The organism is Acinetobacter celticus (assembly GCF_001707755.1).
Classification (GTDB): domain Bacteria; phylum Pseudomonadota; class Gammaproteobacteria; order Pseudomonadales; family Moraxellaceae; genus Acinetobacter; species Acinetobacter celticus.
In genome coordinates this window covers 115,344-230,686 of sequence record NZ_MBDL01000001.1, presented here as the reverse complement: position 1 = coordinate 230,686, position 115,343 = coordinate 115,344, and the positions used below count along the sequence as shown (strand labels likewise).

General features: G+C 40.8%; 109 protein-coding genes, 3 tRNA genes and 2 pseudogenes (1 of these 114 only partly in view). 51 read left to right on the top strand and 63 right to left on the bottom strand.

Annotated elements, in window-relative coordinates; translation table 11 throughout:
- Positions 1 to 160: 160 nt before the first annotated feature.
- Positions 161 to 418, top strand: a complete 258-nt coding sequence (gene tusA / locus BBP83_RS01095) for a sulfurtransferase TusA (RefSeq protein ID WP_068885577.1) — start codon at positions 161 to 163, stop codon at positions 416 to 418.
- Between the two features lie 120 nt (positions 419 to 538).
- On the opposite strand, the gene BBP83_RS01090 is transcribed toward tusA, so the two are convergent.
- Positions 539 to 2,251 (bottom strand): electron transfer flavoprotein-ubiquinone oxidoreductase, encoded by a 1,713-nt coding sequence (locus BBP83_RS01090; protein ID WP_068885576.1) that lies wholly within the window; start codon positions 2,249 to 2,251, stop codon positions 539 to 541.
- 192 nt (positions 2,252 to 2,443) lie between these two features.
- On the opposite strand from BBP83_RS01090, the gene BBP83_RS01085 reads away from it, so the two are divergent.
- The 5 genes from BBP83_RS01085 to BBP83_RS01065 all read left to right on the top strand — a co-directional run bounded on the left by BBP83_RS01085 (position 2,444) and on the right by BBP83_RS01065 (position 6,879).
- Positions 2,444 to 3,055, top strand: coding sequence for a DUF1285 domain-containing protein (locus tag BBP83_RS01085; RefSeq protein ID WP_068885575.1), 612 nt, complete (start codon positions 2,444 to 2,446; stop codon positions 3,053 to 3,055).
- Between the two features lie 45 nt (positions 3,056 to 3,100).
- Positions 3,101 to 3,970: a glutamate racemase gene (murI, locus tag BBP83_RS01080; protein WP_068885574.1), complete on the top strand. Its 870-nt coding sequence runs from the start codon at positions 3,101 to 3,103 to the stop codon at positions 3,968 to 3,970.
- Between the two features lie 138 nt (positions 3,971 to 4,108).
- Entirely contained in the window at positions 4,109 to 5,137 is a 1,029-nt protein-coding gene (locus tag BBP83_RS01075) for a DUF4062 domain-containing protein (RefSeq protein WP_068885573.1), read from the top strand.
- A gap of 64 nt (positions 5,138 to 5,201) precedes the next feature.
- Positions 5,202 to 6,215: a ferrochelatase gene (gene hemH / locus BBP83_RS01070; protein ID WP_068885572.1), complete on the top strand. Its 1,014-nt coding sequence runs from the start codon at positions 5,202 to 5,204 to the stop codon at positions 6,213 to 6,215.
- A 19-nt stretch (positions 6,216 to 6,234) separates the two neighbouring features.
- Positions 6,235 to 6,879 carry an MBL fold metallo-hydrolase gene (locus BBP83_RS01065; RefSeq protein ID WP_068885571.1) on the top strand — a complete coding sequence of 215 codons (645 nt, stop codon included), beginning with the start codon at positions 6,235 to 6,237 and terminating at the stop codon, positions 6,877 to 6,879.
- Positions 6,880 to 7,207: 328 nt separating this feature from the next.
- Here BBP83_RS01065 and BBP83_RS01055 read toward each other — a convergent pair whose 3' ends face one another.
- Complete coding sequence (locus BBP83_RS01055) at positions 7,208 to 7,387, bottom strand: DNA gyrase inhibitor YacG (RefSeq protein WP_068885569.1); 180 nt, start codon at positions 7,385 to 7,387, stop codon at positions 7,208 to 7,210.
- An 85-nt stretch (positions 7,388 to 7,472) separates the two neighbouring features.
- Here BBP83_RS01055 and BBP83_RS01050 point away from each other — a divergent pair, with 85 nt between their 5' ends.
- The 3 genes from BBP83_RS01050 (at position 7,473) to BBP83_RS01040 (ending at position 9,801) form a co-directional block, all read left to right on the top strand.
- Positions 7,473 to 8,120 carry a class I SAM-dependent methyltransferase gene (locus tag BBP83_RS01050; protein ID WP_171258023.1) on the top strand — a complete coding sequence of 216 codons (648 nt, stop codon included), beginning with the start codon at positions 7,473 to 7,475 and terminating at the stop codon, positions 8,118 to 8,120.
- Entirely contained in the window at positions 8,121 to 9,329 is a 1,209-nt protein-coding gene (locus BBP83_RS01045) for a TIGR03862 family flavoprotein (RefSeq protein ID WP_068885567.1), read from the top strand.
- A gap of 70 nt (positions 9,330 to 9,399) precedes the next feature.
- Positions 9,400 to 9,801 carry a GFA family protein gene (locus BBP83_RS01040; protein ID WP_068885566.1) on the top strand — a complete coding sequence of 134 codons (402 nt, stop codon included), beginning with the start codon at positions 9,400 to 9,402 and terminating at the stop codon, positions 9,799 to 9,801.
- Positions 9,802 to 9,853: 52 nt separating this feature from the next.
- Here BBP83_RS01040 and BBP83_RS01035 read toward each other — a convergent pair whose 3' ends face one another.
- Complete coding sequence (locus BBP83_RS01035) at positions 9,854 to 10,417, bottom strand: hypothetical protein (protein WP_068885565.1); 564 nt, start codon at positions 10,415 to 10,417, stop codon at positions 9,854 to 9,856.
- Between the two features lie 8 nt (positions 10,418 to 10,425).
- Positions 10,426 to 11,208 carry a class I SAM-dependent methyltransferase gene (locus BBP83_RS01030; protein ID WP_068885564.1) on the bottom strand — a complete coding sequence of 261 codons (783 nt, stop codon included), beginning with the start codon at positions 11,206 to 11,208 and terminating at the stop codon, positions 10,426 to 10,428.
- Between the two features lie 118 nt (positions 11,209 to 11,326).
- On the opposite strand from BBP83_RS01030, the gene BBP83_RS01025 reads away from it, so the two are divergent.
- Positions 11,327 to 12,598 carry a hypothetical protein gene (locus BBP83_RS01025; protein ID WP_068885946.1) on the top strand — a complete coding sequence of 424 codons (1,272 nt, stop codon included), beginning with the start codon at positions 11,327 to 11,329 and terminating at the stop codon, positions 12,596 to 12,598.
- A 174-nt stretch (positions 12,599 to 12,772) separates the two neighbouring features.
- Positions 12,773 to 13,729, top strand: coding sequence for a 2-hydroxyacid dehydrogenase (locus tag BBP83_RS01020; protein ID WP_068885563.1), 957 nt, complete (start codon positions 12,773 to 12,775; stop codon positions 13,727 to 13,729).
- 93 nt (positions 13,730 to 13,822) lie between these two features.
- Here BBP83_RS01020 and BBP83_RS01015 read toward each other — a convergent pair whose 3' ends face one another.
- From BBP83_RS01015 to glyQ, 5 genes are all read right to left on the bottom strand, one after another.
- On the bottom strand, positions 13,823 to 14,329 hold the full coding sequence (locus BBP83_RS01015) for a hypothetical protein (RefSeq protein ID WP_068885562.1): 507 nt from the start codon (positions 14,327 to 14,329) through the stop codon (positions 13,823 to 13,825).
- A gap of 581 nt (positions 14,330 to 14,910) precedes the next feature.
- Positions 14,911 to 15,300 carry a hypothetical protein gene (locus BBP83_RS01010; protein WP_068885561.1) on the bottom strand — a complete coding sequence of 130 codons (390 nt, stop codon included), beginning with the start codon at positions 15,298 to 15,300 and terminating at the stop codon, positions 14,911 to 14,913.
- A 67-nt stretch (positions 15,301 to 15,367) separates the two neighbouring features.
- Positions 15,368 to 16,204, bottom strand: a complete 837-nt coding sequence (locus tag BBP83_RS01005; RefSeq protein ID WP_068885560.1) for an OST-HTH/LOTUS domain-containing protein — start codon at positions 16,202 to 16,204, stop codon at positions 15,368 to 15,370.
- A 69-nt stretch (positions 16,205 to 16,273) separates the two neighbouring features.
- Positions 16,274 to 18,343 carry a glycine--tRNA ligase subunit beta gene (gene glyS / locus BBP83_RS01000; protein ID WP_068885559.1) on the bottom strand — a complete coding sequence of 690 codons (2,070 nt, stop codon included), beginning with the start codon at positions 18,341 to 18,343 and terminating at the stop codon, positions 16,274 to 16,276.
- The gene (gene glyQ / locus BBP83_RS00995) at positions 18,343 to 19,326 is read right to left on the bottom strand and encodes a glycine--tRNA ligase subunit alpha (protein WP_068885558.1); all 984 of its coding nucleotides are present in this window, start codon (positions 19,324 to 19,326) and stop codon (positions 18,343 to 18,345) included. The genes glyS and glyQ overlap by 1 nt, the downstream gene beginning before the upstream one ends.
- A 410-nt stretch (positions 19,327 to 19,736) precedes the next feature.
- Here glyQ and BBP83_RS00990 point away from each other — a divergent pair, with 410 nt between their 5' ends.
- Positions 19,737 to 20,849, top strand: a complete 1,113-nt coding sequence (locus BBP83_RS00990; protein ID WP_068885557.1) for an HPP family protein — start codon at positions 19,737 to 19,739, stop codon at positions 20,847 to 20,849.
- A 93-nt stretch (positions 20,850 to 20,942) separates the two neighbouring features.
- On the opposite strand, the gene BBP83_RS00985 is transcribed toward BBP83_RS00990, so the two are convergent.
- The 6 genes from BBP83_RS00985 to BBP83_RS00950 all read right to left on the bottom strand — a co-directional run bounded on the left by BBP83_RS00985 (position 20,943) and on the right by BBP83_RS00950 (position 27,821).
- On the bottom strand, positions 20,943 to 21,203 hold the full coding sequence (locus tag BBP83_RS00985; protein ID WP_068885556.1) for a PspC domain-containing protein: 261 nt from the start codon (positions 21,201 to 21,203) through the stop codon (positions 20,943 to 20,945).
- 698 nt (positions 21,204 to 21,901) lie between these two features.
- Positions 21,902 to 21,977, bottom strand: a tRNA-Lys gene (locus BBP83_RS00970).
- Positions 21,978 to 22,023: 46 nt separating this feature from the next.
- Positions 22,024 to 22,099: transfer RNA gene (locus BBP83_RS00965), tRNA-Lys, on the bottom strand.
- Positions 22,100 to 22,119: 20 nt separating this feature from the next.
- Positions 22,120 to 22,195: transfer RNA gene (locus BBP83_RS00960), tRNA-Lys, on the bottom strand.
- A gap of 190 nt (positions 22,196 to 22,385) precedes the next feature.
- Complete coding sequence (locus BBP83_RS00955; RefSeq protein ID WP_068885554.1) at positions 22,386 to 24,227, bottom strand: long-chain-acyl-CoA synthetase; 1,842 nt, start codon at positions 24,225 to 24,227, stop codon at positions 22,386 to 22,388.
- Positions 24,228 to 24,407: 180 nt separating this feature from the next.
- Complete coding sequence (locus BBP83_RS00950) at positions 24,408 to 27,821, bottom strand: Rne/Rng family ribonuclease (protein WP_068885553.1); 3,414 nt, start codon at positions 27,819 to 27,821, stop codon at positions 24,408 to 24,410.
- A 757-nt stretch (positions 27,822 to 28,578) separates the two neighbouring features.
- Here BBP83_RS00950 and BBP83_RS00945 point away from each other — a divergent pair.
- The gene (locus tag BBP83_RS00945) at positions 28,579 to 29,532 is read left to right on the top strand and encodes an RluA family pseudouridine synthase (RefSeq protein WP_068885552.1); all 954 of its coding nucleotides are present in this window, start codon (positions 28,579 to 28,581) and stop codon (positions 29,530 to 29,532) included.
- Positions 29,533 to 29,651: 119 nt separating this feature from the next.
- Positions 29,652 to 30,320: an HAD-IA family hydrolase gene (locus BBP83_RS00940; protein ID WP_068885551.1), complete on the top strand. Its 669-nt coding sequence runs from the start codon at positions 29,652 to 29,654 to the stop codon at positions 30,318 to 30,320.
- Between the two features lie 95 nt (positions 30,321 to 30,415).
- Here the strand turns inward: BBP83_RS00940 and BBP83_RS00935 are convergent, their stop codons facing one another.
- Together BBP83_RS00935 and hcaR are read right to left on the bottom strand one after the other, a co-directional pair.
- Positions 30,416 to 31,093, bottom strand: coding sequence for a DUF1345 domain-containing protein (locus tag BBP83_RS00935; RefSeq protein ID WP_068885550.1), 678 nt, complete (start codon positions 31,091 to 31,093; stop codon positions 30,416 to 30,418).
- Positions 31,094 to 31,379: 286 nt separating this feature from the next.
- The gene (hcaR, locus tag BBP83_RS00930) at positions 31,380 to 32,285 is read right to left on the bottom strand and encodes a DNA-binding transcriptional regulator HcaR (RefSeq protein ID WP_068885549.1); all 906 of its coding nucleotides are present in this window, start codon (positions 32,283 to 32,285) and stop codon (positions 31,380 to 31,382) included.
- A 477-nt stretch (positions 32,286 to 32,762) separates the two neighbouring features.
- Here hcaR and BBP83_RS15390 point away from each other — a divergent pair.
- Both BBP83_RS15390 and BBP83_RS00925 read left to right on the top strand, forming a co-directional pair.
- Positions 32,763 to 33,321 (top strand): annotated as a pseudogene (locus tag BBP83_RS15390) (cation diffusion facilitator family transporter); the annotation flags it as partial.
- A gap of 24 nt (positions 33,322 to 33,345) precedes the next feature.
- Complete coding sequence (locus BBP83_RS00925) at positions 33,346 to 34,401, top strand: MBL fold metallo-hydrolase (RefSeq protein WP_068885548.1); 1,056 nt, start codon at positions 33,346 to 33,348, stop codon at positions 34,399 to 34,401.
- A gap of 5 nt (positions 34,402 to 34,406) precedes the next feature.
- Here BBP83_RS00925 and BBP83_RS00920 read toward each other — a convergent pair whose 3' ends face one another.
- The 5 genes and pseudogenes from BBP83_RS00920 to BBP83_RS15385 form a co-directional block, all read right to left on the bottom strand.
- Positions 34,407 to 34,820 carry a DoxX-like family protein gene (locus BBP83_RS00920; protein WP_342669279.1) on the bottom strand — a complete coding sequence of 138 codons (414 nt, stop codon included), beginning with the start codon at positions 34,818 to 34,820 and terminating at the stop codon, positions 34,407 to 34,409.
- Positions 34,810 to 35,250 carry a thiol-disulfide oxidoreductase DCC family protein gene (locus tag BBP83_RS00915; protein WP_068885547.1) on the bottom strand — a complete coding sequence of 147 codons (441 nt, stop codon included), beginning with the start codon at positions 35,248 to 35,250 and terminating at the stop codon, positions 34,810 to 34,812. Before BBP83_RS00915 ends, BBP83_RS00920 begins: the two co-directional genes overlap by 11 nt.
- An 83-nt stretch (positions 35,251 to 35,333) precedes the next feature.
- Positions 35,334 to 36,854: a catalase gene (locus BBP83_RS00910; protein ID WP_068885546.1), complete on the bottom strand. Its 1,521-nt coding sequence runs from the start codon at positions 36,852 to 36,854 to the stop codon at positions 35,334 to 35,336.
- A 549-nt stretch (positions 36,855 to 37,403) separates the two neighbouring features.
- The gene (locus BBP83_RS00905; RefSeq protein WP_068885545.1) at positions 37,404 to 37,781 is read right to left on the bottom strand and encodes a ParB N-terminal domain-containing protein; all 378 of its coding nucleotides are present in this window, start codon (positions 37,779 to 37,781) and stop codon (positions 37,404 to 37,406) included.
- A 128-nt stretch (positions 37,782 to 37,909) separates the two neighbouring features.
- Positions 37,910 to 38,059 (bottom strand): annotated as a pseudogene (locus tag BBP83_RS15385) (TetR/AcrR family transcriptional regulator); the annotation flags it as partial.
- Between the two features lie 110 nt (positions 38,060 to 38,169).
- Between BBP83_RS15385 and BBP83_RS00900 the strand changes: the two are divergent.
- Both BBP83_RS00900 and BBP83_RS00895 read left to right on the top strand, forming a co-directional pair.
- On the top strand, positions 38,170 to 39,819 hold the full coding sequence (locus BBP83_RS00900; RefSeq protein ID WP_068885544.1) for an acyl-CoA dehydrogenase family protein: 1,650 nt from the start codon (positions 38,170 to 38,172) through the stop codon (positions 39,817 to 39,819).
- A gap of 218 nt (positions 39,820 to 40,037) precedes the next feature.
- Entirely contained in the window at positions 40,038 to 40,238 is a 201-nt protein-coding gene (locus BBP83_RS00895; protein WP_068885543.1) for a DUF7230 family protein, read from the top strand.
- Here BBP83_RS00895 and ptsP read toward each other — a convergent pair.
- Both ptsP and BBP83_RS00885 read right to left on the bottom strand, forming a co-directional pair.
- Positions 40,235 to 42,532 carry a phosphoenolpyruvate--protein phosphotransferase gene (gene ptsP / locus BBP83_RS00890; protein WP_068885542.1) on the bottom strand — a complete coding sequence of 766 codons (2,298 nt, stop codon included), beginning with the start codon at positions 42,530 to 42,532 and terminating at the stop codon, positions 40,235 to 40,237. The genes BBP83_RS00895 and ptsP overlap by 4 nt on opposite strands.
- A gap of 76 nt (positions 42,533 to 42,608) precedes the next feature.
- Complete coding sequence (locus tag BBP83_RS00885; RefSeq protein WP_068885541.1) at positions 42,609 to 43,088, bottom strand: RNA pyrophosphohydrolase; 480 nt, start codon at positions 43,086 to 43,088, stop codon at positions 42,609 to 42,611.
- A gap of 184 nt (positions 43,089 to 43,272) precedes the next feature.
- Here BBP83_RS00885 and BBP83_RS00880 point away from each other — a divergent pair, with 184 nt between their 5' ends.
- From BBP83_RS00880 to BBP83_RS00870, 3 genes are all read left to right on the top strand, one after another.
- Positions 43,273 to 43,923, top strand: a complete 651-nt coding sequence (locus BBP83_RS00880) for an HAD family hydrolase (RefSeq protein WP_068885540.1) — start codon at positions 43,273 to 43,275, stop codon at positions 43,921 to 43,923.
- A 106-nt stretch (positions 43,924 to 44,029) separates the two neighbouring features.
- Positions 44,030 to 44,482 carry a DUF2628 domain-containing protein gene (locus BBP83_RS00875; RefSeq protein WP_068885539.1) on the top strand — a complete coding sequence of 151 codons (453 nt, stop codon included), beginning with the start codon at positions 44,030 to 44,032 and terminating at the stop codon, positions 44,480 to 44,482.
- 101 nt (positions 44,483 to 44,583) lie between these two features.
- Entirely contained in the window at positions 44,584 to 44,826 is a 243-nt protein-coding gene (locus BBP83_RS00870) for a DUF2789 family protein (protein ID WP_068885538.1), read from the top strand.
- 50 nt (positions 44,827 to 44,876) lie between these two features.
- Here BBP83_RS00870 and BBP83_RS00865 read toward each other — a convergent pair whose 3' ends face one another.
- Complete coding sequence (locus BBP83_RS00865) at positions 44,877 to 45,743, bottom strand: LysR family transcriptional regulator (RefSeq protein WP_068885537.1); 867 nt, start codon at positions 45,741 to 45,743, stop codon at positions 44,877 to 44,879.
- A 229-nt stretch (positions 45,744 to 45,972) separates the two neighbouring features.
- Positions 45,973 to 46,188, bottom strand: coding sequence for a DUF2061 domain-containing protein (locus BBP83_RS00860; protein WP_068885536.1), 216 nt, complete (start codon positions 46,186 to 46,188; stop codon positions 45,973 to 45,975).
- A 172-nt stretch (positions 46,189 to 46,360) separates the two neighbouring features.
- Here BBP83_RS00860 and BBP83_RS00855 point away from each other — a divergent pair, with 172 nt between their 5' ends.
- The 5 genes from BBP83_RS00855 to leuB all read left to right on the top strand — a co-directional run bounded on the left by BBP83_RS00855 (position 46,361) and on the right by leuB (position 50,759).
- A complete protein-coding gene (locus BBP83_RS00855) occupies positions 46,361 to 46,552 on the top strand; it encodes a hypothetical protein (protein WP_068885535.1) in 192 nt (63 codons plus the stop codon).
- 306 nt (positions 46,553 to 46,858) lie between these two features.
- The gene (gene leuC / locus BBP83_RS00850) at positions 46,859 to 48,292 is read left to right on the top strand and encodes a 3-isopropylmalate dehydratase large subunit (RefSeq protein WP_068885534.1); all 1,434 of its coding nucleotides are present in this window, start codon (positions 46,859 to 46,861) and stop codon (positions 48,290 to 48,292) included.
- Positions 48,293 to 48,317: 25 nt separating this feature from the next.
- Positions 48,318 to 48,968, top strand: coding sequence for a 3-isopropylmalate dehydratase small subunit (gene leuD, locus BBP83_RS00845; protein WP_068885533.1), 651 nt, complete (start codon positions 48,318 to 48,320; stop codon positions 48,966 to 48,968).
- A gap of 103 nt (positions 48,969 to 49,071) precedes the next feature.
- Positions 49,072 to 49,635, top strand: coding sequence for a hypothetical protein (locus BBP83_RS00840; RefSeq protein WP_068885532.1), 564 nt, complete (start codon positions 49,072 to 49,074; stop codon positions 49,633 to 49,635).
- Between the two features lie 44 nt (positions 49,636 to 49,679).
- The gene (gene leuB / locus BBP83_RS00835; RefSeq protein ID WP_068885531.1) at positions 49,680 to 50,759 is read left to right on the top strand and encodes a 3-isopropylmalate dehydrogenase; all 1,080 of its coding nucleotides are present in this window, start codon (positions 49,680 to 49,682) and stop codon (positions 50,757 to 50,759) included.
- A gap of 85 nt (positions 50,760 to 50,844) precedes the next feature.
- Here the strand turns inward: leuB and BBP83_RS00830 are convergent, their stop codons facing one another.
- Positions 50,845 to 51,264, bottom strand: coding sequence for a hypothetical protein (locus tag BBP83_RS00830; RefSeq protein ID WP_068885530.1), 420 nt, complete (start codon positions 51,262 to 51,264; stop codon positions 50,845 to 50,847).
- A 251-nt stretch (positions 51,265 to 51,515) separates the two neighbouring features.
- Between BBP83_RS00830 and BBP83_RS00825 the strand changes: the two genes are divergently transcribed.
- Complete coding sequence (locus BBP83_RS00825) at positions 51,516 to 51,884, top strand: lysozyme inhibitor LprI family protein (RefSeq protein WP_068885529.1); 369 nt, start codon at positions 51,516 to 51,518, stop codon at positions 51,882 to 51,884.
- 68 nt (positions 51,885 to 51,952) lie between these two features.
- Here BBP83_RS00825 and infA read toward each other — a convergent pair whose 3' ends face one another.
- Positions 51,953 to 52,174, bottom strand: a complete 222-nt coding sequence (gene infA / locus BBP83_RS00820; RefSeq protein ID WP_001284370.1) for a translation initiation factor IF-1 — start codon at positions 52,172 to 52,174, stop codon at positions 51,953 to 51,955.
- A gap of 231 nt (positions 52,175 to 52,405) precedes the next feature.
- Between infA and BBP83_RS00815 the strand changes: the two genes are divergently transcribed.
- Entirely contained in the window at positions 52,406 to 53,413 is a 1,008-nt protein-coding gene (locus BBP83_RS00815) for an AraC family transcriptional regulator (protein ID WP_068885528.1), read from the top strand.
- A gap of 141 nt (positions 53,414 to 53,554) precedes the next feature.
- Here the strand turns inward: BBP83_RS00815 and truA are convergent, their stop codons facing one another.
- From truA to asd, 5 genes are all read right to left on the bottom strand, one after another.
- Positions 53,555 to 54,352, bottom strand: a complete 798-nt coding sequence (truA, locus tag BBP83_RS00810; protein WP_068885943.1) for a tRNA pseudouridine(38-40) synthase TruA — start codon at positions 54,350 to 54,352, stop codon at positions 53,555 to 53,557.
- Positions 54,353 to 54,359: 7 nt separating this feature from the next.
- A complete protein-coding gene (locus BBP83_RS00805) occupies positions 54,360 to 55,340 on the bottom strand; it encodes an asparaginase domain-containing protein (RefSeq protein ID WP_068885944.1) in 981 nt (326 codons plus the stop codon).
- 46 nt (positions 55,341 to 55,386) lie between these two features.
- Positions 55,387 to 56,703 (bottom strand): fimbrial protein FimV, encoded by a 1,317-nt coding sequence (locus tag BBP83_RS00800; RefSeq protein WP_068885527.1) that lies wholly within the window; start codon positions 56,701 to 56,703, stop codon positions 55,387 to 55,389.
- A 68-nt stretch (positions 56,704 to 56,771) separates the two neighbouring features.
- The gene (locus BBP83_RS00795; RefSeq protein WP_068885942.1) at positions 56,772 to 58,178 is read right to left on the bottom strand and encodes a type IV pilus assembly protein FimV; all 1,407 of its coding nucleotides are present in this window, start codon (positions 58,176 to 58,178) and stop codon (positions 56,772 to 56,774) included.
- Positions 58,179 to 58,326: 148 nt separating this feature from the next.
- A complete protein-coding gene (asd, locus tag BBP83_RS00790) occupies positions 58,327 to 59,445 on the bottom strand; it encodes an aspartate-semialdehyde dehydrogenase (RefSeq protein WP_068885526.1) in 1,119 nt (372 codons plus the stop codon).
- Positions 59,446 to 59,633: 188 nt separating this feature from the next.
- Here asd and BBP83_RS00785 point away from each other — a divergent pair, with 188 nt between their 5' ends.
- The gene (locus tag BBP83_RS00785; protein WP_068885525.1) at positions 59,634 to 60,749 is read left to right on the top strand and encodes an endonuclease/exonuclease/phosphatase family protein; all 1,116 of its coding nucleotides are present in this window, start codon (positions 59,634 to 59,636) and stop codon (positions 60,747 to 60,749) included.
- Positions 60,750 to 61,195: 446 nt separating this feature from the next.
- On the opposite strand, the gene BBP83_RS00775 is transcribed toward BBP83_RS00785, so the two are convergent.
- The 4 genes from BBP83_RS00775 to BBP83_RS00760 form a co-directional block, all read right to left on the bottom strand.
- The gene (locus BBP83_RS00775; protein ID WP_068885524.1) at positions 61,196 to 62,296 is read right to left on the bottom strand and encodes a glycosyltransferase family 4 protein; all 1,101 of its coding nucleotides are present in this window, start codon (positions 62,294 to 62,296) and stop codon (positions 61,196 to 61,198) included.
- Between the two features lie 34 nt (positions 62,297 to 62,330).
- Positions 62,331 to 63,266 carry an LpxL/LpxP family Kdo(2)-lipid IV(A) lauroyl/palmitoleoyl acyltransferase gene (gene lpxL, locus BBP83_RS00770; RefSeq protein ID WP_068885523.1) on the bottom strand — a complete coding sequence of 312 codons (936 nt, stop codon included), beginning with the start codon at positions 63,264 to 63,266 and terminating at the stop codon, positions 62,331 to 62,333.
- A gap of 102 nt (positions 63,267 to 63,368) precedes the next feature.
- Complete coding sequence (locus tag BBP83_RS00765; RefSeq protein ID WP_068885522.1) at positions 63,369 to 64,130, bottom strand: 3-oxoacyl-ACP reductase; 762 nt, start codon at positions 64,128 to 64,130, stop codon at positions 63,369 to 63,371.
- A 205-nt stretch (positions 64,131 to 64,335) separates the two neighbouring features.
- Complete coding sequence (locus BBP83_RS00760; RefSeq protein WP_068885521.1) at positions 64,336 to 66,228, bottom strand: ATP-binding cassette domain-containing protein; 1,893 nt, start codon at positions 66,226 to 66,228, stop codon at positions 64,336 to 64,338.
- A gap of 35 nt (positions 66,229 to 66,263) precedes the next feature.
- Between BBP83_RS00760 and BBP83_RS00755 the strand changes: the two genes are divergently transcribed.
- The 6 genes from BBP83_RS00755 to BBP83_RS00730 all read left to right on the top strand — a co-directional run bounded on the left by BBP83_RS00755 (position 66,264) and on the right by BBP83_RS00730 (position 72,580).
- The gene (locus BBP83_RS00755) at positions 66,264 to 66,509 is read left to right on the top strand and encodes a SlyX family protein (RefSeq protein ID WP_068885520.1); all 246 of its coding nucleotides are present in this window, start codon (positions 66,264 to 66,266) and stop codon (positions 66,507 to 66,509) included.
- A 199-nt stretch (positions 66,510 to 66,708) separates the two neighbouring features.
- Positions 66,709 to 67,701, top strand: a complete 993-nt coding sequence (locus BBP83_RS00750; protein WP_068885519.1) for a hypothetical protein — start codon at positions 66,709 to 66,711, stop codon at positions 67,699 to 67,701.
- Between the two features lie 71 nt (positions 67,702 to 67,772).
- Positions 67,773 to 68,222: an ammonium transporter gene (locus BBP83_RS00745; RefSeq protein WP_068885518.1), complete on the top strand. Its 450-nt coding sequence runs from the start codon at positions 67,773 to 67,775 to the stop codon at positions 68,220 to 68,222.
- Positions 68,223 to 68,258: 36 nt separating this feature from the next.
- Positions 68,259 to 70,901, top strand: a complete 2,643-nt coding sequence (gene topA, locus BBP83_RS00740; protein WP_068885517.1) for a type I DNA topoisomerase — start codon at positions 68,259 to 68,261, stop codon at positions 70,899 to 70,901.
- 205 nt (positions 70,902 to 71,106) lie between these two features.
- Positions 71,107 to 71,865 carry a hypothetical protein gene (locus tag BBP83_RS00735; RefSeq protein ID WP_068885516.1) on the top strand — a complete coding sequence of 253 codons (759 nt, stop codon included), beginning with the start codon at positions 71,107 to 71,109 and terminating at the stop codon, positions 71,863 to 71,865.
- Between the two features lie 139 nt (positions 71,866 to 72,004).
- Positions 72,005 to 72,580, top strand: a complete 576-nt coding sequence (locus BBP83_RS00730) for an HdeD family acid-resistance protein (RefSeq protein WP_068885515.1) — start codon at positions 72,005 to 72,007, stop codon at positions 72,578 to 72,580.
- A gap of 94 nt (positions 72,581 to 72,674) precedes the next feature.
- On the opposite strand, the gene BBP83_RS00725 is transcribed toward BBP83_RS00730, so the two are convergent.
- A complete protein-coding gene (locus BBP83_RS00725) occupies positions 72,675 to 73,124 on the bottom strand; it encodes a carboxymuconolactone decarboxylase family protein (protein WP_068885514.1) in 450 nt (149 codons plus the stop codon).
- A gap of 95 nt (positions 73,125 to 73,219) precedes the next feature.
- Here BBP83_RS00725 and BBP83_RS00720 point away from each other — a divergent pair, with 95 nt between their 5' ends.
- From BBP83_RS00720 to BBP83_RS00695, 5 genes are all read left to right on the top strand, one after another.
- Positions 73,220 to 74,365, top strand: coding sequence for a glycerate kinase family protein (locus tag BBP83_RS00720; protein WP_068885513.1), 1,146 nt, complete (start codon positions 73,220 to 73,222; stop codon positions 74,363 to 74,365).
- A gap of 227 nt (positions 74,366 to 74,592) precedes the next feature.
- Positions 74,593 to 76,581 carry an ATP-dependent helicase gene (locus BBP83_RS00710; protein WP_068885511.1) on the top strand — a complete coding sequence of 663 codons (1,989 nt, stop codon included), beginning with the start codon at positions 74,593 to 74,595 and terminating at the stop codon, positions 76,579 to 76,581.
- An 83-nt stretch (positions 76,582 to 76,664) separates the two neighbouring features.
- Positions 76,665 to 76,943 (top strand): RNA recognition motif domain-containing protein, encoded by a 279-nt coding sequence (locus BBP83_RS00705; protein WP_068885510.1) that lies wholly within the window; start codon positions 76,665 to 76,667, stop codon positions 76,941 to 76,943.
- A 190-nt stretch (positions 76,944 to 77,133) separates the two neighbouring features.
- A complete protein-coding gene (locus BBP83_RS00700; protein WP_068885509.1) occupies positions 77,134 to 77,637 on the top strand; it encodes a DUF6586 family protein in 504 nt (167 codons plus the stop codon).
- 104 nt (positions 77,638 to 77,741) lie between these two features.
- The gene (locus tag BBP83_RS00695) at positions 77,742 to 78,020 is read left to right on the top strand and encodes a hypothetical protein (protein WP_068885508.1); all 279 of its coding nucleotides are present in this window, start codon (positions 77,742 to 77,744) and stop codon (positions 78,018 to 78,020) included.
- A gap of 571 nt (positions 78,021 to 78,591) precedes the next feature.
- Here BBP83_RS00695 and BBP83_RS00685 read toward each other — a convergent pair.
- The 4 genes from BBP83_RS00685 to BBP83_RS00670 all read right to left on the bottom strand — a co-directional run bounded on the left by BBP83_RS00685 (position 78,592) and on the right by BBP83_RS00670 (position 82,467).
- On the bottom strand, positions 78,592 to 80,310 hold the full coding sequence (locus BBP83_RS00685) for a cation:proton antiporter (RefSeq protein ID WP_068885507.1): 1,719 nt from the start codon (positions 80,308 to 80,310) through the stop codon (positions 78,592 to 78,594).
- A gap of 141 nt (positions 80,311 to 80,451) precedes the next feature.
- On the bottom strand, positions 80,452 to 80,607 hold the full coding sequence (gene rpmG, locus BBP83_RS00680; RefSeq protein ID WP_001205031.1) for a 50S ribosomal protein L33: 156 nt from the start codon (positions 80,605 to 80,607) through the stop codon (positions 80,452 to 80,454).
- A gap of 12 nt (positions 80,608 to 80,619) precedes the next feature.
- The gene (gene rpmB / locus BBP83_RS00675) at positions 80,620 to 80,856 is read right to left on the bottom strand and encodes a 50S ribosomal protein L28 (protein ID WP_068885506.1); all 237 of its coding nucleotides are present in this window, start codon (positions 80,854 to 80,856) and stop codon (positions 80,620 to 80,622) included.
- A 162-nt stretch (positions 80,857 to 81,018) separates the two neighbouring features.
- On the bottom strand, positions 81,019 to 82,467 hold the full coding sequence (locus tag BBP83_RS00670) for a coniferyl aldehyde dehydrogenase (protein WP_068885505.1): 1,449 nt from the start codon (positions 82,465 to 82,467) through the stop codon (positions 81,019 to 81,021).
- Positions 82,468 to 82,581: 114 nt separating this feature from the next.
- Here BBP83_RS00670 and BBP83_RS00665 point away from each other — a divergent pair, with 114 nt between their 5' ends.
- The 5 genes from BBP83_RS00665 to BBP83_RS00645 all read left to right on the top strand — a co-directional run bounded on the left by BBP83_RS00665 (position 82,582) and on the right by BBP83_RS00645 (position 86,232).
- Entirely contained in the window at positions 82,582 to 83,283 is a 702-nt protein-coding gene (locus tag BBP83_RS00665; RefSeq protein WP_068885504.1) for a TetR/AcrR family transcriptional regulator, read from the top strand.
- A gap of 77 nt (positions 83,284 to 83,360) precedes the next feature.
- Positions 83,361 to 84,227: a formyltetrahydrofolate deformylase gene (purU, locus tag BBP83_RS00660; protein WP_068885503.1), complete on the top strand. Its 867-nt coding sequence runs from the start codon at positions 83,361 to 83,363 to the stop codon at positions 84,225 to 84,227.
- Between the two features lie 202 nt (positions 84,228 to 84,429).
- The gene (locus BBP83_RS00655) at positions 84,430 to 85,185 is read left to right on the top strand and encodes a TonB-dependent receptor (protein WP_068885502.1); all 756 of its coding nucleotides are present in this window, start codon (positions 84,430 to 84,432) and stop codon (positions 85,183 to 85,185) included.
- A gap of 25 nt (positions 85,186 to 85,210) precedes the next feature.
- Positions 85,211 to 85,831: a MotA/TolQ/ExbB proton channel family protein gene (locus BBP83_RS00650; protein WP_068885501.1), complete on the top strand. Its 621-nt coding sequence runs from the start codon at positions 85,211 to 85,213 to the stop codon at positions 85,829 to 85,831.
- Positions 85,831 to 86,232, top strand: coding sequence for an ExbD/TolR family protein (locus tag BBP83_RS00645; protein ID WP_068885500.1), 402 nt, complete (start codon positions 85,831 to 85,833; stop codon positions 86,230 to 86,232). The genes BBP83_RS00650 and BBP83_RS00645 overlap by 1 nt, the downstream gene beginning before the upstream one ends.
- Before the next feature lie 66 nt (positions 86,233 to 86,298).
- On the opposite strand, the gene msrA is transcribed toward BBP83_RS00645, so the two are convergent.
- The 5 genes from msrA to thyA all read right to left on the bottom strand — a co-directional run bounded on the left by msrA (position 86,299) and on the right by thyA (position 90,046).
- The gene (gene msrA, locus BBP83_RS00640; RefSeq protein WP_068885499.1) at positions 86,299 to 86,823 is read right to left on the bottom strand and encodes a peptide-methionine (S)-S-oxide reductase MsrA; all 525 of its coding nucleotides are present in this window, start codon (positions 86,821 to 86,823) and stop codon (positions 86,299 to 86,301) included.
- 109 nt (positions 86,824 to 86,932) lie between these two features.
- Positions 86,933 to 87,388, bottom strand: coding sequence for an META domain-containing protein (locus tag BBP83_RS00635; RefSeq protein WP_068885498.1), 456 nt, complete (start codon positions 87,386 to 87,388; stop codon positions 86,933 to 86,935).
- Between the two features lie 118 nt (positions 87,389 to 87,506).
- Positions 87,507 to 88,556, bottom strand: a complete 1,050-nt coding sequence (locus tag BBP83_RS00630; RefSeq protein WP_068885497.1) for an Lnb N-terminal periplasmic domain-containing protein — start codon at positions 88,554 to 88,556, stop codon at positions 87,507 to 87,509.
- A gap of 26 nt (positions 88,557 to 88,582) precedes the next feature.
- Positions 88,583 to 89,095, bottom strand: a complete 513-nt coding sequence (locus tag BBP83_RS00625; RefSeq protein ID WP_068885496.1) for a dihydrofolate reductase — start codon at positions 89,093 to 89,095, stop codon at positions 88,583 to 88,585.
- Positions 89,096 to 89,203: 108 nt separating this feature from the next.
- On the bottom strand, positions 89,204 to 90,046 hold the full coding sequence (thyA, locus tag BBP83_RS00620) for a thymidylate synthase (protein WP_068885495.1): 843 nt from the start codon (positions 90,044 to 90,046) through the stop codon (positions 89,204 to 89,206).
- Positions 90,047 to 90,593: 547 nt separating this feature from the next.
- Here thyA and BBP83_RS00615 point away from each other — a divergent pair.
- Complete coding sequence (locus BBP83_RS00615) at positions 90,594 to 91,103, top strand: peptidoglycan amidohydrolase family protein (RefSeq protein WP_068885494.1); 510 nt, start codon at positions 90,594 to 90,596, stop codon at positions 91,101 to 91,103.
- Positions 91,104 to 91,168: 65 nt separating this feature from the next.
- Here the strand turns inward: BBP83_RS00615 and BBP83_RS00610 are convergent, their stop codons facing one another.
- The 3 genes from BBP83_RS00610 to lgt form a co-directional block, all read right to left on the bottom strand.
- Positions 91,169 to 91,540 (bottom strand): hypothetical protein, encoded by a 372-nt coding sequence (locus BBP83_RS00610; protein WP_068885493.1) that lies wholly within the window; start codon positions 91,538 to 91,540, stop codon positions 91,169 to 91,171.
- Positions 91,540 to 91,926: a hypothetical protein gene (locus BBP83_RS00605; RefSeq protein ID WP_068885492.1), complete on the bottom strand. Its 387-nt coding sequence runs from the start codon at positions 91,924 to 91,926 to the stop codon at positions 91,540 to 91,542. Before BBP83_RS00605 ends, BBP83_RS00610 begins: the two co-directional genes overlap by 1 nt.
- A gap of 112 nt (positions 91,927 to 92,038) precedes the next feature.
- Complete coding sequence (gene lgt, locus BBP83_RS00600; protein WP_068885491.1) at positions 92,039 to 92,851, bottom strand: prolipoprotein diacylglyceryl transferase; 813 nt, start codon at positions 92,849 to 92,851, stop codon at positions 92,039 to 92,041.
- Positions 92,852 to 92,944: 93 nt separating this feature from the next.
- Here lgt and BBP83_RS00595 point away from each other — a divergent pair, with 93 nt between their 5' ends.
- A complete protein-coding gene (locus BBP83_RS00595) occupies positions 92,945 to 93,727 on the top strand; it encodes an NRDE family protein (RefSeq protein WP_068885490.1) in 783 nt (260 codons plus the stop codon).
- Between the two features lie 51 nt (positions 93,728 to 93,778).
- On the opposite strand, the gene BBP83_RS00590 is transcribed toward BBP83_RS00595, so the two are convergent.
- From BBP83_RS00590 to tatA, 4 genes are all read right to left on the bottom strand, one after another.
- Entirely contained in the window at positions 93,779 to 96,028 is a 2,250-nt protein-coding gene (locus BBP83_RS00590) for a PhoX family protein (protein WP_068885489.1), read from the bottom strand.
- A 170-nt stretch (positions 96,029 to 96,198) separates the two neighbouring features.
- Positions 96,199 to 96,978 (bottom strand): twin-arginine translocase subunit TatC, encoded by a 780-nt coding sequence (gene tatC, locus BBP83_RS00585; RefSeq protein WP_068885488.1) that lies wholly within the window; start codon positions 96,976 to 96,978, stop codon positions 96,199 to 96,201.
- Positions 96,975 to 97,409, bottom strand: coding sequence for a Sec-independent protein translocase protein TatB (gene tatB / locus BBP83_RS15615; RefSeq protein ID WP_068885487.1), 435 nt, complete (start codon positions 97,407 to 97,409; stop codon positions 96,975 to 96,977). Before tatB ends, tatC begins: the two co-directional genes overlap by 4 nt.
- A 16-nt stretch (positions 97,410 to 97,425) precedes the next feature.
- Complete coding sequence (tatA, locus tag BBP83_RS00575; RefSeq protein WP_068885486.1) at positions 97,426 to 97,644, bottom strand: Sec-independent protein translocase subunit TatA; 219 nt, start codon at positions 97,642 to 97,644, stop codon at positions 97,426 to 97,428.
- 154 nt (positions 97,645 to 97,798) lie between these two features.
- On the opposite strand from tatA, the gene BBP83_RS00570 reads away from it, so the two are divergent.
- Positions 97,799 to 98,674, top strand: a complete 876-nt coding sequence (locus tag BBP83_RS00570; RefSeq protein ID WP_068885941.1) for an AEC family transporter — start codon at positions 97,799 to 97,801, stop codon at positions 98,672 to 98,674.
- A gap of 94 nt (positions 98,675 to 98,768) precedes the next feature.
- Here BBP83_RS00570 and rdgB read toward each other — a convergent pair whose 3' ends face one another.
- The 9 genes from rdgB to BBP83_RS00525 form a co-directional block, all read right to left on the bottom strand.
- Positions 98,769 to 99,395 carry an RdgB/HAM1 family non-canonical purine NTP pyrophosphatase gene (gene rdgB, locus BBP83_RS00565; protein WP_068885485.1) on the bottom strand — a complete coding sequence of 209 codons (627 nt, stop codon included), beginning with the start codon at positions 99,393 to 99,395 and terminating at the stop codon, positions 98,769 to 98,771.
- Between the two features lie 492 nt (positions 99,396 to 99,887).
- Complete coding sequence (locus BBP83_RS00560; protein ID WP_068885484.1) at positions 99,888 to 100,478, bottom strand: tetratricopeptide repeat protein; 591 nt, start codon at positions 100,476 to 100,478, stop codon at positions 99,888 to 99,890.
- Positions 100,475 to 101,068: a methionine biosynthesis protein MetW gene (gene metW, locus BBP83_RS00555; protein ID WP_068885483.1), complete on the bottom strand. Its 594-nt coding sequence runs from the start codon at positions 101,066 to 101,068 to the stop codon at positions 100,475 to 100,477. Before metW ends, BBP83_RS00560 begins: the two co-directional genes overlap by 4 nt.
- Positions 101,068 to 102,228, bottom strand: a complete 1,161-nt coding sequence (gene metX / locus BBP83_RS00550) for a homoserine O-succinyltransferase MetX (RefSeq protein ID WP_068885482.1) — start codon at positions 102,226 to 102,228, stop codon at positions 101,068 to 101,070. Before metX ends, metW begins: the two co-directional genes overlap by 1 nt.
- A 117-nt stretch (positions 102,229 to 102,345) precedes the next feature.
- A complete protein-coding gene (gene leuA / locus BBP83_RS00545; protein WP_068885481.1) occupies positions 102,346 to 104,040 on the bottom strand; it encodes a 2-isopropylmalate synthase in 1,695 nt (564 codons plus the stop codon).
- 264 nt (positions 104,041 to 104,304) lie between these two features.
- Positions 104,305 to 105,408, bottom strand: a complete 1,104-nt coding sequence (locus BBP83_RS00540; RefSeq protein ID WP_068885480.1) for an alpha-hydroxy acid oxidase — start codon at positions 105,406 to 105,408, stop codon at positions 104,305 to 104,307.
- Positions 105,409 to 105,470: 62 nt separating this feature from the next.
- Positions 105,471 to 106,154 carry a Fe2+-dependent dioxygenase gene (locus BBP83_RS00535; RefSeq protein WP_068885479.1) on the bottom strand — a complete coding sequence of 228 codons (684 nt, stop codon included), beginning with the start codon at positions 106,152 to 106,154 and terminating at the stop codon, positions 105,471 to 105,473.
- A 70-nt stretch (positions 106,155 to 106,224) separates the two neighbouring features.
- Positions 106,225 to 108,531, bottom strand: a complete 2,307-nt coding sequence (locus tag BBP83_RS00530; protein WP_068885478.1) for a TonB-dependent receptor — start codon at positions 108,529 to 108,531, stop codon at positions 106,225 to 106,227.
- A 497-nt stretch (positions 108,532 to 109,028) separates the two neighbouring features.
- Positions 109,029 to 111,311, bottom strand: coding sequence for a TonB-dependent receptor (locus BBP83_RS00525; RefSeq protein ID WP_068885477.1), 2,283 nt, complete (start codon positions 111,309 to 111,311; stop codon positions 109,029 to 109,031).
- An 823-nt stretch (positions 111,312 to 112,134) separates the two neighbouring features.
- Between BBP83_RS00525 and tig the strand changes: the two genes are divergently transcribed.
- From tig to clpX, 3 genes are all read left to right on the top strand, one after another.
- Positions 112,135 to 113,466 (top strand): trigger factor, encoded by a 1,332-nt coding sequence (gene tig / locus BBP83_RS00520; RefSeq protein WP_068885476.1) that lies wholly within the window; start codon positions 112,135 to 112,137, stop codon positions 113,464 to 113,466.
- 194 nt (positions 113,467 to 113,660) lie between these two features.
- A complete protein-coding gene (gene clpP, locus BBP83_RS00515) occupies positions 113,661 to 114,266 on the top strand; it encodes an ATP-dependent Clp endopeptidase proteolytic subunit ClpP (RefSeq protein WP_068885475.1) in 606 nt (201 codons plus the stop codon).
- Between the two features lie 29 nt (positions 114,267 to 114,295).
- Positions 114,296 to 115,343, top strand: partial view of an ATP-dependent protease ATP-binding subunit ClpX gene (gene clpX / locus BBP83_RS00510; protein WP_068885474.1) — the 5' portion only. 266 nt of this gene lie beyond the right edge of the window; the window shows 1,048 of its 1,314 coding nt (coding positions 1–1,048); it begins with the start codon at positions 114,296 to 114,298; its stop codon lies beyond the right edge, outside the window.

Genomic DNA, 115,343 nt, shown 5'->3' with positions numbered 1-115,343 from the left:
TTGAGATGAATGGCTATCCACGCTTGAAACTGATTTTTGGCAAAATTAGTAAAATAGGGTGATAGATATTCTCAAGGCAAAAGTGGACTATAAACGCGTGGTGCAAAAAACGGTTTGCACTATGATAAAATAAGTCAGATTTTATTTATTGAGTTTCGCAATGTCTGAGTCCGCGATTACGCCTGTAATTCAACTGAATACCCGAGGGCTACGTTGTCCTGAACCTGTGATGATGTTGCATCAAGCCATCCGCAAGTCTAAATCGGGTGATGTGGTTGAAGTATTCGCAACAGACAATTCAACCTCATGGGATATTCCAAAATTTTGTATGCATTTGGGCCATGAATTGCTCCTGCAAGAAGAACGATTAGACGAAAATGGTCATAAAGAATTCCATTATTTGGTGCAAAAAGGTTAAGGTCTTTTTGCTCTAAAATAAAAAATCCCTGCATATGACAGGGATTTTTTATTGGAAAAGTAAATGCTCTTCCATCTTGCGTAATGACCGAGCAACGCTCGATCATTACTTATATCCAAATTACATGTTTGGATAGTTCGGGCCACCGCCACCCTCAGGTGTTATCCAAGTAATGTTCTGTGACGGGTCTTTAATGTCGCAAGTTTTACAGTGCACACAGTTGGCTGCGTTAATTTGGAAACGCTTTGAACCGTCATTCTCTTCCATAATTTCATACACACCCGCTGGGCAGTAGCGCTGTGCAGGCTCGTCCCATTTTGGCAAGTTGACATTCACTGGAATTGAAGCATCTGTCAGTTTTAAATGCGCGGGCTGGTTTTCTTCATGCACGGTATTTGACACAAATACTGAAGACAAACGGTCAAAAGTTAATTTGCCATCTGGTTTTGGATAGTTTGGTTTAAAGGTTGTTGCATCTGTGGTTTTTAGCATACTGAAATCTTGTGCAAGATCACGTAAGGTAAATGGCACTTTAAAGATGTTTTGGTCAATAAAGTTAAATGCACCACCTAACCATTGGCCAAATTTATGCATAGCAGGGCCGAAGTTACGTGAACTATGTAACTCTTCTTTTAGCCAACTGCTGTTGAATTTTTCGGTATAAGCGGTCAATTCTTTGGCAAAGAAATCTTCGCCTTCAGTGACACGTGCAACGGCTAAGTCACCACCTTTTTCGACACCGGCAGCAATGGCTTCAAATACGGCTTCACCGCAGAGCATGCCTGACTTCATTGCCGTATGAGAACCTTTAATTTTAGCGAAGTTGAGGAAACCTGCGTCATCACCAATTAAAGAGCCACCTGCAAAGGTAAATTTAGGCAGGGAATTCAAACCACCTTTGGTAATCGCACGCGCACCATAAGAAATACGCTTACCACCTTCTAAATACTGCTTAATCAGTGGGTGAGTTTTCCAGCGTTGCATTTCCATGAATGGATACATGTGTGGATTGGTATATGACAAGTCAACAATCAAACCTAAAGTTACTTGGTTATTTTCAGCGTGATATAACCACCAGCCACCTGAAGAACCTGTTTCATTTAACGGCCAGCCTGCACCATGCATGACTAAACCTGGTTTGTGTTTTGCTGGGTCAATTTCCCACAGCTCTTTAATCCCAATACCGTAATGTTGCGGGTCAGCATCTTTGGCTAAATTGAACTGTTCAATTAAGCGTTTACCAAGATGGCCACGGCAACCTTCAGCAAAAATGGTGTATTTGGCATGTAGTTCATAACCAGGGGTAAAGTTATGGGTAGGTTCGCCATCTTTACCAATGCCCATGTCACCCGTTTGAATGCCTTTAACCGTGCCATCTTCATGGTACAAAATTTCAGAAGCAGCAAAGCCTGGGAAAATAGACACTTCTAATTCTTCAGCTTTTGTTCCTAACCAGCGAACCACATTGCCTAAAGAGATAACGTAGTTACCATCATTGTGCATGGTTTTTGGCACCATCCAATGTGGTGCTTCTTGCGACTTTTCATCAGATAACAAGAAGTAAGTGCGGTCTTCAGTCACGGGTACAGTTAAAGGTGCACCTTCTTCTTTCCAGTTCGGGAACAATTCATTCATTGCACGAGGTTCAAGAACCGCACCTGATAAAATGTGTGCACCGACTTCGGAGCCCTTTTCCACGACACAAACGGACAAATCGTTCAGGTTATTTTCAATTGCAAGTTGACGAATTTTAATTGCAGCAGAAAGGCCAGCAGGGCCTGCGCCAACAATTACTACGTCAAACTCCATCGATTCACGTTCGATGTGTTCCATGTCGGACTCCTCATATGGTTTGAAGGTGGCAACTGTATTTGACTTACGCCAACAGTGCTGCCATGAGTGTTCTTAAGGCCTAGACACAAAATTTATTATTGTGTCTTTATATTGTGGGCTAGTATAGTTTTAAACCTTGGTCTAGCCAATTGGCTGAATCATCTTATTTTGCCGTCATTAGGGTCTTCTGCCATGAATAATCACGAAAAAACTCCAAATTTGGCAAAATCTGCACTCAGCAGTGATCATAGAAATTTAATAGATATTGCACAATACTTAAAAGATGGACAGTCCGGTCACAAAAAGTCAATTCCACCTTTAGAACAATGGCACCCAAAGCATTGCGGTGCAATGGATTTGACGGTAAAAGCCAATGGTGAATGGTGGCACGAAGGTCAATTGATTAAGCGCCAAGCTCTGATCAACTTATTTTCTACCGTGCTTTGGAAAGAGGATGGAAAATTCTATTTAAAAACCCCTGCCGAACAGATTGAAATACAGGTAGAAGATGAACCTTTATTCATCAGTCAAGTGGATCAGGTTGAAATTGCAGGTAAACGTTATATTCAGCTCACCTCGACCACACAAGATGAAATTATTGTAGATGAAGCTCATCCCATTTTTATGCGTGAATTTGCAGGAGAATTTCGACCTTATATTGCTGTTCGCTTTGGAATAAACGCCTTAATTCAACGCTCGACTTTTTTTCATTTGATTGAAATGGGAGAGCTTTTTGAGAATGAGCAGGGTGAAGCAGTCTTAAGCTTGAAAAGTGGCGATTTTTACTTGCAATTAGGCACCTGAGGTTTAAGATTTCAGCATCTGATATCAACTTCTGAACTTGAAGCTATGACAGCCATTCATCCTCGTTATCCACTAAATAATCCGATGCGAAAAGCCACGGCAGAAGCACCAATTGGTATTTTTGATTCGGGAATTGGCGGGCTGTCTATTGCGCAAGAAATTGCCCATTATTTACCGCATGAACATATTGTTTATTATGCAGATACAGCGCATGTACCATATGGCCCACGTGAAGATCAAGATATTCGCGAACTGACAGCACAGGCCATTGAATGGTTGTACCGCAAAGGCTGTAAAGCCGCGGTGGTTGCATGTAATACCGCTTCGGCCTTTAGTTTGGATTCTTTGCGGGCGCATTATGGCGAAAACTTTCCGATCATTGGTTTGGTGCCTGCTTTAAAACCTGCCGTTTTACAAAGTCAAACCAAAACGGTTGCTGTATTAGCGACACCTGCGACATTTCGTGGACAATTAATTCAAGATGTAATTGAACGTTTTGCCAAACCTGCGCAAGTAAAAGTCATCCCTATTACCAGTTTAGAGTTGGTGCCTTTTGTGGAGGCAGGGGCACAGATGAGCGCAGCATGCTTGCAAACCTTACAAGAGATTTTACAGCCTGCAGTTGACCAAGGCGCTGATTTTTTAGTTTTGGGTTGTACACATTATCCCTTCCTTAAAACGGCAATTTGGCATATTTTTGGTCATAAACTGACATTAATTGACTCTGGAGTTGCCGTTGCGCGTCAAACTGCCCGCATTTTAATAAAAAATGAGTTATTATTTGAACAAGTTCGTAAAGATATGGTTCGTATAGAGTGCTACGTGAGTGGCCAGAATGCGACATGTTTAACACCAATTTTAACGCGTTTGATTTCAGCTGATTTGACTTGGACGATTCGTAATCTTGGTATTTAATGACTAAATAAATTAAATTAGTTTTTTTGGTTACTTATGTAATAACTATTTCTTATATTGGGGAAGTCATGGTTGTCGCTAGACTATGCAAGATTGATTGCATAACGGTGCAAGTATGCAATTGGAAGGGGATAACCAATGCTCGATAAGCGTTATCAGGTTTTTATTTCTACATCTGGCAGTGAAATGCAGCCAGAACGGATTGTTTTGGCTCAGACTCTGGTTGGTATGGGTTTTTTCTCATGGGGCTTGGAACAGCGAACACCGCTCAGTACCGCCTTTGCACGTCGCCAAATTGATGATTGTGATTACGTCGTGATTTTACTGGGCAGTGCGTATGGAGAGCAATCTGTTTCGGGTGTGGGCTATATGCACTTGGAATATATTTATGCAGTCACCAAACAAAAGCCGATTATTGTCTTTATGCATGAAGAACCCTCTGCACGTGATGGGGCTTTACATGATGATAAACCTGAACTACGCGAAAAATTTCAAGAATTTAGAAAACTACTACAAAATGAAGTTGATCAGGTATTTACCTACCGTTCAATGCGCGATTTAGAAATGGCAGTACGGTTTAATTTGCCACAAATGTTGGAGCGTTCACCTGTACTGGGTTGGGTGCGTCCGCAAAATATACAAGTCTTACAAGATGAAATTGACCATTTAAAAAGTAAACTGGAGCAATTGGAAACAGAAGCAGGCAAACGTGAAGTCGATCCGTTCCTAAGTTTACCTAAAGTTTCTATGCATGAGCCGTTCTCTTTTGAATATAGAATGCATGCCTATCAAGATGGTAATTTTAAAGAGTTAAAAATTCAAAAAAAGCTGACTTGGGCGCAGTTGCTCTCCATTTTGGGCACCACATTTGTGCATCCAACGCCAGAAGAATTTTTCTCTAAACGGATGAATGAATATTTGAATGAAACAGGTATACAAGACGCCCGCGTAGAAATGCCACGAGCACATGCTGTTGCCCGCGCTCAAATTAATATTCGTGCTTTACATAGTATTAAAATGCAAATGCGTCAAAACGAGTGGATTATTCAGTCTGGTCGAGATGACCGCCAACGTATGTTGTGGCAAATTACCCCCAAAGCACAAAAATTAATGGAAAGTAATTTATTGGATGAAAATCGGGTTTTTCAATTTAAAACCATGTACTAATCCATGTATTGAAATGGGATAAAGCTGTTAAAGTAGTTTTGTTCATATAATTTGGGATGGTTTGATGTCTGCTGTGTCTAAAGCGAAAATCACGGTTATTTTGGCAAATTTGGGCACGCCCGATGAGCCAACAGTTCCCGCAGTACGGCGATTTCTAAAGCAGTTTTTATCTGATCAGCGGGTCATTGAAATACCAAAACCAATTTGGCAATTCATCTTGCGGTTATTTATTTTACCATTTCGCCCTAAACGGGTCGCGCATGCTTATGCCATGGTATGGAATTCAGACTCGCCAATGCGGGAAATTTTATTGCAACAGGTGCAGGGCGTCAAAGCAACTTTATCCAAGCAATATCCTGAATTTGAATTAAATATTGTCCCTGCAATGACCTATGGTAACCCCGGTATAGATGCTCTTTTACAACAGTTATCACAGCATCCCCAAGATCATATTGTACTCTTACCCTTGTTTCCGCAGTTTTCGGCCACATCGACAGCACCATTGTATGATGCCTTAGCAAAATGGATTCTAAAGCAACGAAATTTGCCCGGTATTTCGATTATTCGTGACTATTATCAACATCCTTTATTTATTCAATCTTTGGCACAAAGTGTGCGCGATTATCAAGCAGAGCATGGTCAGCCAGAAAAACTACTCATGTCATTTCATGGAATTCCACAACCTTATGCCGACAAAGGCGACCCGTATGCAGAGCGTTGCCGAGTGACTGCGGCACTGCTAGCGTCTGAGCTGGGTTTGAGTGATGAACAATGGGCCATCAGTTTTCAGTCGCGCTTTGGTAAGCAAGAATGGGTTAAACCTTATACAGATGTTGTACTGAAAGCGTGGGGTGAACAGGGCGTACAGTCTGTGCAGGTGATTAGCCCTGCATTTTCAGCTGATTGTTTGGAAACGCTAGAAGAATTAGCCTTGCAGAATGCTGAATTATTTCAGTCGTCTGGTGGTGGTCGTTACCACTATATTCCTGCATTGAATGCGCGAGCAGATCATTTACAATTGCTCAATACATTGCTTCAAGCTAATCTGGATGCCGTAAAGCACACATTAGCCCACTAAGGTTCTGAGGTTTAGCCAAATGTTGCAAGTCAAAATTGTGCCGGTTACGGCATTTCAGCAAAATTGTTCAATTCTTTGGGACTCTGAAACCAAAGAAGCCATATTGATTGACGCAGGTGGTGAGCCTGAAAAATTACAGGCTGAAATTGAAGCTTTGGGTTTAAAGGTTCAGGCACTTTGGCTAACCCATGGTCATTTAGACCATGCGGGTGCTGTCGGTGCATTAAAAAAATTATGGAATGTGCCTGTTATTGGGCCACATAAAGAAGATGCATTTTGGCTCGATATGATTCAAGAGGTTTCCGCACGTTATGGATTTCCTATTCCTGAAAAAGTTGAAGTTACTACGTGGTTGGAAGGAGGCGAGACGTTAACCTTGGGCAATGAAGCGTTTGAAGTTCGTTTTGCACCGGGTCATACCCCAGGGCATGTTATGTTCTATAACCAAAATTACGGTTTATTATGGACAGGAGATGTACTGTTTAAAGGCTCTATTGGTCGGACGGATTTTCCACGCGGGAATCATCAACAGTTATTGGATTCTATTCAGCGTGAATGTTTTAGCCTACCTGATGAAACGCAATTTATTTCAGGTCATGGCCCGATCAGTACCATTGGTTTTGAAAAGCAACATAACCCCTTTGTTGCCAGTAAAGCGGGTTAAATGAAATAAAAAAGACTGATGCTGGCATCAGTCTTTTTGAAAGGGATTGGCGTATTCTTTACGTATTTCTAAAAAAATTAAAAACGTTGCGCATATGAGTAATAGGCCAATGGCACAAATTAGTCCATCTGTTCGATAAAGTCCTATAAATAAGCCACTTACACCCAATACTGCAAAGATGAAACACATCGTATACATGAACCCCAGTTTCATGCTGAAACCCTTTAAAAAATCATCATTTTTATAAAGTGAGGATACCGACAGTTAATGTCGCTTAGATGACACAATGAAAAGTATTTGAATCAAAATAGGAAACGCAGTTTTATGGTTAATCGTTGTCAGAACCATGATCTGCTTGTGGGGCATCTTGAGTTGGTAGTGCGTATTCATCACTGGCCCATGCACCTAAATCGATGAGTTTACAGCGTTCAGAGCAAAATGGGCGATATTCATTATTTTCCCAAGTGGTTGTTTTACCGCAACGCGGGCAAATCAGCGTAGTAGGCATAAAAAGGCTCCAAGCAAAAATAGATGATTCAATTAGGCAATTACGGTCACAATTGTTAGACTTATGCCGTTTTTATTAGTTTGATCTGATTATGCCGATTCGTCAATTTCAAGCACAGCGTATGCATGCGCCTCGTGATTTTCAAGCCATTGCTCAGCAACCCGTTTGTGTGGAAATAGGCGCAGGCAAAGGCAAGCATGCTTTGCTGTTTAGTGGTCAAAACCCAGAAAAGCAGTTAATTGCTGTAGAACGCACACGTGAAAAATTTCTTTTCATGCAAAAGCAACATGTATTAGAAGGTGCGAAAAATTTACAACCAGTACATGCCGATGCGTTGCCTTGGGTAGTACATGCATTGTTTCCTGCACAAGTTGAACAGTTTTTTATTTTGTACCCCAACCCAGAGCCACATAACCCTGCACAGCGCTGGTTGAATATGCCTTTTTTTGAGTTTTTACTATCGCGTTTAAAAACTGGGGGCAGTATTACCTTAGCCAGTAATATTCCTGAATATATTGCCGAAGCAGAGCAACAATTAATTGATGTTTGGAAATTGCCGTTTATAAAAGAAGTGATTCCAGCAGATTCTGCACGCACACATTTTGAAATTAAATATTTAGAACGTGGGGAACTTTGTCAGCAACTGATTATGAGCAAGCCCGAAGCCTATGCGACGCGCTTTGATGATTTTCAGCCTTTGCTTGGACAGTCTGTTGACGTGGCAGCAAAGTAAATGAGTAAACGCATTGCAATTATTGGTGCAGGCCCCGCTGGTCTTATGGCTGCTGAAGTGCTGAGCCAATATGATTATGAGGTGCATGTGTATGAGCAAAAGCCTTCGGCTGCCCGTAAGTTTTTAATGGCAGGAAAAACGGGGCTTAATATTTCGCATGCAGAACCCATTGAGCAATTTGTGCAACGTTATGATCGGGCAGAATGGCTTGGGCCTTGGGTAGGACAATGGGATGCCAATTGGATTCAACATTGGATGAAAGACCTTGGCATTGAATCGTATATTGGTTCATCGGGGCGTGTTTTTCCATTGGAGATGAAAGCGGCCCCGTTGCTTCGTGCATGGTTAAAACGCTTGGCTGAACATCAGGTGAAATTTCATTACCGCCATCAAATCACTGCATTAAAGCAGCAACAATTAAGCTTTAAACACTTGGTGCAAGACCAAGAATTTACCGAACATTTTGATGCCATTGTGATGGCATGTGGTGCTGTGTCTTGGTCAAAACTGGGCAGTGATGGTGCGTGGCAGCAATGGTTAAGCCCTGAACAAATTGAACCCTTTCAAGCCAGTAATGCAGGGGTGGAAATTGCGTGGTCTAAATTTATGCAACCTGTTTTTGGTGAACCGCTCAAACGGGTTGAAGCATGGGTTGCAGGGGCAGAAAAAACCGCGGGTGATATTGTCATTAGCCATTATGGTTTAGAAAGTGGCTTAATTTACAAGCAAGGTCGGGCACTGCGTCAACTGGCAAAGAAGCACCAGCCGATGCAATTGTTTTTAGATTTATTTCCAGATCAGAGCATTGAGCAACTGGCGAAAAAATTACAGCCCAGTAAAAAACAGTCATTGAGCAATATATGGCGTAAAGCTGGACTAGAGGGTGCAAAAGCCTATTTAGTCCGAGAGTTGGTTACCAAAGAACTTTGGCATCAGCCTGAGCAATTGGCTAAGCAGATGAAGTCGCTGTGTGTGCCATTAACAGGTTTTCGCCCAATAGAAGAAGCCATTAGTTGCGCGGGCGGGATTCGACCAGACGCGCTGACCGATCATTTACAATTGAAGACGCATCCTGCGGTATTTTGTGCAGGGGAAATGCTGGATTGGGATGCACCAACGGGTGGCTATTTACTCACGGCCTGTTTTGCAACAGGTCGGGCAGCAGGGCAAGGCGTGCATACTTATTTAACGGCAACAGCTTCATCTTAAAAATATTTTTATTGGGCTAGACATGCTATTTTCATATTGAGTTTTTAGTCATTAGAAGAAGAAGGGCGTCATGGAAAAGTATACGGGCAGTTGTTTATGTGGTGCAGTGCACTATGAATTGAATGGTGCAATAGGTGAAATTGTACAATGTCATTGTTCAAAATGTAGAAAAGCCAATGGTACGGCTTACGCCACCAATGCGCCGATTGCAAAAGCCGACTTTAAGTTAACCGCAGGTGAAGATGTATTGAAACGTTATGCATCAAGTGCGGGAACACAGCGCTGTTTTTGTGGAAATTGCGGTTCGCCTATCATCAGTATTAAAGCCGATACGCCTGATTTTTATCGCTTACGAATTGGTACTTTAGACACCAAAATTGCGCAGTCACCGGTCTGCCATATTTTTACCGCATCCAAAGCAGAATGGGAACAGATTGCCGATGATTTACCCCAATATGCAGAACGACCTTAAAAATATCTAACGCACAAGGGTTCAATTGAACCCTTATGGTGGTCGATTGATTTTATGGTGTTGGAGATGCTTTTTTTGTTTCAGGATATTGTGTTTGCCAATGCTCTAGCTGTTCCTGTGCATGAATAAATTGACCTAAGCCCTGTATATTTTCACTGGGTTTTTTATTGTCTGCACTTGATTGGGACTCGAGAAGCTTGCCTTGATGATCCCAATATTGATACATCAAGCCTTGAATATAGCGGCCTTGCTCAGTTTTTAAATCCAGTTCTTTTAGCATGTTGAGTGCAGAGTGAATATTGTCTCGTTTGCGTGCGGTGGCAAATTCAGGCGTCAATGAACCCTTTTCTTTCATTTGCATCAGTTCATCTTCCATCTCATCGCTGACCGCGGTAAAGCGCTGATCAAAGTCAACCAATGCTTGAATGTCATGAACATCATTGGGGGTTTTTGCAAATACTTTGACGGGTTCAGAAGACAATTCACGCATGATTTGGTCATCTTGGCTAATATCAGATGATGGTTTTTCTGCTTCTTGGCTACGCTCACAGCCTGTCACGAGGAGCGTCGTACTGACCAATGCAGAGAGCCAAAAAGCATTTCGTATAAATCGCATAGGGCACCTTATTTTTCCGTTATTTTCTTAAAGACATAAACAAAAGTGGTGTAAGGAAAGTCAATTTCATCCTGTGCTTGTTTGCCTGTCAGCTCAAAAACAGTCTGTTCAAATTGTAACTTCAGCTTGTATTGCTCTGCTTCAGGTCGGGCTGCAATAAAACTGGTCGATAGCAAACGTTTAGAAACCACTTGCTCAACTGTACCATGATGTAATTGCTTAAAAGTGGTTTGTTGTTCGAGTTCAAACCATGTCTGTTGTTCAAAGGCTTTTTTCCATAATCCACTGTGGTAACGAGGGGTGTCACCTTCCAGTGTCGAAAGCGTGTCTGCCAAGGCTTTGACCCAATTGGTTTGAATATCCCGCTGATTCCAAATTAAAACTAAATAACCATTGGGCTGTAAAATGCGTTGAATTTCAGCTAATGTTTCATGGGTTGCAAACCAATGAAAAGACTGAGCGCAAAACACAGCTTTAACCGACTTTTCTGGAAGAGGAATCGCATGGCTTGGGGCTTGAATGACTGAAATATCGGGATGTACTTGGCTTAATTGTTGTAGCATTTCAGCGATTGGGTCAACAGCAATTAATTGGGTGCTAATGGCTTTTAAATACGGGAGGAATTTTCCTGTACCAGTACCTAAATCAACTAGCGTATCTGTTATGCCTAAATGTAAATGCTGTTTCAACCAGAGACTGATTTCTGCAGGATAATTGGGACGAACTTGCTGATATAGCGCCGCAGCTGCGCTAAACCCTTTTTTTGCTGCAGGATGGAGTGATTGTGTCATATTCTGCACTTTTTAATCCCTGACTCCTCTATAAAATAGCATACTCTCCTGCATGCTAACTTTTGGCGACGTATTGAAATTGATGAATGATGCACAAGGACTTGAAAACGGTGTAATGATGGATAAACAAATTATTTTTGAAGATGAACAAATTCGTGTCATTTTCCTTAAAGGTTCATCTGAAGAATTAATTTTTTCCTTTGGAGATTTAATTACGCGTGCGAAAGGCTTAAACATTAATGCAGAAAAGTCACTGCATAAATTCAATTTTAACGTCATTGGTATTATGCCTAAGCAAAAATCGTGGTTTCCAGAGTCATCTATTTTGGCCATGTTGGACAGTATTCAGGCTGTGATTGCACCTTTTACAAAGCGGATTGCGTATGGCGGTTCAATGGGGGCTTATGCTGCCATTAAATATTCGAATGTGTTCAATGTGCAACGTGTTGTTGCCATGGTGCCACAATATTCAATTAACCCCGATGATGTGGAAGATACGCGCTATAACATGTTCTATCAGCCAGAACTAAACGGCAATATGAAGGTGAAGCCTGAAGATGTTTCCGCGGATTGTGAATACATTATTATTTTTGACCCCTATTATGCAGCTGACCGTGTGCATGTTGAGCATTTAAAACCAGTGTTGCCCCATGCACATTTGTTGCATTTACCCTATACCGACCACGATGCGATTGCTGTTTTAGCCAGTTCAGAACTGGTTCATGACTTTTTACTGCATCCTTTTGAAGACAGTTATTTTTATAAAAAAATGCGCCAAGTAAAAAAGAACAGCAAATTTTATTATCGTAAAGTCATTGAAAATCTGTTGCCTCGACATCGTTCAGCTTTAGGTCATATTTTAAAAACCAATGCCTTGGCTTTAGATGGTCAGTTTTTTGATGCCAAACAAAAGCAAGTATTGCTACGTGAGTTGTTCAGTAATAAACAGGTCGATCAACAAGATTTAGCCAAGCTGGGCATTGAAGTTAACATGCCACAAGAAAAGCGTAATTTATTGCAAGACCGTTTTGGACATGGTTTGGTGTTTAATATCATCAGTCAAAAAGTCGAAAGTTATGCGAAGGGAGCTATTGCCCTAAATCATAAATTTTTGATTCCAATTTATGCCAAAGGCAATGGTTTGGTACAAATTAACTGGAATGATCAACCTTATTTGGTCACGATGAATGACCGCCAAATGATGAAATTACTAGAATTGCACGATGATTTGTCGATTGGTATGCATCCTCTAATTATGAAAAAATATGCCGATTATTATGTAATTAGCTATAAAGCACTTAATTTAAGTACGGACGAATTTGGTGCTGTAGACTTTATTGAAAGTTTGGATGAGTACAGTAAATTTATCTCTCAACCAGAAAAAGCGTAACTTCAACTTTGCTTTGTTCTTCGCACATGATCGAATAACCAATATGAACCCGCCAAGTTGCGGGTTTTTCATTTATAGATGGGTATATTGCCTTGAAATTGTGCACTGACTTGGTTTAAATGCTTGATGTGCTGTATTTGAGCGCAATGGATGATGATTATAAGAGGGGATGCAATGAAGGCCGTATATTTAGACTATCAATCATTAGATAAAAATGATTTGGATTTCAGTGGACTACATGCAGTTTTTGATGAGTTGATATTGTACCCAAGTACTTCTCAGGAACAATTAATAGAACGTATACAACATGTCGATGTCATTATAAGCAATAAAGTACAGTTATCTGCCACCACGCTAACGCACTGCACACAGCTCAAATTGATTTTAATTTCGGCCACAGGCACCAACAATATTGATTTAGCTCAAGCCACACAACAAGGGGTAACGGTGTGTAATTGTCAGGGTTATGGTACAGCTGCAGTTGCACAACATACCCTCATGCTGATGCTCAATTTAGCCACATCTTTTCGTCAATATGACCGTGCTGTGCAGCAGGGCAATTGGAACACGTCTAGTCAATTTTGTTTGCTCGATTTTCCTATTATTGAACTTTCAGGCAAAACATTGGGGCTGGTGGGGTATGGCGAATTGGGTAAAGCAGTCGCAAAATTAGCCCATGCATTTGGTATGAAAGTGATGATTGCATCATTACCGAACCGCCCTGAAATGGCCGAACGTGTGCCTTTGTCAGAGCTGTTACCTCAAGTCGATTTTTTAAGTTTGCATTGTCCTTTAACGCCAGATACACAAGATTTAATTGATACCAAAGCTTTAAGCCAAATGAAAAAAAGTGCTTTTTTAATAAACTGCGCACGCGGTGGCATAGTGAATGAACAAGCTTTGGCGGATGCATTACGTGCAGGTGAAATTGCGGGTGCAGCCACAGATGTGTTGACTGTCGAGCCTCCAAAAGCGGGCAATGTATTGCTAGACAGTAGTATTCCAAACTTGATTATTACCCCACACAGTGCATGGGGCAGTGTCGATGCCCGTCAACGTATTGTGCAGCAAATGATTGAAAATACGGAAGCATTTAAAGTAGGTTTAGCTATTCGTAAAGTAAACGGATAATCAGATTATTTTGACTGGAAAATGAATAATTTCCCCTCAAAAAGCACAGCGTAAATACTGTGCTTTTTGAAATTGAAAGGGATGAAAATGGGTTTATAAATCAGTGACAGGATAAGCGGTGGTGGTCGAACTGCTTGGTATTGCTGTATGAGGCACAGCCTGATTGCTGTTTAATGAAGATGATGACTCACTTAAACTATGCTGTTCAATGGGTGCCACTTGACTAGGTTTGCCAGCTAAGGCTTCTTTGGTTTCCTGAATTTTAGTATTGACACTTTGAGTGGCTTTTTGTGCACCTGCATCGGCTTTTTGTACGGTGTTGCCTGCAATGTCTTTGGTATTGTCCCAAGCTTGGCCGACTGAAGGCTTAACTTTAGCAATGCCTCGTTCAGCAGCAGTTCCGACTTTTTCCGCTGTATTTAATACACCTTCTTGGGTTTTATAGGCCCAAACGTGAAAAATATTCGGATTTTTTCCGTAAGGTTTTACAGGCTTTTCAGTGGGTTGTTGTACGCAAGCATCTTGCGCCCAAAGTGAGGCAGAGGCTAAAACCATACCTGCACAAAGTGTAAATGTAGTGATATTTTTGAAAATTGGCATACTGTTGGCACCTCTATCGATGTTGTTCTGGCAGAGGCGATGAAGCCCAAAATAAGGAATCATTATAGGCATGCTTTTTGGAGTTACTAGAACATGCAACGAAATTTATACAGCTTTTAAAAGCTTGGTTGTAAAGTCATTTGTAAAAGTAGTCTGCAATAAAAAAAGGCCCATAAAATGGGCCTTCCTGAAGCGATCTCTGGAGAAGATACATGCTTAAAATCAGGTTATTTTGTTGCTATAGATGCACTTTTTCCAAAAAATATGCGTCTAAGCCACAGGGGGATTTAAATTTACATGGGTTTTTCCATTTATACCTGCGTGCGTTGTAGAGGTAGTAGGTTTGAGACAGAAATCTATTTTAGAGATAATTTTTTAAAAAAGTTGATTTGTGTTGAAAGTTACACAAGGGTTTACATGCAAAATACGTTTGGCTTATTTCTGTAAGTTTTAGATCGTGCTATGTGAAATATGTAAGTATTTGAAAGTCTATTATTATTTGAATTTCTATTTTTTTTGAAGTGCCAGATATTTCATCACCTGTCAAAATTGATGAAACAGGTGATGAAAATAAAGTGTGATTAGTCACATTGTGCTAAAGCATCTTTATGGAAATTGCTACGTAGTGAAAGAAAGTTCTTTTGTACGTCTGGTGCATATAGGTCAAAGTTGTTTGCGGTGCTGGTGCCGTCTTTGGCAAAGGTTGCTGAACCGCCAGTCATCAGGGTTAAGCCTTTAAATGACCATTGTTCTACGACTTTGTCTGCTTCTAGGTTGCCTGTAAATTCAATGACGCATTTGTCGTCAAATTTAGTCAGTTTGGCTTTGTTTTTGGTGGTAGTGGGGTAGACGTCTAAATTATTAACTTCTTGTAATACGCCAAGGTCTAGGTGTTGGACTTTTTGTGCCGTTGTACATGCTGTAAGTGCGATACCCGCAAGACCAGTCAAAATGAGTGTTTTAAGTTTCATATGGTTCTTTCTTGTTGAGTGTTGTTAGTTTGAGTATAGGGATTCAAATTAAAGTTGGCTATAAAAACTAGTTTTCAATTCTTTTAAATGTCGCTTCACCATAATTTAACTGAATCAATATTTTTTCACCCTTTGAAGTTGGTTCAATTTTAAGTAAGAAAAGTCCGCTATTAAGTATTAAGTCGTTAAGATTTTTGAAGCCATATTCTGTTTTGATTTTTTTATTAGCATCAGGAAATTTCTTGCTAATTAATATACCTATAGTTGTAAGTGAAATCCAACCGCCATTTTTATTATTATCGTCTATTAATATTTGAATTTCCTTGTAAATTTCCTCTGCAGGAAAAATGAAATGAGTTTTAAATAAGTTAGATTTTAAGTAGGAGATTTGAGTATCGACTCCTTCTTGTGCGCTTACACAATACTGCTCAAATTGATCTAAAAATGGTTTGTGCTTTTTTTCCAATTCTAATAAGTAGTTGATTGCCTGTTGGCATTCATCCAGTTTTGATAAATTGAATTTTTCTTGAAATTGATGTGCTAGAAAATTACGATCCGCTACAAATTCTTGTAATTGAAAATTAAGTTCTTGGTGACGATGTTCGCATAAATTAAATGATATGTTCATATCAATACGCAATGTATTTGTCGTTTCATCTATAACTTTATTTTCTTCTTCCGTTCCACTTACAAAAATTGAATTTAAGGCTTTTGTAGTTAATCCACCTAACGTTTGATTTTTAACAGAAGGCTCTATGACTAGTGGGGATGACTCATTTTCAAAAGTAATTGTACGATTAAGCTTTAATAAAGATTTTAATCTCATTTCTACAGTCTGAAAGTGAATTAGATGCTTGCCTAGTAGTAAAAAGATTTTATCTCTTAATTCTTCGATATTTTGCATAGTGACTTTAAATAAAAAACCCCGCTAATTTATAGCGGGGTTTTTCTTAAATTACAATCACTTAAGACTTTAGTGCTGCAATACCGAAATATCAGCTACTTTCGTAAACAAGTCACGTAACTGAGCCAATAAACGTAAGCGATTGGCTTTCAATTCAGCATCATCTGCCATGACCATTACGCCTTCAAAGAATGCATCAATTGGTGCACGTAATGCTGCAAGTGCAGACAATGCCGCGGTGTAGTCTTTAGCAGCAAATAATGGTTGAACCACTGGGTTAATTTTTGCAAGTTCAGCGAACAATGCTTTTTCTGCATCTTCAACCAAGTTTGCTTCAACCACTTCACCTGTAGGCGCAGTTTCTTTTGCTAAAATATTTGCAACACGCTTATTGGCTGCAGCAAGGGCCGCAGCTTCTGGCAGGTTACGGAAGTGATTTACTGCATTGACACGTTTGTCAAAATCTAAAGGAGACTTAGGTGACAAGGCTTGAACCGCTTGAATCACATCAACTGCAACGCCTTGGTCTTCATATTTGGCACGGTAACGACCTTCAAGGAAGTTAACAGCATCTGCCAAAGTCTTAGCGTGATCTTTGACAACATCGCCATACGCCGCTAAAGCCAATTTGATTAAGTCTTCAATCGACACATCAAGGTTGTTTTCAGTCACTAAACGTAAAATACCAATGGCAGAACGACGTAAAGCAAACGGGTCTTTAGAACCTGTTGGTGCTTGGTTAATACCAAAAATACCTGTGAGCGTGTCTAAACGGTCGGCAAGGGCAATGGTTGTGCCTGTTTTGGTTTGTGGTAAAACATCGCCTGCAAATTTAGGTAAATATTGTTCGCCTAAAGCTTCAGCCACTTCATGGTTTTCGCCTTCAAGACGTGCGTAATACGTTCCTGCAATCCCTTGAAGTTCTGGGAATTCACCCACCAACTCAGAGGTTAAATCGCATTTTGCAAGCAACGCAGCCTTTTCAGCATCCGCAGGGTTTGCACCTGTGATTGGCGCTAAAGCCACGGCCAATTTGGCAATACGTTCAGACTTGTTCCACAATGTGCCAAGTTCTGCTTGGAATACCATGTTGGCTAATTTTTCTTTACGCGACGCAAGTGGTTGCTTTTGGTCTTGTAAGAAGAAGAATTCTGCATCTGACAAACGTGGACGAACTACTTTTTCGTTACCTTCAATAATTTGAGCAGGGTCTTTAGACTCAATGTTAGAAACGGTAATGAAATACGGTTGAAGTTTATTATCAGCATTCACCAAACAGAAATACTTTTGGTTGTCCTGCATGGTGGTAATTAAAGCTTCTTGTGGCACAGCTAAGAAACGTTCTTCAAAACTCGCACGAAGCGCAACTGGCCATTCAACCAATGCAGTTACTTCATCACGTAGGTCACTTGGAACAATCGCAATCGCATTCACTTCATCAGCCAACGCTTTCACTTGACCGTCAATGATGGCTTGACGTTCTTCAAAGTTTGCAATCACATAAGCAGTTTTTAATTTAGCAAGATATTCATCTGCATGCGCTAAAGTAATCGCTTCAGGTGCATGGAAACGATGACCATAAGTCACATTAGCTGCTTGATGATCTTGAATTGTTGCATCAATGACATCGTTATCTTTAAGTAAAACAACCCATTTTACAGGACGGACAAATTCAGTACGACTTGCCGCTGAACGCATACGTTTAGCAATTGGCAGATTGTCCAAAGCAGCTTGTAAAATTTGTGGCAATAAAACGTCTAAGCTTTGACCTTGTACATCTTTTAAGTAGCAAACTTTTTCAACTTTACCAGCTTGGAACGTTGTCACTTGATCTGCGGTAATACCTTGACCGCGCATAAAGCCTTCAAGCGCACGTGTCGGTTTGCCTTCAGCATCAAAAGCTGCTTGAACAGCGGGGCCGTCAAAACGTTTTTGCGTATCGGCTTGTGCACCGTCTAGATTGACAATTTTTAAAGCTAAACGACGTGGCGCTGCATAAGCTTCGATTGAATCGAATGCTAAGCCTGCGTCTTTTAAGCCTTTTGCTGTTTCAGCGTTTAATGCATCGCGTAATTTTTTGAGGCTTTTTGGTGGAAGTTCTTCACAGCCTAATTCGAACAATACTGTATGTTTAGACATTATTTGCTCTCCTTAGATTCTACTTTTGCTTCTGCTTCAACTTGTGCTTTTAACTGTGCTAAAACTTCATCGCGTAGTTCTGGTTCTGCCATTGGGAAACCAAGTTTTGCACGGGCTGCCACATAACTTTGTGCAATTGAACGAGCCAAAGTACGCACACGTAGAATATAACGTTGACGTTCAGTCACAGAAATTGCGCCACGTGCATCAAGCAAGTTAAAACTATGCGATGCTTTAATTACTTGCTCATAGGCAGGCAGTGGAAGTTCAGCTTCTATTAAGCGCGTCGCTTCAGCTTCGTAAAAGTCGAAAAGCTCGAACATTTTTTCGACGTTGGCATATTCAAAGTTATAGGTCGATTGTTCTACTTCATTTTGATGGAAGACATCGCCATAAGTCACTGTACCGAATTGACCTTTAGTCCAAACCAAGTCGTAAACAGAGTCGACACCTTGCAAGTACATTGCCAAACGTTCAAGACCATAGGTGATTTCACCTGTTACTGGGTAACATTCAATACCACCGACTTGTTGGAAGTAAGTAAACTGAGTCACTTCCATACCGTTTAGCCAAACTTCCCAACCTAAGCCCCAAGCGCCCAGTGTTGGTGATTCCCAGTTGTCTTCAACAAAACGAATGTCGTGAACAAGAGTATCAATACCAATGGCTTTTAAAGAGTCTAAATAAAGCTGTTGGATGTTGTCTGGGTTTGGTTTAAGCACCACTTGGAACTGGTAGTAGTGTTGCAAACGGTTTGGATTTTCGCCATAACGACCATCTTTCGGGCGACGTGACGGCTGAACGTAAGCTGCGTTCCAAGTTTCAGGCCCTAAAGCACGAAGGAAAGTTGCTGTGTGGAATGTGCCTGCGCCCATTTCCATATCGTAAGGCTGTAAAATAACGCAACCTTGTTCAGCCCAATAGTTTTGTAAGGCAAGAATTAAGCCTTGGAAGGTATCAATATGTGATATGGCGCGACTCATGGTCATCCACTTAAAATTAGAGAAAAATTGGCTCTAAGTATAAGGATTTTGCAGGAGAGTGGCAAAGGGTTAAGTATTGATACTTACTTTTAAATTTTCAATTTTTTGTCTAATCTCTATTGAACAATTTGGCTTAATATCTTCGGCAAGCTCAGTTAGTTTTAAAGAAAAATCTAGAAACAATTGGGAGTTAAATGATTCAAAATACTTGAGTGAACTTTTTACGATTGTGTTTCATTGATTTTATAAAGTCATAAATTTATCTTTATATTACGGTTAAGTTTATATTTTTCAAATTTTATTTTTAACTTAAAAAAATAACTGATAATCAAAAGATATAAAATCAATGCATCTTATGAGGTGATCACTTTATAATACCCCATTCGTTAAAACAATCAGTAAGGCAAACAGTGTTTCACTCTAAAGCAGACTGGCTCAATACGCTCAAACCTAATTTTAAAGTCCTTCCCCTAAAAGATCGTTTACTGTGTGGTCTCGGCGCATTTATTGGTCTCTTACTGTCTTCATTTATTAGTTGGCTTGTACTTGGGGACTTAAACGCATGGTATATCGCACCAATGGGTGCATCATCGGTTCTGTTATTTGCTGTACCCGCCAGTCCCTTGGCACAGCCGTGGAATATGGTGGTGGGCAATACACTGGCTGGAATTATTGGGGTAAGTTGCGCTTTATTTATTCCTAATTTGACCCAGGCATTTAGTGTGGCTGTCGCTGTTGCTATTTTTTTAATGATGACCACAGATTCTTTGCATCCACCAAGTGGGGCCGTGGCAATTACCGCAGTCTTGGGCGGTAAAGCTGTGCATGATTTGGGGTATTTATTTGTATTCTATCCTGTTTTACTTAATTCAATTTTGCTGATGTTTGTGGCTATTTTCTTTAACCGCGCTTTGGGGAAACAATACCCTCAAAAGGCACAGTTAAATACACGTACGGCCAGCCCTACACCCACGCAAAAAGTTACCATTCAGCCTGCCGACATTCAAAATGTACTAGAGCATCAAACTGAACTGCTAGATATTAGTGAATACGATTTACAGAAAATTATTTTAGAAGCACAAGAGCTGGCCAATGCCCGTGCGGTGAATCAATTTACTTGCCAAGACATTATGACCAAACAAGTCATTTCATTGCGTGCAGAAGATGATATTCAATCTGCCTTAGATAAATTCAAGCAAGTGAATTTAATGAGTTTACCTGTCGTGACGGACTTAGATCGATTGGTGGGAACCTTAGCATTGTATGATGTGGTTGAGTGGTTTAGGCGAGCTGCCGATCCTCATGCGTCTTGGGAAAATCATGTCTATCAAATCATGCACCCTCAAGTGGTGACGGTTCAGCCACAACAACCCATTCAAAATTTAATTCCATATTTTGTCGAACGTTCTTTTAACTACATTCCTGTGGTTGAACAGCAACGTCTGGTCGGCATTATTAGCCGTGCAGATATGATTGCTGTACTGAATCAACAGCTAAATTTAGCCAGTCAGCAGTTGGAATAAATTAAAAAAACAAACTAAAAAAAGCTACGAACCTTTAGGGAAAAGGTACGTAGCGACCAAAAAACAGTCCAAGAGATAGTCTTGTAGCGTATTTTAGCGAAGTGGATCATCGCTTACAGTACGCACGGGTTTTTTATAGCCATGCATATTGTTATAAGATGATTTTTCTTTTGGCATCACTAACCACAGCACCAAATAAACCAAAATGCCAGGAAAGGCTGCGCTCAGGCAGGATACAATCACAAAAATAATGCGTAATAAATTCGCATTCCAACCAAAACGTTCAGCAATACCTCCCATCACACCCGCAATCATATTTGAGCGATTAGAACGGTATAAACCAACATTGGCCATTTAAGTCTCCTTAAAACTTTAAAATAGAATGAAGCTAAAATCATTTTGCTTATATTAAGAAAATGGTGATATTGCCTCTGATTTAAAGGGGTATTTTCAAAGAAAAGGTAAAAATATGTAAAGGCATCTCAAATGTTCACGATGAAAAAAGGGCAGTATCGCGTGTATTTTGAATTTTTGATCAGATGGCAGAGTGCGCCATAGTATTATTCATTGTGGTAAATCATTTGTTAAAACGCCAAATTGTACAAAACCGGTGCGAGAGCAATTCTGAGCATAAGGACGTCTTGCTACATCGTAAAAGTGAGATGAATTTTTATTTTAAAATTAAAGCTCACAACCATCTAATGAAGACCTTAGCTAAAATTCGTAAGAGTCATCAGGTGAAAAATACGACAATATTTAAAGAAAGTAATCTAGCATTGAGAGCAGTACATGGGTTTGTTTCAGTTATAGCAAAGAATATAAGGAGGATAGGACTTTAGTGGGTTGTGAACCAGCGACCAATAGATTAAGAGTCTTACTGCTCTACCAAGTGAGCTAACAACCCTGAACGCACGTAAAAAATCTTAAATGACGGACAAGTTTTAAATTTAGCAGAATTTTGATGAAAGCAAAAGAGAACCAGCAGTGTGGTTTGATCGAGACTTGCAGTTTTTATTTCTTTTTCTGTTATGGAAGAAAAAGCCCTAAGAAAATGGTGGGTCGTCCGCGATTCGAACGCGGGACCAATAGATTAAAAGTCTACTGCTCTACCGACTGAGCTAACGACCCTTAGAGATACTGCAAATTGTATTCTAAAATGAGAATTTTAGAAAGATGGTGGGTCGTCCGCGATTCGAACGCGGGACCAATAGATTAAAAGTCTACTGCTCTACCGACTGAGCTAACGACCCATCATAAGATATCAATAAAGTGGTGGGTCGTCCGCGATTCGAACGCGGGACCAATAGATTAAAAGTCTACTGCTCTACCGACTGAGCTAACGACCCTGAACCAATATTCAAGCTAGGCTTAAATATGCAGTGCAAGAAAAATAAATTTCAAACACCACTTCATTTGATGGAGCGTATTGTAGCAAGATCTCATTCAAGCGCAAGTAAAAAAATGCGATTTTCTTTTTGTTTGATTATAAATACAACAAATTGCCTGTCTTATTGATAAAACAGGCAATAATTAGGCTTAAAAACGGTATTGATAAGCTTGAATGTTGTCAAAAATCTCTGCACTCAAGTCGCAATAAGCGTCACTGTTTGGTAAGAGGACTAAAATCCGCTCATCGGTATTTTCGGGATTAAAAGACTGTTCCTTCAAGTTGTTTTTCTGATATTTGAATGTTCCTGTGGTTTCCACTTGCGTTTGTACCCGTAAAAATAAGGGTACAGCATAGGCGGGTAAGCATTTTTTAAATGTTGTTGCCATTTTTTGACAGTCTTCCGCAGTTAACTCTGCATGGTCGGCTAAGGTAATGGCTGCCATGCCTGCGCGACCGTTGGTATTTGGAATTTCTACGCCATAGACCACAGCTTCAGCAATTTTTTCATACTCACTGACCATGTTTTCCACTTCTGTGGTCGATACATTTTCACCTTTCCAGCGGAAGGTATCGCCTAAACGGTCTACAAACTGTGCATGACGGAAGCCAATATCACGGACTAAATCGCCTGTGTTGAAATAAGCATCACCCTGTTTAAATACATCTTTAAGGATGACAGATTTGTTTTTTTCAGCATCGGTATAGCCATCGAAAGGTGAGCGACGGGTAATTTTACCGACCAATAGACCGACTTCACCTTTTTTGACTTTTAAGCACCAGCCTTTGGCATTGCGAACGGGCTCATTTTTTTCTTTATCAAATTGAATAATGGCATATGGGGTCGGAGAGAAGCCAACCGTGTTGTCAAAATTAAACACATTGCTGAACCCGACATTGCCTTCGCTAGATGCATAGAGTTCCAGAACTTCTTCAATCCCAAAGCGTTGTTTGAATTTGTCCCAAATGTTGGGGCGCATGCCGTTGCCAATCATTTTTTTAACTCGATGCCCTTTTTCTAGCGGACAAGGAGGGGCATCCATCAAATAGCGACACAGTTCACCGACATAACCAATGGCAGAGGCATCAAATTTTTGGACATCTTTCCAGAACGACGATGTTGAGAATTTACGACGAATAGCCAGTGCCGATGCTCCTGCAATAACACCACACCAGCACACCACCGTGCCAGTGGCATGGTAGAGCGGTAGGGTGACATACATCACGTCATCGGTATTTAAATTCAACACATGGCCATAAGTGCCATAGGCCAAAGTCCAACGACTATTGGTGAAAATTACCGCTTTAGGCAAGCCCGTCGTGCCAGATGTGTAAATATAAAATAAACCGTCTTTACCTTTTACACTGTGTGTCGTTGGGGTGTTAAATGTTGGGAAAGATTGAATTGCTTCAGCAAGGTTAATATAGCCTTGTGGTGCTCTACCGACATTTTGACGTGTGGCTTGATCGGCAAACCAATAAAAGCGATCTTTAGGTAAATTGAGGTCTTGACGAATATCATCGACTGCTTGACGGCATTCATCGCCCACAATAAGCGCAATTGGGTTCACTAGATTGACGCTATGTGCCAGTACTTTACCAATTTGTGCGGTATTGACGAGCGCAGTTGTCACGCCAACTTTGGCTAAAGCAACAATGGTTGCAACTAATTCAGAACGGTTTTCTACCATCACCGCAATAACATCACCTTTTTTAGCACCTAAGGCTAAATAGTAGTGAGCAATTTGGTTGGCCCATTGATTGAGTTCTGTGTAAGTATATTTTTGATCTTCAAATAAAAGCGCATATCCTGTTGGATTGCGTTTTACTGCTTTTTCAAAGGCAATGCCTAAACCTGCAGGGCTATTAGGGGTGCGTAAATAGGCTTGTTTTAGACCACTTAACAGGTTTGGAACTTTAGAGATAAAGCTCGGAATTTTTGCTACGACCTCGGTCATTCCAATGAGATCGTGTTGTATTGTTTGGTTCATAGTCATCCTATTTATTTTTCGTCGTCCAGTATTGTTAATTTCTGTACAGAATTTTATTCAATCCACAGATGTCTTTTAATCGTTTCGTTCTAGTGCAATCAACCTAATCTGACCAAAGTATCAAAAAAAATCCAGTCATTGAAATGACTGGATTTTTTTATTTACCTGCAACTGAGCAAATTATTGCTCAGTGGTCGGATTGGCTTTTTTAGGTGGACGGCCACGTGGACGACGCGGGCGGGCTGGTTTTTCACCATCTATTTTTGCCTGATCAGCTTCTGATAATGTTTCGTTATCAGTTGCTTGAGTTTCTTCAGTGGCTTTTTCTACAGTTTCTTTCGTCGCAACTTCAGCCTGAGGTGCAGCTATAGGAAGCTCTGTTGGTGCAGGTTCTGCAGGTACGTCAACTGGAGTGATCACTTCGTCTGTTTTTTCAGTGCTTACAGGTTCAGTGCCCATTTCTGGTTCTGCTACAACCACCTCAACTGGCGCTTCTGAAGCAGCAACTACTGGTGTAGGTGCTTCAGCTTCCGTCTTTACAAGAGCTTTTGTTGCTTCTTCAAGATGCGCTTGTTTGGCTTGTTCCAGTGCTTGTTTTGCTAAACGGCGACGCTCACGCGGGTCGTTGGCAACACGGTTTTCTGAAACTGCTTGTGGTGGGTGTAGATCCAGCACGGGTGCAGGTTCTGCCTCAGGTGCAGATTTAGATACTTCAACATCACGTGTTACAGGTTTCTTTTCTGTCTCAGTGCTGATTGGCGTTGCTAAACTTGTAGCGTACTCTTCGGTAAACTTCAACAATGCACGATTAAACGTTGGAATAAGACCAAATTGTTCAATCAAAACAGAGCAGTCATCACCATAGATATGACGAATTAAGCTACCGACCGTGTACTGTGAAAGGGTTGGTACCTGTGAGGGTGTAACCTTGGGTGCTACTGGTTGACGAGATTGCGCTTCACGTTGTTGACGGCGATTTTGACGTGGATCATTGCTGGCACGTTTTACTGGCTGTTGTTGGTGAGGCTTCGCCGCTTCACGTTTATCGTGCTGTTTTGCAGGTGTGGCTTCAACAGGTGCTTTTTCTGCCTTCTCTACCGCCGGTGGAGCTGTTTTTGCAGGCTTTTCAGCTTTTACTGTTTCAGTCGGTTGTGCTTTTGGGGTCAGTGCAATGATTTCGCTTTGTGCTTGATCAATATTGACCACCAATGCAGTCGGCATGATGTCTTGATGTGGAACATCAATAACTTCAGCTTTTAACTGATGCGTTACAACAGGGGTGACTGTTTCTGTCGGTGCTTGTTGTGGTGCAGGTGCTTGCTCATTTAACACGCTTTGGTCGCGGTGGCGATTTGGGCGGTTCGGGCGTTGGCTGTTACGGTCACGACGTGGGACAGCATTTTGCTGTTCAACGTTGTTTTGAACCTCTTGTTGTAGTGGCTCACCATTGTGTTGACGACGTGAGCTACGTTTATTTTCACGTGCTTCTTGGCGTTGCTCTTGACGTGACACTTGTACAATTTCTTCATGTACTTGATGTGCTGTATTGTCTTGAGGCAACTGCTCACGAACTTCTTTAGGTTTATTGTGAGTCGTGTTGTTGGTACGCTTTTTATTGTTACGTTGCACTCTTTCGTCTTTATCAGCAACGGGCTTTTCAGCTTCACGACCTTCAGATTTAAGTGCTACGGTAGATGGTGTCAAGTAGGCATTGTTCGCAGGAACACCTGTGTTTGCAGGAACACTTGTCGCAACGGGTGCTACGCTGGTTGAAACTTGACCCATTTGGCCACGACTAACTGCACCGCCATTGACCATTTGCTCAATGGCTGCCGCTGCGTTATTTGCAGTGCGACTTTGATCAATGGTAGTGGCTTGCTTTTGAACAAACAGATTTTCTAACCATGCACATGGACTAGCAACGGCTTGCGCAGGTGCTTGAACGGCAACTTGTGGTTGCTGTGGCGCAGATACAGGTTTGTTTGGTCTTCTTGGTTGGCCTTTGTCTTGTGGCTGTATAGAGGCGTGGGCAGTTTGCTCACCTTCTAAATGCCACTCAGCTGCTTCATAACCCAACTCTTTTTCGCTTGAACGTGTTGCTTCTGTACGTTCGTAGCTGGTTGGTGCAAAGCCTTCTGGGTTGTACGAAATTTCGTAATGCGGTGTTTCTAAGTGCGGATGAGGAAGCACGGTAACACGAGCACCAGATGTTTGCTCTAGATATACTAAGCTATGACGCTTTTCATTCAATAAGAAGGCTGCAATTTCTACAGGTACTTCAACTTGTACTTCGCCATGGCGTTCGCGTAGCGCAATTTCTTCTACTTTACGCATAATAGACAAGGATAGTGAACGTAAGTCACGTACCATGCCTGTACCGTGGCAACGTGGGCACACATAGCCTGTTGCTTCTTCTAATGATGGACGTAAGCGTTGACGGCTCATTTCCATTAAGCCAAAGCGTGACAATTGGCCAAATTGAATACGTGCGCGGTCACTTTGTGTTGCTTCACGTAGTTTTGCTTCAACCATGCGCTGGTTGCGGTCTTTGGTCATGTCGATAAAATCGATCACCACTAAACCACCAATATCACGTAAGCGTAATTGACGTGCAATTTCTTCGGCTGCTTCTAAATTGGTATTTAAAGCCGTATCTTCAACATCGTGACCACGTGTCGATTTTGCAGAGTTGATGTCAACTGATACCAAAGCTTCAGTTTGATCAATAACAATTGAGCCACCTGACGGAAGTTTTACTTCACGTTCATAAGCGGTCTGAATTTGACTTTCAATGCCAAAATGCGCGAATAACGGCTCATTGAGTGTATAGGTTTTTAACTTATCAATTTGACGAGGCATTACTGCTTTAACAAAGTTGTAGGCTTCGTTATAGGCTTGCTCAGAGTCAATAAGAATTTCGGCAACATCGTCACGTAAGTAATCACGAATGGCACGTGTTACTACACCTGCTTCTTGATGGACTAACATTGGTGATGGGCCTGAACTTGAGGTGCTTTGAATTTGCGCCCAAAGGTCTAACAAATGTTGTAAATCAAGCTGTAGCTCTTCTTGAGAACGACCAATACCTGCGGTACGTACAATCACGCTCATACCACGTGGCACGCTTAATGATGCCAACATTTCTTTTAGTTCTTCACGTACTGAACCTGAAATTTGACGGCTAATACCACCACCTTTCGGATTGTTTGGCATTAGAACCAAATAACGACCAGCAAGCGAAATGAACGTAGAAAGAGCTGCGCCTTTGTTGCCACGTTCTTCTTTTTCGACTTGAACCAAAAGCTCTGTGCCTTCAGTAATTAATTCGCGAATATTCGATGTTTGGCGTGGGTCTGCCTTGTAGTAAGAATTGGCAATTTCCCGCATAGACAGGAAGCCTTGACGGCCAGCACCATATTCTACAAACACAGCTTCTAATGAAGGTTCTACGCGAGTCACGTGACCTTTATAGATATTGGATTTTTTTTGTTCACGGGTGCGGTTCTCTAAATCAAAATCGTAAAGACGCTGACCAGTGACGAGTGCAACGCGAATTTCTTCGGCATGTGTTGCATTAATCAACATACGTTTCATGGGTGTAACACCTAATAGTGATACACAACAAAACATCGCTATACACGTAGCGGACATCAAACATCACGGATCAATACTCAGACATCAAATTAACCGCTTGCGGTCTGAGTTTTTTTACCAGCCTTTTGATGGCTTTGGTTTATGATTCACGTATTGATGATGACAATACGGCTTCAATCTTTAAACGATTAAAGTCACCTAATAAACTCACTGGCAGTAAAGCGGTGTATTGGATGTGATTACTTTCACTGTCACATTGCTCGAAGATCATCCCTTCATATTGATAGAGCGTCTTGATACGGAATTATCATCGTATCTTTACAAATTGTGCAGATCCAATACATCAAACGCTTTTGCCTGAATTTGGTATCAGGGTGCGACTAATCTGATGTGTATCAGTTTACGTTTAAAAAACCAACTTTAAATTGGTCACATATTTTTTTGGGGCAAACTGATTTATGTACTTGAGGTACAATTAAACGCAACAGTTTGCGGTTTTTGCCGATATAATAAGCCTTCGGCGTCGGCATAATTCTTTAGGGACCTTCCCGCTTAAGGTGAGTATTGAGTTGAATGTTCATGTTCAGATGAATCTGAAAAGAACCCACTTTTACTCACTTACGATGGTTTCCGTGCGCTGACTATATCAAACCTTGCACCATCTGCCTATGGGCTAAGCTTATGTTTCTTGTGTAAAGCATAGCCTAAATGGTCAATATTTAATCAATTTCGGTATTTTTTGGATCACAGTAACTGTATGAATTCTACACAGCAATGGCAAAACGTCACTTGGTTTGAAGTCGATGAGTATCAAGTCGGTCAGCGGATTGATAATTTCCTGTTTAGCCGTCTAAAAGGTGTGCCGAAAAGTCGCATTTACCGCTTGATCCGTGAAAGCCAAGTTCGTGTCAATAAAAAGCGCGTCAAAGCAGAAACTAAACTGGCGCTTGGCGATCAAATTCGTGTTGCACCTATCCGCTACGAGCAAAAAGAAGAAGCCGATGCGCCTGTGTCAGATAAAGTTGCACAGAGCTTATTGAGCCGTGTGGTGTATGAAGATGAAGGCTTAATGGTGGTAAATAAGCCATCGGGTATTGCAGTCCATGGTGGTAGTGGCGTGGCTTATGGCCTGATTGAAGGCTTAAGAGCTGCATCAGGTAAGAAATATTTAGAGCTGATTCACCGTATTGACCGCGATACGTCGGGTCTGGTGATGATCAGTAAAAAACGCAGTACCTTAAAAACACTACAGGATTTACTACGCGAACATAAAATTAAGAAAACCTATGCAGCCGTCGTGAAAGGGCAAGTTAGCCTAGACCGACAGTTAATTGATGCGCCTTTATTGCGTTATGAATTGGCCAATGGTGAGCGTCGCGTGCGAGTGTCTAACGACGGCAAAGACTCTAAAACGCAGTGGAATGTGGCAGAGCGCTTTATGCATGCAACGTTGGTGTATGCACAACCGCTTTCGGGTCGTACACACCAAATTCGTGTGCATGGTTTAAGTATTGGTCATCCTTTAATTGGGGATGATAAATACGGTCATGAAACGGAATATAAAGGCCCTAAACCACGTCGTTTGTGTCTACATGCTATGCGTTTAGAAATTCCTGGTTATCCAGTGATTGAAACACCATTGCCTGAAGATATGCAGAGTTTGGTGGCACAGCTTCGCGCACAAAAGAAAGACAAAGAAACAATTTCCTAAGTTGCGCAACTGAGCAAATGCGCTGTCTTGAATGTATTCTACACAGTGCATTCTCTTCTTTAAAAGAAGAGGGTGGGAAGGCAGATACAGATGAATAAAATCAAATATTGGACTTCAACATGAAAAAAGCGGTAGAGCTGATTATTTTTGACTGGGATGGAACACTATTTGATTCGGTGGGGCAAATTGTTGCGAGCTTACAGTTTGCTGCACAGCAGTTTGAACAACCATTGACTCATGCCGATGCAAAAAGCATTATTGGTTTGGGTTTGCCTGAAGTGGCGCAGCGCCTATTTCCCACAGTGCCTGAATTACATACAGATATTTTGCAAAGTTATTCAGATCATTATGTGGCAAATTCTAAAGGTGATGCTTGGTTTGCTGGTGTGTCAGAGATGTTGCAGGATTTAAAGATGCAAGGTCTGCAACTGGCGGTTGCCACGGGAAAAAGTCGTAAAGGTCTAGACCGCGTATTGGCACAGACTAATAGTACGGCATTGTTTTCGGTGACACGTGCAGCCAGTGAAACCAAATCTAAGCCAGATCCTTTGATGTTGTCTGAGATTTTACAGCATACGGGAATTTCAGCTGACCGTACGATTATGGTTGGCGATACATCTTATGACTTACAAATGGCAGAGAATATTCAGATGCCACGTGTGGGTGTAGCTTATGGTGTACATAGCGTTGAAGTGTTGAATCAGTACGCACCTTTAAGCATTGCACAAGATGTGCGTGAACTACATGCTTTTTTAAATTTACAGGTCAAGATGTCGGAAGCTGTTTAGGTTTATTCAAGCTTTAATCTGATGAAAGGGAAAGTGCGCTTTCCTTTTTTTTGTTTTTGAAAATCAATTTTTTGCGCTTGTTTTATTTTTTGAAGCTAAGGCTGAATAAACCCTGCAGCCACGTTAATACAAATGGCCAAAATTGTGGTGTTAAAGCCATAGGCCAAAAGAATGTGCAAAATATTTAAAATCCGCATTGGGCGCGAAGTAATCGAGACATCGGCCGTTTGTGCTGAAGTTCCAATGACATAGCTGAAATATAAAAAATCGGGATAAGTCGGATACGTGGTTTTTGGAAAGTCCAGACCGCCATCTTGAGATTCGGCTAAGGCCAGATAAAAGTCATGCGCATAGTGAATTGCAAAAACACTATGAATAAACAGCCAAGCGCAGAGAATAGTGATGATGGATAGGCTTAAATGGGCAATACGAATGGTGGTGTCTTGAGGCAAGTGATTGACCTCAACCACAATAGCAATAAAGCACATCAATAAAGTGAGAAAAACCAAGAGTAAAATCAGCCATTTACTGGCATCTTGTTGCTGAGCACGTTGTAAAATATGAAAATGATCGGCATGCCAGATTGTTTTCATACTCAAAATTAAATAACTTGTGACAGCCAAATTCCAACTGATTAGTAAACAGGTTGACCACGTCCACGGGCTCAAAAATTGTAAAATTAAGAATAAGAACAGGGTTAAAACAAAGGAAATAAAGAAGTAGGGTCGGTATTGCAACGCAACTTTAAAGTTGGAAAAAAACTGAATCTTCATCTAAATTCCTTTTTTATGGATTCTATGGACGATTATTTTTAGTGTATGACCTTGAATATTTTAATTTGCATGAGTAAATCTTATTAGATTTCAGTGGTAATTGGATATAGATAATTTATAAATTTACCAACTAAAACTTATAAATTATTCCCAATTAGATGAATACCAATGATTGGTAAATCACGTAAGGCTCTATTGCTGAATAAACCGATATTGAACGTATAAAAAATGCCACTTTTTCCAAAAAAAATAATGGCATTTTTGTTTTTAAAACAACTTGGAAAAATTAGTCTTGGTCACGGGTAATATCTAAGTAAAAAACCCGTTTAAGTAATTCTATAAACTCTTGTACAGCGACCGATGGATTATTTTTACGATAGTTGACATATAAGTCGAGGTAGGGAAGTTCGACATCTAAGGGACGAATCACCGTATTGTCCGTGGTGAGAGGGGCAATATAGCTAGGTAGAATGGCACAGCCTAATCCCATGGCAATAGCGTTGATATTTAATGAAATGTTATCATTTTTTTGTACAATATTGAATTCAATTTGATTGGTTTTGGCGAAGTCTAAAATGGCAGTGTGCAAGGTTGAAGACTGTTCAGCGGCTGGAATAATAAAATCTATGCCATTTAGTTCTTTAACTGGAATTCGTTCGTATTTTGCTAACGGATGATCTTTGGGTAAAAGAAAAATGAGTGGCTCACGTAAAACAAATTGGCTTTCAATTTCTTCATTATGAAAATTATGACGAGTAAAAGTGACATCTAATTCACCTTTTTTAAGCAACTTCATTTGCTCGACATTATTTAAGCTCAATAACTCAATTTTTAACTCTGAATTTTGCATTCGCAGATTAGGCAAGACATAAGGGAAGATTTTCATCTCTGCCACAGGTACAAAACCAATGCGTAACATTTGCTGTTTGGCCTTTAAAACCTGACGTGCCATGGCAATGGCTTTGTCTGCTTGTGCCAATGTTAAACGGGCTTGTTCTAGAAATACGGTGCCTTCGTCAGTGAGTTCGACTTTACGTTTGGTACGGTGTAATAACTTCACGCCCACGTCTTCTTCTAAGTCTTTAATTTGCTGACTAAGAGATGGTTGAGCTGTAAAAAGTTTAAGGGCCGCTCTGCTGAAATTGAGTTCTTCAGCAACAGTAATAAAGTAGCGTAGGTGTCGTAATTCCATATATTCAGCCTAGTGAGTAATCCAAAAAATGTCTTATTATGAACTCGGGGGCAGTATAATCTATAAACAACTATGCCGTGAAGATGATTTTGATATTTATAAAATAAATGGGTTAAGCGTTTTTATAGACGTTTTAGTATATGGCATGACTATTTTAATAAGCGCTTAAAACTCTTAATTGAAATAAAAAATATGCCACCAAAAGTCTGTGAAAATCCATTATCGATGAGCAGTTAAGCCTAATTGCGTTGTAGCGTTTTTGGTCGTTGGGGTGCTTTGATGAATGGATGTGCGCGAAATTGATACTTCAGTCAATGCATAAAATGGGTGTATCTCAGTATTTATGACAGTGTTCCATATGGAACGCATTTTGGCTGAAGCCACTCTATTTTTACATGGGTAAATATCAAAAAAACGGAATAATATGGGGCTAAAACACAATAAAAAATAAAACTTATTTATTTATGCTTTGGTGAAGAGAGGCAAGGCAATTACGGTTACTTTGAAGCTTGTCGCCACAGTAAAGACCTCACCGTTTTTATGGTGCTGTTTGAAGATACAGCAACTTTAATTGGTTTATTTATTGCCTGAATTGATATTTATTTAGCACATATGTTGAATATGCCTGTGCAGGATGGTGTAGCATCAGTCATGATTGGTGTGGTTTTAGCCTTTTCGGTATTTACTGGTGCGAAACCAAAGGTTTGTTGATGGGTGAAGTAGCAATTCGACCTTGCGACAAAATGGAATTGAAGTTGCACAGCAAGATTTTGCGGTACAATCTGCCTGTGGCGTATTGACGGAACCAATGGGTGCATATCTGGTGATTGCTTCTTGAAGCTGAGTGTTTAAAGATGAGTTAGCCTTTGATGAGATTGAAGCGTGTATAAATTGAATTGAAGCACAAATTAAACAAAGTTATCCTGAAATTGTGGCACTCTTTGTCAAACCGCAATTACAACAGGTTTGGCAGGAACATATGCAGGGCCGTTTAGGTTCATTTAAACTGCATATTCTATTGATATTGTTTTGCTAAAATTTTGAAGAATTTTGAATGTCCATGAAGCACGATTCGGAACAAAAGCATTTTCAACTGCCGACAGAGGCGTGTTGGTCACATACTTGGTGTCAGCCAGTCTTTCAATTTCTGGCCTCCGAACATTCTGACGGTGAACGATTTTTTAATCCAATTCGTCCGCCAGAAGGGCGGTCTCGTGCAGATTTATTCAAATGGCTATTGAAACGTAAATCGAATACATGGGGAGTGAACCGCGAGCAGGAATATGAACAATTCCATAAGTCGTCGCGGTCTTTGCCACAAGCACGTCCGAATGCCAGTTTAGATGATTGGCAAATTTGGTACGTGGGTCATGCCACCGTCTTAATTCAAATTGGGCCGTATAATTTATTGACCGACCCCGTCTGGGCGGAATATGTCAGCCCACGTCAGGGCAAAGGCCCGCGCCGTGTTTGTCCTGCGGGTATTGCTTTAGAAGAACTGCCAACTATAGACGCCGTATTGTTGAGCCATAATCATTATGATCATATGGATATTGCGACACTGAACTGGTTACATGAGCGTTTTGCCATGCCCATTTATACTGGATTGGGAAATCGTTATTATTTGCCTGAACATTTGCAAGTGTATGAATTGGACTGGTGGCAAGCAGCATTGTTGGGCGATTTAAAATTGGTGTATACCCCAGCGCAACATGGCTCAGGACGCGGTTTCCGTGATCAGAACTGTGCATTATGGGGTGGTTTCTCTGTGTTAAATGGTAAGGATCATTGCTTCTTTGCAGGTGATACTGGCTATTCACCGCATTTCAAAGCCATTCAAGCCAAATATGGTGCACCACGAATTGCATTACTTCCCATTGGGGCATATGAACCACGTGAATTGATGCGTTATATGCATATGAATCCTGAAGATGCTTACCAAGCACATAAAGATTTACATGCAAAATGCTCCTTGGCTATTCATTACCGAACTTTCCAATTAACAGATGAAAGTCGTGAGCAGCCAGAAGAAGACTTACATAAAGCACGAAGCAAATCTTCAAAGTTGATGAACCCATTTATCTGCGTTCGTGAAGGTAAGCGTTTAACGGTTTAATCTATTTAGTATGTAGTGCTGTTTTGTTTCAGCTGTTTGATCAGTTGAATGGCTGTTAGGGAAAGCACAGCCATGGCAACATTCATTACGAATGGATTAAAGGCGTTGCTGAAATAATGAGGATCAACCCATAAAATTAGCAAGCTTAATCCGACCATTCCAAATATATTGAAATAATGCAGAAGTGTGGCTGACTTAAAAATGAAAAATAGCATCCCAAAAATAATTTCAATGACACCTGAAGCTTGCATCATGATGGATGCCAAACTCTCACTGAAACCTTGCAACTGCCAAATGCGTAGTTCGTCTTGCGCTTGAAATAATATTTTCGGAATGAAACCTTGATATATCCAGAGTACGGCCAAAGCGTATTGAATGCATTGTAAGGGGCGATACAGGCTAACGGATTTATTCAGCAATGGCATGTTCCAAAAAATGTTGTTTATTTTCGGCAGAAGGCAAAAGACAGTATTCGGTTGTACCAAATAATTGATAGCGGTTTAATACCACACGTCGATAGAGAAAATCCCGAATGGGGCGAGGAATGAAATAGCCCGCATTCATGATTGAAAAGGGCAGGCCTAAGTGCTGCATGACTTTTAGCAGTGCCGTAGATTCGGTATACAGTTGCCCGTTAATAATCACGATCATGGTGGTGTAATGCGTGGTTGACATGCCATAGTGCTGTAAAATTGCGACACCTAGCTCAGATTGCGCGGATGCCAGTTTAAATTTTAGTTGCTGATCATTTCGAATTAAAAAGTTTGCCCAGCGATTGCAGACCACACAAATGGCATCAAATAAAATGATGTCATGTTGCTGAATCAGTTGTTGAACATTCAGTTTCATCTTTTTTATTTTTATGACTTAAGTCGTTTATTTATAGCACAAAAAACCGACAGAAGGCGGTTTTTTGTGCATTTAAAGCGTATTTACAGTAAACCCGGATTTCCTTGAGCAGGGTCGGTTGCACGTGCTGCCAGTGCATCTGCGAGTGTTAAGCCCAGTGCTTTTGCCACACCTTCGCCATATGCTGGTTCACAGGCATAACAGTTACGAATATGACGATATTTGATGAAATCGAGTGCATCGCCCATGGCCCCCGCGGTGTTGTTAAACAAGGCTTGTTGTTGTTCAGCTGACATTAAATTAAACAAGGCGCGTGGTTGGCTGAAGTAGTCATGATCATCTTCACGATAATCCCAGAAATCGGCATCTCCGGTGATTTTTAAAGGTGGTTCTTTGTATTGCGGTTGTTCTTGCCATTGGCTGAAACTGTTGGGTTCGTAATGTGGTAACGAACCATAGTTACCATCCATGCGTCCTTGACCATCGCGGCGGTTAGAGTGAACAGGACAACGCGCTGCATTGACTGGAATTTGTGAGTGGTTCACACCGACACGGTAACGGGCTGCATCGGCATAGTTGACCAAACGTGCTTGCAACATACGGTCTGGTGAGTAGCTAATTCCTGGAACCAGACTACTTGGTGCAAAGGCGGCTTGCTCGACGTCTTGGAAATAGTTTTCTGCATTACGATTCAGTTCAAAGACACCTACGTCTATCAGTGGATAATCGCCATGAGGCCAAACTTTTGTCAGGTCAAATGGGTGATACGGTACTTTTTCTGCATCGGTTTCTGGCATGATTTGAATTTGAAGTTTCCATTTTGGAAAATCACCACGTTCAATGGCATCAAATAAATCGGTTTGACTACTTTCACGGTCTTTGGCAATTAGCGCTTCGGCTTCTGCATCGGTTAAGTTTTTAATTCCTTGTTGCGTACGGAAATGGAATTTCACCCAGAAACGTTCATTCTTGGCATTAATTAAACTATAGGTATGACTACCGAAACCATGCATATGGCGGTAACCATCTGGAATCCCGCGGTCTGACATTACAATAGTGACTTGATGCAAGGCTTCTGGAAGCAATGTCCAAAAATCCCAGTTGTTGGTTGCGCTACGTTTATTGGTTTTTGGATCACGTTTCACTGCCTTGTTTAAGTCAGGGAATTTACGTGCATCACGCAGGAAGAAGACTGGAGTGTTGTTACCAACTAAGTCCCAGTTGCCTTCTTCTGTATAAAATTTTAAGGCAAAACCACGAATATCACGTTCTGCATCGGCTGCGCCACGTTCGCCAGCAACGGTAGAGAAACGTGCAAACATCTCAGTTTTTTTGCCAATTGCAGAGAAAATATTTGCGCGGGTATATTGGGAAATATCGTGGGTTACTGTAAATGTACCAAAAGCACCTGAACCTTTGGCATGCATACGACGCTCTGGAATCACCTCACGAACGAAGTTTGCCAGTTTTTCATTCAACCATAAATCTTGTGCAAGGAGTGGCCCGCGAGCACCTGCCGTCATACTATTTTGGTTGTCTACGACAGGCGCACCAAAATCAGTAGTTAAGTGGGTTACAGGACATTTTTTTGAGTCGTCGCTCATTTTTGATTCTCCATTATTATCATCATGCTATTAAGGAAGGTTTACCCAGATAGGGATAACATGCTTCGTTAGGCATAACATTAACCGTTTTGTTAATGCATTCTAAAGTGAAAATATTGCAACGAATTGACTGCAATGAATGTAAGAAAACTCGTGTTAAAACCAGTTAGCCGAACCTGAAAATACGTGGGCTTTTATAGTGTTACTTCTTCAATGTATCGTTTGATTGTAGGATTTACAAATAGATAATGCAGGTTGCTATGAATGAAATTTTCGATAGATTGATAAATTATGCTTATAAAGCACCTTTTAAGAGGTTTTTTTTTATTTTTCTGATTTTATAATATTGATTTATATTCATTATTTTATTCATGGTTTTAATGGAAGCTGAAATAATCCGTTACTTTTTTGATGATTTTTATACGAGAGAGAGCATGTTGCTTGACCTCATAAGAGGTGAATCTTAAAGCCAATACGCTTAAGAATACTTGAGGTGAGTGTTCTTTGGTGGTTTAAGTGATTGATTTAAAGTATATATTTAAAAAGTAATTAATCATCATAGATTAAGTCATTTTCATCCACATTGATAAAATCAGCTTGAGGGTCTATTTCAAATTGCACAGCAGAAATAGTGTCTTTGCCTAAAATTTTTGCTTTCCCTACTCGATGCATGCCATCCATTAATCTGCCTTGAGAACACAAGATGATTGGATAAGTGAAATCAGCCTGTTGAATTAATTGCATATGTTCAAGGATGTTTTGTGTTGTTGGATGAGTATCTGGATACCAATAAGCTTCTTCGAGCTCTTGGATGTCTGAGAGCGGAATTTCTTTGACTTTAAAATGTTGAGTGAACGCTACTAGGTTGTCGACATCCCAAATATACGTATCATTTTCAACTTTTCTAAAATGATATTGCTTTCTCATTACAATAAACCCGCCTCAAAATACACAGTATTAAAGCACACAGCGTCACTTAACATTAGGGGGCGCGATTCAAAATTTGGTTTTAAAGATGATATTTTTTAGATCTCTAATATTTTAGACCTGCTCAAAAAGATACCCAGACCCACACTAGCCAAGTCAATAATTTTTCGAATGGTGATTTTATCTGCCGAATGTTCATGTAAGAGCCGAAAAAAATTGTCTTGTAAGGCTTCCTGAGTGCGCTTAGCTCTGGACTGACGTGGCTTGCGCCGTACTTGGGTATCGACTTTTCATAAAAAATGAGTCTAAATAAAGTTGAATATTTTCTAGCGATTTTTTGTCTATACTGAAACCAAATACAGATAAGAACAAACAGGAACGATAAACGATGAATACATGGATGACGCATCAAATAAGTAACCAATTTGATGAAAAGCAAGACTATAACTTGTTTGAAACCGATACAGTGCTGAAAGAAATTTTGACTCGCTGTGGAAGTCATAATCAGCAGGTGCTATCTGAGATGGGACGGCGAGCAGGTTCTGCGGAATATTATACCTATGCAGACCTTGCCAATAGGCATACGCCTATTTTACATGCCTTCGATGCCCGTGGTCGTCGCAAAGACGTCATTGAGTTTCATCCTGCATGGCATCAATGGATGGCGCTTAACCGTCAATTTGATACGCATGCGCATCCTTTTAATCAGTCTAATTCAACCAGCAAATGGGTCGAATGGGCTACACGTTTTTATTTGGCGGGACAGGTCGAATGTGGCAACTTATGTCCGAATTCGATGACTTTGGGCAGTATTCCGCTGATACAGCGTGAACCCGAACTATGGGCCAAAATTGGCGATAAGCTACTGTCTACTCAATATGATGAGCGCGATGTGCCGATTGCTCAGAAAAAATCTATTTGGTTCGGTATGGGGATGACCGAAAAGCAAGGCGGTTCCGATGTGCGTGCCAATGAAACGATTGCAGTTCCAGTTGCAGAAACAGGTCGTGGCAAAGCTTATTTATTGACGGGACATAAGTGGTTTTTTTCTGCGCCAATGTGTGATGCGCATTTGGTTGTGGCCAAAACCGAACAAGATGGCTTGGCTTGTTTTTTTGTTCCGCGCTGGCGAGAAGATGGCACAAAAAATAATATTCACATACAGCGCCTCAAAGAAAAAGTCGGTAACCGCAGTAACTCCAGTTCTGAAGTTGAATTTAAAGATACTTGGGGACTTATGATTGGTGAGGCAGGGCGTGGTATTCCAACCATTATTGAAATGGCAAATTATACGCGTCTAACCTGTTCGGTGGGCAGTACTGCCATGCTCCGTCAGGCGCTGGTTCAGTGTATTGCCTATACACGTCAGCGCCAAGCTTTTGGTAAACCTTTGGCTGAACAGCCCCTAATGCGAGCGGTACTTACAGATTTAGCCCTTGAAACCGAAGCGGCCATGCACTTGAGTTTTCACTTGGCACAGTGTTATGAGTCAGAGGATGAATTGTCGTTGGCATGGAAACGGATTATGACTCCTGCATCGAAGTTTTGGGTGTGTAAGCGGGCAGTAGAACTGACAGGTGAAATGATGGAAGTCTTCGGTGGCAATGGTTATGTCGATAACGGCATTATGGCGCGTCTTTTTAAAGAAGCACCCGTCAATACCATTTGGGAAGGCTCAGGCAATGTCATGTGCTTAGATGTCTTACGTGCCATTACCCGCGAACCTGAATTGATTGACGTCTTATTGAAAGATTTGGCATCGACTGCCTTACAAGATGAAACCTTAAAAAATGAGTTTCAAAGTCTCTTTAAATTATTTCAGCAATCGCCCGAAGATTTGCAATTTATGGGGCGAAGTTTGGTAAGTCGTTTGACCCTTTTAGCCCAGTCCGTTTTACTTAAACGCAATGCCCCTGACTTTGTTGCCAATGGTTTTATTCAAAGTCGTTATGGCCAGTTTCATGGTCGGGTTGTCGGTATGGTTGAAGCAAAACAGGTAGATGTCGATCAGATTTTACAGCGAGCCCTCGCGCTTTAAATTATTGTTCCCTCCCCCAAAAGGGAGGGAGTGAAAGTAAGTGTATTTTGAAGCAGTAGAAATATGACAAAAAGATCAACCTTGAAGTGATAAAGCCTCGATATGCATTTTAAAATGATTAGAGATAACCAATCACAAGCCACTTGAAAAATTTAAAAATGAGCGCAATATAGGCCCTAGCTTTACCCAAGCTTAAAACTGAAAAATAGGTGAGAGAAATGGCGAAGAAAAAAGCGCTACCAGAGGTGGTTATCAACAACTTTGTGGCAAAACACATGCATGAAGTTAATAAAAGCCAAGTGTTTACAGACCGAAAGAAAGATGTAAAACGCGGTTATAGCAAGCACAAAAAAGGGAGATATTCAGATGATTATCTCCCTTTTTATTTTTGTTACTTCAATATATTTAACTTCGCCTAAGCACTCACGATACGTGTCGCTGCTTTCACCATATCGCCAAGACCATGGGTTCTAAAGTAATACTCCATCCAACTTTTTACCATTAATGGGTTACTCATCTTCAAGACGTGTTCAAGCAGTTCTTGTGCATCGCTCATAGGCACATGACAAATGGCTTTACGCACGCGTAAAATATTACTTGAACTCATTGATAGGGTATTAAAGCCCATCGCCATCAATAGGATTGCCGACACAGGGTCGCCAGCCATTTCACCACAAATACTAATAGGTCTGTCGTACTTATGACAATCTTGCACTAAGCGCGTCAGTGCACGAAGCACAGCGGGGTGTAAGTGTGAATAGACATTCGCTACACGTGGATTGTTCCGATCTACCGCCAAAAGGTATTGGGTTAAATCGTTTGAACCGACCGAGAAAAAATCGACCAATTCAGAAAACTCTTCAATTTGTAGCAAAACACTGGGAACTTCTACCATAATGCCAATTTTAGGCTTAGGAATTTTAACCTGTTCTTCTTCTTGTACCGCTTGCCAGTCACGATCCAACAAATACAGCGCTTCTTCTACTTCACCGACACTGGTCACCATGGGCAGTAAAATATGTAAGTTATTCAGACCAATACTGGCTTTGAGCATGGCACGAATTTGTGAAGAAAAAATTTCAGGATGATCGAGCGTAAAACGAATACCACGCCAACCCAAAGCAGAGTTTTCTTCTTCAATTGAAAAATAAGGCAGGTCTTTGTCTGCGCCAATATCTAAAGTTCGCATTACCACGGGTTTATTGGCAAAGTGACTGAGCTGCTGACGGTAGATAAGACGTTGTTCTTCTTCACCTGGAAAGCGGTCACGCAACATAAAGGGAATTTCAGAGCGATAAAGCCCAACCCCTTTGGCCCCACGTTGTACGCCACGAACCACATCAATCATTAAGCCTGTATTGACATACAGTTTGACCATCACGCCATCAGGTGTAATGGAATCTTTGGTTTCGTACTGTTTTAAATCCTTTGCCAGTTGCTCTTCTTCTTTTTGAATTTCTTTATAACGGGTACGCAAACGACGTGGCGGGTTAATGAAGACCCGTCCTTGGTGTGCATCCACAATCATTTCTACATCATCAAGGGTATTGATGGGCAGTTCAGTGACACCGACAACAGTTGGAATTCCAAGGGCACGAGCCACAATCACCATATGTGAATTCATTGCGCCTTCAGTCGTCACAATGGCGGCAATTTTATCGACGGGTAATTCCACCAAAGCGGCGGTTGAAATTTCTTCACCAATTAAAATGCTTTCATCGGTGAGTTCGCGGTGGCCTGAATCGGCTTCTTGTAAGAAGGCTAAAATGCGTCGGCCTAAATCTTTTAGGTCCGCAACCCGCTCACGTAAATAGTCATCTTCCATTTGTGCAAATAAAGCAATGTGCTTGTCGATGACATTACGCACTGCGCCTTGCGCCCAATTGCCATCACGAATTTCAGCTTTAATTTCAGCAGGCAGGGCATTTTCGTCCAACATGCGTAAAAAGACGCTGAACAATGCACGTTCTTCCGCCATTAAGGCATCCTGCATTTTATCATCTAGTGACTGAATTTCTTGGCGTACAGCATCGATAGAATGATCCAGCAGGGTTAATTCTTCACTGATGTCATCGGCTTCACGGTCAGGAACAGCACCTAAATCTGCAGGGGGATAAAGAATGACGGCACGACCAATGGCAATACCGCCTGAACCTGAAATCCCTTGGAAGGTTTTATATGAGGGTAAGCTGTTGGGTTTACGAAATACATCAATATTGCCCACTGCATGCGCATGGGCAATAACGCCCGATAGTTGCGCGCACAGTGTGACTAAAAAGGATTCCGCTGCTTCGCTAAAATCTTGGGATTCTTTATTTTGAACCACCAAAACCCCCATCACTTTGCGACGGTACATAACTGGTACGCCCAAAAACGAATTGTAAATTTCTTCACCTGTTTCTGGAAGATACATAAAACGTTCATGTTTGGGTGCATTGTCTAAGTTGACAATTTCTTCTCGCTGTCCGACTAAGCCGACCAAGCCTTCACTGGTATGTAGAGAAACATGCCCAACCGACTCTGGGTTTAAGCCCTTAGAAGCCATGAGCAGATAGCGATGGTTACGTTCGTCTAATAAATAAATAGAGCAGACATCGACATGCATGGCGGTTGCAACCTGATTGACCATGATATCTAAAGATTCATGCAAACTGGTGGACGCATTAATCTCTTGGACAATACGTCTTAAAGTATCCAGTTGCATATTCGACATCGTGTCTACTCCTAAAATGTTCTACTTTTATTTATAACAAGAGTCAGCTCAAAAATCTGCAGCTTTAATGCGATTTTTATGGTTTTTGAGGCAACTGCTGACACAGCTCTAGCATGGCTTTGCGATAAACATCACGTTTAAAATTAACCACTTGACCTAATGGATACCAATAGCTGACCCATTGCCATTGATCAAATTCAGGTGGGTCAGACAAATTCAGCCGAATATGTTGCGTTGACGCTGTAAGCTTCAACAAAAACCACTTCTGTTTTTGACCAATACATACAGGGTCTGAATCTGGGCGTATATATCGATTTGGCAAACGATAACGCAACCAACCTTGGGTTTGCGCAATAATCTGGACGTGTTCGGGCAATAAGCCAACTTCTTCTCTTAGTTCACGAAAAAGTGCCTGTTCGGGGGTTTCACCATATTGAATACCTCCTTGCGGAAATTGCCATGCATTATGACCAATGCGTTTTGCCCATAAAACTTGTCCAGCCTCGTTTGCCAAAATGATCCCGACATTGGGTCGGAAACCTTCTGAGTCAATCATTTGGCTACCTAATATATTGTGTAATTTATAACTTTGTATCCGGGGATTGTTATTTCTGCATCCAACTCGGAAAAAGCAAAGTGTAAATAATGTTAAAATTGCTATGATCTTAACGAATTTCTATCGACTAGCGGAGATAGATTTACAATTTTTTTCTTAAATTTCAGCTTTTACGAGTATTTTTATGAAATTGGCGCTGTTTGACCTAGACCACACCTTATTAAACACAGACTCAGACCATTCATGGGGGGAGTTTTTAGTCAATGAAGGCTTGGTTGACCCAATTCGCCATCGTGCTATGAACAATAAATTTTATGAAGATTATAAGGCCGGACAACTTGACCCAATTGCTTATAATGAGTTTGTTTTCGAATTTTTAACGCAACATGACAATGTTTATTTGACTGAATTACATCAGCTGTTTATGCAAAAAGTCATTCGTCCACAAATGCGTCCAGAAGGTTTTAAGGCCATACAGCGTCATAAAGATGCAGGGCATGCGTTGGTCGGCATTACTGCTACATCAGATTTTATTACAGCGCCAATTTTTCGTGAATTTGGTATTACTGAAATTATTGCGACCAATGCGGAAGTGGTTGACGGCCGCTACACGGGTAAAGTGATCAATATTCCATGCTATCAACAAGGTAAATTGGCACGGTTAGATCAGTGGTTAGCAGGGCGAGAGGTTACTGAATCTTGGGCTTATTCAGATTCGATTAATGATCGTTTCTTATTGGAATATGCAGACCATGCTTTTGCGATTAATCCAGATGACCGTTTAGACATTTTAGCCAAAGCGCAGGGTTGGGAGATTCAGGATTGGTCTATTTAAGCTTTTAATTGTTGACGAAAATAGAATCAGCATGACAAATTTAGAGATGAGATGTTGTGCTTTAAAGCCCTAAACCCATGCAAAAATTAAGAAGATTAAATTGAAGATGAAGAGTGAATTGTCCAGACCCGAGTTGTTAAATGCCTTTATTGGTTCACGTGCGCCGTCCTATATCGCTGTGCAACAAGGTCAAAGTGCTTTGAGCTGGGCAGGCTTCATTTTTGGTCTGTACTGGTTACTGTATCGAAAAATGTATGCGTACTTTTTTTTGATTGCGCTGTTTGGCCTGTTTATCGGTCTTATCTTATTAATTATTGGTGTCCAACCCCAAAATTTGGTGTGGTTGGGACTATTGCCTCATTTAATTTTAGGCTTAATGGGGAAGCGTCTTTATCTAGATTTTGCCGAAGAAAAAGTTAAGGCTTATCAACATGATCCGAAATACAGTGCAAAAGTTTTTGCCGAAGCGGGCGGTACGGCGGTCAGCTTGCCATTCTTGTGGTTATTTACTCAAATTGTTGTGGTATTGATGCTTAGTACGCCATTCTTAAAATATTGAGTGGCCTTTGGGGGAATTGAGTATGACTGATTTCCGTGTTATATCCTTTATGAGATGAAAAAAATGCCTAGCAATCAAGCGAATCGAATAAGGAGAAAGCAATGAGTGTCCGCCCAAGAATGACCAACCTTTTTGAACAATTAGGCTTAGACTCTAGCGATGAGGCTATTGCGCTATTTATTGTCACCCATCAACTCAGCGCAAAAACTAAAATTACAGAAGCTGACTATTGGACAGATGGGCAACGCCAATTTTTAGCTGAAAAGATTAAATCGGATGGCAGTTGGGCCATTATTGTCGATCAGCTAAATGAGTCTTTGCATGAAGATTCTATTGCGAAATAAGTGAACACACTAAAAAATGCCAGCCAGAAGAGCTGGCATTTTTTATGCGCTTAAGATTGCTGTTTCATGTCATGGACCAAGGCTTCAGCTGCTTTGGACTGTGTACGTCCCGGATGCCAAACCATGCCCAACTGACGATTCATTTCTAAGGGAATATCTAATTGTTTTAAGTCTTGATTGAGCAAGGTTTTGGGTAAGACAGACCAGCCTAAGCCAATGGAAACTAACATTCGAATAGATTCCAAGGGATTATTGCTCATGGTGACTTTGGGTTTAACCCCTTGTTTTTCAAATTCTGCCAAAGTGATTTGGCTGGTATACGTTTGTGAAGCAGGCAACAGGCTAGGGTACTGAATTAAATCTTCTAAACTTAAATTTTGTTTCTCTGCCAAAGGATGAAAAGGTGCGACCACAAAGACCAATGGATCATTCCAAATGGTGACATAACTGAGTCGTGCATCGCCTTGCGGTGGCAATGTTAAAAATGCCAATTCTAATTCGCCTGCAAGTACTTGCTCATGCGCCTGTTCAGAGTCAACAAAATGCACATCTAAAGTCACTTCAGGGAAATTTTGCACATAGCGTGTTAAATGGCTTGGAAGATGATGCAGTCCAATATGGTGACTGGTGCCAATTTTAAGTTTACCTTGAACTTGGCTTTGTTCGTGACTTAATGTGTGGTGAATATCACCCAGCTCATTCAACCAACCTTTTACTTTAGGCAAAAGTGAATTTGCTGCATGTGTGGCTTGAATACCACGTCCTGCCGATTCAAATAATTTGACACCAAAGTAATCTTCTAAACTGTGAATACGTTTGGTGACGGCAGGTTGGGTAATAAAAAGCTGATCGGCTGCCAAAGAAATAGAACCCGTTTCCATTACTTTAACGAAAGCTTCAAAGGCGGCAAGATTCATCTTAAATTACCTATAAATATTTTTTATGAGAATTTTATTATTTAGAAATTTTAAGAATTAATCAAAGGAAAAGTTGTATCTATTGATGTAAATATAGACATGTATGAACAATACAATCTCAATGAAGGCTAAAACACTGAACAAAGTGTAAATGAGAAGGGTGTTTCTTTGTGAATGTAAAAGAAAAACTGCACATAAACGGTTTGGGCACAACCAAGGCAAACAAATTTTATTGTACGGCATTTCTTTCCCAAATTTTTTCATGGAAGAAAAAAGCCACAGCCTGAACAGTCGGTTCTATCAAGCTTAAAGCAATAGCCATTGCTAAACTGCCTGTTACAAAGTAGCCGACCAACATGGCAACAGTGATGTGCATAATGTAATAGCTCAAGGTCTTTTTTAAGATTTTTTGGTTGTAGTCGATAAACTTTTGAATATTAGCCATGGGGGTGTCCTTGGTGATTGCCTTGAATGTTTTTAAATAATAATGATTATCATTTAAAATGTAAAAGCGAATTTTATTCTATTGAAAATCGTTTTTATAAATGATGAATTGAGTGCTTGATATAGGAAGGAAAGTAATCGATTCGAAAGACTTTTCTTGCAGGGTGAATACAATGGATATTAAACATATTAAAAATCTTCTGGATATTTTTGAAGGAACAGTAGAAAGACGCTGTGCTATTTATGAAATTGCAGATGACGAAGATGATGAAAACAGGGCTGCAGCTGAATGTGGTGCGGCCAAAGCAGAACTTATTCGGGCAATTGAACAGTTGGTACAACATCAAGCAGGTTCATCGACTTAATCGGTTCGTCTCTATGCGGTGAGGGCAATTCACCGTGTAGAGGTAAATTTTTTATATAAAATAAATGGTTTGTGGGATGAATTGGATTCGAATATGAGCATTAGTAGCCATTTAAAATAATGATAAAGAACATAAATTGAGTCAGTACAATGGGCTATACAACAAAAAAAATAAGAAATAGAAGGCTAAAATAATAATTCCAAAAAGTTTGTAAACTAATAAAAATGATAAATTAGATTTATGTGAAATCGTGGTTATAATCCATTAAATGATAGAATTACCCCAGTCCAGTGGAGCAACATCGACATGGCAGGCGAGAACCCAAAAGCAAAAACATTATATGACAAATTGTGGGATGACCATCTAGTAAAACAACGAGATGATGGCTCCAGCTTACTGTATATTGACCGTCATTTATTGCATGAAGTAACGTCACCACAGGCCTTTGAAGGCTTGCAATTGGCAGGTCGTCAACCTTGGCGTTTAAGCGCCAATGTCGCCACGCCAGACCATAATGTGCCAACGTCTAAAAAAGAACGTTCTGAAGGCATTGCGGGTATTGAAGATGAAACATCACGTATTCAAGTGCAAACCTTAGATGACAACTGTAAAACGTTTAATGTCGTGCAGTTTGATATTAATGATATACGTCAAGGCATTGCACACGTGGTTGGCCCTGAACAAGGTTTAACCTTGCCAGGGATGACCGTTGTGTGTGGCGATTCGCATACAGCCACTCATGGTGCTTTTGGTTGTTTGGCACATGGTATTGGTACATCAGAAGTTGAACATGTATTGGCGACGCAATGCTTAGTTCAAAAGAAAATGAAAAATATGTTGGTACGCGTTGATGGTCAATTAGGCCAAGGCGTAACTTCTAAAGATGTGGTTTTAGCCATTATTGGTAAAATTGGTACTGCGGGCGGTACGGGTCACGCAATTGAATTTGGTGGTCAAGTGTTCCGTGATATGTCGATTGAAGGACGTATGACGGTATGTAACATGGCGATTGAAGGCGGTGCGCGCGTAGGAATGGTCGCTGTCGATGAAAAAACCATTGAATATGTCAAAGGTCGACCTTATGCACCGAAAGGTGAACAATGGGATACCGCCGTTGAATATTGGCATACTTTGCATTCAGATGAAGGCGCATACTTTGATACCGTAGTGGTCTTACAAGGTGAAGAAATTGAGCCACAAGTGTCTTGGGGGACATCACCTGAAATGGTCATTCCTGTGTCTCAAGCAGTGCCAACCTTAGAACAAGCCAAAGATGACATTCAGCGCAATGACTGGACGCGTGCATATAACTATATGGGTTTGACCGCAGGTCAGGCCTTGGCAGACATTCAGTTAGACCGCGTATTTATTGGTTCTTGTACCAACTCACGAATTGAAGATATTCGTGCTGCTGCTGAAATTGCCAAAGGTAAAAAAGTTGCGAGCACCATTAAACAAGCTATGGTGGTACCGGGTTCTGGCTTAGTCAAAGCACAAGCAGAAGCAGAAGGCTTAGACAAAATTTTAGTTGAAGCTGGTTTTGAATGGCGTGAGCCAGGTTGTTCAATGTGCTTGGCCATGAATGCAGATAAATTACAGCCGGGCGAGCACTGTGCATCGACGTCTAACCGTAACTTTGAAGGTCGTCAAGGCAATGGCGGTCGTACACACTTGGTGAGTCCAGCAATGGCAGCAGCCGCCGCAATTGCAGGTCATTTTGTCGATGTACGTTCATTCTAATTCGGGCTAAGAGGAGCAATTAAAAATGAAAAAATATACCGTTGAACAAGGTATCGTTGCACCATTAGACCGTGCCAATGTTGATACAGACTTGATCATTCCAAAACAGTTTTTGAAATCGATTAAGCGCACTGGTTTCGGCGATAATTTATTTGATGAATTACGTTATTTAGATGAAGGCTTTTTGGGGCAAGATATTTCAAAACGCCCAAAAAATCCAGATTTTGTATTGAATCAAGCGCGTTACCAAGGTGCTTCGATTTTAATTTCCCGCGCCAACTTTGGTTGTGGTTCAAGTCGTGAACATGCGCCGTGGGCCTTGGAAGAATATGGTTTCCGTACGGTAATTGCACCGAGCTATGCAGATATTTTCTTTAATAACAGCTTTAAAAATGGCATGTTGCCAGTCATTTTGTCTGAAGAAATTGTCGATCAGTTATTGAAAGAATGTGTGGCATCTGAAGGTTATCAATTAACCATCGATTTAGAAGCGCAAGAAGTGCGTACTCCAACAGGAGACGCTTTCAAATTTGAAGTTGAGCCATTTCGTAAACATTGTTTGTTAAATGGTCTTGATGACATTGGCTTAACTTTACAAGCTTCGGATGATATTCGTGCTTATGAAGAAAAAACCAAAGGTTCACGCCCTTGGGTTTTTGCGGAGTTAAACGCCTAAGTTATTGCTGTATTGAACTATAGTCAGCTTGATGAAGACTTGTTAATATCGGTGAGTAATTATAGTCACATATTGCCCGTTTTTGTCAGGTTGAGTTCGTGTCATGAATAATCTGTTAGGAAGGTTTACTTTACTTGGGGCTTTAGTTGCTTCATTTTCAGCTTGTCAAAGTATAGATTCTTCACACCTTAAAAATGTGAAGGAAACAGAAAGGACAAAAAAGAATGCGCTGATTTATTGCGCGGGAACAGAGAATTGCGAATTTGAGCGTTTTGATAAAATTCGTATTTCAAATGCTGAGAGTCGGCGCTTAGAAAAAGTAGCCGTGAAATCGGGTATTTTACGTCTGCAAACACAGTCACTGCGTAACCGTAATCCAATTTATCTTTCCGTTCCTGCCGGTCAGCATGAAGTGGTCATTCGTTTTTATCCTATTTCTAAAGATAAAGCCGAAGAGTTGAATGTCATTCATAAGTTCAATGCCAGTCAACGCTATACCTTTAAGATGTACCGTAACCGAAGTAAACAGCAGGGTAGTCTGCTGAATGTTTCTGCACCTGATCCACTTTGTGTAGATTTGATTCAGGAACGCACAATAATTCGACGTTTTTGCAAGCCATACAATGTCCTGACAGGACTGGGTGAATTTGCAGAAAAAAAAATGTAAAAATCTTGTCAGTTGAATCACTGACGTTATAAATGGAACCCCTCATGTCAAAACAAATCTTGATTTTAGCTGGCGATGGTATTGGCCCAGAAATTGTAAAAGCCGCTGAACAAGTGCTTACACGCATTAATGAAAAATTTAATTTAGATTTGACTTGGGAACAGGGTTTGTTAGGTGGTGCCGCAATTGATGCTCATGGCGAACCGTATCCAGCGATCACTGCTACACAAGCAAAAAAAGCCGATGCAATTTTATTGGGCGCTGTGGGTGGTCCAAAATGGGATAACATTGAACGGTCAATTCGTCCTGAACGTGGTCTATTAAAAATTCGTAGTGAATTGAATTTATTTGCAAATTTACGTCCAGCTATTCTTTATCCACAGTTGGCAGATGCGTCAAGTTTAAAGCCTGAAATTGTCTCTGGTTTAGATATTTTAATTGTGCGTGAATTAACAGGGGGTATTTATTTTGGCCAACCTCGTGGGATTCGTGAATTAGAAAATGGCGAGAAGCAAGGTTTCAATACCGACGTTTATTCAGAATCAGAAATTAAACGTATTGCCAAAGTTGCGTTTGAAATGGCGAACTTACGTGGCGGTAAAGTATGTTCTGTCGATAAAGCCAATGTTCTAGAAGTGACTGAGCTTTGGAAGCAAACAGTGACGGCATTGAAAGAAGAAAAATATCCAGAAATTAATTTATCCCACATGTATGTAGACAATGCAGCCATGCAATTGGTGCGTGCACCAAAACAGTTTGACGTGATTGTAACAGGTAACTTATTTGGCGATATCTTGTCTGATGAAGCTGCGATGTTGACAGGTTCTATTGGTATGTTGCCATCGGCGTCACTAGATGAAAATGGCAAAGGCATGTACGAGCCTTGTCATGGTTCAGCGCCCGATATTGCAGGTCAAAACCTAGCAAACCCATTGGCGACCATTCTTTCTGTAGCGATGATGCTTCGTTATACCTTCCGCGAAGAAACTGCGGCAAAAGCAATTGAAGATGCGGTAGGTACTGTTTTAGACCAAGGTTTACGTACTGCGGATATTATGTCCGAAGGTATGAATAAAGTAGGAACTGTGGAAATGGGTCAAGCTGTTGTAGCAGCTTTGAACTAAACACCAAGTTTTAAGCAAATAAAAAACGCAGTCTAAAGGCTGCGTTTTTTTATATCTCCACCTTTATAAGTCATGTGAGGGTGGTTTAACAAGTACGCCCAGTCATTTGTAGCGCTTTGGCAATATCATGTTCTAAAATAAAGCTAATTTGACAGTTTAAGTGAACATCATAACTTTGCGTTGCTGAACCTACAGGTATAGGTACGACCGTTCCTGCCCCCATTCCCATTGCAGGGTTTTGCGCCATAGGGATTGGAATGTTAATGGTACGCGCCACTGTATAAGTTAAACGATGAGCACTTAGCACAGGGGCATCGGCTTGCTGATAACCGATCTGGTTTAAATTCAATTGTGTACGAATTTCTTGGCTAGACTTTCCAATAAATTGCTGTAAATACGCTTCACGTTGCGCTGTAGACAGTGTTGGCGAAGATGCGCAGCCGATGAGTAAGAACAGTACCGAAAGTAGGCCAAGAGGCCGTTTATAAGAGAGCGTGAATTTCATCAATCATTCTCACACCAAATAAAATAAGTTTAGGCAGATATTTGATAGACGATTGTTGTGATTCGATACACGGTATAAAGATCTAAAATTTTTACTTATTGGCTGAAAGAGGAATTTTGAGCGCAGATGTTTTTGTTGATATGTCTATGCTGATTTTTGATTGATTGAAATATACTATTGAAATTGGCTTATTGTAAAAACTAAAATAATTTATACACTCAAGATCAAGAGTAAAAATAAAGGAAGAAACAATGAAAAAAATGCTATTGCTGGTGGCGGGTATTATGCTGTGTCAATTGTCCTTTGCGGACAATTGTGAAAATGCGCGAAACACGTATGATGATGTGTATTGCACGAATAAGCTGTATGCAAGTGCAGATGAGGAATTAAATAAAAACTATCAAGCTTTACGTGGCAAGCTGTCAAATAATCAAAAAACGATTTTGAAAAAATCACAATTAGCATGGATTCGTGATAGAGATGCAGCTTGTACAACACCGACAGGAATTGATGTGCAGTGCCGTTTAAGTACCACACAAGAACGTAATAACTGGCTTCGTGAACGCTTAAGAGAGTGTGCAACCATTGGCTGTAAAACCAATGCATTGAATGAGCACTAACCGATTCAATAAATGATGAGTATAAAAAAGCCACTTTTAAAAAGTGGCTTTTTTGCTTTCACTAAAACTTAACGCGCACGGTAAGTAATACGACCCTTAGTTAAGTCATAAGGTGTCATTTCTACTTTCACACTGTCGCCAGTCAAAATGCGGATATAGTGTTTACGCATCTTACCAGAGATGTGGGCAATCACTTCATGACCGTTTTCTAAACGTACACGAAACATAGTATTAGGAAGCGTCTCGGTGACAACGCCTTCGAACTCGATGAGTTCCTCTTTATTGGCCATAGCCTACCTGAATGAATAAATTGGAAAGGCGCAAATTATAGTCAATTTTTTTGCTAAAAACAAGATGAAATGGCCGTTAGAATGACCATCTGCCAGTAAAATAGGCGAACAACCCTGTTAAATTTTTTCTACAAAAAAATGCTTAAGTATGTTGTCAGTTCGGTCAATCACAGTTAATCTAAATTCAATCTTTTTAAGTATAAACTACGTACATACAAGGAAGGTTCTGGAGTGGGGCAACTAACTGATGCATCCGTCGTATTGCGATTGGGTTACCAAGCAATTCGTCGTGCAGGTTTACCAACGGAAGAAATTTTAACGAAAGCGGGTGTCGCCTTAGGACAAGTCGAAGCCAATGATCGTACACCACTAAATGCCCAGTATGCATTTTGGGTTGCTGCTGAAGAAGTCAGTAAGGACTCAGATATTGGCTTACATTTGGGGGAATATTTGCCTCTTTACCGTGGCCAAGTCATAGAACATTTGTTTGTTTCATCCGAAAATTTTGGGGAAGGGCTTAAACGGGCGCTGGCTTACCAACGTCTGATCAGTGATGCTTTTCATGCAAAATTAATTTTGGAAGATGGTCGCTGTTATCTCACCAATGGTGTACAACCTTGGGCTGAGAATATTGTGAATCGTCATTTTTCTGAATGTGCTATGTCGGGTATTTTGCGCTTTTTTAAATTCATTACAGAAGGTCATTTTGAACCGATCTATATTGATTTTAATTTTGCACAGGGCGCGCCCGATGAAGAATATTTCCGTGTTTATGAATGCCCTGTGAGCTTAGGTCAGAAAGAAACTCGTTTGTATTTTGACCCAAGTATTTTGGAACATCCATTGTGGCAAGCAGAACCTGAGCTATTACAATTACATGAGCAATTGGCAATAGAAAAGTTACAAGAGCTGGCACGTTATGATTTAGTTGGGGAAGTGCGCCGTGCAATTGGCTCGACGCTAGAAAGTGGGGATACCACATTAGAAACGGTGGCAACGCAATTAAGCATTACGCCACGACGTTTGCGCACACAATTAAGTGAAGCCAATACTAGTTTTCAGCAGATTTTGTCCGATTACCGTTGTCGTTTGGCGAAAAAATTATTAGCCAATACCGCCGAAAGTGTAGAACGAATTGTTTATCTGACGGGTTTTTCTGAGCCAAGTACTTTTTACCGTGCTTTTAAACGCTGGACCAATGAAACGCCTGTGGAATATAGAAAACGTAAGCAGCGTTAATTAGATAAAAGCACCCACCCTAAGTCCCTCCTAAAAAGAGGGATTTTTCATTTCTATTTTAAAAAAGGCGTGACACTGAAATGTCCTCTCCTTTATTAAAAAGAGGCTGGGCGGGGAATAAATTTACACAATAAAAATAAATTACTCAGGCATATTCAGCCAATGTGGCCCCAATGGCATTTTGGGTAATTCAAATTGTTCTGGGTAATCTGCATGAATAAAATATAGACCATCTGGTGGTGCTGTCACACCAGCAGCTTGGCGATCTTCAGCTGCAAAAATTTCGTCAATATGGTCAATGCTATACATATTTTGACCAATTTCTAAGAGGCAACCCATGATATTTCGAACCATATGATGTAAAAAACCATCGGCCTGAATATCTAAAACTAAATAATGGCCATGCTGAATTAAACGACAATGTGTCACATGACGGACAGGTTGATTGGACTGGCAGGCTGCTGCTCGAAAGCTTTCAAAATTGTGAATACCTTCAAATTTTTTGGCTGCCTCAATCATCTTCTGAGTATTGAGTGGCGAATATACATGCGTAACTTGCTTGTGCAGTAAAGCTGGGCGCTGTGGATGATTGTAGACCACATAACGATAACGACGTGCTTGGGCTTTAAAGCGCGCATGAAAGTCGGAATCCATGGCCTTAATCCATTGAATTGCAATATCCTTGGGTAAGATGCTATTGGCACCCATTAACCAGCCTGTTAAGGGGCGGATTGCATCAGTATCGAAATGTGCGACCATATTGGTGGCATGCACACCTGCATCAGTGCGCCCTGCACCATGGAGTAAAATCGGTTCATTAGCAATTTTGCTCAGGACTTTTTCTAGAGTTTCCTGCACGGTAAGTACACCTGCTTGTTGGGTTTGCCAACCTTTGTACTGCATGCCACAAAATTCTATACCCACTGCAAAACGCTGCATATTCACCTCAGTTTGAACTTTCATCGTGCCAATGTATCTGCCATTGGTCTACAGTGTCATATTGTAAATACATTTTTAGGGCTTTTGCATAAAGATCTGCATGACTATGGCAATTGCTGATCAGAATTTTGGCATCCACCATCCACTGGCTGACGGCATAGCGCTGATCTATCCCACCAAATGGCACTTGTGTCGTCATAATGACGGCACAATCCTTTTGTCGTAACTTTTGTAAGAGCGCAATAATTTCAGAATTGACTGCAAAATTGCCTGTACCAAAACCTTGAATAATGAGTGCATGCGGTGGATGCTCAGTAATGGCTTTTAAATTGTCATACTGTAACTTAGGTGAGATGGGCTGTAACATTAAGCTTAGGCAGTTAAAGTGGCGTGCTTTTTCAATATATTGCTCATGTACAATAAGTGGATGTAAATCAACTGTCAGCGCTTGGGTGCTCTCTGTTCCTGCAAAAGCATTCAAGGCTGTGGTATGTACTTTTAGAGCTGTTGAGGCGTGTAGGAGTTGGTGATGAAACGCCAAATAGACACCGGCAGGTGCTTGCACTACTGCATCTAAAGCGAAATTAAGATTATCAATGGCATCGCTAAATTCACGATTGTCCGTACTGTGAACATTGAACAACGGATATTGGCTTCCTGTGAGTACAATGTGTGCAGAATGCCCCGTAAGGCGCGCAAGAACGGCACTGGCGTAGCTGAGGGTGTCTGTGCCATGAATAATCACAAAATAATGATACTGTTGCTGTCGCTGTAATTGCTGAATTTGTTCCAGTAACTGTAACCAGTCGCTGGCAATGCAGGCACTACTATCGCGAATAACAGGGGCAGTAAAACATTCAATTTCAAGATGCAAAGGTAGGACATGCTGAAGCTTGGGGATAAATTGTTCAGCAGGCATGGGGCTTAGGGGATCACCAATACAGCCAAAGGTGCCGCCCATGTAAATCAAAGCTATTTTTTTCATCATAAAAAAAGCAGTCAAGGATGACTGCTTTAGTTTAAATGGAATTGATTTAAGATGCGATTTGATTCAGTAACAAATCTGCTTGCTGGCGTTGCTCAGCTGAATACTCAGCTTCCTTTTCTGCCAGTAATTCACGCATCGCGTCAAAAGCACCTAATTTGAGATATTGCTGTGCAAGTTCCAAATTCATTGTAATTTCATTCGCTTCAACAAGCTCAGGGAATGATTGCACCAAAGGATCATTTTGGTCAGCAGTAGAGACTGGAGTTACCTGCGCATGGCTAGTCTCAAAACTGAGATCTGTAGATGTTGTTTTTTCAACGTCTGGCGCTATTTGAACAGAAGTTTCAGTGTCCAACGAACTCAAATCAAAACTGAGTGGAGAAGGGCTGATAGCTGGTGCTTCTACGGGCTCAGTTTTTTCAACTGCAAATGAAAAATCCAGAGGTTGGACTTGTTCTTGAGCAGAGCTTTCTGGCTCAGTTTTCGCTTCAGGTGCGAAACTTAAAGAAAAATCTAAAGGTTTAACTTCAGCAGTCGGTGTTTGCTGTTCTACTTGTACTTCTGGTTGAGTTTCTTGAACAGAGAATGAGTCAAAATTAATTGAAGGTGCATCGATTGGTGCAGGTGCTTCAGCTTTCGGTGCAGAATCAAATGATAAATTGAAATCTAAGGGTTTAATGTCATTGGTTACAGGCGCCACAGATTGTGAAAAATCTGTCTTTGGAGGTGCTGTATCCTGTACTTGATCAAAACTTAAAGCCGTTTTTTCTTCAGCAACTGGTGCCGCGCTTGCCATTAAAGCATCAAAATCTGCATTGTTTTGTTGCTTTTGAGCAATAGATGCAGATTCAGTATGCATTGATGGGCTAACAAAATTAATTGTTTCATCTGCTTTATTTTGAGACTGCTCAAAATTGGCTTTTTTTGCTTCAGCTTGCGGTAAAATTTCATCTAATTCTAATGATTGTAGATGGTTTAACAGCTGACTGATGGCAAATTCATCTTTTTGCAAAATATGAATATCTAACAAATAGAGATAAAGCTCATGCTGAGAATTGTCTTTCTTTAATGCCTGATTAATTTGTGCTTCTGCTGAAAAGAAACTGCGCTCTTGAATTAACGCTTCAATTTTGGCGCGAGTATCCTCAGATAATGCACTAGATTTTTTCTTTTCAATGACTGTGTTTTCAACAGGCTGAGTTTTGTTCGGTGCAATTTTTGCGGACGAGCTGGCTTTTTTTGCCTTGGCTTTTTGTGTCGCAGTTGTTACAGTTGCTTTATCCGATCCTTGCGCATCTTGGCGTTTTTTTAGAAGCACCAAAACAACCAGTAATATCAAAAATGGAATCACATAAATCAGCATGTTATTACCCCTTGAGGATAGAGCGTTGCTAGGGTGTGCTCATCCTTTTGAATCATCATATGTAACATTTAGTTTGTTGGCTTTTTCTCTACCTGGCGTGCTTTCAGTTGTTGCTGTAGCTGGGCAAGTCGAGTATTTAATAATTGAATTCTATGATCCTTCTGATTTAACGCCAATTCTAAATGGGTTACGTTTCTCTGTAATTTAACGGTTTTTTCACGAGCTGTCATAACTTTTAATGATAACTCGTTTGAGGTTTGGTTGGTTTCTGTGGTTTTATTTGCAGAAGCGTGAGCCGAATCTTGTATTTTCTCTGCAATCAGACTCATTTCCGCCTGATTCAAACGGTATTTGGTTTTCCCTGCTTGTGTCGATGGGACTTTGGCTAACTCTGCAGCAGACACTTTGGCGCGTTCTTTAGGCATGGTATTGGCATCGAGGTTGAGTGCAACTCCTCGTCGTAATAGGTTGGCATTACCATGAATAAAGGCATGTTCATTATTGGCCTTAATTTTTTTCATCACCTCTGCCACAGGGCGATTTTGTTCCGCTGCAATACGTGAAGCAATACCCCAAAGAGTTTCATTGGATTGAACAACATATTGTGGTGATGCTTTCGAAGGCGTTGTTAGGTCAGTTTGAGTGGCTGATTGTTCTGGAGTTGGTTGTGCTTGGGCCGAAGGCGTCGCCATTTTTTGGGCCGCCATTTCATCTGCAAACTTTCTAACCAACGGGTCATTCGACACATTGCCAGAAGCATTATTTACTGTACCCGATGCGTTGGTTGCGTTTTCTGGAGATGTCAGGTGTGGTGCTTCACTTTTAGGTAATGGTGATAATGCAGAGGATTCTGTTTGTATTTGTACCGAGTTCGATACCTCCCCAGTTGGTGCATTGCTATTATTCATTAAATTGGGTGGTGTTGCTCGATTTACTGCAAGTGGTGATTCACTCGTTTTTAACGATGTAATAGGTTTGATGGCTGCATATTGCGTACTTGTTGGTAAATTTAGCGCAATATCTTTCTCATTACGAATAATGATGGGTGCTAGAGCTTGCTCATTGCGCCCAAGTAGTCGCTGCGAATTGGTCGTGCTACGTTTTAATGGGGTTTTAATATGTTGCAGGCGTGCAGAAGTACCTTCCTGAATTTTCACAATAATATTCAGTTCTGCATCGGTCATAGGGCGTGATGACGTAATGGTAATAACGCCTGCACCTGTGCCATCTCTGCGGGTAAAAAAGTTTAAATGCCCTGGAGGTTGATGCCCTGTACCCATAGCAATCAGATCTTCGGCAGAAGCGAGCCCCGCTTGCAAAGATAAATCTGGATCTGCATTACGAAAATTAATTTCTGCATACAAAAGTTCCCCAGGTTCCGACTGAATTTGAATCGGGTCAAGCATAATTGCATGAATGTTCTGCGAAGCAATAATGGCTAAAATGGCAATCTTTAATTTGTTATATACATTCATCTTAATCTTTAGCTCAGGCGCTGCCGCATAGCGAAAATGATAGATTAACGGCATGTTGGAGAATTGTAAAATATTAACAAGAATTCCACATAAAAAAGCCGATCAATTGAGATCGGCTTTTTTAGCTATAAATATTATTTACATCAATTTAAGCATTTTTATAGTCAATTAAGATACGTAACATACGGCGTAAAGGTTCTGCCGCGCCCCAAAGTAATTGGTCGCCCACAGTAAATGCGCCAAGATATTCTTTGCCCATATTGAGTTTACGTAAACGTCCGACAGGGACAGACAATGTTCCTGTTACAGCCACAGGAGTTAGATCCGTCATAGACGCTTCACGAGTATTTGGAACCACTTTTGCCCATTGGTTCGCACTACGTAACATATCTTCAATTTCGTCTAGTGGCACATCTTTTTTCAGCTTTAAAGTTAAAGCTTGAGAGTGACAACGCATGGCACCAATACGGACACAATGACCATCAATTGGAACAATCTGTTGGTTGCCTAAAATTTTATTGGTTTCAACTTGACCTTTCCATTCTTCTTTCGACTGACCACTGTCCAGCTGTTTATCGATATAAGGAATGAGTGAGCCTGCTAAAGGCACGCCGAAGTTTGCCGATGGGAAACCTTCACCACGTTGTAATTGTGCAATTTTAGAGTCAATGTCCAAAATTGGTGAACGTGGGTCATCCAGCAAATCTTTAGTATTGTTATATAAATAACCCATGCCGTTGATTAGTTCACGCATGTTTTGCGCGCCCGCACCAGAAGCAGCTTGGTACGTCATAGACGTTGCCCATTCCACTAAATTATTTTGGAATAAACCGCCCAGACCCATCAACATTAACGATACTGTACAGTTACCGCCAACAAACGTTTTTGTCCCGTTGATTAAGCCATCTTTAATGACGTGCATATTTACTGGGTCAAGTACAATGATGGCTTCATCATCCATACGCAGGGTAGATGCGGCATCAATCCAGTAGCCATTCCAGCCTTCAGCTTTGAGCTTTGGGAATACTTCAGTGGTGTAGTCGCCACCTTGACAGGTAATAATGACATCCATTTGCTTCAGACTATTAATGTCTGATGCATCCATAAGTGCTGGGGCAGTTTTACCGCCAAACGCAGGCGCTTCACCGCCAGCATTACTGGTAGAAAAATAAAACGGCTCGAAATGAGCAAAATCGTTTTCTTCAACCATACGTTGCATCAGGACAGAACCAACCATCCCGCGCCAACCGACCAGACCTACTTTCATGTCACTTTGCCTCGGTGCGTTAAAAAATAAAGAGGGGTTTGAGTGTATCAAAAGAGCGCGCAACTGCAAGCGCTACAGAATGAAAACATCATTTATATTGTGCAATATATCTTGTTTATGTTACATGCAAAATTGATATAAATTTATGAATCACTCAAAAATTAAGAATATTAAGTTGAGCGAAGAAGATGATTTGGATTGAGATTTTGGCGGGAGTGGTCATCTGGTTGACGTTTTGGTCATTGATTCCGCGCGATGAATGGTGGTTCCGTGGAGCTGATTTTCCACGCTTACAAATTTTAGCTTTAGGTATTATTGCATTAGTCTTGTTATGGCTTTGGCCCCAAGCTTGGGATTTAAGCCGTGAAATACTTGTGATCGGACTGATTGTGGCCTTGCTCTATCAGTTGAAAATGGTATTGCCTTATACTTTTTTATGGAAAAAGCAGGTTAAAAAAGTCAAAAAGACCCAGTTAAATCCTGAACGCCAAATTTCATTGATTGTGTCTAATGTACTCACCACCAATACTCAATATCATTTATTACGCGCTGAAATAGAAAAATATCGACCCGATTTAGTCCTGACTTTGGAAACGGATCAGACTTGGCAAAATGAATTAGCCACACTTGAGCAAGATTATCCATACCGTGTACCTGTGCCCTTAGACAATTTGTATGGTATGCATTTATATAGCCGCTTAGCTTTACAACAGACAGAAGTGAAATTCATTTTAAGCGATGAAATTCCCTCAATTTACACCACGGTTATCTTGCCTTCAGGCGAACCTGTGCAACTGTATTGTTTACATCCGAAACCACCGAGTCCAACCGAAGCGAAAGACTCAACCTTAAGAGATGCCGAGCTTCTTATTGTTGGGAATCAGATTAAAGATTTAGATAAAAGTTGTATTGTGATGGGCGACTTGAATGATGTGGCATGGTCACGAACCACGCGGTTGTTTCAGCGTATTAGTGGCTTACTTGACCCGCGGGTAGGTCGTCATTATGTCAATACCTTTCATGCGGACTATCCGTTCCTACGTTGGTCGCTCGATCATGTTTTTCATAGCACAGATTTTGCTTTGGTTCAAATGAAACGCCTACCACACATAGGTTCAGATCATTTTCCAGTTTATGTGGTTTTACAGACGGGACGTATTTTTGAGCAGATACAACAGCAGTTAGAGCAAACGGATGCCGATGAGCAAGATGCGCAGGAAGCGATTCAGGATGGTATTGAAAAAGCAGAAAAAGAAGAAAAAAGAGTGACTGATGAAATCGCCCAAAATTATAAGGATGGCTAAAATATCATAGCTGTTGAAAGGCATGTAATAGAAAAGTGTAAGAAATGGCTTACAACAATTTCGGTTGATAGCGAATAGGCAACGGTTTAAAAATATCTTATTCTTGCTTCATCGGCATATGGAACAGGGAATGGAATATCCCACTAAGGAAGACGACGCTGATCGAAGCCATCATGGAGATGATGCAGGGCAGGAACGCCAACCAAAAGAATAATAAGACTTGTGAAAGCACAACCTCATAGGCCCGAGTTTTGCAGGATGCAGAACTCGGGTTTGGTTTATTTAAGCGTGGAAAATGAGGCCGTATTTATTGATAACAATGCAAGAATTTAAAAACTATATGGTCAACGTTACTGCTTGAGCACACGATGCTTGACTGAAAAGCCTTTCAACTGCTCCGTTCGTCCAGATACTGATAAACTAAGCAAAGTAATTGGGAATGGCATTTACTTTAGAATTTGTTTGTACACATCTAAAGTTTGATCACACATCTCTTTTAAGCTAAAGATATTTACAGGTTGGACTTGTTGCGGTTCATCAATATGCTTTTGTATGGCCTTCAATAACGCCACTTGATTATCTACATCAATTAAACCTTGTGGGTAAAGTTGAGATAAAATTTCTGCAACACCGCCACGGTTCCAGCCAATCACAGGCGTTCCCACAGACAGTGCTTCTAAGGCTGTACGTCCAAATGTTTCTGCCTGATTGGACAGCGACAAGACAACATCGCTAAAGGCTAGCCATTCGCGGATATCGGAACGATGGCCAACAAAGGTAATTCTGTTAGTTAAACCTTTGGCTTGAATGGCATTTTGCATTTCTTGTAAATAGGCCACTTTTTTCGGATCTGCACCGCCAACCACGACGGCATGTAACTGTGGATACTGCTGATGTAATTGTTGGATGAGTGCAATTAAGCTTTCATGTCCTTTTAAACGTGTAATGCGACCCGGCAGACACAGCAAAAATTTATTTTCCAATTCAGGAAAATCTTTAATTGTTTGATTGAGCCATTCTGCTGAGGGTTGATAGCCATGTGGAAAGGCTTGTGGATCAATCCCACGATAAATACGCACAATATCTTCAGCTGGGCAATTTTTGTAATAGTCTTGAATGTACTGCACCACACTGTCCGAAACAGCAATGACTTTTTCAGCCTGCGTCATAATTTGGCTATAGCGATTAACTGAATAAAAACCGTGCACCGTACTAATCAGGTGTGGACGTTGATTGGCAGGAATACCTTTTAGAGCAAAATGGGTGAGCCAAGCGGGCACACGCGAACGGACATGGACAATATCAGGGCGATGTTGCTGAATCAGTTTTCTGAGTGGACGAATTTGCCAAAGACTAGATAAGGCTTTTTTATGGATAGCTAAGGTTAAGTGTGTCGAGCCTTCAATTTCTAATTGATTCACTAGACGCCCCCCATTTGAAACCACAAGAGATTCATGACCATCGGCAATTAATGCCTTAGCAATTTCAAGGGTGCCACGTTCCACACCACCACTGTTGAGTTCGGGTAAAAGTTGCATGACTTTCATGGCACTATTCTCTCTTGTTTTGTGGGGTTAGAACTTAATAAATTTTTTCAAAGCCTTCAGGACGGGTTTTAAAACGACGGTGAAACCACATGTATTGTGTAGGTGCAATACGAAGCTGTCTTTCAATAATTTGATTTACGCGGGTGGCATCTGCAACTTCATCTTCACTTGGGAAATTGTCTAAAGCAGGTTCGAGTAACACATGATAACGTGGGTCTTTAATGTCCCCATCGCGGTAGAAATACAGCGGAACCGCAGCTGCTTTTGATATTTTCATTAAACGACGGTGTGCAGTGACAGTAGCTGCAGGTACACCAAAAAATGGTGCCATCACCCCTTGTTTTAAACCAAAGTCTTGGTCGGGGCTATACCAAATGGCTTGCCCATTTTTCAACAAGCGAATCAGGCCACGCATATCATCATGGTCAATCTGATGCTCAAAAATATTTGCACGACAACGGTAAACTAACATGTCTAAAAGCGGATTGTTTTGTGGACGGTAAACCACCCCCATTTTAAAGAACTGTTCACAGAGATAACCGCCTGCATCTAACAGCGTTGAATGCGTGCTTAAGAGTAAAGCGCCTTGACCTTCTGCCTGCACTTTTTGTAGATGTTCTAAGCCTTCGACATTAAAGCGATTTTTAAACCATTCAGGGCAATACCATGCATTCAGTGTTTCAAAAATACCAATCATTTGGTCGATAAACACTTGGCGCACTTTGTCCTGTACTTGTTCTGCTGACCATTCAGGAAAGCAGACTTCAAGATTGCGTACTGCAATTTTTCGACGCGATTTTAAATATTTAAATGCTACATTGCCCAGAACGGTAGCCAAGCGGTATTGAATGGCCCAAGGGAGTATCGCCAAGATCATCAGAAACACGATGCCAATCCAGATACCCCAATATTGGGGTAATAAGAATGACCATTGGAATTGACCGGGTTGATAATCTGGCTTTTGACTCATATGCGCGAAATCAGATACTGAAAAATAGAGTTTAGTTTAGCATGAAGCTGAATTGAAAGAGAAAATTCAGCTTGTCTGATGCAGGTTATGGACTTGTTCAGCTTAGCCTTTGACCAGCCCGCCATCGACAATCAGGTTTTGCCCGGTGACTGCACGTGAGTAAGGCGATAAAAACATCATGATGGCAGAGGCGAATTCTTCTGGTGTCGTCACGCGGCGTAGTGGGGTAGAGGCTGCAATAATCTCAAACACGGCATCGGGTGTGGCTTTACTGGCATCTGTGGTTTGTAACAGACCACCTGACAGCATATTCACATTAATGCCATATTGTCCTAAATCTTGTGAAGCCGTACGGGTGAAGGCCAAGAGTGCGGCTTTGGCAGCGGTATAGTCATGATAGGGTACAACAGGGTTTTGAACCAGATTGGTACCAATATTCACGATACGTCCGAAATGCGCTTGTTTCATGTCGTCCAGTGCAACTTGCAGGGTGTTTAAAGACGCCAATACTGCACCATCAAATTGGCGTGTCATGGTCAATGCCGTGAGGTCTTCAATTTTAGGACGGGCATCACCATTAAATTCGAAGTGAATGAGCGCATTATTAACAATGGAGTGAATAGCCGAACCGAAATGCTGTTTTGTGGCAGCAAATAACTGCTCAACTTGTGCTTTGTCTGTGACATCGGCTTGAAAGGCAAAAACTTGGTTTGGAAATTGTTGTGCCAATTGTTCTGCTTGTACTTTACTGGACAGATAGTTCACCACCACGCGCGCGCCTTCAGCAATGAGGGTTTGAGTGATGGCTAAACCTAAGCCACGTGCTCCACCAGTGACTAAAACAATTTGATCGCGAATTTGCATAATTCAAGCCTGTTTCAAAAAATTAACAAACCTTAACAAGCTTGCCAGAAAAAGCCAAAGGGAAATGATGAACCCAATTCAATTTTGCTTTTAATCTTGCACAGTGTGCATAAGAGGTCATCATGGTGCTTATAAAAATAAGAGACAAAAATGCCGTATCGAAATACGGCATTTTTTAAGCGTTTTGATTGTTTGAGGTGTCAGATTAACCTTTAGATAGGTTTTCTAAAGTTTCCCAACGCTCTAGTTTTTCTAGTAATTGCTCATCAATTGCCGCTAGACGTGCTGAAAGTTTCATGGCTTGGTCGTTGTTGGAAACAAACAAAGTACCATCAGCAAGTTTTGCGTTAATTTCAGCTTGTTCTTTTTCAAGCGCTTCCATTTCAGCAGGTAACTGTTCCAAAGCGCGTTGATCTTTGTAGCTCAATTTGGCTTTTTTAGGTGTCGCGGCTTCTGCTTTGGCAAGCGCTTTTTTTACATCACTTTTTTGATCAACGGCTGTTTGGTCTGGACGCTGTTCAAGATAATCTTGATAGCCACCGACATATTCATCAATATGACCTTTACCATCAAATACCCAAGTCGATGTTACGACGTTGTCCATAAAGGCACGGTCATGCGAGATGAGCAACAATGTACCTTTGTAGCCACCGAGCATTTCTTCAAGAAGCTCTAACGTCACCATGTCTAAGTCATTGGTTGGCTCATCCATCACAATTAAATTTGATGGTTTAAGCAATAATTTCGCCAATAAAATACGGTTACGCTCACCACCCGACAATGCTTTGACAGGAGTACGTGCGCGTTCTGGTGAAAATAGGAAGTCTTGTAGATAGCTGTAAATATGACGACGGCCACCATTCACATCGACAAAATCTGAACCTTCAGAAACGTTATCTTTCACTGATTTTTCAAGATCAAGTGCATTACGCAATTGGTCAAAATAAGCCACTTCAAGTTGCGTACCTGTTTTGACAGTTCCGCCATGCTCAAGTTCGCCTAAAATGGCTTTAATGAGTGTGGTTTTACCGACACCGTTGTCACCGACTAAACCAATACGGTCACCACGTAAAACCAATGCAGAGAAGTCTTTAATGATTGGCTCTTGATTGCCAAAAGCAACACTGAGATGTTCAATGTCAAAGACCAATTTACCTGAGCGATTGGCGTCTTGCGTTGCCATACTGACTTTGCCTTGCTGTGAACGGCGCGCTCTTGATTCTTCACGTAAATCTTTTAATGCGCGAACACGACCTTCATTACGGGTACGACGCGCTTTAATCCCTTGGCGAATCCAAACCTCTTCTTCAGCCAGTTTTTTATCAAACAAGGCATTTTGCTTTTCTTCCGCTTCCATCTGCATGGCTTTTAGCTCAAGGTAGCGTGAGTAGTTACCTTCATAACTACGCAACGTGCCACGATCTAGCTCTACAATACGGGTCGCAATGCTGTCGACAAATGAACGGTCATGCGAAATAAATAATAAAGTTAAATTATTTTGGTCGAGGAGGAATTTCTCTAACCATTCAATACTTTCAACGTCCAAATGGTTGGTTGGCTCGTCCAGTAATAAAACGTCAGGTTGAGTTAAAAGCGCACGAGCCAAAAGCACACGACGCTTACGACCGCCAGATAAATCGGCAAGATCAGCATCTGGGTCTAAACCCATTTTGCTTAAAATAGAATTGACTTTGGTTTCTAAAGCCCAACCATCCAGCTGATCCATTTTATGTTGCAGATTACCCATACGGTCACAAGCGTCCATATCACCCAGTACGCAAGCATCGCTGGCTGCGTGATAGGCTCTAAGCACTTCAGACGCTTCACCTGCGCCATCAGCCACAATGTCAGCCACTTTGCCTGAGTCCATCGGTACATCTTGCGCCAACATAGAAATGGTAATGCCATTTTGCAACGAAACTTCACCTGAATCGGGCAATAAGCTTCCCTCAATCAGTTTAAGTAAAGTAGACTTACCTTCACCATTACGGCCAATCAAACACACCCGTTCGCCGCGTTCTAAGCTAAAACTCGCGCCGTCGAGCAGGGCAGGTCCACCAAACGCAAGTTGGACATCCCTTAAAGTAATATAGGCCATAATGTTTCCTGAAAAATCTCAAATGAGGACTTGAAGTGTCTAAACAACAGAATATTGATAATCAAGCGCCATTGTCCGCACCCATTGAAGATTTGCAAGTCCGAATTGCATTTTTAGATGATTTAGTTGATCAATTAAATGATCAGGTCGTACGTCAAAGCATCGAAATTGCTGATTTAAAAGCACAAATGCAACTTATTTACCAACGTATCGAATCTGCCGATTTATCTGAGGGAATTGCTACTTTCGACCCAATGACCAACCGTCCGCCACATTATTGAGATAACTGGTATCCATGGTCAATTTAAAGGTTGTTGGTCTTGCGGTCAGAATGAGCCAAATTTATGGCGTATTGGGTTCATGAGCTTGAGCAAGATTTCTGCAGAAGATTGCTTGAAAGCACTTTTTTATTATTGACCTTTTTCACGCAAGCCGTTGTAATGCACGGCATATCGCCTCTTTGCCAAATACTCCAATTTTATGACTGCTCAAGCCGTACTGCTCGATCTGCAAAACAATATGCCTACTGCGCAATTATTGCGTAATATCATCGAGCATTATCCAGTGCTATATCTGTTTAATTGCCAAGGGAATTTTGAATATTCTCTGCAAGATTTAACAGAGTTTTCGAGTTGGATCAGTAGTGGGCAGGTGGTCATTTTAGATACGGCTACGTCTCCTCAGAAAGAATTTGAATATGCGGTGATTGTCGGGCAATTAATGGCATTACTTGAAGACGACACGCATGTGGAAATTATTTCTGCGCAAGGTAGCAGTGAAATGCTACTCAACATGATGCAAGAAACGGGTATTCAGGCGAACTTAATTCAGGTGCAGCCAGCAGAGTCTGCGGTTGAACTATCTAAATATAAAATGCCAAGTATCGAAAAAATTAAAACTGCACCTTATTTGCAAATGGTCAAACAATATTGTGATGCCATTGCCAAGACCACAGCTAAACCACAAACCTTAGACTCACTGAAAAACTCTGTTGCGAATATTTTGCATGTGCTCCCTGAAAAGGCGCAGCATCTTGTTGGCATGTTGATTAATCTAAAAATAGTTAAACGTTATGATGAACAGATCAATTTTCGTAAAAAAGTACTGAAAAAATGGTCACAGTTACGTTTAGATGAAGATGCCGTGCCAGTATCAAAAAATATGCAGGATGCATTTTCTCAACTGAATTTACCGCAAGTCGTGGAAGAAAAAGCAACTCCAATTACACCAAATGCCCCGCAAGATTTATATGCCAATTTTAATAAAATTGATTTGCTCCAGCTTCAAGTAATGAAAAAACTACATGAATTAAAAGAAAAAAAACCTAAAGACATTTATGCTTTACGAGATTTACTGGAACAATTATTTCCAAAATCTGATATTCGTTTATTGTTAAAAGAGCTGATTGATAAAGGCTATATTTACTGGAATGGTCACGAAGTATTGTACAGCCATGAAATGTTCTTGAATTAATTTTTGTCGCCGTAACTTGCCTTTTATATTGCGCTTATGCAACTCTAATAAAGGAAGATAAAGGTTGTAGTATGGAAAATACAGGTATTTGGGTCGTTGGTTTCATCATTTTTTTTGTTTTAGGCTCAATTTTAGGGCTTCGGGTTAGCCCGAGAGAAAAAGCCTTGGGTCTAATGCGCGAGAAAGCACGCAAGATGGGGCTACATCCACGTTTAGTGGTTGCGCCCGATTGGACAAAAATTCCAAGGGCCTCTGAAAGCCGCGCCAGTATGGTTGCATATTACAGTGTATTACTTCCAAATGCGCGCTTGCCATTAATGCGTGCACGGGTGGTGGATCAAAAATTACAGCTTGTACATGGCGATGACAAGTTTAAAGATTTACCCGTCGTATTAAAGGGCATTTATGCTATTGATATGCAGGCAAACTGTGTAGGACTCTATTGGGAAGAAGAATCCGATTTGAGAGCGACCCAGTTGGACGATATCAAGGCGTATTTGCATTCTTTGGCAGAACTTTAATTTTATACCCATTAAAAACAGGATTAACGGTCAATTATGGCGAACGCTCCTCGGTCCACATCCAAAAGTGCGACAGCAAAATCATCTGATGCTGGGAAGAAACGTGCTTTAGTGATTGTGGAGTCGCCTGCAAAAGCGAAAACAATCAATAAGTACCTTGGTTCTGACTACATTGTAAAATCATCGGTTGGTCACGTACGTGATTTGCCCACTGGTGGTTCATCTAAAACGGCAGAGAAAAAACCAACCGCCCGTGCTAAATTAACTGATGAACAGAAGGCAGAAAAAGCCCAATCAGCATTAGTGAACCGTATGGGTGTAGACCCTGAACATGACTGGAAAGCGCACTATGAAGTGCTTCCAGGCAAAGAACATGTCGTATCAGAACTGAAAAAACTTGCCTCGCAAGTGGACGAAATCTATCTCGCAACGGATATGGACAGGGAAGGGGAAGCTATTGCTTGGCATTTAAAAGAAGTGATTGGTGGTGATGATTCACGTTATCAACGTGTGGTCTTCAACGAAATTACCAAAAATGCCATTCAAGAAGCCTTTAAACACCCTTCACGCTTAGATATTGATAAGGTCAATGCACAGCAAGCACGTCGTTTCTTAGACCGTGTGGTTGGCTTTATGATTTCACCTTTACTGTGGGAAAAAATTGCCCGTGGTTTGTCTGCGGGCCGTGTTCAGTCCGTGGCAGTAAAGTTGGTGGTTGAGCGTGAACGCGAAATCCGTGCTTTTATTCCTGAAGAATACTGGCAGGTTTTTGCAGACACTCAGTCAGAAAAAGATCAGATTCGTTTAGAAGCCGTGAAACAAGGTGGGAAAACTTTAAGACTGCAAAATAAAGCTCAAACAGATGCTTTATTAAATATTTTAAAAGATGCGGAATACAAAGTTTCTGTTCGTGAAGATAAACCCACCAAGGTGAATCCAAGCGCGCCGTATATCACTTCGACTTTGCAACAAGCAGCCAGCACACGTTTAGGTTTTTCTGTAAAGAAAACCATGACCATGGCACAGCGCTTGTATGAAGCAGGTTTTATTACCTATATGCGTACCGACTCAACATTCTTAAGTGATGATGCGGTGAGTATGGTACGCAGTCATATTGAATCTGAGTTTGGCGCCAAATATTTACCTGCCCAACCCAATAAATATGGCAATAAAGCCGGTGCACAAGAAGCCCATGAAGCCATTCGCCCATCGAGTGTTGCGCTAAAAGGCGATAGCTTGGTTGGGGTAGACCGCGATGCACAGCGTTTATATGATTTGATTTGGCGTCAGTTTGTGGCCTGTCAAATGACATCTGCGCAGTATTTATCTTCTACCATTTTAGTCGATGCCAATGGCGTAGAGCTAAAAGCCAAAGGCCGTACTTTGGTGTTTGATGGTTTTACCAAAGTGCGTGGCGCCAATAAAGCCGATGACGATATTTTATTACCAGCAGTGAAAGTTGGCGAAGTCTTAAAGCTTGAGAAGTTAGATCCATCTCAACACTTTACCAAGCCACCTGCACGTTTCACTGAAGCATCATTGGTGAAAGAATTAGAGAAGAAAGGCATTGGCCGTCCATCGACCTATGCAGCGATTATTTCGACCATTCAAGACCGTGGTTATGTAAAAATTGACAACCGTCGTCTTTTTGCTGAAAAAATGGGCGAAATTGTCACGGATCGTCTGGACGAAAACTTTAATAACTTGATGAATTATGCGTTTACTGCAGATTTGGAAAGTCAGTTAGATAAAGTTGCAGACGGCGAACGCAATTGGAAAGAGCTGTTAGATAACTTCTATGGTGACTTCAAAACGCGTTTAACCACAGCACAGGGCGAAAACGGGATGCGCCGTAATTTACCTGTAGAAGTGGAAGCGGTGCATTGTAAAGAATGTGATCGTCCAATGCAGATTCGTACAGGAACGACGGGCGTGTTCTTGGGTTGCTCAGGCTATAATTTGCCACCTAAAGAACGTTGCAAAGGCACTTTAAACTTAACACCAGTTGAGTCACTTGCCGCACTTTCAGATGACGACAGTGCTGAAACTGCAGATTTAATGTCGAAAAAACGTTGTCCAATTTGCGAAACCGCTATGGATAGCTACGTGATTGACGGTGGTCGTAAACTGCATATCTGTGGGAATAACCCTGATTGTTCTGGTTTTGAACTGGAAGAAGGCGAGTTTAAAATTAAGGGTTATGACGGCCCGACCATTCCATGTGATAAATGTGAGGGTGAAATGCAGTTAAAAACAGGTCGTTTCGGCCCGTATTTTGCCTGCACCAGTTGTGACAATACTCGTAAAGTCTTAAAGAGTGGTCAGCCTGCGCCACCTCGTGTTGACCCAATTAAAATGGAACACTTGCGTTCAACCAAGCACGATGACTTTTTTGTGCTTCGTGATGGTGCTGCCGGTTTATTCTTGGCGGCCAGTAAATTTCCGAAAATTCGTGAAACGCGTGCACCGAAAGTGGCCGAATTACGTACTGTGGCAGAGCAAATTGATCCGAAGTACCAATTTATTTTGCAAGCGCCAGACCAAGACCCAGAAGGGAATCCGACATTGGTGAAATTCAGTAGAAAGAATCAAACTCAATATATTGGTTCTGAAAATGCTGAAGGCAAGCAGACCAAATGGTCACTGGTTTACCAAGACGGTAAATGGGTTGAAGCTTAAGCTTTAAAATGATTGAAAAAATGCTGACGAAAGTCGGCATTTTTTTATTGTTGATGAGATGGATATTTGGACTAGAAAAACTGAATAATTGAGGGCTTATAGTTATACAGCACTGATTCTGGACGGCTAAAAGTAAAAGACAATATTCAATGTATCTGTTCTAATAGCCTTCGAAAATAATTTTAAAAATAGAGAACTTGGGGCTATGTGGAAAACAATACGTGTGCTGTGTTTATTACTCATTTTGTTTATTGTTGCAGTGAATGCATGGAAAGATCGTAATCAAGATTGGAGTAAACCCATTTTTGTTTTATTGCATCCAGTAAATGCAGATGGTCTTCTGTCTACCCAGCACTATATTCAGCAGTTAACGGCCAATGATTTACAAGGCGCACAGCAATATTTACAGGGGTATGCACAACAATATCGTCATCAACCAACATATTTTTATTTTAATTTAGGACGTGAACTTAAGCAGGTTCCACCCAAAGTGCCAAATGATGCCAACATGTTGGGCGTGATGCTGTGGAGTTTAAAATTTCGTTTCTACGCATGGAAACAACGCCAAAGTTCAGATGGTGCGCCGAGTGTGACGCTGTTTTTAAATTATTATGATCCGTCACAGACCAAAGAACTGAAGCATTCGACTGCTTTAGAGAATGGCCGTATTGGTTCGGTGAACTTGTTTGCATCGAAAAAGCAATCTGCACAAAACAAAATTATTATTGTGCATGAATTGCTACATGCCTTTGGTGCCACAGATAAATATGAGCTGGCGACAGGACAACCGATTTACCCGATTGGCTATGCCTTTCCAGATCAAAAGCCACTATTTCCTCAAGCTAAAGCAGAACTAATGGCAGGCCATATTCCAGTGTCTGAAACCAAAAGTAAAATGCCAGAGAATTTAGAGCAAACGATTATTAATCCACAAACCGCAGCTGAAATGGGCTGGATTAAGTAAATTGGTCGGTGCGGATAACCCAACATTTATCCACAAATGACGTGGTCGGAGTCGCTACAGAATGAATAACTTTTAGACTTTAGCTTGTCAAAAAATCATGTTAAAACTAAATCATCCTTACTAATACTTGAGAATAAATATGAAAACTGTAGGAAATGATTTGGTTCGTCGTCAGTTGCATCATAACCGCAAGTGGTACATTGGCTTAGGTTTTTTACTGACCATTTTTGGCCTTGTATTGTTGGCTTCGCTCCCTTTTGCGACCTTATCCGCTGTATTTATTTTTGGTGTGCTAATGATGGTGGGGGGCATATTACACTTGCTTGCAGCCTTCAAAATTTTTGAGGGTGGGTTTCGGTGGTTTTGGGCGCTGTTTGGCGTATTGTATTTGGTTGCAGGGTATTATGCGTTTAGTACCCCTGTCAAAACCGCGATTGTTCTGACCAATGTCTTGGCGATTATTTTAATTATTGCGGGTGTTATTCGTATTTTTAACGCCATTTTATTTCGTGGTTTACAGGGCTGGGGCTGGACATTGTTCTCTGGCTTATTGACCTTGGCTGCCGGTGTGATGATTTTAAAATCACCAGATGCGCCGTTTTGGGTATTGGGTTTGTTCCTTGCAATTGATATTCTATTTCAAGGCATTAACTATCTTAGTTTTGCGTCCTATATTAAACATGAAGTACCTAAAAGTTCAGCCGAAACAAAGTAAATAGTATGTATTGAAGCTTTTGTTTCATGATTGATCTATAAAAAAATGCCCAAGTTTGATGACTTGGGCATTTTTTATTGCAGTCATTTTACGATCAAGGTTTGACGCTATAGCGACTACTGATGGCAATACGGTTCCATGTATTAATCACAATGGCTAACCATTCAATCGCGCTAATTTGCACATCAGTTAGAAAGGGAAGAGCATCTTCATAGATCGCATCTGGCACTTGACCTTCAGCAACTAAAGTAATGGCTTCTATCAAGCTAAGCGCAGCGCATTCAGCCTCATCATAATATTCAGTTTCACGCCATGCATTGAGTAGGCTAATCCGTTCAGCTGTTTCACCACTTTTTAGTGCATCCTGAGTGTGTAGGCGTATGCAAAAAGCACATTGGTTGATTTGCGATGCCCGTAATTTCAGCAAATGCGCAAAGCCTTCATCTAAATTGGCTTCTTGCATTTTATGCATGGCAAGACTATCCAGTTCAGCAACTTTTTTATATAAGTCAGGCGCAGATTGACCTAAATTGATTCGAGACATGAGATTTCTTCTGGAAATAAATTTTATTGAGTCTAAATGAAAATGTAGGGTAAAACATGCTTAACTCACGATAGCACTTACATAGCCCACCTTCTATGAAAACATTTATTCTTGCCCCTGACTCATTTAAAGAAAGCCTGACGGCTGAACAGGCCTGCATTGCCATGCAACGTGGTATTCAGACTGTTTTTCCAGACGCAGAATGTATTCATGTGCCGATGGCTGACGGCGGCGAAGGTACAGTCGATGCTGTGCTTATGGCCATGCAAGGACAGCGGATCAACTGCGAAGTGAAAGGGCCTTTGCCCCCGCAAAAAGTACAGACGTATTTTGGTCTGATTGAACAGGGCAAAACCGCAGTGATTGAAATGGCCAAAGCCAATGGTATTCATTTGCTTCAGGCAATAGAACGCAATCCTTTACTTACCTCCACTTTTGGCACGGGAGAAATGATTATTCAGGCTCTAAATACAGGTGTTTCTAAAATTATAATTGGGCTGGGCGGTAGTGTGACCAATGATGGTGGCGCTGGAATGGTACAGGCGCTGGGAGCTGTTTTTTTAGATATTCATGGGAATGTCATTCAAGGCTGTGGTGGGGAACTTAATCGTATTCATAGTATCGATTTAAGCGCCTTAGACCCACGATTAAAGCAGGTTGAGATCCTCATTGCCTCCGATGTGAATAATCTGCTCTGCGGGCCAAATGGAGCATCTATAGTTTTTGGCCCACAAAAGGGTGCTTCAGCTGAAATGGTGCAACAGTTAGATTCGAATTTAAGGCATTTTGCAGATGTGGTGAAACATACGATGGGTCAGGACTTTCGTGATGTTTTTGGTGCAGGAGCAGCAGGCGGTTTAGGTTTTGGTTTGATAGCATTTACCCATGCCAAAATTCAGTCGGGTGCAACATTAATGATTGAACACACGCATTTAGCTGAAAAAATTGCGCAAGCCGATTATGTATTGACAGGTGAGGGCAAAATTGATTTTCAGACCAAGTTTGGTAAAACGCCGTGGGCTGTAGCACAAGTGGCAAAGTCATTGAATAAACCTGTGATGGCTTTTGCGGGGGTGCTTGGTGAAGGAATTGATGAATTATATCAACAAGGCTTTAGTCAAATTGTTGGTATTAACCCAGCCGACTGTACCTTGGAAGAGGCCATGAAAAATGCGGAAGTGAATTTGGAAAATGCAGTCGCGAACAGTTTAAGAGCGTTTGGGGAAATTGCTAAGCAATAGAGATTTCTTTCAAAATGAAAAATTTCTTTTGTGCAGGCTAGATTGAAGGCTATCCCTAAATCTCAATCTGGTGGATGGCATCTTTATTTTCTTCATGTGAGGTTGAATAGATTTGGCCTGATCATTGTCATTTATGTCTTTGCTAAAGACTCAGTGGTGTTTTTCGCATTAAGCTTTCTGCTAGTAGCTCTGTTAAACTATCCGCCTCCCAAGCACGATGAGACACCATGAGTTTAGCCAGCCTGATTGACGAATTAAATCCTCAACAAAAACAAGCCGCCACCACAGACAGTAAACATAGTTTGGTCTTGGCAGGTGCAGGCTGTGGCAAAACCAAAACCATCGTGGCACGGGCAGCCTACTTGATTGATCAAGGCGTACCAGCCAATCAAATTCAAATTTTAACCTTTACTCGTCGCGCAGCCAGTGAAATTGTGGCGCGGGTCGAATTGGCATTGGGCGAACAAGCCAAAGGGTTGCGTGCATCGACTTTTCATACTTTTTGTATGTATTTATTACGTCGTCTTCCAAAAGCCTTTGGCCTAGAGCAGTTTTCAATTATTGATCGTGATGATCAGATGATGCTGTTTCGTCTGATTCGCGGGAAAGATGATAAAAATAATCCAAATCAACTACCTAAACCCAAAGAGCTATGCGATTTATATTCTTTTGCGCGTAATACCCGCCAAAAACTCAGTTTGGCTTTAGAAAAGCAAATGCCTGAATTTCTGGACATGAAAGATGAAATTGCAGTCATCATGAAGGAATATGAAACACGGAAACAGGCCCGTAGTTTTTTAGATTACGATGATATTTTGGCGGTGGTGGCATCTGCTTTAGCCCAGTCTGATGGCTTGGCTGAGTATGTCGCTTCGATTTGCCAACATATGTTGGTTGATGAAATGCAGGACACCAATCCCTTACAATGGGCTTTGTTAGAACCGCTAAAAGAACGTACCCATTTATTTTGTGTGGGCGATGACGCACAGTCCATTTATGGTTTTCGTGGTGCAGACTTTGAAAATATTCACCACTTTAAAGAACGTGTACCTGATGCGCAGATTTTTAAATTAGAAAAAAATTATCGTTCGACACAGCAAATTTTAGACTTATCAAACTGGTTGTTAGAACAAAGCCCAATTCAATATGACAAACATTTAGATGCTTACCGTGGTGATGGCATCAAGCCCAAAATGCATGTGTTTCCCAATGAATTTGATGAAGCCAAGTGGATTGCGATTGATATTAAAGAACGCCATTACCTAGAAGGTGCAAAGTGGAATGAGCACATGGTTTTGGTACGCTCAAGCTTTGCGGCTCGTCATATTGAAGCAGCCTGTATTGCCGCCAATATTCCTTATCGTTTTATTGGTGGCATGAAATTGCTTGAAACGGCCCATGTGAAAGACTTACTGAGTTTATTGCGGGTGGTGGCAAATCCACTTGATGATATTGCTTGGATGCGTTTTTTAACGTTATGGAATGGCGTTGGTGACATGGGCGCTAGCAAGTTATCACATCAGTTATTGCAAGAACCCGAAATGGATGCCATTACCCAAAAGCTAGAAAAATTTGGCAAAGTACCTGATCGGGCCATTTTAATGATGAAACAGATGATGGTCATTCGTCATGAAGTAAAAGAGTGCGTTAGTCTTGCGATTCAAGCCATTGAAGAACAGCTTTCTGAAAATTATAAAAAAGACTGGCACCGCCGTCAGGGGGACTTTGAATTGGTCAAGCAATTGGCTTCTAAACATGCTCAGCTGAGTGAGTTTTTAGAAGAATATGTGCTCGATCCTGTATCCATCAGTGAAATTGAACGTCAGTCAGAAGATGATGTGGTTACTCTCATCACCATTCACTCGGCCAAAGGTACAGAGCAAAACGTTTGCTACGTGGCCAATGTGACAGCAGGACAATACCCGCATGCGCGTGCGCAAGGCAATTTTGATGATGTGGAAGAAGAGCGCCGTGTACTGTATGTGGCATTAACACGTGCAAAAAATGAATTGATTTTGACCAAACAAAATTTAAATTTATGGGCCCGAGATACCGTGGATGAGCAAGGCCGTAAAGTTGAAAGTTATTTTTTAAATGATTTAACCCGAAATTTATGCACCACAGAAACTCATTATAGACCCCGTCAACAAACAGTAAAAAGTGCCTTAATTGAACGACAATCGATTAATTTAGATTTTGGTATTGATCTCGATTAAACTAGTACAAAATCGTTTTGTGCAAAAAGTAGAGTAGGCGCGTGCTTTTTGATATTTTTTGCCTATCTTCTTAAGGTTATCAGATGAAAATTTTAGTTCGTAATTTAGAGCGTACCGTTGGCGAAGCAGAATTGCTTGAACTATTTAAAGCATATGGCACGGTAAAATCATGTACTTTGGTCATGGATCCGACAACAGGTAAATCGAAAGGTTTTGCTTTTGTAGACATGCCACATGGCCGTGAAGCGGTGAAAGCCATTAAAGGTTTAAATACACTGCGTTTGCATGGACATGGTATTCGAGTAAAACAGGCAGAAAATAAGCCTGAAGTGAAAGCTGACGTTAAGTCAGAAGCAAAATAAAGATAAAAAGGAGCTATGGCTCCTTTTTTATTGGGTGGAAAATGAAAAAGACCTATCCAACACTGTCGATTGTGTAGCCCGCAAAATCTATTTTATTGAAATCGATCATGCATAATATTTATTGTGATTTTTTGATATTTGCGTTTAAGCTAAATACTGTACTAAAAGCCAAAATTTAGGAAATCTATTCATGTCCCGTGTTGCTCGTTTTCATGCTGATCGCACCAATCAAAAACTGTATTTTGCCCGCCTTGCATGCCAACAGGCAGAACAGGTCGATCATATTCAGCAAGCACAGGCATTGCGTGAGTCGGCTGTATTTCATTTGCATGGCGCTATTTTGGCTTTCTTGCAAGAATTGGTGCGCTACTATCGCTTAAATGATGTTTCACCGACGCTAAAGTCAATTGAAGAGCACATGGCTGACAAAGGTCAAGTATCACCTGAAGTTGCAGTGATGCAACAATTAGCAAAGCACGGTTTTATTGCGGAACTTAAACGTGCTTATCGGATGTGCCAATATGCACCAGAGCCTAGTACGCCTGAACCAGAAGAAGAAACATCTTCAAACTTGATTATCAAAGTGACACAAACGCCTCAAGCTTGGTTGCCCGATACTAAAATTTTACGTGAATGGCACCGTGATTTGACACAGTTGATTGACGGTTTTCGTAATGAGATGGTTGAATTTTAAGTCGATGCTTAGCTCTTGAATTTACAAATTTGATCCCGATATATAATAGTCTAAGCAATGCAAAGCGCTCATGCCTTTGCCACCATGTTGAGCATGGAGGAACTATGTCTATACAACAATTGAAAGAATTATTTGGAAATCAGGAAGCGGTTTTGGAACTGGTTCAGCTGGAAGGCGGTGAATTAGCATTGCGCAATGCGGGGTCAGAAAAAGAACCTTTGGTTGTCATCCATTTTAATGAAGAAGTGAAAGCCTTATTGGGGGATCAGACCCCCGTGGTTGCACAGCAGATGATTCAAGCTGCGCTATATAGCTTGCTGGAAAAACAAGTCAATGAATGGCAAGCTGAAGTTATCGATGAAAAACCGCAATTTATGAGCTAATACGTTGAAAAAACGCACCATAAGGTGCGTTTTTTATTGCGACTTTAGTTAAAGTTTTAATTTGTACTGAGTTGTTCAGGCGACATAAACATTGCCCCTAAAAATACAATAAAAATACAATAAAAATACAATAAAAATACAATAAAAATACAATAAAAATACAATAAAAATACAATAAAAATACAATAAAAATACCAATGAGCTGTAAGAAAAACGGATTTTTAGCATCTTGCCAATACAAAATTAAGAATACAATGGAGATGGGATAAAAGAACAAACAACCCAGTCCCCATAGAAGGCTATTTTTAAAGGCAGCAATAAAAAAACCAATGCCACCAATGAGTACGATAGCGAACCCCAAATAGATCAATAACATTTTTTTTCTCTCTATAAGCGCAACCCAATGTGCTGTCGTTTTTTATTTATTTTATAAAGTTTTAAAATAAATTCAATGCTTTATATTTTTAATTATTTTTATTGGAAAATTGTTTCGCTCGTAATCATCAACCTAAGACAAAAAATAAGGTTGGACTTAAACAGTACAACCTCACCTTTCGCCTTGCTTGAGCGTTTAATGCGTAGGCGCTTCATGATGTGCAAGTTGAATTTGATTCAAAATATGATTGCTCATATTTTTGGCCATTTCCTCTTTTGCAAAATAGACTTCGCCAATGTTGTCACGGCGAATAACCTCAGCTTCTTCTTTGCTGGCTGCACAGACCAATACTTGAATTTGAGGGTTCAAGGTCTTAGCAATGTCCACAATTTTATGAATATCTAAAATATCCATGGGGGACAGCACCAACAAGCGCGCATGCTGAATATGTGCTTGAATCAGTACGCTTGGTTCAGTCGCCATACCAGAAACAGCAGCAATGCCTTTTTCACGCAAGTCTTCAACAATTTCACGGTTTTCTTCAGCAATAACCACCTTAATGTTTTCTTCCATTAAGCTACGGGTAATTCGTCGACCGACTTCACCATGACCGACAATGACCACTTGATCACGCAGGTAATCTTGTGGAACTTCATCTGGAAGCATGGCTAATGGGTCACCACTACGTTCTAGCATTCGTGCCAAATTCGAGCGTTCACGAATCCATTTTTGAATAGGTTCAACTGCCGAAAACACAAATGAATTCAAGGTGATTGAGATTAAAGCACCTGCCAAAATCAGGTTTTGACCTTCTAGTGACAAGAGGTTTAAAGAAACGCCTAAGGCTGCCAAGATAAACGAAAACTCGCCAATTTGCGCCAAGCTTGCGCCCACAGTCAGAGCTGTATTGACGGGGTAGCGAAAAAATAAGACCAAGGCCATGGCGGCAATGGTTTTACCAATCATAATGATGGCGACCACAGCCAGCACATGCAACGGTTGCTCAATAATGATGCGCGGGTCAAACAACATACCAACGGCAACAAAAAAGAGAATGGCAAAAATTTCACGTAAAGGGAGCGTTTCTTCTTCCGCACGATGGCTGAAGTCTGATTCTTTGACCACCATACCGGCAAAGAAAGCCCCAAGCGCCATGGAAACACCAAAGAATTTATAGGCACCAAAGGCAATAGAAACAGCGGCAGCAACAACGGTTAAGGTGAAAAGTTCACGTGAACCTAAGCGCGCAACAATTTGCATAATCATTGGAACTAAACGTTTACCAATAATCAACATAAAGGCAATAAAGCCCACAACCTTTAATAAGGTGGTGCCAAGAGTAAGCCAAATGTTTTCATCACTAGCAGCATCTGCCAATGGTTGACCACCTAACAGAACAGCTGTTGCAGGCAGTAATACCAAGGCCAAGACCATGACCAAGTCTTCTACCAATAGCCAGCCCACGGCAATTTTCCCGTTAACGGAGTCTAATAAACCACGGTCACCAAGGGCTTTAAGTAATACAACGGTACTGGCGCAGGACAGGCTTAGACCAAAAACGAGGGCAGAACCAAAGCTCCATCCCCAGATAATTGATACCCCCATCCCTAATAGCGTGGCGACTGCAATTTGCAAAATAGCGCCAGGTAAGGCAATTCGTCTAACTTGCATTAAATCATTGAGTGAAAAATGCATGCCAACGCCAAACATCAGAAACATTACGCCAAGTTCAGCCAATTGATTGGCTAAATGAATATCACCGACAATACCTGGAGTGTTTGGGCTGATAATGATGCCAGCGATTAAATAGCCAATGAGTGGAGGGAGCCGTAAACGGGCGGCGATATAGCCAAAAATAAGGGCTAAACCAAAGCCTGCAGCGAGTAATATTATGAGATCTACATCATGAGGCACTAAAAACTCCTTAAGCCAAGGTTAAGGGGAATAAAAATAAGCACAAGCTGTGCTAAAAAGACTCAGAAAGTGTAGCAAGCTGAGAAAAAAAAATGCAAAAAAAAACGACCTAGAAAGGCCGCTTTTTTCAAAAAACTAAAATTATTTAATTTTAGCTTCTTTAAAAATTACGTGTTGACGGATTTTTGGATCAAATTTTTTGATTTCCATTTTTTCCGGCATAGTGCGTTTGTTCTTAGTAGTGGTATAGAAATAACCTGTACCAGCAGAAGAAACTAGGCGAATTTTATCACGCATGGTTCAGACTCCTTAGATCTTTTGACCTTGAGCACGAAGGTCAGCAATAACCTTTTCAATGCCCAATTTGTCGATAATACGCATACCTTTAGGGGTTAGACGAAGACGTACAAAACGTTTTTCGGTTTCTAACCAGAAACGGTGGTGGTGCAGGTTCGGCTCGAACCGGCGTTTGGTTTTGTTATTGGCGTGCGAGACGTTGTTGCCAACGACTGGACGCTTGCCGGTAACTTGGCAAACCTTAGACATGGTGAACTCCATTGCTAGACAGTGTCGATTGTGCTGCTAGTCATTAAAAGTAAACGGATGAAATCATTCAAGGGGCGTTTTATACCAAAAATACGCTTAAAAGACAAGCGATTTATAGTAAAACTGTGCATGAGGCCGTTCAATAGCTCATGCCTTGATCAGTTAGCGTAAAAGAGTCTTTGAAATCAGCTTGTGAATCGGCTTATTAAACGGTGGGAGAATGAATTTCAAGCTATACAGCTTTGGATTAGACATTACTGACCGTTCATGCGACAAACTGAAAAAACCTTCTGGACCGTGATATTTTCCCATACCCGATGCACCAACACCACCAAACGGCAGATCGTCCTGTGCAACATGAGTCAATACGGTGTTTTGCCCAAAATGCCCTGAATGAGTACGCTGTGCGACATAATCGGCACGCGCTTGATCAAAGTCGAAGTAGTATAATGCAAGTGGACGCGGTCGGCTATTAATAAACTCAATAACATCGTCGATTTGATCATATTCCATGATGGGAAGGATCGGCCCGAAGATTTCATTTTGCATAATGGTCATGTCTGGCGTAATGCCAGTCAGTAAAGTGGGTGCAATTTTTCTAACTGTCGCGACATCTTCATGTTGTGGGTTCAGTTCAATGATTTGTGCGCCTTGTTCGCGTGCATTGTCTAAATAGCCTTGTAGACGGTTATATTGTTTATCATTAATAATAGACGTGTAATCTTGATTGTAGGCAAGGCTAGGATACATCTCTGTCGCGCAGGCCTGAAAGCGTTCAATAAATTCGGCTGTTTTACCACGTGGTAAGAATAAATAGTCAGGGGCAACACAGGTTTGACCTGCATTCCACAGTTTACCAACAGCTAAGCGCTCTGCAACGTCTTGTAAATCTATTGAAGGATGAACCAAAACGGGTGATTTTCCACCTAATTCTAAAATGACAGGCACCAAATTTTCAGCGGCGGCCGCCATGACAGTTTTTCCGACATTGGTTGAACCAGTGAAAATCATTTTGTCAAAAGCCAGATGGCTAAATGCATCAGATATCGCACCGCCACCATTAATGACGGCGACTAATTCTTGAGGAAAGGCTTCAGCCAAGGCTTTTTCGAGTACGCTACCAAAGCGCGCGGATGCACTAGAAATTTTAATCATGGCATGGTTGCCGGCCGCCAATGCACAAATGAGTGGGCCAACAGACAGAAGTAAAGGGTAGTTCCATGGTGTAATAATGCCTACTACACCTAAGGGTTGATACTGCACCCATGCTTTAGCAGGTTGATGAATAATACCGATATGACGCTTGGATGGTTTCATCCATTGGGTTAAATGCTTGCTATAATATTTAATCTGTTCAAGACATGTGAGTAACTCGCCAATTTTAGTTTCACCAATTGAGCGGTTACCATAGTCTTGATTAATTGCTTCGGCAAATTGATCTTGGTACTTAACTAAGATACGCTTAAGTCGCGCTAAACGATCAATACGCTCTTTTGCTGTCGGCAATGGATAGCGTAAATAGGCGTGTTTTTGTTGTTCTAGCACAGTATGCATGTGTTGAACGTCAAAAGAATGTGGTGTCATTGATGTTGTTTTTGTCTGACTGTTCATGTTTCACTGCCATTTTCAATAAGCGATTCATTATTTTTTAGAGTAAATACTCTAAATAGTCAAGCTACTTTATGTGTTAGTCTGCTAATGCATTGAACTTATGGTTATTTTAGAATGTCCCAGACCAAAACGCTGAAAACCAAAGAACGTATTTTACAACTAAGCCTACAGTTGTTTAATGAGCGTGGAGAACGTTCTGTTACGACCAATCATATTGCAGCTGAACTGGGCATGAGTCCAGGGAATTTGTATTATCATTTTCGCAACAAGAACGAAATTATCAAAGAGTTGATGGAACAATATCAACGGGAAACCCTAGATATGTTGGCTTTGCCAGATGACCGTCTGCTAGATGCGAATGATAAAATTCGTTATTTTCAGGTGTTGAGCAGCCAACTTTGGACATATCGTTTTTTGCACCGCGATGTCTATCATCTGGTTGAAAATAATATTGATTTCAGAAAGATGTATCCGCGTTTTGCCGGTCAAGTGATGCAACAAGGGCAGAAAATTTATAAAGCCTTTGTTGATGCTGGCTTAATGGAAATGACCAATTCTGAGATTGAAGCACTGATTATTAACTTATGGATTGTACTGACCAACTGGACTAACTTCCTGTATATGTCGGGTCATATTACCGATTCGAACCATTTGGAAGAAAAGTGGGTTTGGCAAGCTTTGCGTCAAATGGTGTTTTTGGAAGGCGCATACTTACGTGGTGAAAGTCGTCAAACTTATGAACGTCTGTTGGAAACCATGGGTGAGTCGGACTTGTTTGCCAGTCTTTCCTCTAGCAAAGCCTATGACACCGAATAAGACTATTTAGTCTGCCTTCAAAAGGCGCTAGAATACTCGGCTTGTTTTTATAAATTGAATGAGTGATACACACCCAAATGAATATGTCGACGGCTAACACTGCTCGCTTGCTCATTACCTGTGAAGATAAGCCGGGTATTGTGCAAGCTGTATCGAGCTTTTTGTATCATCATGGAGCAAACATTACCGCACTTGATCAATACGCAACTGAAGCTCAAGGCGGACGTTATTTCATGCGTGTTGAATTTGAATTGGATAGTTTGCAAAGCCGTAAAGATGGCTTGCTACAGACTTTTGAAAGCAATGTTGCGACTCGCTACAATATGCATTGGCGTTTGGCGTTGGTCAGCGATGTGAAAAAAGTAGGTCTTTTGGTTTCCAAAGTAGACCATGCCTTGCTGGAGTTATTGTGGCGCCATTCACGTGGCGGATTACCTTGTGAAATTACCAAAGTGGTTTCTAATCATGATACGTTGCGTACAGCAGTAGAAAACTTTGGTATTCCTTTTGAAGTGGTACCGGTAACCAAAGAAAACAAACGTGAAGCTTATGCAAAAATTGATGAGTTGATGCAGGGTAATGATGTGTTGGTTTTAGCACGTTATATGCAAATTCTAGATGAAGAATTTGTGAAAAAATGGGAAATGAAAGTGATCAATATTCACCATTCTTTCTTGCCAGCTTTTGTGGGTGCAAACCCATATAAACAGGCCTACGAAAAAGGCGTGAAATTGATTGGTGCAACAGCGCATTATGTCACCGCAGACCTAGACCAAGGCCCAATTATTGAGCAAGATGTAGAACGTGTGAATCATGACTTTACCGTAGAACAGCTTCGTGAGTTAGGACAAGATGTAGAGCGTAATGTTTTGGCACGGGCAGTAAAATGGCATTTAGAAGACCGTATTATTGTTGATGGCAATAAAACTGTCGTCTTCCAATAGTATTTTAAATTCTATAAATAAAAGGCATACTTAAAGTATGCCTTTTTTGTTTAATTCAAAAAAGCCATAAAAATAGACAAATTAATAGTTGCAAATGAAAACACTTCTCATTTATGATTATGCCACTTTATTGTGCTAAGCGATGAGCCTCATTGCAACTTTATATAAAGATGTGATCGCTTCTTCAAGGTAACTGATTTTAATGAGCCAATCTTCTACTCCTATGATACAAGCCCCGAATCCGATGAAAAAGAAAGTTATTACAGCATTGGCTGTGGTAGCCATTGGACATATGGGTCTACTGTGGGCGGTCGGTCATATGAAGACACCTGAGCTGAAACCAATAAAAAAAGACCCTATCCAAGTTCGTTTTGTTCAATTAGAAGAAGTACCTAAACCCTTACCTCCGAAGCCAAAGGCAGAGCCGAAAAAAGAGCCACCGAAGCCCAAAGAAGTCAAAATTGTAGAAAAGCCTTTACCACCACCTAAAAAAGTGGAAAAAGTACAACAGGTGAAAAAGGCGGATTCGCCAAAGCCTGCTGTGAAACCCGCAGAAACGCCGATAAAAAGTTCGGTTGTTTCCACCGTAGTGTCTGAAACCAAAGTGGCTAAGCCTGAGCCTGCACCAGTTACCCCTCCAGCACCTGTTGCACCACCAACACCTCCTGGCCCGAAAAGTCCTTCCATGGGTGATGGTGTTTCTTGGCTGAAAAAACCAAAGGTCAGTTTTGCTCCAGGCGAACTGAAAGTGTCTTGCTCGCTTGTCGTGGTCATTGGCGCGAATGAACAGGGTAACATTACTTCGACTTCGGTCAAAAATTCGAATTGTAGCCCTGCTGTAGAGCGTAAAGTCGCATCTTCTGTGAAACGCAGTGGCACATTGACTAAATATGTAGAAAATGGAGTGGCTTATCCGCTGGCCAATGTGGAAGCACCATTCAATTTTCAGCTTAAATAACCGGCTAACCCATAGGAGTTCAAATATGAACTTTTCAGTTTATTGGCAACATGCTGATGCAGTCAGTAAATCGCTATATTTCATTTTACTGGCGATGTCGATTGCGACATGGACAATTTTTGCATTACGCATTATGGGTACGCGTCAGCTGAAGCAAGTGGCTTTTGCTCATCTTTCAGACGCATTGTCTGCATTAAAAGCAAAGCTTGCACCCTTAAACTTTGAACAACGTAAAGCAGTCGCTGAACAGGCACTACTGCGCCAAATTGCTGTTGAAAAAACCAGTGCTGAAAAAGGTGTATCTGTTTTGGGTACAATTGCTTCTTTAGCACCGTTTGTGGGTTTGTTTGGTACAGTTTGGGGTATTTTTCATGCCTTAGTTGCGGTTGGTAAAAGCGGTCAAGCTGGTTTAGCGCAAGTGGCGACGCCTGTTGGTGAAGCACTGATTATGACAGGCTTGGGTTTAGCAGTCGCCATTCCAGCGGTATTGGCTTACAACATGGCAGTACGTTTTAACCGTACGCTAAGCAATGAATTGCAAGACCAAGCGCATGGTTTATTAATTGACACGATGCTACAACAAGAATCTGCAAAAAAAGTTGAAGTAAAAACGGCACATGAAGGATTAGTTGGAGGTCAAGCTTAATGGCCTTTCAATTGGGTGAAGATAACGATGCTGGCATGACTGAGATGAATCTCATTCCGCTCATCGATATTATGCTGGTATTGATGATCATCTTTTTGGTGACTGCAACCGTTGCCAACCCATCAATTCCATTAACTTTGCCAAAAACGACCGCGGATATTGTCGATTTGCCACCTGAAAAAGTGCAGGTCAGCATTAATGCCAATGGTGATGTTGCTTGGGATGATCAGGTGATTAGCCTTGAGGAATTAGAAAAACGTTTTGCAGAAGCTGGTCAAGCGCCTCGTCAGCCAACGGTCATTTTAAAAGCCGATAAAGAATCTCGCTATGACACTGTAGCGCAAGTCATGTCACGTGCGAGTGAAGCCGGACTCAGTGATATTGCATTTGCAACAGATTAGTAATTCATCGACGTAAAAAAAGTGGCTCAATGCCACTTTTTTTGTGTTTAACATCCGTTGAATATTTTATTCGGCTTTTAATAAATCTTGAAATTTACTTTGTAATTTCATTAGCTTTGGCGGAATAGCAAAGTTGCAATAGCCTTGTGCAGGGTTACGAGCAAAATAGTTTTGGTGATATTCTTCGGCAGGGAAGAAGGTTGGTGCGGGACTGAGTTCGGTGACAATGGCAATACCATCGGCCTTTAATTTGTTGATTAATTGCTGTGCTTGTTGCTGTTGTTGTTCATTTAAATAATAAATGACAGAACGATATTGGGTGCCGACATCATTGCCTTGTCGGTTTAAGGTGGTTGGATCGTGGGTCGCGAAAAAAACATCAAGCAATTGTGCAAAGCTAATTTGTGATTCGTCGAAATCAATTAGAATCACTTCGGCATGTTGGGTATCGCCTTTGCAAATATCTTCATAACGAGGTTGTGGCGTATGTCCACCTGCATAGCCACTAACTACTTGTTCTACACCTTTGAGTTGCAGGAAAACGGCTTCTGTACACCAAAAGCAGCCACCGCCAAATAAAGCTTGTTGCATAATCATTTCCTATTTTTTGTCATTCTTTAAATATAAGGGCAACTTGTGAAGCTACAATGTCTGATTGACAGAATGAATAGAAAAAGCCTGCATTTGCAGGCTTTTTTATTTAGCGTGGTTGTACTGCGCTTTCAAATTGAATCAGTAAATTGCCGTGACGATCGAGCAATTTTAACGTTTTGCCAAAAACTTGATAATGCGTAACCTTTGCTAAGGCTTCATTATAATGACGGTCAATATTATTATTGTTCATACAAGCCATACGCGTAGTTGCTAACTGGCTCAGTTGTAGGGTATCTGTACCCGCAGTATAGCTCCCCATAATACGGTTACAGCCATCTGAACCTGAAACACGTTTAGTTGCTTCATCAAATTGAATACTTGGAATATGATTTGCGCTTGGCGTCGTTTGAATGGTTGTCGTGCCAATTTGTGTTGCAATCCACGTTCGATTTTGTAGTTGCTGTAAATTTTCAGTGACATGGGGAGAGCTTGGCATGCTTTCACATCCAGTAAAAATGACCGCTGAACCCAGTGCTACCATTAAAAGAAGGGGTTTTAACATGGTTAGATTCTCTTGTTTTTAAGGGGCTTGGTTGTATATAAACAAATATTTATGCAAAGCTCCAGCCGTATTTGCATCTTTGTTACACTTCTTTAAACTGAAGCAGACAAACTGAAAATTAATTTTTTGGCTGTGGTAGACCACGTCGAATGAGTCTTGAGTACTCTGCGCTACTAATATTTTTCATACCGCTGACTTTCGGATTGACATGCGCACGTTGATACCAAGTATGTAGATTCCATTGATGTGAAATGGCATTTAAATCATATAAATAGTTGGGTAAATAGCCAGAAGCAAATAGGCGATAATCCATAGGCAGTTTTTGTGGAGAAACAGCTTGTACCATATCAAAAACCAGCGTTGTACAGTTACTGGTCAAGGTGTTATACCATTTTGGCTGTCTGGCCAGTTCATCGGCTTGATGTAGGTATTCTTCAAATAGGGCAATTTGTTCGGTTTTAGGCATTTTCACAGGAAAGAAATACACTTGTTCACCGCGAATATTACTACGCGTGTAGACAATATCTTTTTCATCTGAGGCCACTAAACTCAGTTCATATTTTCTAAAAAAGCCGCCAATGGCAGAAAATTCTTCATTTTTTTCTTTGCGGATTTCAATTGAAAAAGTGAGAGGGGCATTATGGGCAAAATCAAAGCTGACCAAAGTATGGGCAATTTTTGGCCCCATCCAGTAGGAAGTAATGATATTGACCCCTGTAATTTGATTGAGGTCATATTGTCGAGTTTCCCAGTGTTCGGTAAAACTGCCATCTGGATGCCAATCAAAATTACGGATGTTGTGTAAAGTAATGATATCGCCGTGTTTTTCGTAGTGCAGAATTTTAGATACTTCTGGAGCCCATTCACGATCTTGCTTGGCTTCTAAACTAAAGTACCAAAACAAGCTACACAGAAAGCCCAGAAGATAAATAAGGACATCTTTTTTACGGCTAAAAAAATGTTGAGTGGCGTAAATTCCTAAAATGCTTAAGGCGAAGGCAAGCCAGATACCAATGAGTATTCGACTGATGAGCCAACCGAAAGGTTCTTGAATCCAAAGAGCCATACACAGCCAAAGCGAAGAAACAATCACAGATAAGCTGAATAGGGAATGGCAGATGCCGATTCCCAGTGCTTTTAAAAATTCAGTTTTTCCAATGTGATTCATAGAAGACTGTTTTAGTTATTAGTACTTCATTTTTGATAGGTTGCGAACTCAAAAGCAATCCCTGTTTTGTCGTCAATATGCTGCTCAGATTTCACTTTTTTAAAGTTCTCTGGAATCGCTGGATAATGCGCATCACCATGAACATCTAATGCAACATGGGTCAGTTCTAAGCGGTCTACAATACTCATGGTTTGCTTAAAAATTTCACCACCGCCAATAATAAAAATACTGGTTGGTTTTTCAGAGGCTTTTACATCTTCAATCGCTTGGCTTAATGCATCTTCAATACTGTATGCAATTTTAGTGCCCTCAAAAGACCAGTTTGTATCGCGGGTAATCACCCAATTGACCCGTTTAGGAAGGGTACGCCCCATAGATTCTAGGGTTTTACGCCCCATCACGACAACACCGCCTTGGGTGATCTCTTTAAAATGTTTCAGATCTGCTGAAATATGCCAAGGCAAATCGTTGCCTTTGCCAATGCAGTTTTGCTGATCCATTGCGACAACATGTACAACTTCTAAATTTTGAAAGGCCATAAAAGACTCGAATCAGATGAATCCCGCCAACAGCGTTGCTCATTTTTGAAAAGAGCGACTGATAGCCTGCATAGACGGGATTAAACTAGAAAAATAAATGGTTGAAACTTAAACCGCTACGGGCGCTTTAATCCCTGCATGTGATTCATAACCGACAATTTCAATATCTTCAAATTTGAAATCAAACAAGTCTTTAATCTCAGGGTTTAATTGCAATTGGCACAGAGCTAAAGGTTCACGGCTAAGTTGTAATTGAGCTTGTTCAAAATGATTGACATACAGATGTGTATCACCACCTGTCCAGACAAAGTCACCGACACCAAGGTCGCAGACTTGGGCAATCATATGGGTAAGAAGAGCATAGCTGGCAATGTTAAACGGTACGCCCAAGAACACATCGGCACTACGTTGATAAAGCTGGCAAGACAATTTGCCGTTTTGCACAAAAAATTGGAACAAGGTATGACAAGGCGGTAAAGCGACATTGCCAGCTTCTTGTGGATTCCAACCCGACACAATTAAACGGCGTGAATTGGGATTGGTTTTAATTTCGTTGATAAGCCATTTAATCTGATCAAAGCCATCTTGTTCATATAAGCCATCAGCTTTTTGGGTTGCACCAAAGTTACGCCATTGGTGGCCATACACTGGGCCTAACTCACCTTCAGGACGGCCAAAACGTGCAGTTTGTTCTGCTGTAGACCATTCATCCCAAATAGAGACTTTGTTGTCTTTTAAATATTGAACATTGGTATCGCCTTTTAAAAACCATAAAAGTTCAATCACAATAGAGCGAAAATGAACTTTTTTAGTGGTCAATAAAGGGAAACCTTGGGAAAGGTCAAAGCGCATTTGATGGCCAAATACAGAACGCGTTCCTGTTCCCGTGCGGTCGCCTTTGTCGCCACCGTTGTCGAGAATGTGCTGTAAAAGGTCTAAATATTGGCGCATATCGCTCTCATAGAAATTGGTTTTGCTGACTGCACATAGTAGCCTTTTTTGGCCGCAGATAAAACTCTAAGCATGCTTTTGATTTTTGCAAAACGTTGCATTTTTCAATTTTAAGACCAAGTGGAAATTACATGTTATTGAGCGCGACAAAATACGAGCGTTGTATTTACCGCCGTCCAGAGTAAGGAGATATCTAGATGATTTTGGTGTAGCGCAAAATATATTTATGGGCATTTTACATGTTTTATTGGTGTTGAAAGAGCATCTGATTTTAAGAAAAAACGATGATTTATAGGATGGTGACAGTGAAAAGTATGAGTATTATCGTCTTGGATGATGCTTTTAAGATGAAATCTAGATTATATTGAAATGAAAATTTTTACTGTAAATGACTATAAAAATAATCATTTAAAGCAGGAAAACTAATTTTTATAAAATTTTCTTACATTTTTTATGTGGAATTATTCTCATGTCGGCGTACTATTCTGTTCGGTTAATTATTATGTAGACTCGATCAAAACTGATTGAAGAGGAGGTTGTTGTAAGAATGGCTTATGATCAAAGCGTAGACATGCAGAATGCGCATGGACCTGTGCAAGCAGCAATCGTGATCCGTTCACAGCAAGGCAATAACAGAAAACCTCCTACAGCTAATGTAAAACCAAGAAGCGTATTTGGTGCCAACAATGGCCAGCGTATCGATATTGATAAATTTGCACAGCGTTTAAGTGGTGTAAAGGCACAAAGCAGTGGCCAAAAATGTGCCAAGAGTGTGCGTATTGCACTGGAGTCTGCGGGGGCTAAATTTAATGGGCATCCTGTTGCAGCGGCCGACTGGGGCAATACCTTACAAAAAATTGGTTATCAAAAAATAAATTTGGCTTTTGATCGCCCCCAAAAAGGCGATATTTATATTATTAATCGCACGCAAAAACATGTGTATGGGCATATCGCGGCTTATACAGGTTCAACATGGGTTTCTGATTTTCAACAACGGGGCTATGCAGTCTATAAAGACCCGAATGTACGTTATGAATACTATCGTATGGACGAATAGTTAAGCAGAACGTATTTGTTTAGATTAGGTTTTTAGCACAGATATAAAAAAACTACCGTGCCACGCTATTCAAAGCGTTTGGCGCGGTTTTCATAGATAGAAACTAAAAATAAGCCAATGGCGCTAAAGCAGATGCATTGAATAGCCAATATGGCCTTATGCGTTTGAGGTAAAAAAATGATCAAAGCAATGAGTGCGATGATGGGCAACATTGAAAAAATGATCTGAAAAATAGGTTTATAGCTGTTTGTATTTACAATATTTAGATGCGCAATACGTAAAAAATGTAGGGCAAGACCGACGGCCAAACTTAAGCCTGCAAATAGAGGGCTAAGTTGCTGAATATTGGAACAGTAGTAAATGATTGCACATACGGCAATGCAAATAATCAGTTTAATTTGACGTGTACAGCGTTCGGAATACCAGAAATCGAGCATTACAGATCTTCATTTTTGGGCTGATTTTGATTCAGTAGCGACAGAGGTGAAAACAAGCAAATTGCCAATGCCATAAAACCAATACCTTGCGCACCAGGAATTAAAATCTCACCTTCTTTCATATGCATAAAAATGAGTGCAAGCAATAAGGCAATTGGAATCCAGGTTAGTAAACGGTAGAGCATGCCTGTTGGGTTTTTAGATGCAAAATGGGTTTTGCAGTAACGACAAATGAGAAAAATCACTCCTGTGCCGAGAAACATTAAAATAGCGTCTAGTTTCAGCGGTTCCATCCAATACAGTCCTGCTGTGACTACGGTAATCATGACAAAAATCAAGATTTTTTTAAGAATAGAAACCTGCGGATTAAACCAAAATTCGAGCATGCGTTTAGCAATCAATCATCTGAAAGTCAAAACTTTAGCACAAAACGCAGGTAAAAATGCAGTACAAAAAAAGCGGAGCAATTGCTCCGCTAAAGATTGATTCGGTTAATGATTAGCTGTTTTTGAGTGGGCCCCAATCATAAATTTTCTTTTGATAGGCATACCACAGCATCCAAAGGCCAATCAAAATCATCGGCACAGTTAAGAATTGTCCTTTGCTCATCCAACTAATAAATAATTGACCATTGTCTGGTTCGCGGAAAAACTCCACCACAAAACGTGCAATACCATAACCAATTAAGAAAAGGGCCGAGACTGCATAGCGTGGACGTGGTTTAGAACTGAACCACCATAAAACAATAAACAGAATGAGGCCTTCACATACAGCTTGATAAATTTGTGATGGATGGCGAACCAGTTGTAATGGGTCTGTTGGGAAAATCATCCCCAATGCAAAATTAGGATCGGTGACTGGACGACCATATAGCTCGCCACCAATAAAGTTGCCAATACGACCAAACATCAAACCTGTTGGCACACAGGGTGCAATAAAATCTAAGGTTTGGAACCAAGTCATTTTGTACTTTTTGCACCACAGAAGCATGGCGATCATCACGCCTAAGAACCCGCCGTGGAAGCTCATACCACCTGTCCAGACTTGGAATAACCACAGTGGATTTGCTAAAAATTGATCAAAACCATAGAAGAAGACGTAGCCGACGCGTCCGCCTACCACAACGCCTAAAGCGCCATAAAAGATCAGGTCGGAAACCATGTCCGAGTTCCAGCCATCCCGCTGTTTGGCCCGATAAGTGGCCAAGCCCCAAGCAAATAAGAAGGCCAGTAAATACATCAGTCCATACCAATGTACTTGTAGAGGCCCCAGAGATAGCGCAATCGGATCTATATTTGGATAGGTCAGCATTGATGCTCCTTGTCATTATGTTTTGCACAGATTTTAGCTGAATATGATGAAAAATGTTGTACATTCAATGTGTAAAGATATTGGATAACATTTATGTGCATTGTGGCATTTGCTTGGCAAGTTTTGGATGATACGCCGTTATGTTTAATTTCAAATCGAGATGAATTCTATCAGCGTCCGACAGTTGCTCTGCAACAATGGGAACATAGCCCGATTGTGGCGGGGCAAGATTTACAGTCAGGTGGCACATGGATGGGGGTTACTGAATCAGGTCGTTGGGCGATTATCACGAATTTTAGAAACGGTGCGGATCAGCAAACCTATCCCACGTCGCGCGGACATTTGATTCAGGCTTTTTTAGAATCTGAGCAAACCCCAATTCGCTTTGCGCAAGCCTTAGAGCAACGTCAATGTGATTATGCAGGGTTTAATTTATTTATCGGCGATACAAATCAAGCCGTCTATATGAGTAACCGTGGTGAAGCACCCCAAGTATTGGCGAAAGGCGTTTATGTGGTCTCAAACGGCTTAATGACGGAACATTGGGAGAAAACCAAACATTTAAGAAAGCGCTTTACTCAAGAATTTTTACCCATGTTACAGCAAGCTACTTTAACAGACGCGGACTTGGACAATACGGTGTGGGATATACTGGAAGATCAACGAAAAATTATTCCAGAGCTGTTGCCACAAACAGGCATTCATACAGAGATGGAAGAGTTACTATCTTCTACCTTTATTCAAAGCCCTGTATATGGGACACGTTGTTCCAATTTTTTAAGACTTAAAAATAGCCAATGGTTGTGGCAAGAAAAATCCCAGCAGGGTGAAACACAGGGAAACGTCATTTCATTACAGTTATCCATTCAGTCGTAAATTATTTATAAAAAAAGCCGACATGATGTCGGCTTTTTTTATAATTTTACTTTATGCAGTGGTTGCTTTTTCTTCTAATGCCTCACCTGCAATTACCCCGCCATCTTTACGGGTAATGACCACAGTCGCTGACCGTGGCGCTAAGCCCATTAAGCTGTATTTAGAACTTTGGTTTGCAGGCCATGTGCCTTCAGGGTGCTGTACGTTGACAAAGATTGCTTTGTAATCTGGTGTCATGGTCACACCTGTGATTTCACAGCCACTTGGGCCTGTTAAGAAACGGCGTACACGATCATTTTTTAATGGAGCGCCGACAATGGTTTCCTGCCCGCCAGATTTGGTAGAGGCTGCCATAGCTCGACTGCCATCACCGACTTTACCAGGAAGTGCTGCCAGCATCATACAGTTGGTTTCGTCGGTATATTGGCCGTCATCCGTTTGAATCCAAAGCACGCCACGTGGGTCGAACCACATACCGTCTGGGCTAGAAAAGTCATTGAGATCATCTAAGCCAGATAAGTTAATATTCGCTTCCGCATCAGCTTCGGCACCAAACAAGAAGATATCCCATGTAAAGGTTGTTGCTGTTGTTTTTTCAGCATTTTCATGGAAACGGATAATATGCCCATTCATATTGCCTGAGTTACTTGCACTGCCATTTTTTACATCAACATAACTACGTGGGTTGGCAGCATCAGTCTCGTATGAACGGCCACGGTTACTGTTATTGGTTAGGGTGACATATACTTCGCCATTTTCTGGATTGACCGCAACCCATTCTGGACGGTCCATTTTGGTGGCGCCACGAGCATCTGCTGCTAAGCGCGCATGAACAACGACATCGGCTTGGTCACTAAAAGCATAATTAGGATTGGAAGCATTTAAGCCATGTTTGTCAAAACTTAATTCTAGCCATTCTCCAGTGCCATCATCATTAAATTTAGCAACATAGAGTGTGCCTTTATCCATGTATTTATCACCAGCAGCATAACCGCCGTTCATATCTTTTGGGTCCCAGACTGCTTCTGTCACAAATTTATACAGGTATTCGCCAGTTGCATCATCTCCCATATAAAAGGCCAATGGCTGACCGACTATAGGATTACTACAGCGACAGTCTTCATGGGCAAAGCGACCAAGGGCTGTACGTTTGACTGGACGCGCAGAGGCACTGAATGGATCAATTTCTACAATAAAACCGCAAGTATTCATGACATTGCGATAATCTTGCAGGGCATTGGCAGCTTTAATTGAAATATCCCAGCAGTCGTATAAGTCAGTATTTCCAGTGAGCTCTGCGACAGGAGTGTTCCAACCATATTGACTTGATCGGGCACCTGTTCCGCCACGACCATAGCGTTGTAGTGCAACATCTTCTTTTGCAATTTCACGGGTGTCATTTGCTTTACGCGCAAAATAACCACTCCAGTTTTCTTCTGCTGTTAAGTAGGTTCCCCATGGCGTATAGCCATTACCACAGTTACCAAATGTACCGCGCGTTAACGTGCCATCAGGCGAGAAGCGCGTTTTTAATAAATCAGCGCCACGTGCAGGGCCATGAATTTCCATTTCCGTTTGGGCGGTAATACGACGGTTAAAAGGTGAATTTAAATTGACTTTGACGTTTTGTGAAGAGGTATCTTTGCTGATCTCAATGACCGATACGCCATGTGCGTTTATTTCACGCATGACCTGATCTTCAGAACGTATACCTTTGGTGATGGCCTCGGGAAGATGTAATTCATCTTGAGCAAGATATTCATGGTTTAAAACCAGTAAACCTTGCGTTGATTCTTTGGCTGCATAATTTTTATTGGTAGGATGCATACCAAAGAAACTCATACCGTCGTGGCAATCGCCTGAACGGAATTTATATGAAGCACCAGACTGTGAAATACTGTCAATTTTAATCGCATTATGTGGGTTAATTGGGTCGCCTACTGCGTACAAAACTTTCAGTGCGTAGCCTTCAGGAACACTGAAAGAATTTTGAGTATTTTTTTCTACAGCTTTAAACGAGAGCTTGCTTGGACGTTGCTTAAGGTCACTCCATGCATGTTTATCTGTACCTTCTGGCGTTGGTGGCTGAGTACCTGTTGGTGGTGTTGCCTCTGCATTATCATCATCTGAACATCCGCTTACAGAAGCGGCAAATGCCAAGGCCATTGCACCACTACCTGTTTTTGCAATAAAGCTACGACGATCCATATATTGGTTTAAAACAGTTTGGAAATGTGTGTTTTTAGAGGTATTGCTATCTTCGACTAAATCTTGACATGGTGTCATATCATCATTGTACATTTTTGTTCCTTGCTATTATGGCTAGACTTGTTTTACAAATTAATCAATAACTTAAATTGTAATGATGACAATTAGGTGAAGTTTGTATGACGTTTAAGTGAAGTTTAGATTTCATTTTTATGAATAAAAAAAGTAGCATCAATGCTACTTTTTAAATCAACAAGAGTGGCCTAGACCGCACTTTTACGGCGGTTTTCAAGCAACTTTCCAAGGAACAACCCCAGTTCAAACAACATCCACATGGGTATTGCAAGCATGATCATGGAGAGAGCGTCAGGTGGGGTCACAAACATTGCAATAAAAAAACAACCAATAATGATAAAGCGTCGCTTTTCGACGAGTTGCTGTGTTGTAACCAGACCAATCATGATTAAAACAAGTGTGACAATTGGAATTTCAAAGGTCAGTCCAAAGACTAAAAACAACTTTAAGCAGAAGGCTAAATAACTGTTGATGTCGGTCATTGGTGCGACGGTTTCAGGCGAAACACTAATAAAAAAATGTAAAATAGACGGTAGGGCAACCAAGTAAGCAAAGGCAATCCCTGCATAAAATAAGCCAATGCTACCAATGAGCATAGGCAGAGCCAGTGTTTTTTCTTTTTCATACAGCGCAGGTTTAACAAAAGACCAAAGCTGATAAATAATGTAAGGCATCGCAATCATTAGCGCGACAAAGAAATTGAGCTTAAATGGTGCCATGAATGTTGCTGTGACATCGGTCGCAATCATAGATGACGTCATGGGAAGTTGTGAGCGCAGAGGCTCGGACATCATTTGGTAACTTTGATTGGCAAATGGCAGTAAGCAAAAAAACAGAACTAGAATTAAGCCAACTATTTTAAATAAATGCTTGCGTAGAATAATTAAATGCTTGGTAATTGGCATTTCTTCTAAAGGTGGCGGACTTTGTTCTGAATCTGCCAAATTTTTGGTGAGTAGGGTACTCATACAGCCACCTTCAGAAGTTTAAGTTCAGGATTCAGGGTTGATGAAGATATCTGATGTAGCGTTGACATGACTTTTACTTTTGGCTGGCTCAACGGATAAGCGGAGAACGGTTGCTGAATAAACGTGTAGACCATCGCTGGTTGATTTACCTTTTGTGGCGAATCAATGCGTTGGTTTTCTATGGCATTGATCTGTGCCTGCATTTTTTGTTCAAGTTCTTGAATTTTGATCATTTCTTGTTGCATCTGTGCGCGAAGATCTGAAATACGTAATTCACGATCGAGATCATTTTGAACATTGCTGATCATACGTTTAATTTTTCCGTACCATTTTCCAGCAAAGCGCGCACCTTCTGGTAATTTTTCTGGGCCAAGCACCAGTAGGGCAATAATGGCAAAACAGAAAAGCTCGGTCATTCCAATATTCAGCATGAATCAGTACTCACACTTAGCTTTTGACTGAACTTTCAGTATTTTTGACTTGAGCATCAATGGTCAGCGGTTCTTTTAGTTTGGCTTGCTCGGCTTCTTCATCCCGCACCGATTTTTTAAAATCTTTCACTGCGCCACCAACATCTTTACCTAAGTTTTTAAGTTTAGATGTGCCAAACAAAAGAATGACCACAATTGCAAATATCAGTACATGCCAAATGGATAATCCTGCCATGATTTTTTCCTCTTTTCATTTTCAAGTCATTTCAACAGTTCCGTATGACAAAGAGGTGACGTTGATATTGCAGTTTGAAGACAGCCATCTTTCTGCAATGTTCAACGATTAAATAGTGCTAGCATAGACAGGACGGATATGCAGGATGGAACGTGTGGCTTTGCTTTTGCCAATGTTTGGCTTTTTATGTGGATTGGGACTGGCCTCAATTCCATCAACTACAGCCTTAAAAGCCATTTTTGCCAGTCTGCTGGCGCGTTGCTTCATTCCAATTGTTATTGTTTATAATATGGTGTTTTATCAGGCAGGTAGCCTGAGCTTGATGCTGTTCAGTTTCAGTGTCGCCATTTTAATGTTCTATACTTTTAAAGCAATTTTTAAAGATAAACTGCGTGCTTTATGCATCAGTTATGTCAATTTGGCATGGCTGGGCTTTCCCTTTGCTTTGGCGTTATTTGGCCCTGAAATTAGTGCGCCTATGGTTGCGCTATATGTCGGAGGGTCAATTTTTGGCAACATCTGGGCGGTTACTGCGGTCAGTTCAAATGCGCAGTCGTGGGTGGCTATTACCCAAAAAGTGGCGTTATCTCCCCCAGTTTTTGCTTTGATGATTGCAGGTCTTTTTAGAGCGATGGGCGTGCAACATTTACCCGAACATGGCTGGATTGATTGGATTTATCAGGGCGCTAAAGTGGGAATGAGCTTTACAGGAATGTGTGTACTGGGAATGTGGATGCGTCATACCCAAGTGCAGTGGATAGATATTAAGCGTAGCAGTCAAATTTTTGCAATGAAACTCCTGTGTGGTCTGATTATTTGTGGTCTCACTTATTGGCTGGTGCCGATTCCGCAGATTGAAACTTATATTGGCGTCATGTTCTTACTTTTTTGTTTACCGCCTGCAGCCAATATTGTGGCTTTAGAAACCCATTATCAAGGGACGGGGATTTCGGCAAAATACATTGCTTCAGGCACAATCGTTAGTTGTGTGGTGGTCAGCCTATATGCATTATTTTTGCATATGGTATAAATTTAGATGAGTTCACTCAAGTCATTTAGCACCTTCCAAACCCATTTTAAAACAGAGTTTGAAAGGTGAATTAATGCTGTAATTCTTGGTGATATTAGCGTTCTAAACTTGCTTTAAAAAGTTGCATTGCCTGCCCACGATGACTGATTTTATTTTTTTGCTCTTTTGACAGTTCGGCGCTAGAAATATTCAGTTCAGGTAGCCAAAACAGTGGATCATAACCAAAGCCATTCTCACCACGTGCTTGTTCTAAAATTTCACCCGTCCAAATGCCTTGGAAAACTTGAGGTAATGGGTCTTCAGCATGCTGTACCAAAGCCAAGACACACACAAACATGCCTTCAATTACTTCGCCATCTTTACGAAGTGGCTTAAGCTTCTGTAGCAGTTTTTCATTATTGGCAACATCATTGCCATGCTCGCCTGCAAAGCGTGCCGAGTAAATACCCGGTGCACCGCCTAAAATGGGAACGCAAATTCCTGAGTCATCGGCAATAGCGGGTTTGCCTGAAATTTTAGAAGCGTGGCGGGCTTTAATAATGGCATTTTCTACAAAACTTAGGCCGTCTTCAATCGCATCTTCAATATTGAGTTTGCCTTGTGCAACGACTTCAACAGGAAGATTAAGCTCTGCAAACATTTTTTCAAACTCTGCAATTTTACCTTTATTATTACTGGCAAGAACCAGTGTGCCTTGAGATAGCCAATCTGTTGAAGACATTATATTGTGCCTATGTTGGGTTAAAGAATGCAGTATTTTAGCCTATTTTGATTTGGCAGATGCGTTTAATCTGGAAAACAATCAGAGTACTTAAAAAGAAGAACACTTAAAATGATACGTCATACAAATATTGAAAATGCAACTGCGATAGCTGTTGATTGAACCTTATATGGATGATTTTGCTGTGAATCAATCGGGACGAGAGAAATTGAATCAAGCATCCATTACAAAGTTGTTGTAAACGGAAAGTGTTCATTATTTTGTTGATATATAACATCAGCAGATTATTGTGAAAATCGCTGATGAAAAATCAGGTCATCTCATTCATTTTTTACTACCCGTACTGTGCAAAAAAAACAGGGCATTGGCAGAAATTATAGAATTTTATTGAAGCCAATTTATATCAGCATGGTGTATTCGATACGGCTGTTCATTCTAGTGGTTATGCGCAATAAAAAAGCACCCGAAGGTGCCTTTTATGAATCAGACAAATTACTGCGCTTGAATCCATTTGTCTGCACGGTCACGCGCTTGACGAATTTGATCTTGTGTTAAGTTAGCAGCCAAAGCTGTTTTTTTGCCTTCAGACAAAGTAATCACTTTATTGTCTAACATACCATCGCGGGTAGACAGCTCATACCATTGGTATGCACCCATATAATTTTTTTTCTGCTCTTCCATCATGGCTAAATTAAAGCTTGCGCGATTATCACCACGGCTGGCCGCTTTTTCGAAATACTGACGCGCAAGGACTTCATCTTTTTTCGTACCCAAGCCATCAGCTAACATGCGACCAACATTCAGTTGGGCCGAAGAAAGACCTTGGTCAGCGGCGGCTTTAAACCATGCAAACGCTTGACGGTCATCTTGTTGCACATCTTTACCAAACTGGTACTTTGTTCCAAGATAAAACTGTGCGCCTGCTTGACCCGCTTTGGCTGCTTTGGTCAGATTGTGAATATCCATAATGGAATACTGGGCCGCTTGGCTCGCCACAGAAGGTGCAGGAGCAACATAGTCTGCATGTGCTTGAATACTGAAAAGCCCCGCAAGTAGCGTCGTGCTTAATAATAGTTTTTTCATAGAGCGCTCACTCGATAAATTGCGACTTCACCAAACAGATTCGGGATATGTTTACTGAGTAAACTACCTTGCTGATCCCCATTCACGGCAAGTCGGTTAATAATCCGGATATTATTTTCAGCACATAATGCTTCAAAATCGCGGAAAGTACATAAATGAATATTCGGGGTGTTATACCACATATAGGGTAAAGCATCAGAAACAGGCATCATTCCCTTTAATGCTAAGAAAGAGCGGGTCTTCCAATGTGCAAAATTAGGAAAGGTAATAATGGCTTGCTTGCCTACACGCACCATGTCACGTAAAAGAACGTCTGGTGCATCTACAGCTTGTAAAGCCTGTGCCATAACCACATAGTCAAAAGACTGATCGGCAAAACGGCTTAAACCCAAGTTTAAGTCCTGCTGAATAATATTTAACCCGCGACTGACGGCAATTGCAATCTTTTCTTGATCAAGCTCTAAACCATAAGCACGAATATTATGTTTTTTGCTCATGTGGGCCAGCAGTTCGCCGTCACCACAGCCTAAGTCTAAAACCTTTGAATCGGGTTTAATCCATGTTTCAGCAAGTTGATGATCAATACGCATTACACGACCTCCTGAGGGGTTGCTTTGAGGTGCTCTTGACCACCTAAAAATGCACGTAATGATTTGACATATAAGGGAATAGGAAACAAGAACGAGTCATGACCTTGTTCGGCATCAATGTCCAAATAACTGACGGGTTTATGGTTGCTAATGAGAGCATCCACAATCTCTTGAGAACGCTCTGGTGTGAAGCGCCAGTCAGTGGTAAATGAAACCACCAAGAACTTACATTGGGTATGTTCCATCGCTTTTTTCAATGACTGCTCGTACTCACGAGATGGGTCAAAATAGTCCAAAGCTTTGGTCATAATTAAATAGGTATTGGCATCAAAGTTACGACTGAACTGTTCACCTTGATAGCGCAAATAACTTTCGACCTGAAATTCGACATCAAAACCATACATAAAATTGCCTGACTTTAAGTCGCGACCAAATTTTTGCTTCATGGCTTCTTCAGACAAGTAGGTAATATGACCGACCATCCGTGCCAAAATGAGACCACGTTTCGGGTAACTGTCATTTTCTAAATAGCGACCATTATGAAAGTCAGGGTCAGACAAAATAGACTGACGCGCCACTTCGTTAAAGGCAATATTTTGTGCAGATAGTTTAGGTGTGCTGGCAATAATGACACATTTTTGCAAACGGTCAGGGTAGTCCACCGACCATTGTAAAGCTTGCATGCCACCCAAAGAACCACCAATGACCGCATACCACTGTGTAATGCCCATACGGTCAGAGAGCATGGCTTGGGTTTTCACCCAATCACGGACAGTCACCAATGGGAAATCGGGGCCATAAGGCCGATTTTCATTTTCAGGATTTGGCGATATTGGGCCTGTAGAACCGCTACATCCACCAATATTATTCAGGGCAACCACAAAGAATTTAGAGGTATCAATGGCTTTGCCGGGGCCAATGCAGGCATCCCACCAACCGGGTTTTTTATCATCTTCGTGATGATAACCGGCTGCATGATGGTGGCCAGACAGGGCATGGCAAATTAGGATGGCATTGGACTGATCGGCATTTAGCTCGCCGTAAGTTTCCACCATCAGATCAAAGCGTGGCAAAATTCGATCGCATTCGAGCTCTAACGGCTCTTCAAAAGAAAACTTTTTTGGGGTAACTAGGCCCACTGAGTCAGCTGGAAAAGACACAGGAAATATTCGCCTTAAATCTTTGGGGTTAATAAATAAAAGGATACCACTTGGGGTATCCTTTCTAAAGTTTTTTATCAGATAAGATTTTTGTCAATACAATCTGATCTATTGATCTTAAACAGCCGTCGCGATTTGTTCAGTGCTTAATACATCTTGTGCAATTAAACGGTTAACACTGGCAATAATCGCTTCAATCGATGAGGTCACGATGTTGTCATGTACCCCTGCACCAAAGGCAGATTTACCTGTACCTTTGACTTGAAGTTCAATCAACGCCAAAGCTTTGGCATGTGCGCCTGAACTAATACTGCGTTCTTCATAGGTCAAGACATCAATTGGCAATTGTAATGCATTCAAAATGGCTGAAATTGGCCCATTACCTTCACCGCGTAAGTGTTGAATAACACCATTCACTTCAAGGTCTAATTCAATCACTTGATTGCCATTTTCATCGTGCAAACGGTAATTTTTTGCAGAGTAATGTGCATCTTTAGCGCCCACATAGGTATCTTTAAACAAGGCCCAAATGGCTTGAGCAGAAATCTCTGTACCGTCTTCATCAGTTTTTTGTTGCACAATTTGTGAGAATTCAATTTGAATACGGCGTGGCAACACCACGTTGTAATTCGATTCTAACAAGTACGCAATACCGCCTTTACCTGACTGTGAATTCACACGAATTACGGCATCATAGTCACGGCCCAAGTCTTTCGGGTCGATAGGTAAGTAAGGCATATCCCACATTTCTTGGTCTTTTTGGAATTCAAAGCCTTTCTTGATCGCATCTTGATGCGAACCCGAGAACGCGGTAAACACCAAGTCACCTGCATACGGATGACGCGGATGAACAGGTAAACCTGTACATTCTTCAACTGTTGCAATAATTTCATTGATATTTGAGAAATCTAAGTTGGGCGCAACACCTTGGGTGTACATGTTCAAGGCAATAGCTGCCACGTCGACGTTACCTGTGCGTTCACCGTTACCAAATACACAGCCTTCGACACGGTCTGCACCAGCCATAATGGCCAATTCAGAGGCTGCGATACCGCAACCACGGTCGTTGTGGCAATGTACAGAAATAATTACACCGTCACGACGTTGAATGTTGCGATGCATCCATTCAATTTGGTCGGCGTAAACGTGTGGGCCAGACACTTCAACAGTTGCAGGCAAGTTTAAAATTACTTTGTTGGTTGGTGATGCTTCCCAGATTTCAGTCACTGCATCACAGACATCTTTGGCAACCTCTAATTCTGTGGCTGTAAAGCATTCAGGACTGTATTGGAAAATAAATTCAGTTTCAGGTTGTTTGGCTGCATATTCTTTGACTTTTGTCGCAGCGTTCATTGCTAATTTTTTTGCACCAGCCACATCAACATTCAACACTTTTTGACGGAAAGTCGGTGAGTTGGCGTTATAGATATGCACAATAGCGCGTTTTGCATCTTGTAAAGATTCAAAAGTACGTTGAATTAAATGGTCACGCGCTTGTACTAAAACTTCAATATAAACGTCATCTGGAATATGACCGCCTTCAATCAATAAGCGCGTGAAGTCAAAGTCAATTTGTGATGCTGAAGGAAAACCAATTTCAATATGTTTAAAGCCAATTTTGACCAACATTTGGAACATTTTAAATTTTTGTTCAATGTCCATTGGTTCAAAAATTGCTTGGTTACCGTCACGAAGGTCAGTGCTCATCCAAATTGGCGCTTGGTTAATTTCGTTGTTTGGCCATTGGCGGTCAGGTAAGTTGACGCGCTGGTACATACGGCGGTATTTTTTGCTTGGATCAGCCAACATCATGAGGTAACTCCTTGTGTAGCATCAATTGCGTTTAGTCGTGGAAACAGCAACGGCTACTATTATAGATTGTGTCTATTGTATCCATTTACAAGTCTAAATTCGGAGGACTTAGCCTAAAGCATTAAGAAACGTTTTGGGTTTTTAATGATTTTGCTATACCGCAGATCTTGCAAATCTATAACTAAATATTAATCCACTTATTCCGGAAATAATTTCCTAATTTTGCATTAGGAATATATTTAGAAGAAAGATTTTCCTTTAAATTTAGGTTTTTTGAAAAATATATTCTTCTGTGATGTCATTGAGCGTGGCTGTTCCCATCAATGCCATCGTAATCTCAAATTCTTCCTTTAAAATTTTAATGACATGCGCCACCCCTAAAGCACCTGCACTGGCTAAACCATAAATATAGGGACGCCCGACAAAAACCGCAGATGCACCTAAGGCAATGGCTTTAAAAACATCTGAACCACGACGAATGCCACCATCATAAAGCAGTGGAAAATTACTGGGCACGGCTTTTTTAATCAGCTGTAATGCTGTAAGTGGGGGAATACTGCCATCAAGCACGCGGCCGCCATGATTAGACACAATAATGCCTTGTACGCCGTATTGAATGGCTAGTTTGGCATCTAAGGGGTTGAGAATGCCTTTTAAAATGACAGGAAGGTGTGTCTGTTGCACAATCCATGCAATATCATCCCACGTGGGTGCAATTTTCATTAAGCCATTAAAAACAGGATGATCACCTTCTTTTAATTCAGGCAATGGAATATGTACAGGTGTATGTGGATGTTGCATATTTTCGGGTAAATGGAAAAAAATACGCCGTTCGCGGTCACGAATACCTGTATGTGGTGAGTCGACTGTAATCACAATGGCTGTAAAATTTTGTTGTTCTGCCAATTTGACCAAGGCCAATGATTTTTCACGCTCACCCTGCCAATACAACTGAAACCACTTAAAAGGGTTGTCCTGTTTTAAAGTACGCATATCGGTATTGCTAAAAGTACTCAGTACCATATTACTACCCAGTACTTCGGCTGCCAGTGCAGTAGCACTTTCTGCATCGGGGTGGAATTGTTGTTGATGACCAATTGGCGCTAAAAAAATAGGATGCGGGAAGCTTTGGCCTAAAATTTCACAGGTGGTATTGCCTTGGGTTAAATCGTTCAACATGCGAGGCATCAAATGAAAGTTTTTAAATTGTGCTAGATTATTTTGGACACTCAGTTCATCCATTGAACCGCCTTGCAAATATTGCCAAACCATATTCGACAGATGTTTTTCAGCCTCTATTTCGTAGTCTGCAATGGTTTGTAAATAAGGCGGAATTTGAGTCAAAGCGGGTAGAGGAGATTTATTCATTGGTGGTGTCCAAATTTACAAAATTTAAATGAATAGAAAAGCGTACTTAAAATAAGAAAATTTTATAAATCGCTCCATTCACGTAAGAGATTATGATAAATCCCTGTCAAGCTGATGACTTGTTCATGTGTGGCCGAAAGTTCTATGGTGAGTTTTTGAATATTTTGATCAAGGTCAAATAAAATTCGGCGCTGTGCATCGGATGCAATAAAACTTTGTACCCAAAAGAACGATGCAAAACGTGCACCTTCAGTTACGGGATTGACCATATGTAAACTTGTTGAAGGGTAAACAATGGCATCGCCTGCTGGCAATTTCACTTCTTGAGTGCCAAATGTATCTTCAATCACCAATTCACCACCTGTGTATTCTTCAGGGTTAGAGAGGAATACCGTGCAGGAAACATCTGTTCTTAAATAGCTATTGAGCAGTGGATGTCTGCGAATGGCATTGTCCACATGCATTCCAAAATTACCACCATGTTGATAGCAATTAAAGAGTGGAGGAAGAAATATCTTGGGAAGCGAAGCACTAAAAAATAGAGGATTTGAATTGGCTGCTTGTTGAATGATTTGTCCCAGTTGTAGGGCGTCTTGAGAGTCTTGTGCAAGCTGTAAATTATTTTTTAAATAAGCAGATTGATGGCCTGTGGTCATTTTTCCATCCACCCATTCTGCTTGATTAAGTGTTTGGCGACAATGATTGAGTTCATCAAGGCTAAGTAAATTTGGAATATGTAAGATCATGATATTATTCCTTTAATTAAAAAACGCCTGATGAATCAGACGCTGAATTTTAACACGGTTTGGCTATATTTTAGAATTTATAGTTGATGTTGAATACGCCTTTGCGTCCTTCACCTGGCATTGCCCAGCCATTGTTGCGGATATGCGTATAGTATTTTTCACCACTTAAATTTTGACCGAGCAATTGGAAACTTAAGTCTTTGCTGTAGTTATAAGTAATAGAGGCATTGTGCACGAGATAATCTTCAGACTTCACTTGTGCAATAAGATTATTGGTCGCAGAGTGCGTGGTTAAATACATTTCACCTTGATAGGTTAAGCCATAACCTGCTTGCCATTGGTCATTAAACTGATAGGTCGTCCAGAAACTACCAGAAATTTTAGGAACATTAACCAGTTTATCGCCTTTTTGAAAGTCAACATTGGGTGAGCCGTTCACCTTGGTCTGGTCATATTCGCCTTGCATATACGCAGCGCTTGCAGTGAGATTCCACTTTGAGGTGATTTCACCTGCTAAACCAAGTTCAACACCTTGTACGTAGTTTTTGCCGTCTAATTTCGCATCGGGCTCTCCAGTAATATCGCTAGTTACACGAACTTTATCCTGCTCATTGCGAAATACCGCCCCTGATACTAAGAAATTTGGATTCACTTGCCATTTTGCACCAATTTCATAAGCGACTGCATTTTCAGGATCGGTACTGCATGTATTTGCGGTCACGACACCACTGGTAACCGTCTGAGAGCAACTACTACTTGCGGTGTTTTGCACCGGTTTTTGCGCGTTGGCATATGAGAGATAAACACTACTTGCAGGGGTTGGTTTAAATGTTAATCCTGCATTATAAGAAATTAAATTATCTGACTGCTGATAAGTCGTGCCACGTGTAACAAGGCCAGTGGTGGTTTCAATTTTATCTGAGCGGTATTGACCATCGGTGTAGTCGTTGCGAACCCCTAAGTTTAGTAGCCATTGTTCACCAAATTTTAGCGTATCGAACAAATAAGCCGAATAGACATTTAAGTTGCCTTCAGAAAAGCCTGTTTTACGGAAATTGGTTGGGCCATTCCAAAAGTGCTCAGGATTATAGACATCCATATTCGGTTTATCCGCTACAGTGCCATCTGCGTTGTAAATATAGCCTGCTGTGGTAATGGTATAGTCTTCACGGCTTAGCCCGACACCTGCAACCAGTGCATGATTAATCGCACCCGTTTTAAATTGCACATTCACATTTGTATCATTGGCAAATTGTTTGTTCTGCGTATCTCGATAATAACCACGCGGCCCTGAAACAATATATTGTCCTGCTTGACCCGCTGTACAATCTTTAAACCCTGTTTGGTTATCATTGGTCAGGGCAGTCGGGGCTTTACCATTGGCCAAACAAAATGTTCCTTGAGGCGCAGAAACAGTGGCTTCTTGCCGAATATCGCTATAACGAGTAATGGAATTAAGTTTAGCATTAGGACTAATTTCGCTCTCAACTTTGAATGTTACAACTTGGTTTTCAATATTTTGTTGATCTAAATTGCTATAGCCGTAATTATTTTTATCCGAGATTCCTGTAACGGGTTTACCATTATAATACGGCACGCCATATTGCGGGTCGTTTTCATCTTTTTGATATAAATACGATAACGTCGCTTTCGTTGTATCGTTAAGACCAAATGTCACCGATGGTGCAATTCCCCAACGTTTCATTTCTTCATCACGACCTGCATAGGTATTTTGATGTCCCATGACATTTAAACGAAAGGCCAAGTCTTCATCTACAACTTTATTGAAATCGCCCGTAAAGCGTTTGTAACCATCAGAACCGAAACCTAAAGTTAGGTCATTGCTATCATCATTTTTGGGTGTTTTAGAAACTAAATTAACACCGCCACTAATTTGTCCGACGCCATTTTCAACAGAATTCGCCCCCTTAATAACTTCAACGGCTTCATAGTTGAATAAGTCTGAGCGGTTGGTTAATGCGGCGTCACGTAATCCATCGACTGTTGTGTTGTAGGTTGCATCATAACCGCGTAAGTTAATTTTATCACCATAGCCACCACCACCTTCACCTGCGCCAAAACTAATACCTGGCGTGGTTGCAAGGGCTTGTTGGAGTGAAAGTAAACCTTGATCTTTGAGCGCTTTTTCGGTGATGACTTGAACTGTTTTTGCAGTATCTAAAATTGCTTCTGTACGCTTAGTCGATGAACTTTTAGGTGCTAGATATGAGTTTTTTATTTGTTCTGCTTGTACTGTAATAGTAGGTAATTGAGTAACTTTTAATTCTGAGTCGGTTGCATGGGCTGCAAGTGGTAAAGTTGCTGCGAATGCAACAAAAGAAGCAGTCTTACTATGTTTACGACTAAGGTGTGCCATGTTCAAGTCCTGAAATTATTAGGAAGGAACCATTACTACTTCGATGCTCACAACTTCATGAAGTAATAATGGGTGAATTGTTATGGCCTGTAACAATTGTTGTGAATGTTATTGCTAATAATTATCATTAGCAATAATAAAATCATTCATTTTTATAATTTGTTGTTGGAAATATTGTTTAACTAAACTTAATTCATTTGGAAAAACTATTAAAAAAATGGTCTATGAACGGATGATTTACTGATATTTTTACTAAAAGTTATAATTTTTAGATTGAATAAGTGGTCGTTTTTGTTGAAGTACAACATGAGAGTTCGAGCGAATTGAGATCAAAAACGATTATTCCAAATAGGGCACACATAGTTTTATCTTATTAAGAAAATTGACAGAAAATAGTGGTAGTGCTACGAAATGTATTCTGAAAAAAATAGCCTCTATAAAAGAGGCTATTTTTTAGCTTAAAACCCATATATTACAGATGCGTTTTAATTTGAAATTTAGTATTTGAAGTTAACAGACAGTACTGCACTACGACCTTCTGCTTCAGTGGCATAGTGCGATGCAAAGGCCTTAGTGAAATAGCGTTCATCAGATAAGTTGTTTACGTTAAGTTGTAAATCAACATTCTTATTGACGTTATAACGCGCCATTGCGTCGTAACGAACATAGCCTGGAACATATTTAGTGTTGGCTAAATCACCATAAACTTTATCCATGGCAATAGCACCAACACCTAAGTTCAGCTGTGGAAGAACTTGGTACGTTGTCCAAAGTGTTGCACTGTTTTTGGCAACGTTTGGCATGACATTACCATTGTAAGCTGTTTGGTCGGTACACGTTGTACCGCGACAGCTGACACCATTTTTAGTCGATTCACTGTCTAAATAGGTATAACCAGCAGAAACAGCCCATTTGTCGGTAATGTTACCGTTTAGTCCAAGCTCAAAGCCATCGACTTTACTTGCACCACCATTGGTTGTGGTATTTGCATCAAGTGAGATACGGGTATTCTGCTTTTCTGTACGGAAAATAGCTGCGGTTAAATTCAATTTTTCGTTGAACAAATCCCACTTTGTACCAATCTCAAATGTGCGACTTTCTTCAGGGTCTAAATCTTTATTAACAGCAGTAACGGCAGTTTCAGAACCATCTCCTGCATCTACACCCACAGGGTTGGCTGAAGTTGCGAAGCTTGCATAAATGCTACCATTTTCTGCAGGTTTAAAGGTTAAGCCCGCTTGATAAGAGAAAAAGTCCGTATCATTTTCAATTTTGGCGCCTGTTGTATTGGTTTTTAATTCAGTTTCGAATTTATCCCAGCGAACGCCTAAGTCCAATAACCATTGTGGGGTGAATTCAATGCTATCTAGTAGATAAACTGAGGTTGTTTGAGCCGTTGTTGTTGTTATCGCTTTATTTGCAGAAATACGACCTAACCATGGATCTCTAGAATTTGGGTTATAAGCATCTGTACACCAGTAGTTAGATGCAGCCCCAATAAGCCCTGAGCATCCACCAGGGCCACTAATATTCAGAGAACCATTAGCGATATCATTTAATTTACCATTAGGTAATGTTGTAGTAGAGCCGTTTAAATCATAAATTGTGTAATTGCCTTTGTCAGATTCTTGATCTGAATATTCTGCACCCACATTAAAGCTGTGTTTAATTGAACCAGTATTAAATTTGCCCGTTAAAGCCAATTGGTCAGTAAATGTATTTGTATCTGTAATCCGTGAATTGGCGCGGCGAGCGACACTTCCATTCGCAATGTTTAATTTTGAATCATCGGGTTGTGTCCACAAATAATCATTTTTAGAGTTACTGTAAACGGCAGTATTACTGATAGTTAAATTATCAGTTAGATCATGTTCAAGTTTAATGGTACCAATCTGATTTTCTTGTTTTTGAAAGTCACGATCTTTCCAACCATAGTAAACGCCTTGTTTTACATCCAGTGGTTTACCTGTCGCTGTATTGTTTGACGAATTCCAATATGGCACACCTGAATCTGGCGTATCGTCAGATTTTAAGTAGTAGTAACTTAATGTCGCACGGGTAGGTGTATCTAGACCAAAGGTAATGCTTGGTGCAATACCAACACGCGCATATTCAGCGCCATCAGCTTGACCGGCTTTTTCATTTTTGTGACCCATGACCGCAACACGGGCTGCAATGCCATTACCAAAGTCTTTGTTGCCGTCTAAAGTAATACGTTGATAATTATCTGTACCTGCGCCAACAGAACCTTCTAAAAAGTCACCATTTTTCGCAACTTTAGAAATCATGTTGATACTGCCACCAACAGAACCAGCACCACCTAAAGCAGAAGCGGAACCTTTAGTCACTTCAACTTGCTCTACAGCAAACATTTCACGGTTTTGCGATGATGCGCTACGTACACCATCGACATACATCGAGCTTTCAGAGCTGTAACCACGAATAAACGGACGGTCGCCGTTTGGGTTACCACCTTCACCTGCGCCAAGGGTAATACCAGGCACAGTACGCAAAGCATCACTTAAAGTTGTGACTTGGGTATCTTCAATAAGTTGTTTAGAAATAACCGAAACAGATTTTGGTGTATCTAATAAAGGTGCAACATATTTACTGTTCGCAGATTTGTCTACTTTTAAGCTCTGTTGTTCTGTTGCGACATCTTGATGAATCGTTTCTAGTGTTGTGACTTGGTCTTGTGCATATGCATTGACAGCAAGAACAGATAGAGAAGAAGCGATGGCAGATGAGACAATTTTCTTACGCGTTTTTATGAAGGCCATTTCAAACCTGAGACAATGTTGTGAATTTGTATGCGAATAATAATGATTCTTGTTTTTTATTGCATCTTTATGACATTGTTATTGACGGTAGAATTTAAAGATATAAATGTTTATTTAGATGTTACTATATAACATTTTTAATTTAAGATATTGTTTTATATTGTATATTGTATATTTAGAGTATTTGGGGTGATCTGGATTGTTGGTTTAATACTTAAGTTATAAGTAAAATTGCTGTTGTTTTAACAGTGAATGATTAAAGTTGATGCTTTAGAAGAAAAAATCCTGCCAGAGCAGGTTTTTTTATATAAATAAATTGAGATAATTAGTAGGTAACGGTTATGTCTAATTGAACGCGACGACCTTCTTGAGTATGACGATTGTTGTTGTAAGAGTGAGGCCCCCATTTTTCAAAATCAATAAAATTCTGATTAAAAATATTGTATAGCGTAATTCTCACACCCACGTTGTCGTTTAGAGGTCGTTTCTGTATCTGTAAAGAAGAATGGTGCTATAGCTATAAATGCTCAAGCAAGAGGGGCGGTAGTCGGTGAAGGTTGGACTTAGGTATAAGGTGGATTGATTTTAACTAATTGAAAATAATATAAAAATATGGATATTGGTCGTGAGTTTTATTGTTTTTAATAAAAAATAAACAAAAATTGTAAATCTATCATGGCTTATGAATTTCTTATCGGAATTACAGTCAGAAAAAATAAGAGGAAAAAGAGGTGCTATAATGCTATTTTGTATATCTTTAAATGTTGTCATATAATGTGGCACTTTTTTTTAACCTGTTTTTTAACAAAATATCGAGGAAGCCATGCAAGTAACTTCTGAAGCGGTTTCGGGCGTTGCCCGTCGTTTAAATGTATCTGTACCGACGAGCCGTATTAACGAGCAATTTGAAGCTCGTTTGAAACGCACTGCCAAAACTGTAAAGATCAACGGCTTCCGTCAAGGTAAAGTGCCTGTAAACGTTGTTCGTCGTGAATATGGCGCTGGTCTTTACCAAGAAGTTGTAAACGACATCATTCGTGACACAGTTTTCGAAGCCATTCAGCAAGAAAAAATCAATGCTGTTGGTATGCCAAACATTGATTCAACTGAAATGAAAGATGATGTTTTAGTTTATCAAGCAACTGTTGAAGTTTATCCAGAAGTAGACGTTAAATTCGAAGGCTTAAACGTTGAGCGTAAAACGACTGAAGTAAATGACAGCGATGTCGAGAAGATGATTGAAAATCTTCAAAAACAACGCGCAGGTTGGGCTGAAACAAAAGGCATGGCTAAAAAAGACATGCAAGTTACTTTTGACTTCGAAGGTTCAATTGACGGCGAAAAATTTGAAGGCGGTTCTGCAGAAGACTTTAAACTTGTTTTAGGTTCTGGTCGCATGATTCCTGGCTTCGAAGACGGCATCATTGGTATGAAGAAGGGCGAAGAGAAAGAAATTGAAGTAACTTTCCCTGAAGACTACCAAGCTGAAAATCTTGCTGGTAAAACTGCTCAATTCAAAATTACAGTTAAGCTTGTTGAAAAACAAAAACTTCCAGAAATTGATGCTGAATTCTTAAAAGTATTTGGTTTGACTGAAGAAGAAGGCGTTGAAAAATTAAAAGCTGACGTTCGCAAAAATATGGAACGTGAAGTGAAAAATGGCCTTCGCAACCAAGTGAAAGGTGCAGCTTTTGATGCGCTAGTTGCTGCCAACGAAGTTGAACTTCCAGAAGCAATGTTGGCTCAAGAAATTGATCGTCAACGTCAGCAAATGATTCAACAGTTCACACAGCAGTTTGGTGCTCAAGGTGCGAAAGCATTTGACAGCAGCATGCTTCCAGATGACTTGTTCAAAGAACAAGCTGAAAAAGCAGTTAAACTAGGTGTATTGGTAAGCAAAGTATTGGCTGATGCTAAACTTGAAGTTGACCAAGCACGTGTTGAAGCGTACATCAATGAAATGGCTTCTTCTTACGAAGATCCAAATGAAGTGATTGAATTCTTTAACAACGATAAACAGCAACGCGCTCAAATCGAATCAGTTATTTTAGAAGACCAAGTGGTAGATCACATCTTGGCATCTGCTAAAGTAACAGAAACAGCTGTAAGCTATGAAGACTTATTGAAAGAGCAACAAGCTCGTCAACAAGGCTAATTTTTAGCTCGGTGAAAAAGGCGCTTTAGGCGCCTTTTTTTTATTGATATTGTAAAGCTATAAATTGTCCTGAATTCACAAAGCTTCTGCAAAAAATATCTGCTATTTAATTGGGAATCTTTTGCAATTTCGTCAAATATCCCTCATATTGTGAATATGGGTTGGGTAACAAAAATTTAGGAATAAATAAACGTATGTATGTTCCAACAATTGAAAACGCACTTGTACCAATGGTGGTTGAGCAATCTTCTCGTGGCGAGCGTTCTTTTGATATTTATTCACGCCTTTTACGTGAACGTGTAATTTTCATGACTGGTGAAGTCGAAGACAACATGGCGAACTTAATTGTTGCGCAAATGTTGTTTTTAGAAGCAGAAAACCCAGATAAAGATATTCATTTATATATCAATTCACCGGGTGGTTCTGTAACTGCGGGCATGGCCATTTATGACACGATGCAGTTTATTAAACCAGATGTCGTGACGTATTGCATGGGTCAGGCCGCTTCTATGGGTGCATTTTTGCTTAATGCAGGCGCCAAAGGCAAACGTTATTGCCTTGAAAATGCGCGTGTCATGATTCACCAGCCATTAGGTGGTTTCCGCGGTCAAGCATCTGATATTGAAATTCATGCACGTGAAATTCTATTCATTAAAGAGCGTTTGAACCGATTAATGGCAGAACACAGTGGTCAAGACTATGAACGTCTGGCTAAAGATACTGACCGTGACAACTTCATGACTGCACAGCAGGCAAAAGAATACGGTCTTGTGGACGAAGTTTTATCTAAACGTCCATAAGTTTTAAAGATTGAAAAATTGGAGTGAATATGTCCGAACATCCTCAAGGACAAAAGCATTGCTCATTTTGCGGTAAAACGCAGTCTGAAGTCGGGAAACTGATTGCAGGTGAGGACGCGTACATCTGTAATGAATGTGTGGACGTATGCTTAGATTTGGTGCAAACCAGTCAACAAGTTGAATCGAACGACTGGGCAACACGACCGTTGCCAAAGCCTCATGAAATACGTGCTGCATTAGACCAGTACGTTATTGGGCAAGATGTCGCGAAGAAAACCTTGTCCGTTGCAGTTTACAATCATTACAAGCGTTTGAAAGCCAGCACTAGCGGTAAAAAACCTGAAGATGGTGTTGAAATTTCAAAGAGCAACATCATGTTGGTTGGGCCAACAGGCTCGGGTAAAACTTTACTTGCACAAACTCTTGCACGTTTATTAGATGTTCCATTTGCTATGGCAGATGCAACAACGTTAACGGAAGCAGGCTATGTCGGTGAAGATGTCGAGAACATTGTTCAAAAGCTTTTGCAAAAAGCCGATTACGATGTAGAAAAGGCCCAAAAAGGCATTATCTATATTGATGAGATTGACAAGATTACCCGTAAATCTGAAAACCCATCTATTACTCGTGATGTATCGGGTGAAGGTGTACAACAAGCTTTGTTGAAAATGATTGAAGGTACGGTTGCATCTATTCCGCCACAAGGTGGACGTAAGCATCCGCAACAAGAATTCATTCAAATTGATACTTCAAATATCCTGTTTATTTGTGGCGGTGCATTTTCTGGTTTAGAGAAAATTGTGCAGCAACGTCAGGAAAAAGGCGGTATTGGTTTTACGGCAGAAGTACGCAAGAAAGATGAAACTAAAAAATTATCTGACTTGTTCCGTCAAGTAGAAGCGACTGACTTGGTTAAATTTGGTTTAATTCCAGAGTTTATTGGTCGTTTACCAGTGATTGCGACTTTGGATGAACTGGATGAAGATGCATTAATGCAAATTTTGACAGAGCCGAAGAATGCTTTAACACGTCAGTATGAATACTTGTTTGACATGGAAGATGTTGATTTGGTTTTTG

Bases quoted from the DNA above. Each gene is read 5' to 3' on its own strand.
- BBP83_RS00590 (WP_068885489.1), bottom strand. From the start codon at position 96,028: ATGTACAATGATGATATGACACCATGTCAAGATTTAGTCGAAGATAGC.
- truA (WP_068885943.1), bottom strand. From the start codon at position 54,352: ATGCAGCGTTTTGCAGTGGGTATAGAATTTTGTGGCATGCAGTACAAA.
- BBP83_RS00925 (WP_068885548.1), top strand. From the start codon at position 33,346: ATGAAGCACGATTCGGAACAAAAGCATTTTCAACTGCCGACAGAGGCG.
- BBP83_RS01025 (WP_068885946.1), top strand. From the start codon at position 11,327: ATGGATAAACAAATTATTTTTGAAGATGAACAAATTCGTGTCATTTTC.
- BBP83_RS00615 (WP_068885494.1), top strand. From the start codon at position 90,594: ATGGCTTATGATCAAAGCGTAGACATGCAGAATGCGCATGGACCTGTG.
- BBP83_RS00765 (WP_068885522.1), bottom strand. From the start codon at position 64,130: ATGCAAATTCGCGATCAAATTGTTTTAGTCACTGGTGGAGCACGTGGC.
- BBP83_RS00900 (WP_068885544.1), top strand. From the start codon at position 38,170: ATGAATACATGGATGACGCATCAAATAAGTAACCAATTTGATGAAAAG.
- topA (WP_068885517.1), top strand. From the start codon at position 68,259: ATGGCGAACGCTCCTCGGTCCACATCCAAAAGTGCGACAGCAAAATCA.
- BBP83_RS01020 (WP_068885563.1), top strand. From the start codon at position 12,773: ATGAAGGCCGTATATTTAGACTATCAATCATTAGATAAAAATGATTTG.
- BBP83_RS00525 (WP_068885477.1), bottom strand. From the start codon at position 111,311: ATGGCCTTCATAAAAACGCGTAAGAAAATTGTCTCATCTGCCATCGCT.
- BBP83_RS01005 (WP_068885560.1), bottom strand. From the start codon at position 16,204: ATGCAAAATATCGAAGAATTAAGAGATAAAATCTTTTTACTACTAGGC.
- BBP83_RS00670 (WP_068885505.1), bottom strand. From the start codon at position 82,467: ATGAACAGTCAGACAAAAACAACATCAATGACACCACATTCTTTTGAC.
- BBP83_RS00710 (WP_068885511.1), top strand. From the start codon at position 74,593: ATGAGTTTAGCCAGCCTGATTGACGAATTAAATCCTCAACAAAAACAA.
- BBP83_RS01040 (WP_068885566.1), top strand. From the start codon at position 9,400: ATGGAAAAGTATACGGGCAGTTGTTTATGTGGTGCAGTGCACTATGAA.
- BBP83_RS00905 (WP_068885545.1), bottom strand. From the start codon at position 37,781: ATGAGAAAGCAATATCATTTTAGAAAAGTTGAAAATGATACGTATATT.
- BBP83_RS00860 (WP_068885536.1), bottom strand. From the start codon at position 46,188: ATGGCTAATATTCAAAAGTTTATCGACTACAACCAAAAAATCTTAAAA.
- BBP83_RS00875 (WP_068885539.1), top strand. From the start codon at position 44,030: ATGAAGAGTGAATTGTCCAGACCCGAGTTGTTAAATGCCTTTATTGGT.
- BBP83_RS00730 (WP_068885515.1), top strand. From the start codon at position 72,005: ATGAAAACTGTAGGAAATGATTTGGTTCGTCGTCAGTTGCATCATAAC.
- BBP83_RS00530 (WP_068885478.1), bottom strand. From the start codon at position 108,531: ATGGCACACCTTAGTCGTAAACATAGTAAGACTGCTTCTTTTGTTGCA.
- BBP83_RS00655 (WP_068885502.1), top strand. From the start codon at position 84,430: ATGAGCCAATCTTCTACTCCTATGATACAAGCCCCGAATCCGATGAAA.
- BBP83_RS00880 (WP_068885540.1), top strand. From the start codon at position 43,273: ATGAAATTGGCGCTGTTTGACCTAGACCACACCTTATTAAACACAGAC.
- BBP83_RS00955 (WP_068885554.1), bottom strand. From the start codon at position 24,227: ATGAACCAAACAATACAACACGATCTCATTGGAATGACCGAGGTCGTA.
- BBP83_RS01085 (WP_068885575.1), top strand. From the start codon at position 2,444: ATGAATAATCACGAAAAAACTCCAAATTTGGCAAAATCTGCACTCAGC.
- BBP83_RS00650 (WP_068885501.1), top strand. From the start codon at position 85,211: ATGAACTTTTCAGTTTATTGGCAACATGCTGATGCAGTCAGTAAATCG.
- BBP83_RS00830 (WP_068885530.1), bottom strand. From the start codon at position 51,264: ATGAAATTCACGCTCTCTTATAAACGGCCTCTTGGCCTACTTTCGGTA.
- BBP83_RS01065 (WP_068885571.1), top strand. From the start codon at position 6,235: ATGTTGCAAGTCAAAATTGTGCCGGTTACGGCATTTCAGCAAAATTGT.
- BBP83_RS00760 (WP_068885521.1), bottom strand. From the start codon at position 66,228: ATGGCCTATATTACTTTAAGGGATGTCCAACTTGCGTTTGGTGGACCT.
- BBP83_RS01010 (WP_068885561.1), bottom strand. From the start codon at position 15,300: ATGAAACTTAAAACACTCATTTTGACTGGTCTTGCGGGTATCGCACTT.
- BBP83_RS01035 (WP_068885565.1), bottom strand. From the start codon at position 10,417: ATGCGATTTATACGAAATGCTTTTTGGCTCTCTGCATTGGTCAGTACG.
- leuD (WP_068885533.1), top strand. From the start codon at position 48,318: ATGAAAAAATATACCGTTGAACAAGGTATCGTTGCACCATTAGACCGT.
- BBP83_RS00625 (WP_068885496.1), bottom strand. From the start codon at position 89,095: ATGGCCTTTCAAAATTTAGAAGTTGTACATGTTGTCGCAATGGATCAG.
- leuB (WP_068885531.1), top strand. From the start codon at position 49,680: ATGTCAAAACAAATCTTGATTTTAGCTGGCGATGGTATTGGCCCAGAA.
- BBP83_RS00870 (WP_068885538.1), top strand. From the start codon at position 44,584: ATGAGTGTCCGCCCAAGAATGACCAACCTTTTTGAACAATTAGGCTTA.
- murI (WP_068885574.1), top strand. From the start codon at position 3,101: ATGACAGCCATTCATCCTCGTTATCCACTAAATAATCCGATGCGAAAA.
- BBP83_RS00825 (WP_068885529.1), top strand. From the start codon at position 51,516: ATGAAAAAAATGCTATTGCTGGTGGCGGGTATTATGCTGTGTCAATTG.
- BBP83_RS00805 (WP_068885944.1), bottom strand. From the start codon at position 55,340: ATGATGAAAAAAATAGCTTTGATTTACATGGGCGGCACCTTTGGCTGT.
- BBP83_RS00605 (WP_068885492.1), bottom strand. From the start codon at position 91,926: ATGCTCGAATTTTGGTTTAATCCGCAGGTTTCTATTCTTAAAAAAATC.
- BBP83_RS01045 (WP_068885567.1), top strand. From the start codon at position 8,121: ATGAGTAAACGCATTGCAATTATTGGTGCAGGCCCCGCTGGTCTTATG.
- rdgB (WP_068885485.1), bottom strand. From the start codon at position 99,395: ATGTCTTCAACAGATTGGCTATCTCAAGGCACACTGGTTCTTGCCAGT.
- BBP83_RS00885 (WP_068885541.1), bottom strand. From the start codon at position 43,088: ATGATTGACTCAGAAGGTTTCCGACCCAATGTCGGGATCATTTTGGCA.
- leuC (WP_068885534.1), top strand. From the start codon at position 46,859: ATGGCAGGCGAGAACCCAAAAGCAAAAACATTATATGACAAATTGTGG.
- BBP83_RS00540 (WP_068885480.1), bottom strand. From the start codon at position 105,408: ATGAATAAATCTCCTCTACCCGCTTTGACTCAAATTCCGCCTTATTTA.
- leuA (WP_068885481.1), bottom strand. From the start codon at position 104,040: ATGATGTTGGCTGATCCAAGCAAAAAATACCGCCGTATGTACCAGCGC.
- tig (WP_068885476.1), top strand. From the start codon at position 112,135: ATGCAAGTAACTTCTGAAGCGGTTTCGGGCGTTGCCCGTCGTTTAAAT.
- BBP83_RS01015 (WP_068885562.1), bottom strand. From the start codon at position 14,329: ATGCCAATTTTCAAAAATATCACTACATTTACACTTTGTGCAGGTATG.
- BBP83_RS00535 (WP_068885479.1), bottom strand. From the start codon at position 106,154: ATGATCTTACATATTCCAAATTTACTTAGCCTTGATGAACTCAATCAT.
- BBP83_RS00895 (WP_068885543.1), top strand. From the start codon at position 40,038: ATGGCGAAGAAAAAAGCGCTACCAGAGGTGGTTATCAACAACTTTGTG.
- BBP83_RS00720 (WP_068885513.1), top strand. From the start codon at position 73,220: ATGAAAACATTTATTCTTGCCCCTGACTCATTTAAAGAAAGCCTGACG.
- tusA (WP_068885577.1), top strand. From the start codon at position 161: ATGTCTGAGTCCGCGATTACGCCTGTAATTCAACTGAATACCCGAGGG.
- glyQ (WP_068885558.1), bottom strand. From the start codon at position 19,326: ATGAGTCGCGCCATATCACATATTGATACCTTCCAAGGCTTAATTCTT.
- BBP83_RS00945 (WP_068885552.1), top strand. From the start codon at position 28,579: ATGAATTCTACACAGCAATGGCAAAACGTCACTTGGTTTGAAGTCGAT.
- purU (WP_068885503.1), top strand. From the start codon at position 83,361: ATGAATATGTCGACGGCTAACACTGCTCGCTTGCTCATTACCTGTGAA.
- lpxL (WP_068885523.1), bottom strand. From the start codon at position 63,266: ATGAGTCAAAAGCCAGATTATCAACCCGGTCAATTCCAATGGTCATTC.
- BBP83_RS01030 (WP_068885564.1), bottom strand. From the start codon at position 11,208: ATGACACAATCACTCCATCCTGCAGCAAAAAAAGGGTTTAGCGCAGCT.
- BBP83_RS00695 (WP_068885508.1), top strand. From the start codon at position 77,742: ATGTCTATACAACAATTGAAAGAATTATTTGGAAATCAGGAAGCGGTT.
- BBP83_RS00795 (WP_068885942.1), bottom strand. From the start codon at position 58,178: ATGAATGTATATAACAAATTAAAGATTGCCATTTTAGCCATTATTGCT.
- BBP83_RS00735 (WP_068885516.1), top strand. From the start codon at position 71,107: ATGTGGAAAACAATACGTGTGCTGTGTTTATTACTCATTTTGTTTATT.
- BBP83_RS00775 (WP_068885524.1), bottom strand. From the start codon at position 62,296: ATGAAAGTCATGCAACTTTTACCCGAACTCAACAGTGGTGGTGTGGAA.
- BBP83_RS00800 (WP_068885527.1), bottom strand. From the start codon at position 56,703: ATGCTGATTTATGTGATTCCATTTTTGATATTACTGGTTGTTTTGGTG.
- hcaR (WP_068885549.1), bottom strand. From the start codon at position 32,285: ATGGAATTACGACACCTACGCTACTTTATTACTGTTGCTGAAGAACTC.
- asd (WP_068885526.1), bottom strand. From the start codon at position 59,445: ATGAAAGTAGGTCTGGTCGGTTGGCGCGGGATGGTTGGTTCTGTCCTG.
- BBP83_RS00910 (WP_068885546.1), bottom strand. From the start codon at position 36,854: ATGAGCGACGACTCAAAAAAATGTCCTGTAACCCACTTAACTACTGAT.
- msrA (WP_068885499.1), bottom strand. From the start codon at position 86,823: ATGCAACAAGCTTTATTTGGCGGTGGCTGCTTTTGGTGTACAGAAGCC.
- BBP83_RS00745 (WP_068885518.1), top strand. From the start codon at position 67,773: ATGGAAAATACAGGTATTTGGGTCGTTGGTTTCATCATTTTTTTTGTT.
- BBP83_RS01075 (WP_068885573.1), top strand. From the start codon at position 4,109: ATGCTCGATAAGCGTTATCAGGTTTTTATTTCTACATCTGGCAGTGAA.
- infA (WP_001284370.1), bottom strand. From the start codon at position 52,174: ATGGCCAATAAAGAGGAACTCATCGAGTTCGAAGGCGTTGTCACCGAG.
- BBP83_RS00725 (WP_068885514.1), bottom strand. From the start codon at position 73,124: ATGTCTCGAATCAATTTAGGTCAATCTGCGCCTGACTTATATAAAAAA.
- thyA (WP_068885495.1), bottom strand. From the start codon at position 90,046: ATGCGCCAATATTTAGACCTTTTACAGCACATTCTCGACAACGGTGGC.
- clpP (WP_068885475.1), top strand. From the start codon at position 113,661: ATGTATGTTCCAACAATTGAAAACGCACTTGTACCAATGGTGGTTGAG.
- ptsP (WP_068885542.1), bottom strand. From the start codon at position 42,532: ATGTCGAATATGCAACTGGATACTTTAAGACGTATTGTCCAAGAGATT.
- metW (WP_068885483.1), bottom strand. From the start codon at position 101,068: ATGCGTATTGATCATCAACTTGCTGAAACATGGATTAAACCCGATTCA.
- BBP83_RS00915 (WP_068885547.1), bottom strand. From the start codon at position 35,250: ATGAAACTGAATGTTCAACAACTGATTCAGCAACATGACATCATTTTA.
- BBP83_RS00950 (WP_068885553.1), bottom strand. From the start codon at position 27,821: ATGAAACGTATGTTGATTAATGCAACACATGCCGAAGAAATTCGCGTT.
- BBP83_RS01055 (WP_068885569.1), bottom strand. From the start codon at position 7,387: ATGCCTACTACGCTGATTTGCCCGCGTTGCGGTAAAACAACCACTTGG.
- lgt (WP_068885491.1), bottom strand. From the start codon at position 92,851: ATGCTGACCTATCCAAATATAGATCCGATTGCGCTATCTCTGGGGCCT.
- BBP83_RS00595 (WP_068885490.1), top strand. From the start codon at position 92,945: ATGTGCATTGTGGCATTTGCTTGGCAAGTTTTGGATGATACGCCGTTA.
- tatB (WP_068885487.1), bottom strand. From the start codon at position 97,409: ATGCTGAATATTGGAATGACCGAGCTTTTCTGTTTTGCCATTATTGCC.
- glyS (WP_068885559.1), bottom strand. From the start codon at position 18,343: ATGTCTAAACATACAGTATTGTTCGAATTAGGCTGTGAAGAACTTCCA.
- rpmB (WP_068885506.1), bottom strand. From the start codon at position 80,856: ATGTCTAAGGTTTGCCAAGTTACCGGCAAGCGTCCAGTCGTTGGCAAC.
- BBP83_RS00705 (WP_068885510.1), top strand. From the start codon at position 76,665: ATGAAAATTTTAGTTCGTAATTTAGAGCGTACCGTTGGCGAAGCAGAA.
- BBP83_RS00560 (WP_068885484.1), bottom strand. From the start codon at position 100,478: ATGAAAAAACTATTATTAAGCACGACGCTACTTGCGGGGCTTTTCAGT.
- tatC (WP_068885488.1), bottom strand. From the start codon at position 96,978: ATGAGTACCCTACTCACCAAAAATTTGGCAGATTCAGAACAAAGTCCG.
- BBP83_RS00750 (WP_068885519.1), top strand. From the start codon at position 66,709: ATGACTGCTCAAGCCGTACTGCTCGATCTGCAAAACAATATGCCTACT.
- BBP83_RS00940 (WP_068885551.1), top strand. From the start codon at position 29,652: ATGAAAAAAGCGGTAGAGCTGATTATTTTTGACTGGGATGGAACACTA.
- BBP83_RS00785 (WP_068885525.1), top strand. From the start codon at position 59,634: ATGATTTGGATTGAGATTTTGGCGGGAGTGGTCATCTGGTTGACGTTT.
- BBP83_RS00645 (WP_068885500.1), top strand. From the start codon at position 85,831: ATGGCCTTTCAATTGGGTGAAGATAACGATGCTGGCATGACTGAGATG.
- BBP83_RS00855 (WP_068885535.1), top strand. From the start codon at position 46,361: ATGGATATTAAACATATTAAAAATCTTCTGGATATTTTTGAAGGAACA.
- BBP83_RS00610 (WP_068885493.1), bottom strand. From the start codon at position 91,540: ATGCTCGATTTCTGGTATTCCGAACGCTGTACACGTCAAATTAAACTG.
- BBP83_RS01090 (WP_068885576.1), bottom strand. From the start codon at position 2,251: ATGGAACACATCGAACGTGAATCGATGGAGTTTGACGTAGTAATTGTT.
- BBP83_RS00700 (WP_068885509.1), top strand. From the start codon at position 77,134: ATGTCCCGTGTTGCTCGTTTTCATGCTGATCGCACCAATCAAAAACTG.
- BBP83_RS00635 (WP_068885498.1), bottom strand. From the start codon at position 87,388: ATGTTAAAACCCCTTCTTTTAATGGTAGCACTGGGTTCAGCGGTCATT.
- BBP83_RS00665 (WP_068885504.1), top strand. From the start codon at position 82,582: ATGTCCCAGACCAAAACGCTGAAAACCAAAGAACGTATTTTACAACTA.
- BBP83_RS00935 (WP_068885550.1), bottom strand. From the start codon at position 31,093: ATGAAGATTCAGTTTTTTTCCAACTTTAAAGTTGCGTTGCAATACCGA.
- hemH (WP_068885572.1), top strand. From the start codon at position 5,202: ATGTCTGCTGTGTCTAAAGCGAAAATCACGGTTATTTTGGCAAATTTG.
- tatA (WP_068885486.1), bottom strand. From the start codon at position 97,644: ATGGCAGGATTATCCATTTGGCATGTACTGATATTTGCAATTGTGGTC.
- BBP83_RS00840 (WP_068885532.1), top strand. From the start codon at position 49,072: ATGAATAATCTGTTAGGAAGGTTTACTTTACTTGGGGCTTTAGTTGCT.
- BBP83_RS00630 (WP_068885497.1), bottom strand. From the start codon at position 88,556: ATGAATCACATTGGAAAAACTGAATTTTTAAAAGCACTGGGAATCGGC.
- BBP83_RS00865 (WP_068885537.1), bottom strand. From the start codon at position 45,743: ATGAATCTTGCCGCCTTTGAAGCTTTCGTTAAAGTAATGGAAACGGGT.
- BBP83_RS00985 (WP_068885556.1), bottom strand. From the start codon at position 21,203: ATGGCCAATGTTGGTTTATACCGTTCTAATCGCTCAAATATGATTGCG.
- rpmG (WP_001205031.1), bottom strand. From the start codon at position 80,607: ATGCGTGATAAAATTCGCCTAGTTTCTTCTGCTGGTACAGGTTATTTC.